General features: G+C 45.4%; 94 protein-coding genes and 1 pseudogene. 20 read left to right on the top strand and 75 right to left on the bottom strand.

Features of this window, described 5'->3' with window-relative positions; all coding sequences use genetic code 11:
• Positions 1-179: 179 nt before the first annotated feature.
• The 6 genes from ACTNA4_RS08970 to ychF form a co-directional block, all read right to left on the bottom strand.
• Positions 180-743: an FAD-binding oxidoreductase gene (locus ACTNA4_RS08970; RefSeq protein ID WP_441029708.1), complete on the bottom strand. Its 564-nt coding sequence runs from the start codon at positions 741-743 to the stop codon at positions 180-182.
• Position 744: 1 nt separating this feature from the next.
• The gene (locus ACTNA4_RS08965; RefSeq protein WP_441026618.1) at positions 745-921 is read right to left on the bottom strand and encodes a DUF1667 domain-containing protein; all 177 of its coding nucleotides are present in this window, start codon (positions 919-921) and stop codon (positions 745-747) included.
• Positions 912-1562, bottom strand: coding sequence for an NAD(P)/FAD-dependent oxidoreductase (locus tag ACTNA4_RS08960; RefSeq protein ID WP_441029705.1), 651 nt, complete (start codon positions 1560-1562; stop codon positions 912-914). The genes ACTNA4_RS08965 and ACTNA4_RS08960 overlap by 10 nt, the downstream gene beginning before the upstream one ends.
• A 285-nt stretch (positions 1563-1847) precedes the next feature.
• Positions 1848-5384, bottom strand: coding sequence for a pyruvate:ferredoxin (flavodoxin) oxidoreductase (nifJ, locus tag ACTNA4_RS08955; RefSeq protein ID WP_427820411.1), 3537 nt, complete (start codon positions 5382-5384; stop codon positions 1848-1850).
• 132 nt (positions 5385-5516) lie between these two features.
• The gene (lgt, locus tag ACTNA4_RS08950) at positions 5517-6446 is read right to left on the bottom strand and encodes a prolipoprotein diacylglyceryl transferase (RefSeq protein WP_441018504.1); all 930 of its coding nucleotides are present in this window, start codon (positions 6444-6446) and stop codon (positions 5517-5519) included.
• 57 nt (positions 6447-6503) lie between these two features.
• Positions 6504-7604 carry a redox-regulated ATPase YchF gene (gene ychF / locus ACTNA4_RS08945; RefSeq protein ID WP_427808274.1) on the bottom strand — a complete coding sequence of 367 codons (1101 nt, stop codon included), beginning with the start codon at positions 7602-7604 and terminating at the stop codon, positions 6504-6506.
• A 313-nt stretch (positions 7605-7917) separates the two neighbouring features.
• Between ychF and ACTNA4_RS08940 the strand changes: the two genes are divergently transcribed.
• The gene (locus ACTNA4_RS08940) at positions 7918-8517 is read left to right on the top strand and encodes a transposase (RefSeq protein ID WP_441018502.1); all 600 of its coding nucleotides are present in this window, start codon (positions 7918-7920) and stop codon (positions 8515-8517) included.
• Between the two features lie 54 nt (positions 8518-8571).
• On the opposite strand, the gene ACTNA4_RS08935 is transcribed toward ACTNA4_RS08940, so the two are convergent.
• The 12 genes from ACTNA4_RS08935 to ACTNA4_RS08880 are packed head-to-tail and all read right to left on the bottom strand — an operon-like array spanning position 8572 to position 21878.
• On the bottom strand, positions 8572-9222 hold the full coding sequence (locus tag ACTNA4_RS08935; protein WP_441018500.1) for a thiamine diphosphokinase: 651 nt from the start codon (positions 9220-9222) through the stop codon (positions 8572-8574).
• Complete coding sequence (rpe, locus tag ACTNA4_RS08930; RefSeq protein WP_441018498.1) at positions 9215-9877, bottom strand: ribulose-phosphate 3-epimerase; 663 nt, start codon at positions 9875-9877, stop codon at positions 9215-9217. Before rpe ends, ACTNA4_RS08935 begins: the two co-directional genes overlap by 8 nt.
• A gap of 2 nt (positions 9878-9879) precedes the next feature.
• Complete coding sequence (rsgA, locus tag ACTNA4_RS08925) at positions 9880-10767, bottom strand: ribosome small subunit-dependent GTPase A (RefSeq protein WP_441018496.1); 888 nt, start codon at positions 10765-10767, stop codon at positions 9880-9882.
• Positions 10768-10800: 33 nt separating this feature from the next.
• Positions 10801-12864 (bottom strand): Stk1 family PASTA domain-containing Ser/Thr kinase, encoded by a 2064-nt coding sequence (gene pknB, locus ACTNA4_RS08920; protein ID WP_441018494.1) that lies wholly within the window; start codon positions 12862-12864, stop codon positions 10801-10803.
• On the bottom strand, positions 12858-13601 hold the full coding sequence (locus tag ACTNA4_RS08915; protein WP_427808262.1) for a Stp1/IreP family PP2C-type Ser/Thr phosphatase: 744 nt from the start codon (positions 13599-13601) through the stop codon (positions 12858-12860). The genes pknB and ACTNA4_RS08915 overlap by 7 nt, the downstream gene beginning before the upstream one ends.
• A gap of 2 nt (positions 13602-13603) precedes the next feature.
• Entirely contained in the window at positions 13604-14647 is a 1044-nt protein-coding gene (rlmN, locus tag ACTNA4_RS08910) for a 23S rRNA (adenine(2503)-C(2))-methyltransferase RlmN (protein WP_427808286.1), read from the bottom strand.
• Between the two features lie 10 nt (positions 14648-14657).
• Positions 14658-15965, bottom strand: a complete 1308-nt coding sequence (rsmB, locus tag ACTNA4_RS08905) for a 16S rRNA (cytosine(967)-C(5))-methyltransferase RsmB (protein ID WP_427808260.1) — start codon at positions 15963-15965, stop codon at positions 14658-14660.
• Positions 15958-16653, bottom strand: a complete 696-nt coding sequence (locus ACTNA4_RS08900) for a zinc metallopeptidase (protein WP_427808284.1) — start codon at positions 16651-16653, stop codon at positions 15958-15960. Before ACTNA4_RS08900 ends, rsmB begins: the two co-directional genes overlap by 8 nt.
• Positions 16654-16677: 24 nt before the next feature.
• Positions 16678-17610, bottom strand: coding sequence for a methionyl-tRNA formyltransferase (fmt, locus tag ACTNA4_RS08895; protein ID WP_427808258.1), 933 nt, complete (start codon positions 17608-17610; stop codon positions 16678-16680).
• A 38-nt stretch (positions 17611-17648) separates the two neighbouring features.
• Entirely contained in the window at positions 17649-18119 is a 471-nt protein-coding gene (gene def / locus ACTNA4_RS08890; protein ID WP_427808256.1) for a peptide deformylase, read from the bottom strand.
• Between the two features lie 20 nt (positions 18120-18139).
• Positions 18140-20368 (bottom strand): replication restart helicase PriA, encoded by a 2229-nt coding sequence (priA, locus tag ACTNA4_RS08885; protein ID WP_441018510.1) that lies wholly within the window; start codon positions 20366-20368, stop codon positions 18140-18142.
• Between the two features lies 1 nt (position 20369).
• The gene (locus ACTNA4_RS08880; protein WP_441018492.1) at positions 20370-21878 is read right to left on the bottom strand and encodes a UDP-N-acetylmuramoyl-L-alanyl-D-glutamate--2,6-diaminopimelate ligase; all 1509 of its coding nucleotides are present in this window, start codon (positions 21876-21878) and stop codon (positions 20370-20372) included.
• A 103-nt stretch (positions 21879-21981) separates the two neighbouring features.
• On the opposite strand from ACTNA4_RS08880, the gene ACTNA4_RS08875 reads away from it, so the two are divergent.
• Positions 21982-22869, top strand: coding sequence for an arginase (locus ACTNA4_RS08875; RefSeq protein ID WP_427820389.1), 888 nt, complete (start codon positions 21982-21984; stop codon positions 22867-22869).
• Between the two features lie 102 nt (positions 22870-22971).
• On the opposite strand, the gene ACTNA4_RS08870 is transcribed toward ACTNA4_RS08875, so the two are convergent.
• From ACTNA4_RS08870 to ACTNA4_RS08825, 10 genes are all read right to left on the bottom strand, one after another.
• On the bottom strand, positions 22972-24486 hold the full coding sequence (locus ACTNA4_RS08870) for a Mur ligase family protein (RefSeq protein ID WP_427820388.1): 1515 nt from the start codon (positions 24484-24486) through the stop codon (positions 22972-22974).
• Between the two features lie 30 nt (positions 24487-24516).
• Positions 24517-25218, bottom strand: coding sequence for an aspartate/glutamate racemase family protein (locus tag ACTNA4_RS08865; protein ID WP_427808246.1), 702 nt, complete (start codon positions 25216-25218; stop codon positions 24517-24519).
• 51 nt (positions 25219-25269) lie between these two features.
• Positions 25270-26481 carry an ATP-grasp domain-containing protein gene (locus ACTNA4_RS08860; protein ID WP_427808244.1) on the bottom strand — a complete coding sequence of 404 codons (1212 nt, stop codon included), beginning with the start codon at positions 26479-26481 and terminating at the stop codon, positions 25270-25272.
• A 105-nt stretch (positions 26482-26586) separates the two neighbouring features.
• The gene (locus tag ACTNA4_RS08855) at positions 26587-27816 is read right to left on the bottom strand and encodes a DNA polymerase Y family protein (RefSeq protein ID WP_441018490.1); all 1230 of its coding nucleotides are present in this window, start codon (positions 27814-27816) and stop codon (positions 26587-26589) included.
• A gap of 30 nt (positions 27817-27846) precedes the next feature.
• Entirely contained in the window at positions 27847-29421 is a 1575-nt protein-coding gene (malQ, locus tag ACTNA4_RS08850) for a 4-alpha-glucanotransferase (RefSeq protein ID WP_441029702.1), read from the bottom strand.
• Positions 29422-29567: 146 nt separating this feature from the next.
• Positions 29568-30536, bottom strand: coding sequence for a Gfo/Idh/MocA family protein (locus tag ACTNA4_RS08845; protein WP_441018486.1), 969 nt, complete (start codon positions 30534-30536; stop codon positions 29568-29570).
• A gap of 153 nt (positions 30537-30689) precedes the next feature.
• Positions 30690-33293: an ATP-dependent chaperone ClpB gene (gene clpB / locus ACTNA4_RS08840; protein ID WP_441018484.1), complete on the bottom strand. Its 2604-nt coding sequence runs from the start codon at positions 33291-33293 to the stop codon at positions 30690-30692.
• 117 nt (positions 33294-33410) lie between these two features.
• Positions 33411-34769 carry an MATE family efflux transporter gene (locus tag ACTNA4_RS08835; protein ID WP_441029699.1) on the bottom strand — a complete coding sequence of 453 codons (1359 nt, stop codon included), beginning with the start codon at positions 34767-34769 and terminating at the stop codon, positions 33411-33413.
• Positions 34750-35367: a LacI family DNA-binding transcriptional regulator gene (locus ACTNA4_RS08830; protein WP_441029696.1), complete on the bottom strand. Its 618-nt coding sequence runs from the start codon at positions 35365-35367 to the stop codon at positions 34750-34752. Before ACTNA4_RS08830 ends, ACTNA4_RS08835 begins: the two co-directional genes overlap by 20 nt.
• A complete protein-coding gene (locus ACTNA4_RS08825) occupies positions 35342-35539 on the bottom strand; it encodes a LacI family DNA-binding transcriptional regulator (RefSeq protein ID WP_427820313.1) in 198 nt (65 codons plus the stop codon). The genes ACTNA4_RS08830 and ACTNA4_RS08825 overlap by 26 nt, the downstream gene beginning before the upstream one ends.
• Before the next feature lie 243 nt (positions 35540-35782).
• On the opposite strand from ACTNA4_RS08825, the gene ACTNA4_RS08820 reads away from it, so the two are divergent.
• Complete coding sequence (locus ACTNA4_RS08820) at positions 35783-37135, top strand: MATE family efflux transporter (RefSeq protein WP_441029693.1); 1353 nt, start codon at positions 35783-35785, stop codon at positions 37133-37135.
• A 90-nt stretch (positions 37136-37225) separates the two neighbouring features.
• On the top strand, positions 37226-38548 hold the full coding sequence (locus ACTNA4_RS08815) for a CapA family protein (protein ID WP_441029690.1): 1323 nt from the start codon (positions 37226-37228) through the stop codon (positions 38546-38548).
• 35 nt (positions 38549-38583) lie between these two features.
• On the opposite strand, the gene ACTNA4_RS08810 is transcribed toward ACTNA4_RS08815, so the two are convergent.
• Positions 38584-39531 (bottom strand): radical SAM protein, encoded by a 948-nt coding sequence (locus ACTNA4_RS08810; RefSeq protein ID WP_441029687.1) that lies wholly within the window; start codon positions 39529-39531, stop codon positions 38584-38586.
• A gap of 166 nt (positions 39532-39697) precedes the next feature.
• On the opposite strand from ACTNA4_RS08810, the pseudogene ACTNA4_RS08805 reads away from it, so the two are divergent.
• The 3 genes and pseudogenes from ACTNA4_RS08805 to ACTNA4_RS08795 all read left to right on the top strand — a co-directional run.
• Positions 39698-40216, top strand: a pseudogene (locus ACTNA4_RS08805) ([citrate (pro-3S)-lyase] ligase); the annotation flags it as partial.
• A gap of 40 nt (positions 40217-40256) precedes the next feature.
• Positions 40257-40568 carry a citrate lyase holo-[acyl-carrier protein] synthase gene (locus ACTNA4_RS08800; protein ID WP_441029684.1) on the top strand — a complete coding sequence of 104 codons (312 nt, stop codon included), beginning with the start codon at positions 40257-40259 and terminating at the stop codon, positions 40566-40568.
• Positions 40507-40758 carry a citrate lyase holo-[acyl-carrier protein] synthase gene (locus ACTNA4_RS08795; RefSeq protein ID WP_441029681.1) on the top strand — a complete coding sequence of 84 codons (252 nt, stop codon included), beginning with the start codon at positions 40507-40509 and terminating at the stop codon, positions 40756-40758. The genes ACTNA4_RS08800 and ACTNA4_RS08795 overlap by 62 nt, the downstream gene beginning before the upstream one ends.
• A gap of 55 nt (positions 40759-40813) precedes the next feature.
• On the opposite strand, the gene ACTNA4_RS08790 is transcribed toward ACTNA4_RS08795, so the two are convergent.
• Positions 40814-42196 (bottom strand): citrate/2-methylcitrate synthase, encoded by a 1383-nt coding sequence (locus ACTNA4_RS08790; RefSeq protein WP_427806814.1) that lies wholly within the window; start codon positions 42194-42196, stop codon positions 40814-40816.
• Between the two features lie 273 nt (positions 42197-42469).
• Here ACTNA4_RS08790 and ACTNA4_RS08785 point away from each other — a divergent pair, with 273 nt between their 5' ends.
• Entirely contained in the window at positions 42470-42847 is a 378-nt protein-coding gene (locus tag ACTNA4_RS08785) for a hypothetical protein (protein ID WP_427806813.1), read from the top strand.
• Between the two features lie 219 nt (positions 42848-43066).
• Here the strand turns inward: ACTNA4_RS08785 and ACTNA4_RS08780 are convergent, their stop codons facing one another.
• From ACTNA4_RS08780 to ACTNA4_RS08760, 5 genes are read right to left on the bottom strand one after another with little or no spacing between them, the layout of a single operon-like run.
• Entirely contained in the window at positions 43067-43759 is a 693-nt protein-coding gene (locus ACTNA4_RS08780) for a response regulator (RefSeq protein ID WP_427806812.1), read from the bottom strand.
• Positions 43749-44822 (bottom strand): sensor histidine kinase, encoded by a 1074-nt coding sequence (locus tag ACTNA4_RS08775; RefSeq protein WP_441023992.1) that lies wholly within the window; start codon positions 44820-44822, stop codon positions 43749-43751. The genes ACTNA4_RS08780 and ACTNA4_RS08775 overlap by 11 nt, the downstream gene beginning before the upstream one ends.
• 5 nt (positions 44823-44827) lie before the next feature.
• Positions 44828-45484 (bottom strand): potassium channel family protein, encoded by a 657-nt coding sequence (locus ACTNA4_RS08770; RefSeq protein ID WP_427806810.1) that lies wholly within the window; start codon positions 45482-45484, stop codon positions 44828-44830.
• A gap of 21 nt (positions 45485-45505) precedes the next feature.
• The gene (locus ACTNA4_RS08765; protein ID WP_427806808.1) at positions 45506-46849 is read right to left on the bottom strand and encodes a TrkH family potassium uptake protein; all 1344 of its coding nucleotides are present in this window, start codon (positions 46847-46849) and stop codon (positions 45506-45508) included.
• On the bottom strand, positions 46846-46998 hold the full coding sequence (locus ACTNA4_RS08760) for a hypothetical protein (protein ID WP_427806807.1): 153 nt from the start codon (positions 46996-46998) through the stop codon (positions 46846-46848). Before ACTNA4_RS08760 ends, ACTNA4_RS08765 begins: the two co-directional genes overlap by 4 nt.
• A 248-nt stretch (positions 46999-47246) precedes the next feature.
• Between ACTNA4_RS08760 and pepT the strand changes: the two genes are divergently transcribed.
• Complete coding sequence (gene pepT, locus ACTNA4_RS08755; RefSeq protein WP_427806806.1) at positions 47247-48464, top strand: peptidase T; 1218 nt, start codon at positions 47247-47249, stop codon at positions 48462-48464.
• 50 nt (positions 48465-48514) lie between these two features.
• Here the strand turns inward: pepT and ACTNA4_RS08750 are convergent, their stop codons facing one another.
• The gene (locus tag ACTNA4_RS08750) at positions 48515-49462 is read right to left on the bottom strand and encodes a D-2-hydroxyacid dehydrogenase (protein WP_441029678.1); all 948 of its coding nucleotides are present in this window, start codon (positions 49460-49462) and stop codon (positions 48515-48517) included.
• A 246-nt stretch (positions 49463-49708) separates the two neighbouring features.
• Between ACTNA4_RS08750 and ACTNA4_RS08745 the strand changes: the two genes are divergently transcribed.
• Complete coding sequence (locus ACTNA4_RS08745) at positions 49709-50566, top strand: YitT family protein (protein WP_427806804.1); 858 nt, start codon at positions 49709-49711, stop codon at positions 50564-50566.
• A gap of 658 nt (positions 50567-51224) precedes the next feature.
• Here the strand turns inward: ACTNA4_RS08745 and ACTNA4_RS08740 are convergent.
• The 7 genes from ACTNA4_RS08740 to rluF form a co-directional block, all read right to left on the bottom strand.
• Positions 51225-52775 carry an L-glutamate gamma-semialdehyde dehydrogenase gene (locus ACTNA4_RS08740; protein ID WP_427806803.1) on the bottom strand — a complete coding sequence of 517 codons (1551 nt, stop codon included), beginning with the start codon at positions 52773-52775 and terminating at the stop codon, positions 51225-51227.
• 116 nt (positions 52776-52891) lie between these two features.
• On the bottom strand, positions 52892-53368 hold the full coding sequence (locus ACTNA4_RS08735; protein WP_441017877.1) for a signal peptidase II: 477 nt from the start codon (positions 53366-53368) through the stop codon (positions 52892-52894).
• 3 nt (positions 53369-53371) lie between these two features.
• Positions 53372-53659: a hypothetical protein gene (locus ACTNA4_RS08730; protein WP_427820303.1), complete on the bottom strand. Its 288-nt coding sequence runs from the start codon at positions 53657-53659 to the stop codon at positions 53372-53374.
• Between the two features lie 32 nt (positions 53660-53691).
• The gene (locus tag ACTNA4_RS08725) at positions 53692-55383 is read right to left on the bottom strand and encodes a S8 family peptidase (protein WP_427806800.1); all 1692 of its coding nucleotides are present in this window, start codon (positions 55381-55383) and stop codon (positions 53692-53694) included.
• A gap of 88 nt (positions 55384-55471) precedes the next feature.
• A complete protein-coding gene (gene clpX / locus ACTNA4_RS08720; protein WP_427806799.1) occupies positions 55472-56896 on the bottom strand; it encodes an ATP-dependent Clp protease ATP-binding subunit ClpX in 1425 nt (474 codons plus the stop codon).
• A gap of 31 nt (positions 56897-56927) precedes the next feature.
• Positions 56928-58880: an NAD-dependent DNA ligase LigA gene (gene ligA, locus ACTNA4_RS08715; protein ID WP_427820302.1), complete on the bottom strand. Its 1953-nt coding sequence runs from the start codon at positions 58878-58880 to the stop codon at positions 56928-56930.
• Positions 58873-59658, bottom strand: coding sequence for a 23S rRNA pseudouridine(2604) synthase RluF (gene rluF / locus ACTNA4_RS08710; RefSeq protein ID WP_441017873.1), 786 nt, complete (start codon positions 59656-59658; stop codon positions 58873-58875). The genes ligA and rluF overlap by 8 nt, the downstream gene beginning before the upstream one ends.
• A gap of 191 nt (positions 59659-59849) precedes the next feature.
• Here rluF and ACTNA4_RS08705 point away from each other — a divergent pair, with 191 nt between their 5' ends.
• On the top strand, positions 59850-60353 hold the full coding sequence (locus ACTNA4_RS08705) for a DUF5721 family protein (RefSeq protein WP_427806795.1): 504 nt from the start codon (positions 59850-59852) through the stop codon (positions 60351-60353).
• A 69-nt stretch (positions 60354-60422) separates the two neighbouring features.
• Here the strand turns inward: ACTNA4_RS08705 and htpG are convergent, their stop codons facing one another.
• The 16 genes from htpG to ACTNA4_RS08625 all read right to left on the bottom strand — a co-directional run bounded on the left by htpG (position 60423) and on the right by ACTNA4_RS08625 (position 81498).
• The gene (gene htpG / locus ACTNA4_RS08700; protein WP_427806793.1) at positions 60423-62486 is read right to left on the bottom strand and encodes a molecular chaperone HtpG; all 2064 of its coding nucleotides are present in this window, start codon (positions 62484-62486) and stop codon (positions 60423-60425) included.
• 150 nt (positions 62487-62636) lie between these two features.
• A complete protein-coding gene (locus ACTNA4_RS08695) occupies positions 62637-66236 on the bottom strand; it encodes an FtsX-like permease family protein (RefSeq protein ID WP_441029675.1) in 3600 nt (1199 codons plus the stop codon).
• Between the two features lie 39 nt (positions 66237-66275).
• The gene (locus ACTNA4_RS08690; protein WP_427806790.1) at positions 66276-66980 is read right to left on the bottom strand and encodes an ABC transporter ATP-binding protein; all 705 of its coding nucleotides are present in this window, start codon (positions 66978-66980) and stop codon (positions 66276-66278) included.
• Positions 66981-67579: 599 nt separating this feature from the next.
• Positions 67580-67774 (bottom strand): helix-turn-helix domain-containing protein, encoded by a 195-nt coding sequence (locus ACTNA4_RS08685; RefSeq protein WP_427806788.1) that lies wholly within the window; start codon positions 67772-67774, stop codon positions 67580-67582.
• Positions 67764-68405 (bottom strand): Spy0128 family protein, encoded by a 642-nt coding sequence (locus ACTNA4_RS08680; protein WP_441029672.1) that lies wholly within the window; start codon positions 68403-68405, stop codon positions 67764-67766. The genes ACTNA4_RS08685 and ACTNA4_RS08680 overlap by 11 nt, the downstream gene beginning before the upstream one ends.
• A 36-nt stretch (positions 68406-68441) precedes the next feature.
• A complete protein-coding gene (srtB, locus tag ACTNA4_RS08675; protein WP_427806785.1) occupies positions 68442-69257 on the bottom strand; it encodes a class B sortase in 816 nt (271 codons plus the stop codon).
• Between the two features lie 22 nt (positions 69258-69279).
• Positions 69280-70359: a DUF7601 domain-containing protein gene (locus ACTNA4_RS08670; RefSeq protein ID WP_441029669.1), complete on the bottom strand. Its 1080-nt coding sequence runs from the start codon at positions 70357-70359 to the stop codon at positions 69280-69282.
• Between the two features lie 81 nt (positions 70360-70440).
• Entirely contained in the window at positions 70441-70980 is a 540-nt protein-coding gene (gene lepB / locus ACTNA4_RS08665) for a signal peptidase I (RefSeq protein ID WP_427806783.1), read from the bottom strand.
• The gene (locus ACTNA4_RS08660) at positions 70980-73550 is read right to left on the bottom strand and encodes a DUF7604 domain-containing protein (RefSeq protein ID WP_441029666.1); all 2571 of its coding nucleotides are present in this window, start codon (positions 73548-73550) and stop codon (positions 70980-70982) included. The genes lepB and ACTNA4_RS08660 overlap by 1 nt, the downstream gene beginning before the upstream one ends.
• Positions 73551-73757: 207 nt before the next feature.
• Complete coding sequence (gene gatB / locus ACTNA4_RS08655) at positions 73758-75191, bottom strand: Asp-tRNA(Asn)/Glu-tRNA(Gln) amidotransferase subunit GatB (RefSeq protein WP_441029663.1); 1434 nt, start codon at positions 75189-75191, stop codon at positions 73758-73760.
• Positions 75192-76682, bottom strand: coding sequence for an Asp-tRNA(Asn)/Glu-tRNA(Gln) amidotransferase subunit GatA (gene gatA / locus ACTNA4_RS08650; RefSeq protein WP_441029661.1), 1491 nt, complete (start codon positions 76680-76682; stop codon positions 75192-75194).
• Between the two features lie 13 nt (positions 76683-76695).
• Positions 76696-76989: an Asp-tRNA(Asn)/Glu-tRNA(Gln) amidotransferase subunit GatC gene (gene gatC / locus ACTNA4_RS08645; RefSeq protein WP_427806778.1), complete on the bottom strand. Its 294-nt coding sequence runs from the start codon at positions 76987-76989 to the stop codon at positions 76696-76698.
• Positions 76990-77067: 78 nt separating this feature from the next.
• A complete protein-coding gene (gene aspS / locus ACTNA4_RS08640; RefSeq protein WP_427806777.1) occupies positions 77068-78399 on the bottom strand; it encodes an aspartate--tRNA(Asn) ligase in 1332 nt (443 codons plus the stop codon).
• A gap of 451 nt (positions 78400-78850) precedes the next feature.
• On the bottom strand, positions 78851-80119 hold the full coding sequence (locus tag ACTNA4_RS08635; protein ID WP_427806776.1) for a chloride channel protein: 1269 nt from the start codon (positions 80117-80119) through the stop codon (positions 78851-78853).
• Positions 80120-80224: 105 nt separating this feature from the next.
• Positions 80225-80944: a glycosyl hydrolase family 18 protein gene (locus ACTNA4_RS08630; RefSeq protein ID WP_441029658.1), complete on the bottom strand. Its 720-nt coding sequence runs from the start codon at positions 80942-80944 to the stop codon at positions 80225-80227.
• Positions 80945-80991: 47 nt separating this feature from the next.
• The gene (locus ACTNA4_RS08625; protein ID WP_441029655.1) at positions 80992-81498 is read right to left on the bottom strand and encodes a LysM peptidoglycan-binding domain-containing protein; all 507 of its coding nucleotides are present in this window, start codon (positions 81496-81498) and stop codon (positions 80992-80994) included.
• A gap of 252 nt (positions 81499-81750) precedes the next feature.
• Between ACTNA4_RS08625 and ACTNA4_RS08620 the strand changes: the two genes are divergently transcribed.
• From ACTNA4_RS08620 to hydF, 4 genes are read left to right on the top strand one after another with little or no spacing between them, the layout of a single operon-like run.
• On the top strand, positions 81751-82008 hold the full coding sequence (locus ACTNA4_RS08620; RefSeq protein WP_441029652.1) for a TM1266 family iron-only hydrogenase system putative regulator: 258 nt from the start codon (positions 81751-81753) through the stop codon (positions 82006-82008).
• A 14-nt stretch (positions 82009-82022) separates the two neighbouring features.
• Positions 82023-83123, top strand: coding sequence for a [FeFe] hydrogenase H-cluster radical SAM maturase HydE (hydE, locus tag ACTNA4_RS08615; protein ID WP_427806773.1), 1101 nt, complete (start codon positions 82023-82025; stop codon positions 83121-83123).
• A complete protein-coding gene (hydG, locus tag ACTNA4_RS08610; protein ID WP_441029649.1) occupies positions 83116-84537 on the top strand; it encodes a [FeFe] hydrogenase H-cluster radical SAM maturase HydG in 1422 nt (473 codons plus the stop codon). Before hydE ends, hydG begins: the two co-directional genes overlap by 8 nt.
• A 27-nt stretch (positions 84538-84564) precedes the next feature.
• The gene (gene hydF, locus ACTNA4_RS08605; protein WP_441029646.1) at positions 84565-85806 is read left to right on the top strand and encodes a [FeFe] hydrogenase H-cluster maturation GTPase HydF; all 1242 of its coding nucleotides are present in this window, start codon (positions 84565-84567) and stop codon (positions 85804-85806) included.
• 106 nt (positions 85807-85912) lie between these two features.
• Here the strand turns inward: hydF and eno are convergent, their stop codons facing one another.
• A complete protein-coding gene (eno, locus tag ACTNA4_RS08600; protein ID WP_441029643.1) occupies positions 85913-87220 on the bottom strand; it encodes a phosphopyruvate hydratase in 1308 nt (435 codons plus the stop codon).
• A gap of 235 nt (positions 87221-87455) precedes the next feature.
• Here eno and ACTNA4_RS08595 point away from each other — a divergent pair, with 235 nt between their 5' ends.
• Positions 87456-88298 carry a YitT family protein gene (locus ACTNA4_RS08595; protein WP_427806769.1) on the top strand — a complete coding sequence of 281 codons (843 nt, stop codon included), beginning with the start codon at positions 87456-87458 and terminating at the stop codon, positions 88296-88298.
• 80 nt (positions 88299-88378) lie between these two features.
• Complete coding sequence (locus ACTNA4_RS08590) at positions 88379-89092, top strand: GTP pyrophosphokinase (protein ID WP_427806768.1); 714 nt, start codon at positions 88379-88381, stop codon at positions 89090-89092.
• Positions 89093-89152: 60 nt separating this feature from the next.
• Here the strand turns inward: ACTNA4_RS08590 and ACTNA4_RS08585 are convergent, their stop codons facing one another.
• The gene (locus tag ACTNA4_RS08585) at positions 89153-89692 is read right to left on the bottom strand and encodes an HD domain-containing protein (RefSeq protein WP_441017847.1); all 540 of its coding nucleotides are present in this window, start codon (positions 89690-89692) and stop codon (positions 89153-89155) included.
• A 130-nt stretch (positions 89693-89822) separates the two neighbouring features.
• On the opposite strand from ACTNA4_RS08585, the gene ymfI reads away from it, so the two are divergent.
• On the top strand, positions 89823-90557 hold the full coding sequence (gene ymfI / locus ACTNA4_RS08580) for an elongation factor P 5-aminopentanone reductase (protein ID WP_441017845.1): 735 nt from the start codon (positions 89823-89825) through the stop codon (positions 90555-90557).
• Positions 90558-90625: 68 nt separating this feature from the next.
• Here the strand turns inward: ymfI and xth are convergent, their stop codons facing one another.
• From xth to ACTNA4_RS08545, 7 genes are all read right to left on the bottom strand, one after another.
• Complete coding sequence (gene xth / locus ACTNA4_RS08575; RefSeq protein WP_427806764.1) at positions 90626-91378, bottom strand: exodeoxyribonuclease III; 753 nt, start codon at positions 91376-91378, stop codon at positions 90626-90628.
• Positions 91378-92190: a type III pantothenate kinase gene (locus tag ACTNA4_RS08570; protein ID WP_427820286.1), complete on the bottom strand. Its 813-nt coding sequence runs from the start codon at positions 92188-92190 to the stop codon at positions 91378-91380. Before ACTNA4_RS08570 ends, xth begins: the two co-directional genes overlap by 1 nt.
• A gap of 18 nt (positions 92191-92208) precedes the next feature.
• The gene (locus ACTNA4_RS08565; RefSeq protein WP_441029640.1) at positions 92209-92853 is read right to left on the bottom strand and encodes an ECF transporter S component; all 645 of its coding nucleotides are present in this window, start codon (positions 92851-92853) and stop codon (positions 92209-92211) included.
• 203 nt (positions 92854-93056) lie between these two features.
• Positions 93057-94256, bottom strand: a complete 1200-nt coding sequence (gene coaBC, locus ACTNA4_RS08560; protein ID WP_441017841.1) for a bifunctional phosphopantothenoylcysteine decarboxylase/phosphopantothenate--cysteine ligase CoaBC — start codon at positions 94254-94256, stop codon at positions 93057-93059.
• 48 nt (positions 94257-94304) lie between these two features.
• The gene (gene nrdR, locus ACTNA4_RS08555; RefSeq protein WP_427806761.1) at positions 94305-94754 is read right to left on the bottom strand and encodes a transcriptional regulator NrdR; all 450 of its coding nucleotides are present in this window, start codon (positions 94752-94754) and stop codon (positions 94305-94307) included.
• 132 nt (positions 94755-94886) lie between these two features.
• Complete coding sequence (locus tag ACTNA4_RS08550; protein ID WP_441029637.1) at positions 94887-95603, bottom strand: NUDIX domain-containing protein; 717 nt, start codon at positions 95601-95603, stop codon at positions 94887-94889.
• 29 nt (positions 95604-95632) lie between these two features.
• Positions 95633-95890, bottom strand: coding sequence for a PRC-barrel domain-containing protein (locus tag ACTNA4_RS08545; protein WP_427806819.1), 258 nt, complete (start codon positions 95888-95890; stop codon positions 95633-95635).
• Positions 95891-96108: 218 nt separating this feature from the next.
• Here ACTNA4_RS08545 and ACTNA4_RS08540 point away from each other — a divergent pair, with 218 nt between their 5' ends.
• Together ACTNA4_RS08540 and arcC are read left to right on the top strand one after the other, a co-directional pair.
• Entirely contained in the window at positions 96109-96660 is a 552-nt protein-coding gene (locus ACTNA4_RS08540; protein ID WP_427818986.1) for a prolyl-tRNA synthetase associated domain-containing protein, read from the top strand.
• A 70-nt stretch (positions 96661-96730) separates the two neighbouring features.
• Entirely contained in the window at positions 96731-97660 is a 930-nt protein-coding gene (gene arcC / locus ACTNA4_RS08535) for a carbamate kinase (protein WP_441029634.1), read from the top strand.
• A 97-nt stretch (positions 97661-97757) separates the two neighbouring features.
• On the opposite strand, the gene ACTNA4_RS08530 is transcribed toward arcC, so the two are convergent.
• The 7 genes from ACTNA4_RS08530 to ACTNA4_RS08500 form a co-directional block, all read right to left on the bottom strand.
• Positions 97758-98891, bottom strand: a complete 1134-nt coding sequence (locus tag ACTNA4_RS08530) for a toxic anion resistance protein (RefSeq protein ID WP_427818984.1) — start codon at positions 98889-98891, stop codon at positions 97758-97760.
• Between the two features lie 45 nt (positions 98892-98936).
• On the bottom strand, positions 98937-100451 hold the full coding sequence (locus ACTNA4_RS08525; protein ID WP_441029631.1) for a 5-bromo-4-chloroindolyl phosphate hydrolysis family protein: 1515 nt from the start codon (positions 100449-100451) through the stop codon (positions 98937-98939).
• A gap of 17 nt (positions 100452-100468) precedes the next feature.
• On the bottom strand, positions 100469-101080 hold the full coding sequence (locus ACTNA4_RS08520; RefSeq protein ID WP_441029628.1) for an adenylyltransferase/cytidyltransferase family protein: 612 nt from the start codon (positions 101078-101080) through the stop codon (positions 100469-100471).
• Between the two features lie 126 nt (positions 101081-101206).
• Positions 101207-102625, bottom strand: a complete 1419-nt coding sequence (mgtE, locus tag ACTNA4_RS08515; RefSeq protein WP_441029625.1) for a magnesium transporter — start codon at positions 102623-102625, stop codon at positions 101207-101209.
• A 602-nt stretch (positions 102626-103227) separates the two neighbouring features.
• Positions 103228-103599 carry an MATE family efflux transporter gene (locus tag ACTNA4_RS08510; RefSeq protein WP_427818980.1) on the bottom strand — a complete coding sequence of 124 codons (372 nt, stop codon included), beginning with the start codon at positions 103597-103599 and terminating at the stop codon, positions 103228-103230.
• 85 nt (positions 103600-103684) lie between these two features.
• Positions 103685-104110 (bottom strand): MarR family winged helix-turn-helix transcriptional regulator, encoded by a 426-nt coding sequence (locus tag ACTNA4_RS08505; protein ID WP_441029622.1) that lies wholly within the window; start codon positions 104108-104110, stop codon positions 103685-103687.
• 49 nt (positions 104111-104159) lie between these two features.
• Positions 104160-104756 carry an MATE family efflux transporter gene (locus tag ACTNA4_RS08500; RefSeq protein WP_441029619.1) on the bottom strand — a complete coding sequence of 199 codons (597 nt, stop codon included), beginning with the start codon at positions 104754-104756 and terminating at the stop codon, positions 104160-104162.
• Positions 104757-104882 lie beyond the last annotated feature (126 nt).

Raw genomic sequence — 104882 nt, 5'->3', positions numbered from 1 at the left:
AATCAAATGATAATATAACAAAAATACTGAATGTGCATTATTATCCAAATCCATATTATAATCAATCCTTTCTTTTATTCGACTGATTATATTGTACCACATCCGGCACATCAGAACAAGTGTTCTCTCGTATTTTTTTGCAATTCATCTCGCCACCTAAAGAGGTGGGAGAATTCTTGCTATATCTTGTTAAATTTGAGGACCTTATTGAACCGGAGCCTCATATCCAGCGAAATTCCTCCCAGAGTCGGCTCCACACCTCTTGTCACACTGCTGCCCCCGCCATATACATACAGTGGGATCTTGTGTTCTGTACAGTATGCCACGATCTGTTCCACCTGCTCAGTCGTATCCGGATAAACAACTGCATCGGGCAGCGAATCGATCTGATGTCTTCTGAGACGGATTGCATCGTATCCGGTCTTTCCATAAGCAACTGCCAGTCTCGGGTAGTCCTCTGTCGTGACATACTTTTCCCCAACAATCTTCTTCAGTGCTTCAATATGCTCCGTAGCAAGGCGGGACGGCTGATCAAGTACGACCTTCTCCATACCGATACTGCCATCGTACTGCTGGAAATCCGCATCCGTCATTTTAAATTTTTCTTTCATCATTTTGTACAGCGACTCTTTCGGATATTTCACAAAATCCGGATCGCCCCAACGGAAAATGGAACGATAACAGTCTTTCGGCGCAGCCTCTTTTACCCATTTGGGTTCAAATCCTTTATATGGTTTACTCATGTTACACTTCTCCTTTCATCAGGTCACTCGTTATCACGACATCGACGCCCAGCCCCAGTACATTTTCAATCACGATATCCCCCGTACCGAGCGGCTCTATCACCTGCACTTTACTGATTTCCTTCATCACATCAAATATTCTTTCTTTTGGAATCTCCGCAGAGACTTTCACCGGCACGACCGGAACATTTTCGGAGGTTTGAGATTGCGGAACCTTTTTTCATACAGAATTTTGTCTCCTGAAAGGCAGGTAAATACCGCTTCCTCCATCTCTGCTCTGCTTCGGAAATAAAGAACGATCTTTTCCGTTCCAGCGCTCTTTTCGATCCTCTGTGGTACAACATACTGCAGGGAATCTCCCGCCTCCAGTTCTAAGTATTCCCGTTTTTTCTTTTCATAGACGGCAGCTGCCTTTCCCGCAGCGATCCCGCTCTCTGTCACATAATCCACAAGATCATTGACATGGAGCGCATTTCCACAGCAGAATATTCCTTCTTTTTCAGTCATAAAATGCTCATCACAAACCGGCCCTTTCGTATGCATATCCATTGGTATTCCCAGTGAACCTGCAATTTCATTCTCCGGTATCAGCCCCACAGAAAGGATCAGCGTATCACACTCCACAATTTCTTCTGTTCCTGCAATCGGTTCCATCTTATCATTGACTTTAGAGATCTCCACGGCAGTCAGACGACTGTCTCCGAATACACGGGTCACCGTACTGGACAAATGAAGCGGAATTCCATAGTCTTCCAGGCATTGGACAATATTGCGGGTAAGACCTGATGGGGTTGGCTTTGCCTCATACACACCAATCACTTCCGCTCCCTCCAGAGTAAGACGGCGCGTTTTCTCAGAAAATACCCAGATCACTCGAAACGTCTGTCTTATCCAAAAAACGGCACAGCCCTAAGGCCATGCCGTTTTTTTTATCCTTTATTTATCCTAGTACACCGAATAATAAGTAACTGACACCTTGACTTGTCTGATTGTTTCATCTGCAGTGTTGTCGTCAATCGACGTAGTCACCGCTACGCCTCATTCCTCCTTGCATATGAAACAATCATCCTGCGTCAATGTATCAGAAACTTATTTTTCGGTGTCCTAGTCTTCTCCGTACAGAGTAACCAGTTTCTTCAGATATTCATATCTTGCTTTTGCTTCAGCTTCATTCTTAGCGAACATTACTTCTGCTTTTTCAGGATTGAATCTTGCTAATGCGTTGTAACGAACTTCTCCGTTCAGGAAGTCTTTGTATCCTTCCATCTTAGGCTCCTTGCTGTCAAGAGTGAACTTAGCGCCTTCTGCAGCCGGATTGTAACGGAAGTTGTTCCAGTATCCGCATTCTACTGCTAAAGCTTCTTCTGTCTGAGCTTTGCTCATACCTTTCTTGATACCATGGTTGATACATGGAGCGTAAGCAATAATCAGAGACGGTCCCGGATATGCTTCTGCTTCAGAGATCGCTTTTACAGTCTGGTTGAAGTCAGCACCCATAGCGATCTGTGCAACGTATACATAGCCGTAGCTCATTGCGATAGAAGCAAGATCTTTCTTCTTAACTTCTTTTCCGCCTGCTGCGAACTGAGCGATTGCGCCGGTCTTGGTAGCCTTAGAAGACTGTCCGCCTGTGTTAGAGTAAACTTCTGTATCGAATACCATGATGTTGATGTCTTTTCCACTTGCAAGAACATGGTCAACACCGCCGAATCCGATATCGTAAGCCCATCCGTCACCACCGAAGATCCACTGCGATTTCTTAGCAAGGAAATCCTTATTATTAACGATATCTTTGCATAATTCACAATCGCATCCTTCTAATGCTGCAACTAATTTATCTGTAGCTGTTCCGTTTGTAACTCCGCATGAGTAGGTATCTAACCATTCCTGGCAAGCAGCTTTTGCTTCTTCACTGCATCCTTCTGATGCTGCGACAGCTTCAACTTTCGCTTTCAGGCCTTCTCTTAATGCTTTCTGAGCTAATAACATACCGTAACCAAACTCAGCAGCGTCCTCGAACAATGAGTTAGACCATGCAGGTCCCTGTCCCTTAGAGTTTACTGTGTATGGTGTAGACGGTGAAGAGTTACCCCAGATGGAAGAACATCCTGTTGCGTTAGCGATGTACATTCTGTCACCGAATAACTGTGTAACTAATTTAGCGTATGGTGTCTCACCACATCCTGCACAAGCTCCTGAGAATTCAAGAAGCGGCTGTTTGAACTGAGAACCTTTAACGGTATTTTCTTTGAATTTAGCAACAACTTCCGGTTTCACTTCGATTTCTGTACCAAAGTCGAAGTATACCTGTTCGCCTGCGTTTGCTTCCATGTTTTCCATAACAAGAGCTTTTTCACCCTTCTTTCCTGGACAAACGTTAGCACATGAGCCACATCCTGTACAGTCATATGCTGAAACAGTCATTGTGAACTTCAGTCCCGGCATACCGATCATATCGATTGTCTTGATTCCTTCCGGTGCTTTTGCAGCTTCTTCTTCTGTAAGTGCTACCGGACGGATTACAGCGTGCGGACATACATATGCACAACGGTTACACTGGATACAGTTTTCCGGTTTCCATACCGGGATATCTACTGCGATACCACGTTTCTCGTATGCTGCAGTACCGGACGGTGTAGAACCATCTACATATTCTGTGAATGCAGATACCGGCAGAGAGTAACCTTCCTGAGCGTTAACTTTAGCCTGAATATTCTTAACGAATGAAACAGCGTCTTCTCTTCCACCCTTAACTTCCGGTGTGAATAATCCCTCATCTGCGCAGTCTTTCCAGCTTTCCGGAACTTCTACTTCATGAACCTGTTTAGCACCTGCTTCGATTGCATCGTAGTTCATCTGAACGATCTTATCACCCTTCTTGCCGTAAGTAGCTTTTGCTGCTTTCTTCATCAGGTCGATTGCTTCTTCTTCCGGAATGATGTTAGCCAGTTTGAAGAATGCTGACTGAAGAACGGTGTTAATACGTCCGCCAAGTCCGATTTCTTTACCGATCTTGATTCCATCAATGGTGTAGAACTTGATTCCGTGGTTAGCGATGAATGCTTTCACCTGTCCCGGAAGATGCTTGTCAAGCTCTTCTGCATTCCATGGACAGTTCAGAAGGAATGTACCGCCGTCAACAAGTTCCTGAACCATGTTGTATTTATTTACATAAGACGGATTATGGCATGCAACAAAGTTTGCCTTATGAATCAGGTAAGTAGACTTAATCGGTTTCTTACCGAAACGAAGGTGAGACATTGTTACACCGCCTGATTTCTTTGAGTCATAATCAAAGTAAGCCTGTGCATACATATCCGTGTTGTCACCGATGATCTTGATGGAGTTCTTGTTGGCACCAACAGTTCCGTCAGCTCCAAGTCCCCAGAACTTACAGTTGATTGTTCCTTCCGGAGTAGTAACCAGAGGAGCACCAACTTCAAGAGAAAGTCCTGTCACATCATCAACGATACCAATTGTGAACAGTGATTTTGCTTCGTTCTCGAATACAGCTACGATCTGAGCCGGTGTTGTATCTTTAGAACCTAATCCGTAACGTCCGGAATTGATCTTAACGCCGTCGAATTTGCTTCCCTTTAATGCTGCAACAACATCAAGGTACAGAGGTTCTCCCTGAGCACCAGGTTCTTTTGTTCTGTCTAATACGTTGATGTATTTAACAGTATCCGGAATTGCATCGATCAGGGCCTGAGCGCAGAACGGTCTGTAAAGACGAACTTTAACAACACCGACTTTCTTGCCCTGAGCAAGTAAGTAATCAATTGTCTCGTCGATCGTATCACAAACAGATCCCATAGCTACGATCACGCTTTCAGCGTCTTCTGCTCCATGGTAGTTGAACAGTTTGTAATTTGTTCCGATCTTTTCATTTACTTTGTCCATGTATTCCTGTACGATTGCCGGCATAGCATCGTAGAACGGGTTACATGCTTCACGAGCCTGGAAGAAGATATCCGGGTTCTGAGCAGAACCTCTCTGGCAAGGATGATTTGGATTGAGAGCATGCTTACGGAAAGCATCAATTGCATCCTTATCTACCAGATCTTCCAGATCTTCGTAATCCCATGTCTCGATTTTCTGAATCTCATGAGAAGTACGGAATCCGTCGAAGAAGTTGATGAAAGGAATACGTCCTTTGATTGCTGCACAGTGAGCAACCGGTGTTAAGTCCATTACTTCCTGTACACTGGATTCACACAGCATAGCGCATCCTGTCTGACGGCATGCATATACGTCTGAGTGATCTCCGAAGATTGATAATGCATGGCTTGCGATAGCACGGGCAGATACGTTAAATACACCCGGAAGCTGCTCACCAGCGATCTTATATAAGTTAGGAATCATAAGAAGTAAGCCCTGAGAAGCTGTGTAAGTTGTTGTAAGCGCACCTGCTGACAGGGAACCGTGAACTGTTCCGGCTGCACCTGCTTCAGACTGCATTTCAGTTACCTGAACAGTCTGTCCAAAAATATTCTTTCTTCCTTGAGTAGCCCATTCATCTGTTGCCTCAGCCATTACGGATGAAGGGGTGATTGGGTAAATAGCAGCTACGTCTGTGTATGCATACGATGCATGAGCGGCTGCATGGTTACCATCCATGGTCTTCATTGCTCTTGCCATTTCTTGTTTCCTCCTTATTTATGCCAATTATTTAACATATATATTTATTATAGTCTGTTGATTTTCAAAAGTCCAGTAGTTATTCATCGAAGATTGTTCCTTTTCGGATACACCAACCGGACGTACTCTGTTTTATTTCCCGTGAAACATCTTCCTTGCATTTTTCGCATTTTTCTTAGCTTCCTTTTCGCGCATTCTCCGCAGTCTCGTTTTATCATCCTGCTGTCTGTTGTAAACAATCAGAATCAACGCCGCCACCGCAAGAAGCCCGGATAGAATCTGTGACACCGGGAGTTCCAGTCCGGTAACAGTCAGTTGATCTGTGCGAATTCCCTCGATCCACATTCTGCCTATCCCGTATCCGAACAGATATACCAGGAATAATTCGCCTTCAAACTTCCTGTATGAATAATAGAAAAAAATCACAATCAGAACCAAAAGGCACCAGAAAGACTCGTAAAGGAACGTCGGATGTGCCTGAATGAATCGGACCTCATCAATCAATTCAATGTGATTTCTCATGCGGTCTGTCACATCGGCAACTCTAACCGAATCGATCGGTAACATCATCGCAAATAACCCATCCGTATATTCTCCGAACGCTTCACGGTTAAAGAAATTTCCCCAGCGCCCCAACATTTGACCAACCAGAAGTCCTACACAGGCGGTATCCAGCATCTCGGCTGCCGACAGCTTCTTGATCCATGCAAATATAAAAACCGTTATAACCGCCGCGATCAGTCCTCCGTAAAGAGCGAGGCCTCCTTGACGAATATTAAAAATACTCAGCGGATGATCCTTATACAGCTCCCACGAAAAAGCTACATAAAACAACCTGGCGCCGATGATTCCGAATATCACTGCAAATACCGCAAGATCCAGATAATCCTCCGGATTCTGTCCCGTATACCTCGCAATCAGCACGGTAATAAGCGTGCCTATAAGTATAGCGGCTGCAATAATGATTCCATAATATGCGATATCAAATCCTAAAATCGAAACTGCTCTGCCCACATGTTTCAATTCAATTCCCAAATGAGGAAAGATGATTGCTTCTGACATATTATCCCCTTCTTTCTTTCGTTATACTACCCCTGATATTTTAAATTTACTAATTGATTATACATTAAACCGGAACAAAATGATATCGCCATCCTGAACCACGTATTCCTTGCCTTCCAGTCTGACAAGTCCCTTCTCCTTTGCTGCATTGTACGTACCGCAAGCCATCAGATCATCATAGGAGACAATCTCCGCCCGGATGAATCCACGCTCAAAATCAGAATGGATCTTGCCTGCCGCCTGCGGCGCTTTTGTTCCTTTCTTGATCGTCCATGCACGCACTTCCGGCTCCCCGGCCGTCAAATAACTAATCAGTCCAAGAAGACTGTAACTTGCCTTGATCAGTTTCTCCAGTCCGGATTCTTTAAGTCCCAGATCCTCAAGAAACATTTTCTTCTCATCATCCTCAAGCTCCGCGATCTCCTGCTCAATCTGTGCACAAACCACAAACACTTCACAGTTCTCATTTGCCGCATATTTACGCACACTCTGCACTCCTGCATTCGAAGCACCGTCATCCGCGAGATCATCTTCTTTCACATTTGCCGCAAAAATTACCGGTTTGTAAGTCAGAAGATTGTAGCTTTCCAGCCATGCCTGCTCGTCCTCATCCTGAACCCCGTCAAAAGTCTTAGCAAGCTTTCCTTCCTCCAGATGCGCCTTGATTCGCTCCATAAGAGCAAGTTCTTTCGCAACCATCTTATCATTTCTCGCAGCGCGAACAGCTTTCGAAATTCTTCTTTCCAATATTTCCAGATCCGAAAAAATCAATTCCAGATTGATCGTTTCAATATCACGGAGCGGGTTAATGCTTCCGTCTACATGTACAATGTTGCTGTCCTCAAAACATCTCACAACATGAACAATCGCATCCACCTCACGGATATTGGCAAGGAACTGATTGCCAAGTCCCTCTCCTTTGGATGCACCTTTTACCAGGCCGGCGATGTCTACAAATTCAATCGCTGCCGGGATGATCTTCTTTGTGTGGTACATTTCCCCGAGGACGTTCAGGCGCTCGTCCGGAACGGTAACAACACCCACGTTCGGGTCAATCGTACAGAACGGATAGTTCGCAGACTCTGCACCGGCTTTGGTCAGTGAGTTGAAAAGTGTACTTTTTCCTACGTTTGGTAATCCTACGATTCCTAATTTCATAATTTTCTCCTTTGCAGGGACGTTTCTTTTGCCACGAGCAGCGCCCTTTGGTGCGCTATTGTTTGCATATTCCCCAAAATATTACTTAATTTAATAATAATCAAAAATATTTGACGTGTAAATGCTACCACAGAAATAAAAAAAACTCAATATTTTACTCTTTACTTTTCTTCAAAAAGCTATATTATAGAATTATCGGAAACACAAGTTTCATGAAACATCCGTTCTTTTCAATTTTAATTTTGATTAACATTCCTAATTTTCACCCGTTTTTCGTTTCAAATAATCAAATATCAGCTTGGAGGGATTTTTATTGACAAGACATGCACGAAAAAAATCATCTACTCAGACTTATCATGTAGTAATCAAAAGAACCGACAGGCAACTACTTTTCGAAGAATCCAAAGATTATTTAAAATATCTGGATATTTTAGAATACTTTAAAGATCAATTTAAATTTGAGATTTACGCATACTGTTTGATGTCAAATCACGTTCATCTGCTTCTTCACCACCCGGCCACCGTTTCACTTGAATCTATATTCCGTCACATAAACACACCTTACGCCTGTTGGTTCAACGCCAAATATGATCGTACCGGTTTTGTTCAAGATTGCCACTATTTTAGTGAACCTGTTGATTCGGATAACGCTCTGTTGACTGTACTTCGCTATATTCATTATAATCCTGCCAAAGCCGGGCTGGAGAAATCCCCCGGATCCGGTTATCAATGGAGCAGTTATAACGACTATACCGGAAGGACGGGCGGATTAACCGACACAGCCTTTGTTCTCAGATTACTGGATACGATTGTTTTATTACATAAAAGAGGCATCTCGATTCGGCAGTTAAACCGCCTTACCGGGACACCTCGCGGTGTGATTGACCGAATTATTTCCCATCAACAGTCCTAATGCCAGCGCACTAGTGACCAAAGGGCACTGGTCGTGGCAGAAGAACCGTCCCCACTAGTCCCGGGTCTCCATCACCACCAGCACTCCGGACGTGAATTCAATTTCCACCTTATCTTCTTTAAATTGATTGCTTACAGTCAGGCTGTCACATGGCTTCAGAGTATGGTGGCTGAGCGGCCATTTTGTTCCTTTCAGATTCAGGTCGAACACTTCTCCCGAGAGTGAGAAAATGGACAGATATTTTCCGTATGCTTCTGATTTTTTCAGGACACACGGTTTATCGATTACCCGTATTTTATTTTTTTCGTCCAGTATGTATGCTTCTACTCCTGCCTGGCAGGCAACATACAGTGACTGGACATTGGCCCAGAGGTGATCGATCCTTCCGCCGGTCGCGCCGAGAATGATGATTTCTTTGCTTCCCAATGTGATTCCGAACCGGATGGCGATTTCTGTGTCGGACGCGTCTTTGATCGGGTTATATTCCCGTACCGGCACATGTGTCTCTTCTTTGTAGTATTTGATGACTTCAGGATCGATGCTGTCGAAATCTCCCACAATATACTGCGGCATGATCTGATTGTGATATAAATACTCTACACCTCTGTCCACACCGATTATGCAGGCTCCCTCGTTTTCGCCAAGTATCTTTTCTACGAACCCCTCGTCCAGTGCTCCCCCTGTGATAATCACGGTTTTACTCATAGCTTCTTAAACTCTCCATAAATTCCCTTGTATTTGCAGCCGCGTCACCTTTAAATACTGCAGAACCGGCCACCAGAACATTGGCTCCTGCATCAAGGATTTCGCGGACATTGCCCAGATGAACACCGCCATCCACCTGAATGTCGGTTTCTGTTCCTTTTTCTTCCAGCATGTTTCTCAGTCTCCGAACTTTATCAAGAGTCTCCGGAATCAGTTTCTGCCCGCCGAAGCCCGGATGAACGGTCATGACAAGAAACATATCTGCTTCTCCGATGAACTCCTCCAGCACCGTCTCGGGTGTCTCAGGGCAAATGGAAATTCCTGTCTTTACCCCCAGTTCGCGTATTTTCGCGAGTGTTGCTCTCACATCTTTACATGCCTCATAATGAATGGTGATGATATCTGCCCCTGACTTTGCAAATTCTTCTACATAACGGATCGGTTCTGTGATCATCAGGTGTACATCCAGAACTTGTCCGGTCACTTTTCTGACAGATTTGAGGACCGGCATTCCAAAAGAAATACTCGGCACAAAGACTCCGTCCATCACGTCAAAATGCAGATATTTCGCTCCTTCACTCTCTGTTTTTTGAATTTCATCTCCAAGTACGGCAAAATCTGCCGACAAAATGGAAGGTGACAATACATATTCCATTTTTAATATCTCCTTTTCTCCTTTTGTTCCAGTTCACAATACATCTCCAGATAATCGTTGTATCTTGTCCGGTGAATGTTCCCTTCTTCCAGCGCATTCTTGACCATACACCCCGGCTCGCTCACATGATTACATCCGAGGAATCTGCATGTCCCTTCATATTCCCTGAATTCCGGAAAATACGATTTCAGTTCTTCTTTTTCAAAATCATTGGTATACAGCGAAGAAAAACCCGGTGTATCCATGATATATGAATCTTCATCCACAGGAATCAGTTCGGAATGGCGTGTCGTATGTTTCCCGCGCTCAATCTTCCGGCTGATGCTCCCTGTCTCCATGTTGATGTTCTCCTGCAGGCAATTGATCAAGGAAGATTTACCCACCCCCGAAGGTCCGGCCACAGCCGTTATCTTCCCTTTCAACACCGCTTTGATTTCCTGAATATTTTCTTCTTTATAAGCACTCGTAAAGATAACCCGGTATCCGCATGATTCATAAGTTGCCTTTAATTCTGCTATTTCCTCTTCTCCTGCAAGATCCTGCTTGTTAAAGCAGATCACGACGGACATCTCCTGTCGTTCCATCATTACCAGAAACCGATCCAGAAGATTGAAGTGCGGTTTCGGCTTTGTCACTGCAAACACAACCAGTGCCTGATCAATGTTCGCAACCGCAGGCCGAATCAGTTCACTCTTTCTCGGAAGTATTTTCGTGATATTTCCGGTTCCTTCTTCTTTGTCAAGGACTTCATATTCTACCAGATCTCCCACCAGCGGTTTTATTTTCTCTTTACGGAAAATCCCCTTCGCCTTGCATTCATAAACAGCGAATTCTACTACGTCATAAACGTAGTAGAATCCTGCAATTCCTTTTATAATTCTTCCCTGCATAAAACAGTTCCTTCTATCATTTTCTTTAGCTTCCTACTGCTGAGTCTCATCGTCGCTGCCTTCATCGGGGTTTCCACCGCTTCCGTCACTTACATACAGTTTGACCGTAGAACCGATATCAACAGAGGTTCCTTCTCCCGGCTCTACCGAGATAACGGTTCCGGAAGGTTGATCACTGGTCTGTGTCACTTCCTCATAGAAAAGTCCTCTTGCCGAAAGTGCACTGATTGCATCGGCCAGACCTTTACCGGTTACAGACGGAACCTTCACCTGATCAGCCGGTTTCTTCCCTTTGCTGACCACATAGCTTACCGATGTACCGGAGCTCACCTTACTTCCCGGTGTCACGGACTGGGAAATGATGAGGCCTGCTTCATACTTGTCACTGTACTGCTCACTGCTGCCACCATCTTCAAGACCTGCACTTGCAAGCAGTTTCTGTGCCTCAGATACGGTCTTGCCCCTCAGGTCCGGAACATCCTTCTTCTGGGCGCCCTTGCTGACGATCAGTGTGATCTTGGTATCAACCGTCACTTTTTCTCCTGCTGCCGGATTCGTTCCGATCACCACACCATTTTCCCACTTGTCACTGTATTCAGAATCCACTGAAAAATCTGTGAATCCCTGTGCCTTCAGCGTCTTCTTTGCCGCATCTTCATCCATTCCCTCGACGCTCTCAATCGTAACTTCCTTCTCTCCTGAACTGATCACGACCTCGATCACGGTCTTCTTTGCAACCTTTTCGCCGGCTTCAATACTCTGCCGGATCACTGTATTCTCCGGATATTTATCCGAATTCTCCTTGCTCACTACTTCCATCACGAGATTATGCTTACTGCACATCTCATCAGCCACTTCTTTATTCTCGCCAACCAGCTTTGGAACCTCAATATTCTTACTATCCGTTTCCACTGCTTCTGTTCCCGGTCCGAATTTAAATACACCGGCCGCTTTGCCGATCACGAAGATCAGAATGAAAACAATGATCACAGCGACTACGATCGTGAGGATCTTCATCATCTTATTCATTCTTGGATTGACATCATTGCTCCTGCTGCCCTTCCGGCTTCTGTATTTCTCTTCTTCCTCGTCATCGTACCCATCATCATCATAATCATCACCGTACGATTCGTCTTCTTCGCCGTATTCGTCATCGTAGGACTCTTCATCATACTCGTCATAACCACGTCCGTTCCGGATACGCCCCATCTCTTCCTGGGAGATCATGACGGTGTTGCCGTCATCATAGGCCTGCCCCATATCCACAAACCTGCCGTCCGGATCCACCAGCGCCCGCTTCAGATCCTGAATCAGAAGACTGATATTCTGATATCTTCTCTCCGGGCTCTTCTGCGTACATTTTAAAATGATTTTTTCAAGAGCAGGCGAAACACTTGGCACAATCTCAGAAGGAGGCGTCATCGTTTCCTGAAGATGCTTCATGGCCACCGCCACGGTAGAATCCCCGTCAAACGGGACTTTTCCGGTTGCCATCTCATACATCGTAATACCGACTGAATATATGTCGCTCTTCGCATCACAGAAGCCGCCACGTGCCTGTTCCGGTGAAACATAATGTACCGATCCCATCGCACTGGAAGTGACGGTATGAGAAGATACTGCCTTTGCAATACCAAAATCAGTTACTTTTACCTTTCCTTCTTTGGAAATAATGATATTCTGCGGTTTGATATCCCGATGAATGATCTCATGCTTGTGTGCCGCTTCAATTCCGGTACACATCTGGATCGAAATACTGAGAACCTCTTTGTTGGACAGCCTTCCTTTTTTCTGTATATATTCTTTTAATGTAATTCCTTCCACCAGCTCCATTACCATATAGTAAAGTCCCCGGTCTTCACCCACATCATAAACATTGACAATATTCGGATTCTGAAGTCCTGCCGCAGCCTGAGCTTCCGAGCGGAATTTCCTTACAAAATTCTCATCTTCTCTATACTCTTTCTTCAATACCTTGATCGCCACATACCGGTTCAGCATGCAGTCGCGTCCCTTGTAAACATCCGCCATACCGCCAGCGCCGATCTTACTCAGCACCTCGTAGCGGTTGCTCAGGAAAATACCATCTTTTACCATATACTCACCTCATTAGAAAATGGCTGTGCCAAAACGACACCGATATTGTCCTTTCCCCCATTTTCATTGGCGCGGTCGATCAAAGTGCGCCCCGCCTCAACAATATCTCTTGCCCCCTTAATAATTGCAAAAATCTCTTCATCATCCACCATATTGCATAGTCCATCGGTACACATAAGAATCGTGTCTCCCTTTTTCAGGCTGAATTCAAAGAAATCCGCCTCCACGTTCTCCTTCACACCAATTGCTCTTGTGATGATGTTCTTATCCGGATGGTTCCTTGCCTCTTCTTCATTAATCCCGCCAAGTCTTACCATCTCTTCAACCAGAGAATGATCTCTGGATAACTGTCTGATATCTTTGTTGATCAAATACAGACGGCTGTCACCAACGTTAACAAAGTAAAGTGTATGATCGATCACCGTCGCCACAACGAGCGTAGTTCCCATACCTTCCAGTTTGATATCCTTGCCCGCCGCTTCAATCAACTTGTGATTCGCTGTCTGTACAGCATCAAGCAACACTTCCTCCGGTCCTTCTTTTAATGTATGCTTCAGTTCCTCCTCCAGAACCTCCACCGTATATTTGGAAGCAAAATCTCCCGCTTTATGTCCACCCATTCCGTCTGCCACAACCAGAAGATTCGGCAGTACTCCAAGCGGCTCATCAGTAGCAAACACATAATCCTGATTAATTTCGCGTTTTCTTCCCACGTCTGTCATGGAAAATATCTTCATAATCATACTCCTCGCATTGTCTTACGTCTCAACTGTCCACATGCCCCGTCTATATCAGAGCCCATTTCTCTTCTTATAGTAACATTTATCCCGCTTTTTTCAAGCTTATTTTTAAATTTCGCGGCACTTTTTTTATCCGGTTTCTCGTAATTTCGCTCCTTGATCGGATTCACCGGAATCAGATTCAAATGGCAGTTTCTATCCTTCAAAATCCGGATCAGTTCGCCTGCGTCTTCTTCCGTATCATTAACTCCGTGAACCAGGCTGTATTCAAATGTGATCCTTCGCCCGGTTTTCCGAAAATAATCGTCACATGCCCTCAGTACTTCTTCCAAATCATATTTATTTGCCACCGGCATCAGACTTTTCCTCTTTTCCTGCGTAGAGCCGTGCAGGGAAAGAGCCAGTGTGATCTGAAGTTTCTCATCCGCGAGCCGGTAAATATTCGGCACAATTCCGCAAGTTGAAGCAGTGATATTTCTTTGACTGATATTTAATCCATGTTCATCACTAATCATATGAATAAACTTCAGGAAATTGTCATAATTATCCAGCGGTTCTCCCGTTCCCATGATAACAATATTGGAAACTCTCTCCCCGCTGATCTTCTGAATCTGGTAAATCTGGCGCAGCATTTCCGAAGGTGTCAGATTCCTCTCCAGGCCATCCAGCGTAGACGCGCAGAAACGGCATCCCATACGGCATCCCACCTGTGACGAAATACAGACAGAATTCCCGTGCTTATATTTCATCAGCACGCTCTCCACCATGTTGCCATCCTGCAGGCAGAAAAGGAACTTGTTTGTCCCATCGATTTTCGAGATCTGTCGCCGCACCATCTCCACTTTTCGGATCTCATAATTCTGATCCAGCTTTTCTCTGAGTGAAAGCGATAAATTCGTCATCTCATCAAAGCGATCTGCAAGCTTTTTGTGAAGCCACTCGTAAATCTGACCGGCGCGAAACGGTTTTTCCCCAATCTCTTTCATCTCATTTTTCAATTCATCCAGCGTGAACGAAGCAATATCCTTTTTTGATTGTAGCATTTCTTCCATTCTACTGTCCTCCCGCCCTGCGTTTCAGCACGGCAATATAGAATCCGTCCGTTTCTCTGGACGGGAAAATCTGCTTTTCATTTTCCAACGAATATTCCGGAAAACATTCCAGAAACCATCTCGTATTTTCTTCATTTTCTGACCGCCAGATCGTGCAGGTACTGTAGACCAGCGTCCCTCCCGGCTTCACATAATCATGAACCGCAGCCAGAATTTCTCTCTGCAACTCTGCGAGCTCCTTCTCCTGTTCCGGTGTCATCTTATACTTCAGATCTGTTTTCTTTCCGAGAACTCCGAGACCGGAACACGGCAGATCAGCGATCAGGACATCCGCTTTCAGTGCCGATGCAGCATCGTACACCGTTGCATCCTGCTGAATAGCTTCAACATTTTCAAATCCCATACGGCAGATATTTTCCCGGATCAGTTCCACCTTATTCTCCGTCAGATCCCGCGCCTCCACGTGTCCGCTTCCTTCCAGAAGCTGTGCTGCATGAAGGGCTTTCCCTCCGGGAGCCGCACACACATCGATCACGTAATCACCATTCTTGATCCCGGCACTTTCTGCCACCAGGATCGAAGCAGCATCCTGCACCTGAAATGCTCCGTTTCGAAAGCTCTCGAGCGCTCCGAGATAATCATATCCGGAAATCAAGAGTGCAGAGGCGACCTGTGAATGTTCTTCCACTGTCACCCCTTCTTCTTCCAACTTCTTTTTCAGTTCCGCTCGTGACATTCTATTTTCATTCACCCGGATCGTTGTCGGACGTTCCAGATAGAAACTCTGCAGAATCTGCTCGGTCTGTTCCTTTCCATAATCAGCCAGCCACTGTTCCACGATCCATAGCGGCATCGAATATTTTATCGAAAAGTATTCCGCTGTGTTATTCTCATCTGGATATGAAATTTTCTCCAGATTTCTCGCAATGTTGCGAAGCACGCCATTTACAAATCCCTTCAAGCTCTTGAATCCCTTTTTTACCGCCAGGTTGACCGCTTCATTGCACGCCGCACTTGTAGGCACCTGATCCATATATTCCATCTGGTAAACCGCACACCTTAAAAGATTACGGATAACCGGTTTCATCTTATCAGTTTTAACTTTTGAAAACTGATTGATAATATAATCCAGTTCTATCCTTCTCTCCGTCGTCCCCTCACACAATCTGGTGAGGAAGGCACGTTCCTGTTTTCCCAGATACTGATACTTTTCCAGCACCTGTCTAAGCGCGATATGACTCTTTTCGCCGCGTTCTATCTCCAGCAGAACCGCCAGCGCAAGCTCTCTTTCACTGATTTCTTTAGTCATCGTTTCTTCGTCCTCTCGTAAGGATCAATAAACGCAGAAGCTGCAGGATCGCAGATGCTGCGCTTGCCACATAAGTGAGCGCCGCTGCGCGAAGTACCGATCTTGCCTTACCTGCCTCATCCGGATACAACATCCCTGTCCCTTCCAGAATATTCATTGCTCTTCTGGAAGCATTGATTTCAACCGGAAGCGTAACGATCTGGAACAGTACAGCCGCAGAGAACAGCAGTATTCCGATATTGATCAGAAAAGCCGCCATATCCCCGCGCATAAACAGGCCGACAATGATCAGAGGCCATGAAATACTGGATCCGAAATTTGCCACCGGCACCAACGCCCCCCGGATACTCAAAGGTGCATAATGGGTCGCGTGCTGAATGGCATGTCCGCATTCATGGGCAGCTACCCCTAAAGCTGCAACCGATGTGGAACCATACGTAGAATCAGAAAGTCTGAGTACCTTATTGGACGGATCATAGTGATCGGTCAATTTTCCTGAAACTCGTTCCACACGGACGTCGTAAATCCCAGACTGTCTAAGAATCTGTTGGGCAGCCATTGCCCCGGTGATCCCCGCATGGTTCCTTACGCGGCTGAATTTTGCATAAGTCGAATTCACTTTCGCAGAAGCGGCCATACAAAGAACCACTCCGATCAAAACAAGTACATAGGTTGAATCAAAATACATTGGATAATACACACTAATTCCTCCTTATCCCAAATGCTCCCCCACTTTTACCTGATACCCTCTTAAAAAGGCATCTGCTTCCATCCGCTTTTTCCCCGGAATCTGAAGCGCACGCACGCGCAGCTGACCGTCTCCGGTCTGCACGGCAAAATCATCTTTCGTCACATCCGTAATCGTGCCCGGAGCTTTTTCTGTATTTTCTCCCGGTACCGCGTCTGCTTCCCAGATCTTCATCGTTTTCCCATTCCAGTCTGTATAGGCGCTCGGCCACGGATTCAGTCCCCGGATCAGCCGTTCAATCTCAACCGCGGACTGTTCCCAGTTGATATCACCCAGCTTTTTATCCAGCATTCTTGCGTATTCCGTCGGACTCTCCCCCTGTTTCTGTGGCGTCAAGTCCCCTTGGACCAATTTGTCCAGTGTATGAACACAGAGCTTTGCCCCTGCCTCGGCAAGCTTGTCGTGCAGGCTGCCCCCGGTTTCTTTCTCATCCAGAATAATCTCGGTCTTTTCCAGCATGTCTCCGGTATCAAGACCTTCATCCATCTGCATGGTCGTCACACCGGATATTTTTTCTCCCCGGATGACAGCCCACTGGATCGGCGCTGCTCCCCGATAGCTCGGGAGCAAGGATGCATGAACATTGATACACCCATATGGGGTCATTTCCAGAATTTCTTTCGGCAAAATCTGTCCAAATGCGATTACAACACAGACATCCGCCTGATATTTCTTTAGCTCTTCCACACACTCGGGATCACGCACTTTTTTCGGCTGGAATACCGGAATCCCGTGTCTCAGCGCACATTCCTTCACAGGTGTGAACTGCATTTCCTTTCCTCGTCCCTTCGGCTTGTCCGGCTGTGTGACCGCAAGAACCACTTCATGACCGGCCTCGACCAGCGCCTCCAGTGTCCCGACCGAAAAATCAGGAGTTCCCATAAATATAATTCTCATTTCAATCCTCCTTCTTTTCATCGAATGATACAAGTTTCCTATTCTTCTTCATAATTCGTATCGTGCAGCTCTCCCTCAACCTTTTCCACATAAAGGTGCCCATCCAGATGATCCAGTTCATGGCAGATTGCTCTCGCCAGAAGTTCCTCACCTTCAATGATATACTCTTCCATGTTTTCATTAAGTGCCCGTGCCTTCACATAATTCGGTCTGGTTACCACACCGGCTTTTCCCGGAACACTTAAGCATCCTTCTTCTCCGGTCTGCTCTCCGGAAGTCTCCAGAATCTCCGGATTAATCATCACGATCGGTCCTTCTCCTACATCGATCACGACGATTCGTTTCAGAATTCCCACCTGCGGTGCCGCAAGTCCCACTCCGGCTGCCTGGTACATTGTGTCCAACATATCCTCGATCAGGATCCTTGTCCGAAGTGTCATCTTCGGGACTTCCTTACAAACCTTTGTTAATACGTCATCTCCCATTTCTCTGATTGTTCTGATTGCCATTTTACATCCTCCACTTCTCATTAAAATACGTTCATCGGGTCAAAATCGAACTGAATCCTCATCTTTGCAAATCCACTGTTGACCTCAATATATTGTTCCATTTTATTTTTAATTCCAACCAGCACATTGCCAGATTCATCCTTAATATACAGCACTCTGCGGTACACATCTTTCACTTTTCCCACATAAGGACTGGCGGGGCCGATAATCTTAGAACGGGTTCCTCTGGACACACGGAGCGCATACTCCTTCAGATAATGTGCACCTTTTTCCAGAAGTGCTTCATCTTCACCGGAAAGCAATACCGCCAGCAGATGTTCTGCCGGTGGATACCCCATGAGTTCCCGGTAATTCATCTCTTCCTCATAGAATGCTCTGTAATCCTGCCTGGCCGCAGTCTGGATGCTGTAATGATCCGGACTATAAGTCTGGATCACGACTTCCCCTTTTTTGTGTCCTCTTCCGGCTCTTCCCGCCGCCTGCGTGAGCAGTTCAAAGGTTCGCTCCGCCGAACGGTAATCGTCCGAATACAGAGACATATCTGCCGCCAGAATACCCACAAGAGTAACGTTGGGAAAATCATGTCCTTTCACGATCATCTGCGTGCCGATCAAGATATCTGCCTCTTCTCCGGCAAATGCCGACAGAATCTTCTCATGTCCTTCCTTGCTGCGGGTGGTATCCAGATCCATTCTGAGCACCCTTGCTTCCGGAAATTCCCGTTTCACCAGTTCCTCGATCTGCTGCGTACCTGCGCGGAAACCACCGATATGGGGCGACCCGCAGGAAGGACATACCTTTACCTGTGCCCGCTCGTACCCGCAATAATGGCAGACCATCCTGCCGTTTTTATGAATTGCAAGTGAAACATCACAATGAGGACATTTTACTACATATCCGCAAGACCTGCAAGAAAGGAATCCTGCATATCCTCTCCGATTCAGGAAAAGCATTATCTGCTCTCCTTTTTTCAGCCGGTCCTCCATCAGGCTGTGCAGCCGGTCGCTGAGAATGGACCGGTTTCCTGCCGACATTTCCTCACGCATATCCACCACATCCACCGTCGGAAGCAGACTTCCTTCTGTCCGGCCGGGAAGCTCCAGCATACGATACTTTCCTTTCCGACATCGGTAAAATGCTTCCAGTGACGGAGTGGCCGAACCAAGCACGACACTTGCTCCTTCCAGCCTTGCTCGCTCTTCCGCAGTCTCTCTGGCATGATACCGGGGAACCTGTTCACTTTTGTAAGCCGACTCATGCTCCTCATCGATCACGATCAGGCCAAGATCGGGAAATGGTGTGAAAAGGGCTGATCTCGGTCCGATCATCACATCCAGTTCCCCATTCTTCGCACGCATCATCTGGTCATACCGCTCCCCCGGCGAAAGTCGGGAATTCATGATCGAAACCCTGCTTCCGAACCGGCGGCAGAACCGCATGACGGTCTGATACGTCAGTGCGATCTCCGGAATCAGCACGATTGCCTGCCTGCCGCCAGCTACCACTTCCCGGATCATTTCCATATATACTTCTGTCTTCCCGCTTCCCGTGATCCCGTACAGCAGATAGGTGTGATAATCCTTTTTCCGGTAATCTTCCCGGAATGTCTCAATGGCTGCCTTCTGCGCCTCTGTGTACACAACGGTCTTTTCTTCCCTCTCCGTCTTCTTGACCGGATTTCGGTAGATCTGCTCTGAATAGACTTCCAGTACATTCTGTTTCTCCAACGCGCGCACTACTTCCTGTGTGATATTCAGTTTTTTCATGACTAGCGACGCATCAATTTCTTCATCATCCAGAAGTGCCTCCATCAGCCGTGCTCTCGCCTTCTGATTCTTGTGCCGGTATTCCTCCAGCCTCGCACGTCCCTCCTCCACAGAAATCAGCCTTCTTATGATCCTCTGTTGTTTGGCTTTTTCTGTTTTCTTGATTGGCAGAACCGTCCGAAGTGCCTGAATCATGGTCCCTCCATACTGTTCCTTCATCCAGGCCGCAAGTTCTACAAGATGCGATTCAATTGCTACACTTTTCTCTGCAGGTCTTAGTATTTCTTTCATCTTATCCGGTTCATAGTCACATGTTTCTGAAAAACCAACCACATATCCATGCCTTTCATGATTTCCTCTTCCAAAAGGAACCACGACTTCCATACCGACATGCAGAACTTGTTCCAGCCATTCCGGTACCCGATATTGGAAGATCCGATCCAGTTTTTCATTTGTAATATCTATGATAATATCTGCATACATCCTATTTTTCTTCACTTTCTGTCTGATGTCTTTTTTTGATTGCTTCGAGCACAAGTTCCCTGTCATCCATATGATACCGCATCGAACCGATTTCCTGATAGGACTCATGTCCCTTTCCGGCAATGACAAGGATATCTCCCGGTTCCGCCATGGAAATTGCCAGCGAAACCGCTTTTTTCCGGTCTTCTTCTACCAGATACATTCCCTTTGTCATTTCCATCCCTTCTAGAATCTCCCGAATGATCTGCATCGGTTCTTCCTCCCGGGGATTATCTGACGTGATGATCGTCATATCCGCCAGCCGTCCTGCCACTTTTCCCATCTCCAGTCTGCGTGAGGCAGCCCTTTCTCCTCCACACCCGAATACCAGCAGGATTCTTCCGGGCTGATACACTTTCAGCGTCGTAAGCACACACTGGAGACTCATCGCATTGTGCGCATAATCTATATAGCAAGCGATGTTTTTTTCAACGAGGATTCTCTCCATTCTTCCTTTTACATGCGCTTTTCTAAGCGTCTCTGCTGCCTGGCTGATATCAAGATCCAGGCACCGGATTGCCTGAAGCGCTGCCAGCGCATTATAGACATTAAACATTCCCGGCATCTCCATAGTAAATTCTGTCCCATCCGCCGTAAATCTGCTCACAGGGCCCTCTTCTTCCATTCCAAACGAAATTCCGGATGCAGCAAGTATATGATCTCCGCCGTCCCGCATTGTGGTGAAACCATATTTTCTGCAGGTTGCTCTTTTAAACATAAATCCGCAATTCCGGTCGTCCAGATTGCCGATTCCAATCCTGCAATGACGAAACAGACAAGATTTATAATACCGATATTCCGCAATACTTGCGTGCTCATGCGCTCCCACATGATCTTCTCCAAAATTGGTAAAAATACCAATTTCAAATTCAATTCCTTCGATCCGTTTCCACTTGATTCCCTGCGAAGATACTTCCATGACTGCATATTCGCATCCCATTTCTACCATTTTATCAAAATACTGGTGAATGGTAAAGGATTCATACGTTGTATTCTTCTCCGGGATCTGCATTTCTCCGATCACGGTCCCGATCGTGCCCATCAGCGCCGCCCGATGTCCGAGTGCCTCCAGCATCTGAAAAATCAGGCTGGCAACTGTCGTTTTCCCCTTGGTTCCGGTCACACCAATTACCTTCAGCTTTCTGGCCGGATATTGAAAATACGCAGCGCTGATATAAGCCAATGCTTCCCTCGTGTCCTTCACAAGGAGAACCGCCATCCCCTCAGGAATATGCAGAATTTCTTTATCCAGCACCAGCTTCTCTACAAGAACTGCCACGGCGCCTCTTATGCGTGCCTCACTGATATGCCGGTGGCCGTCATCCCTGCTCCCCGCCAGACATACAAACAGTTCTCCCTCTTTCGTCTCTCTGGAATCATAAGAGATTCCGGTAATCTCAATCTCTGCAAGCGGGCATGGGGCCCTAAGCACCGCATATTCCAATTGTCCTGTCAGATTTACAAGCTTCATACAAAACCTCTTTTCTAACAAACCTTCGCCCCTTGTGTTTCTGCTTCCAATTTGCTATACTTCTATCAGCAGGACATACTGTCCTTTTGTTATGGAGGTTTTTATGTTGCACATGTATGGGTGTCCGATTCACCTAGGGGTTGGTGACACCGGACTGATTCGAAGTCTTGCGTACTTAAACGCACATTATCCTAATTTACAGTTTCCTCTCATCCCGGAAATCAAGAAAGAGGAAGAGGGGCTGCTTCAGCTCAAAAATCTGAACAGCGTCGCTGCCACTTGCGAGAGCATTGCTTCCTATGGATATGAGGTACTTTCCAAAGGGGATACCCCACTTTTTATCGCAGGAGATCACAGCGCGGCCATGGGCTCCGTCTCCGCTTCCAGTGTATATACCCGCCGTACCTCAGGCGGCGATACCGGCCTTCTCTGGATTGACGCCCATCCGGACATCAATACGGATGAGACAACTGTAACCGGCAATATTCACGGCATGCCGGTTGCCGCACTGCTTGGTATGGGCGAGAAACGTCTGACCCATTTTCTGGACGAACAACCGAAACTAAAACCTGAAAATATCATCATGATCGGGCTTCGCGACATCGATCCGCCGGAGAAAGTTTTTCTGGATCAGCTTCACATACGCTATTATACATGGGGCGCGGTTCGTGCCAAGGGTCTTTCCCAGTGTCTGACCGAAATAATCGGCCGATTTTCGCACCTGTCCGCTGTTCATATCAGTTTTGACATTGATTCCATGGATCCAGAACTGATTCCGGGCGTATCCGTACCGGTTCCCGGTGGATTCAATCAGGCGGAAGTTATGGAAATGTTCCGCACACTTCTGCCTGCACTTCCCGTGATCGCATGTGATATTGTAGAATTCAATGTGGCGCACGACAAGATGGACCGAACCGCCGATTTCGTCTCCGAACTGGTTTCTCTGATTCACGAACTGTATGAGAGTTCTGCAGATTTCCGTTCTTTCTAAAATGATACCGACAGTGCTCTATACTTATATTATATGACAGGATCGAAGGATTGCTACGCATTTTAAAATAGGAAGTGCTTAGAAAGGCACTTCCTGTTTTTACTAATGCGTTTTATCATACTCTGCAAGCAGTTCTTTTACATACTGTACATCTGATTTACAATCCAGATATTCACATCCGTATTTTTGACGCGTCTCATTTCCCTTCCCGGTGATCAGAAGGATTGTCTTTCCTTCCGCTTCATCCATCGCGGCCTTGATTGCCTCTCCCCTGTTCTCGATCATAACATACGGACAGTTCTGCGCTTCTACATACTGCGCAATGTCTTTGGAAATGTCTTCCACCGGTTCGTATCCCGGATCCTCCGCCGTCAAATATACTTTCTTCGAATACTGCCCAGCAACCGTTCCAAGGTCCCTTCTTCGAATGTAGGCTTTCTTGCCCGGACAGCCAAAAATAGAAACGATCGCATAGTCCGGATACTCATCCTTCGTAGAAGAGAACAACTTTTCAAAACTGAGTTTGTTGTGTGCATAATCCACGACTGCAATCAGCTTCTTATCCTTGCTCGCATACAGTTCCATTCGTCCGCTGGATCTTGCACGGTAAAGTCCACTGTGCATATACTCCTTCGGAATACCGAGCAGTATGGATGCCGCGATTACGGCAAGCGCATTTTCCACATTGAAAAGTCCCGGCATAGTCAGACGGAATTCTTCATCAAACTCTGCTGTTTTTACCATAAATACGATCTCATGACCGTCTTTCTGAATGTCATACCCGTAAACATCCGCCTCCGGATTCCTAGTGCTAAATGTCAGCACCCGCTCACTTGCCTTTGACGCTTCCAGTATCCGGTCAGCGAAATCCGCATCCAGATTGACCACTGCGTTCTTTGCCTTTGCAAATATTTTAAGCTTAGAAGCAAAATAGTCTTCAAAATCAGGATGTTCGATCGGACTGATATGATCTTCGGAAATATTAAGAAATATCCCCACATCCAGCATCATATTATCAACACGGTTATATTTCAGCGCCTGAGAGGATACCTCCATCTCCACATAAGAAATTCCGCTCTCAACAGCATGACGGAAATGCTCCTGCAATTCCACCGCCTCCGGCGTCGTAATATGTGATTCTTTCTTGATCACGCCATCATAAATATCAATCGAAGAAATGACCGCACTTTCTTTTCCACCGGTTGCTTCCATGTAATCATCCACAATTGCTTTCATGTAATATGCAGAAGTGGATTTTCCCTTTGTTCCGCCTATTCCCACGATATTGAGTGATTTCCACGGCGCATTGTTGAACTTCTCCGCAAGATACGGCATTGCTTTTCTGATATCGTCAACCAGGAAATACGGCACATCTACTTCCGTATCATATTTCACCTCGCTCACATAAGCCACCGCCCCCTTCCGGATCGCGGCGTCGAGATATTCCGCTTTAAATGCGGCGCCTTTGCAGATGAATAATGTTCCTTCCACAACTTCTCTCGAGTCATAGGTCAGGTATTCAATCTGTGCATCTTCTTTTCCACAGGAATAAAATTCCTTCATCATCCGCGCATTCTGAAGAAGCTGCGCGTAAGCTTCCAATGTATATTTCTTCATCTGTAGCCTCTCCTTCCAGTTCTCCTTCGCCTATCTGATCTGAGCTCCCGAGCGGAGGATAGACTCCGTTACCAGAACATCCATAGCATCGAGACAGTTGACAGGTACCTGATAGTATTCTTTAAAAACAGAGATCTCTGTACATGCCAGAATAACAGCATCACATCCCTGTTCCATCAGATCGTTATATGCACAGTCAAATTTCGCCCTGTCTCCGGTCTTACCGCCTTTAATATCATCGTAGATCAGTGACATAACCTCCCGCTGCGCATCGCTCCGCGGCGAAACAGCCGCAATGCCGCGACGTTCGCATGCGCGATAATAGGTGCCTGCCTGCAAGGTGCCGTCTGTTCCCATAATACCGATCTTCTTCACATCCGGATGCTGTTCCGTCACATAGCGTACGCTTTCTTCCACCATGTTGATGATCGGAACCTTCGTCGCCGCCTGGATCTCTTTCAGGAAATAGTGGGAAGTATTGCAGGGAATTGCAATGTTCGCAACCCCAAGCTTCTCCAGATCACGGGCATCTTTCGTAATCGCCTTCAGAAATTCCTCTTTGTGTCCGGTAAGAATTGCCTTCGTTCTGTCCGGCATCGTAGCATGACTTAAGATCACCATGTCAATATGCTCCTGGTCACTTGCCGCCTTGGTTCTTGCTATGACCCTCGCATAGAAAAAGCTTGTCGCTTCCGGCCCCATTCCGCCGATCACTCCTAATTTCTTCACCATACGCATCTCCCCTGTCCGTTTTATTAATTCTGTCCGCTTCTATTCGGATTATTAACTGTAATACTTTTTAAACTTCACAAAGTGACTCAGATGTGTCTTCGCCATCGCAAGGAAACGTCTTGGCTTCAAATCTCCTCTCATGAAAACCGGATTTACCATTTTCTTCTCTTTAATCAGCTTTCTGAGTTTTGCTTTGTTCGCCTCTTCTTTCACATATTTAAATGCGACTGCTTTCGGAACAACCATCCAGAGATGTTCATCTTTGGCCAGTTTAAGCTTTAATTCTTTGCCGTAAACATATTCTTCAACAATATATTTTGCCACATTGAATCCGGATCCCGTCACATAATAATTACTTCTTCCCTGCCGTGTATTGATCTCAAAGAACTTAAATTTGCCGTCTCTTTTGTCGTACTTGATATCAAAATTGGAGAATCCAACATAATGCAGGTCTTCCAGAAGATTCTTCACTTTCATCATCAGTTCTTCATTCGGCTCCGTAATGATCACCGCATGATTTCCCAGGCCGTGCGGAGTATGCTCCTCCAGAAGAACGTGTCCCAGACACATCATCTTCACTTTTCCGTTCCGATCCGAATAGGAAGTCAATACATACATGTATTCATCATTTCCCGGAATCATATCCTGGATAATCAGCTTATCTGTATAGCCGGCACCATAGATCTGACCAATCACGCGCTCCAACTCTTCCCTGTCTTTGATCGTATAGACTTTATTCTGTGTTTCAAACTCATGCTCCCAATACTGGATACTATCCGATGGTTTCAGAATCACCGGAAACTGGAAATTCATCTCAAAATCCATTCCCATGGATGCATCGTAAATCAAAGTGCCCGGATAATCCACCCCGTGCTTTTCACAGAGCTTATAGAATGTCTCTTTCTGCTGCAGGCTGTTCATCAGTTCAAAATCAATGTACGGAGCAATGATATTGTCAGCAAGCTCGCTCTTATGCTTACTGATCAAAGCCACATAACTGTCCCCACATCCGATCAGGACAATCTTTTTATCCGCATGTTTTTTTGCAAAATGATTAACCGTCTTAAGGAAATAATCATCGGTATCGATCTTCGGGTTCGGATGATATTCGATGATCTTACTGTTATAGCTTGGTCCCGTTGGGAATTTTCCGAATATATATGTCTTTACCCGGTATTGTTCATAAAAAGCACGCGCAACACTGTATGTGTTGATATCGCCCCCCAAAAGTACCGGGATAAATTCTTTGTCTTGAAATTTCATGATTTGAAAAACTGCTCCTTCCTGATTGATACATATCACTTGATTATAACGCAGGCGAAGTACCAGTGTCAAGGAATGACCTTCTATTTGTCACATCCATCACCGTCACTTCGCCTCTTTTTTCGCCAGATCACTTGCCTTTACAACGGCATCCTTCCCGTAGCGTTTGCAAATGCTCTCCATTGCAGTATTCAATTTCTTATGCTTTTCAGACAGCTTCGCTCTTTTCGTCTGTTCTGCAACAAACTCTGCATCGAACATACTAATCTGTTCCGGCTGTCCGCTATCCGTAAGCTTAGACGATCGGATACCGAGAAGCCGGATCGGTTCTCCACTCCAGAGTTCGTCAAACAGCCGGCAGGCCTCCTCGTATATCACCTGATCTTCATCAGATGGGCGCGCAAGCTGTTTTTGATGGGATACACTCTGGAACGTCGCGTATTTAATCTCCGTGCTCACCATGCTTGCTTTCTTGCCGGCTTTGCGCAGTCTTCTTCCCACACTCTGTGCGAGTTCGTAAAGCACCTTCACTGCCGCTTCGCGGGTAACTGCATCCTGCGGTAACGTCGTAGAATTTCCGATTCCTTTTGCCGCGGTCTCCTCAGACTGTACGGAAGAGTCATCCATTCCGTTCGCAAATTCCCAGAGCATACGTCCATGACTCTTCAAATGCAATTCCAGAATTGAAGGATCCGTCTGTGCCAGATCTCCAATCGTGGAAATTTCCAGTTTTTGCAGCGTTTCCACACTTGCTCTGCCTGCCATAAAGAGATCCTGCACCGGAAGCGGCCACATCTTCACACGGATCTCTTCCGGAAATAAAGTATGGACCCGGTTTGGTTTTTCAAAATCCGATGCCATCTTTGCCAACAGTTTGTTGCTGGAAATTCCGATATTCACCGTAAATCCAAACATCTCATATATTTTGTCCTTAATTTCAAAAGCGGCCGCCACCGGAGAAGCATATTTTCCTGCAATTCCGGTGAAGTCCATATAGCATTCATCCACACTGACCTGTTCGATCTCCTTCGTGTATCCTCGCAGGAATTCCATCAGTTTTTCGCTATAATTATGGTATAGTTTATGATCCGGCGGCTCCATATGAAGATTCGGACATTTCCGCATGGCATTTGCTACCGGTTCCCCGGTGCGGATTCCGAACTTCTTCGCCGGAATGGATTTTGCCAGAACAACACCATGGCGGGACTTCTGATCCCCGCCAATAATCGCCGGTATCGTACGAAGATCAAGCGCCGCCCCATTTTTCAGTTGATCCACAGCCGTCCAGCTTAAATATGCAGAATTCACATCAATATGAAAAATAATCGGACGCATGATTTTGCCTTCCTGTTAAACTTTTTATAGTTATACTTCTACTTTCTTTTCTTCTTCCATTTCTGTTTCCGCCGTATTTTCCGCTTCTGATTCTGTTTCTTCAACAACTTCTTTTCGCGGTCTTTCGGTACGGAAACTCCTGATTGTCAATTTTTTGATTTCTTTTAACAATTCATCTGTGACTTGTCCTTCTTTTAGACGCCACTTCCAGTTACATCCGAGCGTAGAAGGCTTGTTGATCCTTGCCTCATTTCCAAGTTTCAGATAATCCTGCAGCGGGATCACACAAAGATTTGCACTGCTCATCATCGCGAGCTTAATGATCTCCCAGTTGATTTCTTCCTCCCCGACTTCCTTATCGATATATTCAAAAAGGAATTCTTTCTGTTCTTCCGTGAGTGTCCCAAACCATGAAAGAAGGGTATCATTGTCATGCGTTCCCGTGTATACCACGCAGTTTCTGTCATAAGAATGCGGAAGATATCCCGTATCCTCGTCCGGTTCAAATGCAAATTCCAATACCTTCATATTCGGATAACCACTGTCTGCTACCAGTTTTTCTACGGATGGGGTCATAAACCCAAGATCCTCCGCGATCACTTCCCGCTTCCCAAGTTTCCGCTCTAAAGTCCGGAACAGATCCATCCCCGGTCCTTTCTCCCAATGGCCGCCCATTGCCGTCTCATCGCCAAACGGAATGGAATAATACTCGTCGAAACCTCTGAAATGATCGATTCTCACTACATCATACAACTTGTAGCAGTGCTCCATTCTTCGTGTCCACCATTCATAATCTGTATTCTTATGATAATCCCAGCGATAAAGCGGATTTCCCCACAACTGACCCGTAGCGGAAAATGCATCCGGCGGACAGCCTGCCACAGCAACCGGCAGATTGTCACTGTTAAACTGGAAGAGTTGCGGATTCGCCCATGCATCCGCACTGTCAAACGCAACATAGATCGGAATATCACCAATGATCTTAATCCCCTTATTATTTGCATATTCTTTCAGTTTTGTCCACTGCTGCAGGAATTTAAACTGCAGATATTTATAAAATTCAATTTCGAAATAACAATTTTCCCGATAATAATCAAGCGCAAATCCCCAACGGAGACGGATATCTTCAGCCCATTCATTCCACGCAGCTCCGTCAAAGCGTTCCTTTACTGCCATAAAGAGCGCATAGTCATCCAGCCAGAAAGCATTTTCCTGTATAAACTTCTGAAATTCCGGCACTTCATAAATTTTGCTACGCTCATACGCCTTATAAAGAAGTTTAAATCTTTCTTTGTAAATCTTCCCATAATCTAGACTTTGTGGATCATCTCCAAAATCACAGGCGTCACATTCTTCTTTGGTCAGCACACCTTCCTCGATCAGCTCCTCCAAATCGATAAAATACGGATTCCCCGCAAACGTAGAAAAGGACTGGTATGGTGAATCCCCGTAACTGGTCGGTCCCAGTGGGAGTATCTGCCAGTAAGACTGTCCCGCCTCTGCAAGTTTATCTACAAATTCATACGCCTCTTTTGAAAATGCCCCGATTCCATATTTGGACGGAAGGCTTGTAATGGGAAGTAATATTCCCCCTGCTCTTTTCATCTTTTGTTTCCTCCTGATTCCCGTCTGTATTGTTTCATTTACAGACTTTTCTCCTTTTAAAATCATACCATACATTCCATGTCATGGCTTTACAAAAAACTATACTTGTTTTCTCACTTTTTAGAGGTCTTTCTTCATTTTCCGTACTATTCACACGGATAAGTCATTCCCCACTGTTCTCGGATCGAATCCATCATCTTCATAACACGAAGCGTTTCACTGTGCGGCATCTCCGGACACTCTGTTTTCCCCTCTTCGATTGCCTTCATGCAGGAGATAACTTCATATTCATAGCCGTTGATCTGCTGCGGCCGTTCATATCTGGCAATCATCTTCCGCGCCAGATCAAACACCCTGATTTCTTCACAGTTGTTAATATTCTGCACTTCGATGTATCCCTTATCCCCGTTTATGACACCCTGGCGGTCCGTCTGCGCCAGCATGTCGCTGTGGAGAACTGCCATTTTTCCGTCCGCAAACGTCAGCGTAATGCTGTTCATCCAGTCAATGCCCGCAGGAGAGAGCACCGCTGTCGAAGTAATATTCTGCACGTCTTCATGAAATGCCATAAGAGCAAAATTGATCGGATACACACCCAGATCCAGAAGAGCACCTCCCGCAAGTTCCGGTTTCTGCATACGTTCCACATGCGGAAGTACGTAACCCAGATTCGCGGTCAACGAGGTCACCTTACCGATCACACCACTGTCTACAATCTCATCAATCATCTTTCTGCTCGGCATATATCTGGTCCAGATCGCCTCTGCCAGAAGAAGTCCCTTGTCCTTAGCCATCCGAATCAATTCCTCTGCCTGCTTAGCATTTACGGTAAATGCTTTTTCCACAAGAACATGTTTTCCGTGCTCAAGACACATCTTCGTGTGCTGATAATGATGAGAATGTGGAGATGCCACATACACCAGTTCCACTTCCGGATCTTCCAGCATCTCCTCATAAGAGCCGTATGCCTTCTCAAAATCCCATTTATCAGCAAATTTTTTTGCACGTTCAATTTCACGGCATGCAACTGCATATTTCTCTACCGCATCAATTCCGCTCACCGCTTCTGCCATGCTGTTAGCAATATTTCCCGCTGCCAAAATTGCGAATTTCATTTCCCTTTGTCCCCTTTCTTTGCACCACTAAACTCAGATAAAATTATTGTATCATAGACAAAAAGAAGACGCAAACTCCAAAAAGTCATTCTCATGATTCTTTTCGGGGTCTGCGTCCTATAGAAATCCTTTATGAAATTATTCTGTATTCATTTACTTTACTTCGCGAACTCTCTGCTTCACTCTTGCCTCAAGTTTTCCATCCACCTCATCGATCAGAATGGTGTCTCCGCTTCCCACATTGCCACCAAGGATCAGCCGTGCCGCCAGCGTCTCCACATTCTTCTGCAGATACCGTTTCAACGGTCTTGCACCGTACATCGGATCATAACCACCCTCGACCACATGCTGTTTTGCAGCCTCTGTCAGTTCTACATCCAGCTCCTTATCTTCCAGACGTTTATTCACATCCGCAACCAGAAGATCAATGATAGAGTAAATGTTGTCCTTCGTCAGTGGCCGAAACATGATCGTCTCATCCAGACGGTTCAGAAATTCCGGCCTGAAGTGTGCTTTCAGATCATTCATGACCATCTGCTCTGCTTCCGGCTTGATGCTGCCGTCCTCATCAATACCGTCCAACAGATATGTGGATCCGATATTGGAAGTCATGATCAGGATCGTGTTCTTAAAGTCCACAGTCCTGCCCTGTGAATCGGTGATTCGTCCGTCATCCAGAACCTGAAGAAGCACATTGAACACATCCGGATGTGCCTTTTCCACCTCATCAAACAGAACGACCGAATACGGTTTTCTCCGCACGGCCTCAGTCAGCTGTCCGCCTTCGTCATATCCGACATATCCCGGAGGCGCTCCGATCAAGCGGGATACAGAATATTTCTCCATATACTCACTCATATCGATACGCACCATGTTGTTCTCGTCATCAAACAGGCTCTCTGCAAGTGCTTTGGCAAGCTCCGTCTTACCTACACCGGTAGGGCCAAGGAACAGGAACGAACCGATCGGCTTCGTCGGATCTTTGATTCCTGCCTTGGAGCGGATAATCGCTTCTGTAACCTTCTGCACACCTTCATCCTGACCGATCACACGCTTATGCAGTTCCTTGTCAAGATTAAGCGTCTTACTTCTCTCACTTTCATTCAACTTCGCCACCGGAATTCCGGTCCAACGAGAAATGATCTTCGCGATCTCTTCTTCGGTCACGCTCTCATGAACCAGAGACATATCTTCGTCTTTTACCTTCTCTTCTTCCGCTTCCAGCTGCTTCTGAAGCTGTGGCAGGCGTCCATACTGAAGCTCAGCCGCCTTGTTCAGATCATACTGTTGCTGAGCCGTCTGGATTTCCCGGTTGACCTGTTCAATCTGTTCACGAAGTTTCTGCACGGATTCAATGGAACGCTTCTCATTGTCCCACTGGGCTTTTCGCTTTGCGAACTCTTCCCTGTGTTCTGCCAGATCCTGCTGCAGATGCTGCAGTCTCTCCTGACTTAACCGGTCATCCTCTTTCTTAAGAGCAGCTTCCTCGATCTCCAGCTGCATGATCTTTCGATTCAGCTCATCCAGCTCTGTCGGCATAGAATCCAGTTCTGTCTTAATCAGCGCACATGCTTCATCCACAAGGTCGATGGCTTTATCCGGCAGGAAACGATCGGAAATATACCGGTTCGACAAGGTTGCGGCTGCCACAAGTGCTCCGTCTGTAATCTTGACTCCATGAAATACTTCATAGCGTTCTTTCAGTCCACGCAAAATCGAAATCGCATCTTCCACCGTAGGTTCATCCACAGTAACCGGCTGGAAACGACGTTCCAACGCTGCATCTTTCTCAATATACTGACGATACTCATCCAGTGTGGTTGCACCGATACAGTGGAGTTCACCTCTCGCCAGCATCGGCTTCAGCATATTGCCGGCATCCATAGCACCTTCACTCTTGCCGGCCCCAACGATCGTGTGAAGCTCATCAATGAAAAGAATAATGTTTCCATCGCTATTTTTTACTTCCTCAAGAACCGCTTTCAAACGTTCCTCAAATTCACCACGATACTTCGCACCGGCAACAAGCGCTCCCATATCCAGAGCGAAAATCTTCTTATCCTTCAGTCCTTCCGGCACATCACCACGAACGATTCGCTGTGCAAGGCCTTCCACGGCCGCCGTTTTACCGACACCGGGTTCACCAATCAGAACCGGATTATTCTTCGTCTTGCGTGAAAGAATCCGGATCACATTCCGGATCTCTGCGTCACGCCCGATAACCGGATCCAGCTTCTGCTCTCTCGCACGTTCTACCAGATCCTGTCCATATTTATTCAGTGTATCATACGTTGCTTCCGGATTATCGCTGGTCACTCGCTGATTTCCTCTTACCGTAGAAAGTGCCTGAAGGAATCCCTCTCTCGTCACTCCCAGTTCTCTGAAAAGTGCCTTCATATCCCGGCTGGCATACTTCATAAGAGCAAGGAACAAATGCTCAACGGAAACATATTCGTCTCCCATCTGCTTCGCTTCATCCTCACCGTGAACCAACACATTATTCAGATTCTGCCCGATATACATCTGACCGCCCTGAACCTTCGGACGCTTCCTCAGGGCTTCCTCCACACGGTTGATGATCGTTTCTTTCGAAATCCCCATCTTTTCAAATAATTTCAAAATCAAACTGTCATCGATCGTAAGAAGAGCATATAATAAATGTTCCTGCTCAACCTCCTGATTGCCGTAGTCCATCGCTACTTTCTCGCAGCCCTGAACTGCCGCCATGGAGCTTTGTGTAAATTTGTTAATATTCATAACACACGCCTCCTTTATAAAAACTGATACAAATAGTGTACTCAGAACAACCCTTTTCTTTGTTCTAGTTGCAATATAACACTAATTATTAGCACTGTCAAGGGTTGAGTGCTAATTTTATAAAGAATTTAAACTCCTCATCCATTTCTTCTTTCTAAAAACCACTAGCGACATTCCAAACCTCACGCACTCCTCAAGCGACAAAATGAAATACACATACGGTATCTCCAACTTCCACACAAACGCGCTAAGAAGCCCCAGCGGCACTCCGAAAATCCAGGTTCCGATAAAATCAATCCACATCACATAGTTCGTCTTTCCGCCGCTTCGGATGATACCTCCGCCCAGTAACATATTCTGGACCTTCACCGGCGCAATCAGAGCATAGACGATCAGAAGCTGAACCGCCGTTTTATGAACTTCTGCCTCGACATGATAAATCTGCACATAAAATCTGCTCACTATACAGATAGCTGCCGAAAACGCCAATGATCCACACAGTCCATAAATCATCAGCCTCTTCGCTTCCCAATATGCCCGGTCATATTCTCCCGCGCCAAGCGCCTTTCCAATCAGGATAGCGGCCGCCTGGGACAATCCGCTCAGCGCTCCCATCATCAGTGTCTGGATCGGGATCGTCAGAGTCATGGCAGCACAAGCGGCTGTCCCGATATTACCGTAAATCGCAGCATATATATTTTCCCCAAGACTCCACAAAAATTCGCAGATGATGATCGGGCACAAAATCCTAAGGAACATTTCTGCATATTCTCTTGTCATTCTTCCTTCCGTTTTCAGACGAATCTCATTCTTCCTGCAAAAATGAATTCCAAATCCGATTGTAATCAGGCAAGCCGTCCACTGCGAAATCACGGTTGCTGCCGCAGCTCCTCTTACCCCGAGCTGCGGCAGCCCGATTTTCCCGAAAATAAGCAGATAATTCAAAGCTGTATTCAGAACTGCTGAGGCCATACTCGCATACAGCGGAAACATAGCCGCTTCCATACAGCGCAGCAGCGTTGAGAGGATCGATACGATTGCCATCGGGACAAAGGCCAGCGCCAGAATCCGGAGATATTCTGCTGCTATCCCTCTCGTCACTTCATCCTTCGTGTACAGCCACATAATCTGTCCCGGAAAACACATGCTCACAAAAACCGCAAGCATGGCAAGTCCCAGCGCAAGCTTCAGATTCAGTCGAAAGCTCCGCCCCATCTCGCCCGCATCCTTTTGCCCGATATACTGGGAAATCATGATTCCTGCCACGGCAGCAACCGCCCCCAGAAGCACCGTATACAGCGAAGAAAACTTTCCACCAAGCCCTACGCCCGCTATACTTGCACTTCCCAGTCTGCCGATCATCATCTGATCCACCACACTGAAGGATGCCTGTAAAAGCGACTGCAGTGTGACCGGAACGGCAATTTTTAATACCGTTTTGTAAAATGGTTCTCTGCTATTTAGAGTCTTCACCATATTTTCCTCCACTCTTCTTTTTCAGCTCCATCATTTTCACGCTTCCCCGTTCCACAAGATACACCGGAAGCCGCACCGTCTGCTCATCCCAAATTCCCTGCTTCAATTTACTGAGGAGCCTCACCGCCTGCTTTGCCCTCTCTTTTGTGTCCTGCCGCACACTTGTAAGTTCCGGGCTCACCCTCTCACAGAGCGGGCTGTCGTCAAAACCTGCCACAGAAATATCATCGGGCACACAGATCCCCTGTTCCTGAAGGCTGTGCATCAGTTCCGCCGCGTAGAAATCCGACACAGCAAAGACAGCCGTGTATTCCAGGATCTCTCCCAACCTTTCCCGATACATCCTCTTTCTTGCTTCCTTCTCAAAAGGGATCTGCAGAAATCCCACTTTCAGCTCTCCCAATGCCGCTTTGCAGCCTTCGATCCGTTCTTTATCCATGCAGATATAGTTGTCGGCAATACACAAAACCTTCTCGTGTCCCATCCGCTTCAGATATTCTCCCATCTGCCATCCGCCGTCATAATCATCGATGATCAGATTACAGATGCGCTCCGTCTCCCCAAAATATCCGTCATATACAACAAACGGAATGTGCATGGATTCCCGCCATGTTGGGAATGTATTTTTTCTCTTCCAGCAGTGCCTGCACCCGTTTCACCGTCTCATCCGAGATTTTTTTGGTCTTCCCGTGAATCACATTGGATACTGTCGTCGTACTGAGCCCCAGTTCCTCTGCTATGTCTGCGATCCGCACTCTCCCTTGTTCCATCTCTCTTACCTCTCATTCCATCCGGTTCTCTCCTCAAAACCCTTTTTCGTTTTCATATGATAAAGTATAATAAAAGCCTTGGATTTTCGGAAGGGGTTAAACGCATAACCTATTCCAAAAATCCAAGACTCGATTTGTAAAATATATACAAACCATACAGTTTTCTTTCTTTTTTCTGCCATCCATGTTAGAATAAGAAAGTATGCTTTACGGCATTAATTTCATGTTTGGGGTATGATGATTATGAGTAAAACAAAAACGCTGGACCTGACTTGCGGTCCTATTTTTAAAACACTGGCCGAACTGGCTCTGCCAATTATGGCTTCTTCCTTTCTCGGAACTGCCTACAGCATCACCGATATGGCCTGGATCGGTATGCTCGGATCCAAAGCTGTGGCTGGAATCGGGGTCGGCAGCATGTTTGTCTGGCTGTCTCAGGGGGTTGTTGCACTTGCCAGAATGGGGGGACAGGTTAATGTGGCGCAATGCTGCGGCAGAAATGATACGGAAGAGGCAACTCACTATGCCTCCTGTGCACTCCAGCTTACGATCGTGTTCGCTTTCATTTATTCTGCCTTTTGCCTGATCTTCATGAAACCGTTGCTTTCATTTTTCAATCTGTCCGACGCAGAATCTTATTCTGCCGCCGTAATCTACATGAAAGTAACCTGTGGGCTCATTCTGTTTTCTTTTCTGAATCTTACACTGACCGGACTCTTTACGGCCCAGGGAGATTCCCGGACTCCCTTCCTTGCCAATCTGATCGGGCTGGTCGGCAATATGATCCTGGATCCGCTGCTGATCTTAGGTATCGGTCCCTTCCCACGGTTGGAGGCCATGGGTGCCGCCATCGCGACCGTAACAGCACAATTCCTTGTTATGTCGGTGATGATGATCCATATTTTTCTTCCGAAAAGCGGAAAAAATATTTTAAAGCATGTAAAGCTATTCTCCCTCAGTCCACGCAAATACTATCGTTCCATCTGCAGAATCGGGATCCCGACGGCACTTCAGAGCAGTCTGTACTGTATGATCTCCATGGTACTGACCCGCATGATCTCCGGATTTGGAGCCGCCGCAGTCGCGACACAGCGTGTTGGAGGGCAGATCGAATCTCTCTCCTGGAATACCGCAGATGGTTTCGGGGCAGCATTAAATGCATTTGTGGGGCAGAATTATGGTGCAAAAAAATCAGACCGAATCCGCAAAGGCTATTCTATTTCCCTGCGTATTCTGGTAATATGGGGCGCACTGATCAGTGCTGCATTTATTTTCCTTCCGACTCCGATCTCCCGCCTGTTCTTCCATGAAGCAGAAGCCATCCATATTTCCGCCGAATATCTGGTCATTCTTGGTTTCAGTGAAATCTTTATGTGTGTAGAACTCATGACGGTCGGTGCACTCTCCGGTCTCGGGAAAACAACACTTTGCAGTGTAATCAGCATAACCCTTACCGGAGCCCGAATTCCCCTCGCCATGTTCCTTACCAGTATCGGAATGGGATTATCCGGAATCTGGTGGGCCCTGACGATTTCATCCATCGCCAAAGGAATTCTCTTCTACCTGACGTTCAAATATACGGAGCGGAAACTATAATATGCTTTTGCTTGCGAAATATTCCCTGGTATTCTATACTGAAAATATAGTCACATTTTGTCGAATATCATCGATGAGGGGGAATACGATATGGCAAGGGGAGCACGAAAACGTAAATCGAAAAAACGAAATAAAATTATTTATATTCTTTTACTGATACTTCTTTTACTGGTGATTCTGGATGGTTTTGCTGTCAAAAGCTGGATATCTGAAACTAGACAGACGAAGGAAACACCACCGGTTTCTGCCTCGGCAAAAGATTCCGAAACAGCGATTCAGGCTGCAGACACTTCGGATGCAGTCACAGAAGCTGCCCTTTCCACGAAAGAAGTATCTTTGATGGCAGTCGGCGATAATCTGATCCATACTGCAGTTTGGCAGTCCGGCCTGCAGTCTGACGGCAGTCATGACTATACGCTTCTCTACAGTAACCTCGCACCCTATCTGGAGACATGTGACCTGAAAGTCATCAATCAGGAAACCATCTTCGGTGGTGATGAAAAAGGGCTCCGGGATTACCCGGTCTTCAACTCTCCCGAGGCGATTGGCGACACTCTGGAGGAAGTCGGATTCAATGTTGTCCTGCATGCTTCCAACCACGGCTTTGACATGGGTCTGGACGGATTACTGAACTGTGTTTCATTCTGGAAGACCAGCCATCCCGCCATGACGGTCCTGGGCATTTATGAAACCCGGGAAGAACAGTCCCAGATTCCGGTGCTCGAGATAAACGGAATTAAATTTGCACTGCTGAATTATACATACAGCCACAACGCAGAAACCTTCAGCACAAAGGCTGAAGGCCATCTGAATATGCTATGTAATTATGATGCCAATTCGCGTTACATCGATTTTAACACGATTCATCCGCAGGTTCTTGACGATATCCGCCGCGTAGAATCGATGGCTGATTTTACCATCGTATTTCCGCACTGGGGCATCGAATACACAATGGAAGCAACTGCTCAGGAGATTACCTTTGCGAGTCAGATGGCTGAAGCCGGTGCCGACCTGATCATCGGAACACATCCTCACGTCATTCAACCTGTAGAATGGGTCACCGCCGATAACGGGAACCGCGCGCTTTGCTATTATTCTCTGGGCAATTATACCTCTGCCCAGGACGGTGTTGCCCAAATGCTTGGCGGCATGGCCAATCTTACCATCGTACAGGACGAATCCGGCACCTATATCCGCGAGGACAGTATCAAGGCAATTCCGTTAGTGACACATTTTATTTATCCCGGATGGACCGGGTCCAGTGTCGTAGAAAGCACCTATCTTCTGGACCATTATACAGAAGAACAGGCCGCAAAACACGGACTTCGCAATGCCTGGGGTATCATTCTGACAAAAGACGAATTACTGTCTCTGGCACAAAATACATTTGGAGAATATCTCAGCATGGAATAACCCATGCCGAGATATTTGTTTTTCGATCGATTTATTTAAACCGTCATCCTCTTCGCATCTTCCATTTCCCAAAGGGATCTGTGATTCTCACATTTTTCCAGATCCGGACACTCACCTCTTACATACGCATAAACCGGCTCCCGATGCTCATATTCCGCAATCACCTGATCCAGTTTTGCCAGCATTCTCTCTTTGTCTTTCGGAAGTGTTCCTTTTACTCTGACTTCAATAAAATCGTGAAATCCGTCGTACAGGATCTCGTTCCCTTTCAGATGTTCCAGCAGGCAGCGTTCTTCACGCAGGTTTTCCACTTCATCGGCAGGCACGAACGTGCCGTCTTCAATATGTCGGTACAACGGCACTTCCTTATGAAGAAACATCGAAAAATTCACCACATGTCTTGGATGCGTGCGGTTCAGGAAGTCCGCAAGTGCTTCTGCATTTTCCGTTCCTCTTCCCTTACCGGCAACTCCCGTCATGATATGCGCATCAAACAGCATCCCAGCCTTCTGGATTCTTTCGATCGCAGCTATCGCCTGTTCCTGATCATGATCCTTCTCCATAAACTTCAGAACATCATCCAGGCCGCTTTCAATTCCCAGATAAAGATGACGTACCCCGTTCTTATATAACAGTTCCAGTTCTTCTTCCGATTTTCTCAGGATGCTGGTGACGGTTGCATCCATATTAATGCAATAACATTCTGGGAAATATACGTGGATCTTGTCCAGAATCTCCATCAAATGTTCCGTTTTCAATCCGAACGCATTTCCGTCTCCCAGAAAAATCTTTTTCGGATTTCCACCCAGTTCAGCGACTCTTTTAAGTTCTTCCTCAATCTGCTCCATCGGCAGTTCCCTGTACTTCAGATGCCGGAATAAATTGCAGAACTTGCACCGGTTATAAGAACACCCTACCATAACCGGAAGCATAAATGACGCTCTCTCCATAGGAGCACGGCATATCTGACCTTCATAATTCATATTCATTCACCTCACATACTGACGCTTTCATTCGTTCTTACACAGACCTTTTGCTTTTCTGCTTTCAGTATAAATTCATTTTCCTCTCAGGTCAATTGCATACCTGATTTTCTTCGCAAATCCCGTCATTCCATATCGGTATATTCAAAAATTGAAGGAGAAAACCATGTCTGATTATTATATTGCAACGATACCGAAAGATGATATCCGGGTCAACCGGCAGATCGATCAGCTTCTCACTGCAGAGGGCATACGGCGCGACGCCCATCTGGACTACACCTGCGCCATGTTTGATGAAGACCTAAATGTCATTGCAACCGGAAGCTGCTTCGGCAATACCCTGCGCTGCATGGCAGTGAGCAGTGTCCATCAGGGAGAAGGTCTCATGAACCAGATTGTGTCCCACCTCATGGAAGTACAGTTTGAACGTGCAAATACACATCTGTTTCTCTATACCAAATGCAGCTCTGCCTAATTTTTCGGCGATCTTGGTTTTTATGAGATTGCGCGCATTGATGAACAGATCGTTTTCATGGAAAACCGCAAAACCGGATTCTCCCGCTATCTTCAGAAACTTTCTTCTGAGAAAAAAGATGGAACTCGCGTTGCGGCACTGGTTATGAACGCCAATCCTTTTACATCCGGTCATCAGTATCTTGTCGAAAAAGCCGCCTCGGAAAACGATGTTCATCCACTATTAAAAGAAAGGAAGGTAGGATAAAACCATGCAAGGATACGAAGTAACTTTACCTGAAATGCTTGCCTGCCGTGAACACCGGGCACTTCTTCAGCAGGAACTGATTGCCAGATATCATTGCCCTGTTATTTCTTTTTGTATGAATATTCCCGGTCCCATCAAAACAACTCCACAGATACGTTCTGCTTTTGAACATGGATTAAAAATTCTTGAAGAGCAGCTTACTTTACAGAAAATTCCGGTTTTAGAAGCCATTCCGATTCACGAAGTCACCGGAGATGAATGGATCGCCGCTCAAATTTCCTGCCAGCTCCATCAAGACACTTGCTACACAGATTGAAGAAACGGATTGCTTCGGCCGCCTTTTTGACATCGATGTAATTGACATCACCGGCGAAAAGCTCTCCAGACCCATCTATCGCAAATGTCTGATCTGCGGCAGACAGGCGCAGGAATGTGCCAGTTCCAGACGCCATTCTGTCAAAGAAATGCAGGATAAAATTGAAGAAATTCTTGAAAAAGGGATGTAGCTTAAAGCCACATCCCTTTTTTAATATTTCCTATATGATAAATCTATAAATCATTCTAACCCCGATCTTCCATCGCCACAAAATCTTCATGATGCCCCACATATTTATAGGCAGGACGAATGATCTTATTGGCATTGATCAGCTCTTCCAGACGATGCGCACTCCATCCAGGCATACGCGCAATCGCGAAAATCGGCGTAAAAAGCTCTTCCGGTATACCAAGCATAGAATATACAAACCCACTGTAGAAATCCACATTTGCACATACATTCTTGAACAGTTTGCGATGTTCCATAATCAGCTTTCCTGCAAGCCGTTCTACCATTTCATAAAGTTCGAACTCTTCTGTACGTCCCTTTTCTTCTGCCAGTTCCTTCGCAAATTTCTTCAAAATCACTTCTCTTGGATCAGACAGCGTATACACTGCATGTCCCATACCATAAATCAGGCCTGTACGGTCAAAGGCCTGTTTGTCCAGAATTTTCTGAAGATAATCAGATACTTCCTCTTCGTTCTTCCAGTCCTTCACATTGGCCTTGATATCTTCAAACATCTTCTGCACTTTCAGATTCGCGCCACCGTGACGCGGCCCTTTCAAAGATCCAATGGACGCTGCCACAGAGGAATATGTATCGGTTCCTGACGAAGAAACAACGTGCGTCGTAAATGTTGAGTTATTACCACCACCATGCTCTGCATGCAGAATCAGCGCAATATCCAGGACTTTTGCCTCGAGCTCTGTATAGTCACCATCCGGTCTGAGCATCAGAAGCATATTTTCTGCAAGTGACAGTCCTTTCCTCGGATTTTTAATAAAAAGTGAATCATCCTTCCTGAAATGACGATAAGCGTGATACGAATATACCGCAATCAGTGGAAGTTTTGCAATCAAACTCAACGACTGACGCAGCACATTATCCGGTGAAATATTTTCCGGATCTGAATCATAGGTATAAAGCGTCAAAATGCATCTTTGCATAGAGTTCATAATATTCGCATTGGATGCCTTCATGACTACATCGCGAACAAATCTACCGCTTAGATTTTCAAGTTCGAACATTACTTTTAGAAACATATCCAGTTCTTCTTTAGTAGGAAGCTTACCAAACAAAAGCAGATAAATCGTTTCTTCAAATCCAAACCGTCTTCCTTCCAGCCCCTTCACAAGATCATTAACATTGATCCCTTGATAATAAAGCGTCCCTTCCGCCGGAATTCTCCTTCCGTTTATCAGATTAAAGCCGCTTACATCAGACACTTCGGTCAACCCTGTCAGTACACCCTTACCGGCAGAGTCACGCAATCCTCTTTTTACATCATATTCTATATACAGGTTCGGGTCGATATGATGCATCTTCATCAATTCTTCTGTAAGGACTTCCATATCTTTTTTCAGTATACTTGGTTCTTCCATATCCATCATTTCATTCTCTGCCATATACGTACCTCCTGTTTAAACAAAATTTCTTATTATTCTACACGAAACTTCATAAGAATACAATCACTTTTTGCAATTTCCATGCTATTTTTATGCATAATTTTAATTTTTTATCAGAAAACGCAGCTAAAATCATTGTCTTTCTGCAATCGCAACGGATTTTTCCGGCATATTATCTTGTTTTCACCCACGAACTTTCTGTGAATTTTTTTAATATCTCTTGTGTCTTTTCCAGAAACATATTAGAATAAAAACACTGGAGGAGGTGTTAATATGAATGAAGAAACCAAAAAGATCCAGAATGATAATGCAGAAATATTTGACAACGATTTTGAAGTAACCTGTGACGGTGATTTTCCTGATCTACCTTCGGACCTTGGAAATGATGCCTATAAAGATGTACTATCAAAGTTATCCGAACTGGATGATGAAGAGAGTATCGATTACCTGGAAGTAAATAAAACAAGAACCCTCCCATTTTCGAAAACGGTTCAGGATTACATGAAATCAGACAGCAAGACTTCCGATCCAGATCAGACATCGAAAAACAGTTCTGCCGGAAAACGTTTTCTCAGCAACGAGTGGTTGTATGCCACTGTTTTTGTCGTTGTCCTTATCATTTTAGCTGCTCTTGCTTACATGATCCGCTGATGCAAAAGACAGAAAGTGCCATCTCTTTACCGGAGATTTCACTTTCATTTTAGATTATTTATTAGAAACGTCTATCAGAATTGAATAAGATTTATCTCCTTTGATTGGATTTCGTGATGCATCTTTTTATATTACAACTATAGCACAAAATGCTCCGTATTGGAGCATTTTGACATATTTCGATACTATACTACAAAAAAAGAGTTTTTTCGATACACGCTATCCCTTAAACCGATATCCAACTCCGACTTCTGTCAGAATAAACTGCGGATTTGTCGGCTCTTTCTCAATCTTTCTTCTCAGAGCCGCCATAAACACCCTGAGATTTCCTGACTCAACTCCTTGACTGCTTCCCCATATCTCACTCAGAATATACCGGTGTGTCAGAACCTTTCCCCGGTTTTCGATCAGAAGATTCAGGATCTTATATTCCAATGGCGTCAAATGCACTTCATCACCGTCAATCATGACCAGATGCTTTTCCCTATCCACCGTCAGGTAATCACATACAAAAACAGGATCAGTTTCTTCCTGCTGCTGAACAGAACTTTTTCGAAGGCCAACCCGAATTCTCGCCATCAGCTCTCCCATATAAAATGGCTTTGTCACATAATCATCTGCCCCCATATCCAGTGCCTCAATCTTCTGCTGTTCTTCCTGACGGGCACTGACCACAATAATTGGAATCTGTGAGATCTCCCGGACTGCTTTCAGTACATCCATGCCGTCTCCATCCGGAAGTCCCAGATCAAGAATAACCATATCCGGACGATTTGCATAAAAAAGACTGATTGCCTCTTCAACCGTCTTGGCGATATAAAAGCCATAATTTTCTTTCTTTAGACTCATTGAAATAAAATTAATGATGTATTTATCATCCTCAACGAGTAAAATATGTCGTTTATCTTCCATCCGTATTCACCTGCTCTGCATTCAGCCAGAACACAAAACGTGCTCCGCCTTCCTTTCGGTTTTCTGCGTAAATTTCTCCTCCGTGTGCTTCAATAACAGCACGACAAATAGCAAGCCCGAGACCGATGCCGCGTTTACCATCTTCTCTGCCTGCTCCCTGTGTAATAAATTCGTCGAAAATATTTGGTAGTATTTCTTCCGAAATTCCCTCTCCTTCATCCTCGACAGCAAAAAACATTTTTTCTTTTTCATAGGAAACCGTGATCCAAATCCGGTCTCCCTCAACTGTATGCTTCATGGCGTTGTCAAGAAGATTAATGATCACCTGTACCATCATCCTTCCATCCATAGAGGCCACGACCAGTTCATCTGGCAGTTTTACTTCAAACTGCCTCTTATCACGCAGGCCGATGACATGCGTTGCCGCCTCATAAATGATGTCATCCACTACTTCCGGCTGTTTTGTGATAAAGGACTGACCGCTCTCAATCTTAGTCATACTCAGGATATTCTCCATCGTCTTCATAAGCCAGACTGCCTGCTCCTGTATCTCTCCCGCCAGTTCCTTTCTCATACCGGCATCCATTTCTTCCGCCTCAACCAAAAGTCCGGCATCCCCCAGAATGCCGGTAAGTGGTGTTCTGAAATCGTGTGAAATACTTCGAAGCATACTGCTCTTCAGCCGTTCTCGCTCCATCTGCGCTTTTGTGTCTTCTGTGATCTTCATCTGTTTTCTGAAGCGCACCGTTAGAGTCGATGATATAAATGCCGCCACCAGAAAGAAGACCATCAACACAACATCATTCTGATTCATAATCGCAAATGTATGTACAGGAATCGTAAAGAAATAATTGAACATCAATACACTAAGAACTGCAGCCAGTGCACCATAAAAATACCCGGTCGTACAGACTGTGACCAGAAGCACACCCACAATGTAGATCATGAGTACATTTTCTTTTCCGATTCCCGCTTCTGCAAGCACGATAGAAAATCCTGTAGCAAGCAGCAGGATTCCGATAGATCGCCCTGCATACTTTATTACTTCTTTTTTTCTATTCATGCTTACTATTTTCCCATACTGGCAAGTAACCTGTCAATATCTTTTGTAAGTCCGACCACCATTAAATGGTCATCTGCTTTCATAATGTAATCTGTTCTCGGCAATACAACCAGTTCACTTCCCGCACGAATACCGAAAATATTAACATGATATTTAGCCCGAATATTCGCTTCACCTATGGTATGTCCGATCCACTCTTTTTTAGGCTGAATCTCAAATATTGAATAATCCTTACTGAGCTCAAAATAATCAAACACATGATTTGCACTGTATTTTACTGCCAGACGTTCTGCAATATCGCGGTCCGGATAAAACACCTCGTCCGCTCCGTTTCGTAGCAGGAATTTAGCATGAATATCCCGGTTTGCTTTACTGACCACATGTTTCGCCCCCAGCTCTTTCACCAGGCTGGTAATCTCCAGACTACTCTGAAAATTAGAACCGATACATACAAAGCAAATATCAAAATTCCCGACTCCCAGACTTCTTAAAACCTCTTCATTTGTACAATCTCCCACTTTTACCGATGTCGCTATGGAAAGAAGATCCTCTGTCTTTGCCTCATCCCGATCAATAATCATTACTTCATTACCAAGTTTTACCATATCCGCACACAGATGATGGCCAAATCTTCCCAATCCGATAATCAAAACCGATTTCATATTCCCTTCTCCTTTTCCCCATTATCCAATCGTAATCTGTTCCACCGGAAGTTTCACCGGTGCATCATGTTTATGTCCTCTCAGTGACAGTGCAAATGTCAGACTGCCGATTCTTCCGCAGAACATCAGAAAAATAAGTACCAGTCTGGAACTCTGGCACACCCCTCTGGTAATACCGGTCGACATTCCTACGGTTCCAATTGCCGAAAGCACTTCAAACAGTGCCTCTGAAAAAGCAAATACCGGCTGTCTCGCCATAATATACGTCACTGCTATGATTGAAAGAAACAAATTAGTACAAAGAACGACACTGGCTTTGCGGATCGCCCCATCATCCAATCGTCTGTTAAAAACATTACATCCTGATTCCTGACGGAGATTTGCCCGAACAAACACCAACAGTACCACAAGGGTCGATGTCTTGATTCCGCCTGCTGTGGATCCCGGACTTCCTCCGATAAACATCAGCACCATCGTCACAAACCTGCTTCCTTCGGTCAACGCCCCCGTATCTGTTGTATTAAATCCGGCAGTACGCGCTGTGATCGAATTAAAAAAAGAACACCAGATCTGTTCTCCCAAGGGAATCCCGCTCAATACATTATGACGCTCCATTATGAAAAACAATACTGCGCCTGTCAAAATCAAAGCGACTGTTGTAGAAATTACAATTTTTGTATGTAAACGAAATCGTTTCCACTCAAACTTATGGACTGACAAATCATCCCATACAAAGAATCCGATTCCTCCGACTACGATCAGTGTCATAACCGTTAGGTTGACAAGCCAGTCGCCTGAATATCTGGTCAGAGAATTATATGCTCCCGTGCACCCCATCAGATCAAATCCGGCATTACAAAACGCCGAAACCGAATGAAAGATTCCATACCAGATTCCACGCCAGACCCCAAATTCCGGCACAAAACGAATCATAAGGATGAGTGCTCCGGCTATTTCAAAAAATGCAGTTCCTTTGATTATTTTCTTGGCAAGCTTAACGATTCCTCCAATCTGCAGGCTGTTGATACTTTCCTGCAAGATTCCCCTTGTTCTCAACCCGATCTTTCTCCGAAGCAGAATCGCCATATAAACACCCAATGTCATAAATCCCATACCACCAATCTGGATCAGGATAAGGATGATCACTTGTCCGAAAAGCGACCAGTGCTGCCAGGTATCAACCACCACAAGCCCTGTCACACATGCAGCAGAGGTCGATGTAAACAGTGAGTCCGCAAATGATGTCCATACTGCATCCCGCGAAGAAACCGGGAGCATCAACAAAATGCTCCCAGCCAGAATAATCAACATATATCCAAACACAATCATCTGTGTCTGCGTCAACTTTTTATAAAAAAACTTCATTGTATTTCTTCCCCTTGCGTATTCTCTTTCTCTTTCAGCGTATTCAGCGTATCAAGAAATGAATCCAGCTTTTTCATCAGACGCATTCCAAAAAAGAAAAGAAATCCTGCCAGCAGAAGAACCACAGCAACAGCAATTACCGGAAACATACTCTCACCGCCCCAACTTCACTCACTTATAACCAGTATTTCCCGAATAACAGGTTACATACATGATACACTGCCATGTGTTAAGATTGTGAAAAGATTCTTCGGAATGCGTTAATTTTATGTTGGTAATCATTCTATATTGCATTAAGACAATCTGTATTTTCATCCACAGCAACAGCCTTGACTAGCCTTTTTATTAATCGTATAATAAAATTCAAGAACCAGTAAAACAGAAGGGACGAAATACTATGAGAGCTTATGAAAGATTTTTAACCTACGCTGCGATCCGCACACCCAGTGATGAAAACAGCACAACTTCTCCTTCCAGCAAATGTCAGTTTGAGCTGGCAGATCTGTTGAAAGATGAAATGCTTGCAATCGGCATTGCGGATGCCCACGTAACTGAATACTGCTATGTTTACGGCACGATTCCCGCGACACCGGGTCTGGAGAGCAAACCTAAGATCGGCTTTATTGCACATATGGATACTGTTTCCGATTACTGTGATCACGATATCAAACCGATTGTACATGAAAACTATGACGGAGGTGATCTGGCGCTCGGGACCAGCGGACGTACGCTGTCTGTTAAAGATTTTCCTCATTTACCTTCGCTGAAAGGTCGCACCCTGATCACAACAGACGGCACAACCGTACTTGGCGCGGATGACAAAGCGGGCATTGCAGAGATTATGACCATGGCTGAGCGCCTGATCAAAGAAAATATTCCTCACGGAACCATCTGTATCGCATTTACCCCCGATGAGGAAGTCGGTGCCGGAACTGCACATTTTGATGTAGAAAAATTCGGAGCCGATTTTGCCTACACACTGGACGGAGATTCCGAAGGCGAGATTCAATATGAAAATTTCAATGCATGCAAAGCCGATTTTGAAATCACCGGTTTTGGCGTCCATCCCGGATCCAGCAAGGACACCATGATCAATGCATGCCTTGTTGCCATGGAGATCAACCAGATGCTTCCAGGATGCGAAACCCCGCGCGGAACAGAAGATTACGAGGGCTTCTTCCATCTTACAAACATGTCCGGTGATGTTACGAGCGCAGAACTTCATTACATTATTCGCGATCACGATAAGGACTACTTTGAGATGCGCAAAAATACCCTTCGTCTGATCGAGAAGGATCTGAACGCCAAATGGGGCGAGGGAACCGTCAAACTGACCATTACCGAACAGTATAAAAATATGTCCGAAATCATTGCAGGCTGCATGCACTTAATTGAAAATGCAAAACAAGCATGTGTAAATGCGAATGTTGCCCCGCAGATTCTCCCGATCCGGGGCGGCACAGACGGCTGCCAGCTCAGCTTCAAAGGCCTGCCGTGCCCGAACCTTGGAACCGGCGGTCATGCATATCACGGACCATATGAGCACATTACCGTAGAAGGTATGGATCAAGCGACCGACATTGTATTAGAACTTGTTAAGATTTATGCAAAATAGGAACAGCGAAAACGCGCCATCATCGGCGCGTTTTTCTTAATATATATTCCTTAACGTATTTCCATTTCGTTCTGCCATTCCCTGATCTGTCCGAGAATAATATTCATCAGTTTCGTCCGCGCTTCCACACTGGCCCATGCCACATGCGGCGTGATCAGAAGCTTCCGGCTGTCCTTGATCTTGAGAAGCGGATTATTTTCACTCATCGGTTCTTTGCAGAGCACATCCAGTCCTGCCGCAGCAATCTCCTCATTTTCCAGAGCATCGCACAAATCCTGTTCCCTCACGATCGGCCCACGCCCCAGATTCAGAAAAATGCTGCTCTTTTTCATCTTCCGGAATGCCTCTGCATCCATAAGCCCCTCCGTATATTCATTTAAAGGCGCATGTACTGAAACAATATCCGATTCCCCAAGAAGCGTTTCAAAATCAACCTGATGATAGCCTTCCTGAGGAGCGGCCCCAGATGGCGAACAATAGATTACTTTTGCCCCGAAGGCTTCCGCGATCCCGGCAACTCTTCTCCCGATATTGCCAAGTCCGATGATCCCCCACGTTTTCCCCGAAATCTCATGAAAATGCTCTGCAAAATGTGTAAAGATCGTGTCATTCACATAGCGTTCTTCCTTCACGTAATCGTCGTAATACCGCATCTTTTCCAGCAGATAAAGAAGCATCGCAAATGTATGCTGCGCCACCGTCTCCGTAGAATATCCGGCCACATTTCTCCAGGCTATTCCTCGCTTTTCCAGGTACTCCTTATCCAGATTATTGGTTCCTGTCGCTGTCACGCAGACCAGTTTCAATTTCTCAGCTTCACCGATGGTCTGCTCATTGATCTGCACTTTGTTCAGAATGATCACATCCGCATCCCGAACCCGGTCAGGCACCTCTTCCGATTTAGTAAAACCATATTTTACAACTTCACCCAATGCATCATAACTGGATAAATCAATGTCATCTCCTATTGTTTTTACGTCCAGAAATACGATTTTCATATTCAAGTTTCCTCCTGCAATCTTTCTTTATCCTGTTACTATACTTATTATAGTAACACATTTTCCTGTCGGAAGTGTTGACATTTTCACATTTTTGATTGTATAATTGAGTCAATAAGAGCATTTGCGGATTATATTTTCCCTCTGGGGTCATGATATAATTTGCAGATGTTTTTTTTTGGTTATAATCTAAATATACCTCGGAATATTCCCTTCATTCCAGGTGTTTGCATAGGAGGAATTGTCATGAATAAAAAGAAAAACATGAATCTCGCCATTGATATTCTGGTGGATATCGTCGGAGGTATTTTGATCGCAATCGGGGTTTATAATTTCGCCGCTGCCGCCAAATTTCCCATGGTAGGTTTCAACGGGATCGCACTGATCTTCTATCATCTTTTCGGCTGGCCGATCGGTACAACTGCTTTGCTGCTCAACATCCCTGTTGCCTTATTTACCTTCCGTATCCTGGGACGAAGTTTTTTCCTTCGTTCGGTTCGTACTATTTTTATTACTTCATTTATTATCGATGCTATTGCGCCCCTGTTTCCGATCTACACCGGTGACCGGCTTCTGGCAGCCATCTGCTGTGGTGTCCTTTCCGGACTGGGCTACGCCATGATCTACATGCGGGACTCTTCCACCGGTGGCTCTGACTTCATTACGATGTCCATCCGGGTACTGAATCCTCACCTGACGATCGGCAACATTACATTCGCCATGGACGCATTCATCGTACTTCTGGGAACCGTTCTCGTATCCAGAGACATGGACAGCCTAATCTACGGTGTAATCGTGAGTTACCTGATGTCTATCGTTGTAGATAAGACCATGTATGGTATCGACCGTGGAAAAGTTACTCTGATCGTAACCGAACACGGCCCGGAAGTGTGCGCGAAAATCGATGAAATCCTTGGCCGCGGCTCCACGATCCTCAAGGGAATCGGAAGCTATTCCAAACATCAAAAAGATGTGGTCATGTGCGCATGCAATAATAAACAAATGTACGGGATTCGTAAGCTCGTAAAAGAAATTGATAAAAAGGCATTTCTGGTGATCATGGAATCAAATGAAGTGGTGGGGGAAGGATTTAAGGAAGAGTAGGTAAAATTGGAATGGGGTGGAAGATCTGGGGTCCGCGGCAAAGAGAGGGGGCAATCGCTGCGACGTTCCGGCGCCTGCGACTCCATGTGCCAATCTGTAAGGAAAACCGGCAGTCGGGGAACGCCCCTCCTGCCGGTTTTTCTAACATCTTGGCTCATGTATTCTCCGGTCGCTTCCACTTAACCTCCGCGCTTGCCCCTCTCCTTGCCGCTCCCTCAAATGTTTCACACATTCGCAATTTTATGCGGCTGCGCGCCGCAAGGGCGCTTAGCGCATGTTCTGGACGGGAATGAGTTCCTATAGTCTGAATGAATCATTCAACCTAGTACACCGAAAAATAATCTTGAACCCTCCCCCCACCTAAGATAAGAGTAGCGTTATGAGGGAGTAACGTACAAACGCTCAACCTACTTCCGTCTTGAGTGAGCGCCGTCGAAACGAGGTTCGGGGGTGGGATGCGGAGGTTAAGCGGAGGGGTCCGTCAGAATTCATGCCAAAAAAATAGAGTCTGAGACAGAAGACCCATTGGTCGACTGTCTCAGACTCTTAAATTATTGTGCATGAAGTCGAAGACCCCGAAGCATCGGAGCATCCCATCCCCGAACCTCGTTTCGACGGCGCGGACTCCCCCACTTCGTTTCGACGGCGCGGCTTTAACCTACGACATTAAATCCTCTGTAATAGACTTCAGATTCAGGAAGTTTGTCAAATAATCGCTTGTTCCTGTCTTAGCATCGGTTCCGGACATATTAAATCCTCCGAATGGATGCTGAAGTACGACTGCTGCCGTAGATTTTCTGTTGAAGTACAGGTTGCCTACCTGGAACTGTACTTTTGCTTTCATGATGTTTTCGCGGGTTTCGCTGTATACGGAACCTGTCAGACCATATTCAGTCTGGTTTGCGATGTCGAGTGCTTCGTCGAAAGAATCCACTTTGATCACTGCAAGTACAGGTCCGAAGATTTCTTCGTTTGCAATTCTTGCATCTCTCTTAATGTCACGTACAACAGTCGGATCGATGTAGTATCCTTCTGCGTCACTGTATGTACCACCGAATACGATGTTTCCTTCTCCGCGTGCCACTTCAATGTAGCCTTTGATTCTGTCGAAGGAAGCCTGGTTGATAACCGGTCCCATCGGAGCATTGCTTCTTCCGGAAGCCTGAGCTTCTTTGAGTGCTTTTGCTTCTTCTACTACTGCATCAACGAGTTCATCGTATACATCGCTCATGACGATTGCTCTTGAGCATGCAGAACATTTCTGTCCCTGGAAAGAGAATGCTGCGTTTGCGATTCCCTTTGCGGCTTTCTTGATATTTGCTGTTGAATCAACGATGATTGCGTTCTTTCCGCCCATCTCGGCAACGACACGTTTGATCCATTTCTGTCCTTCGGAAATCTTTGCCGCATGTTCGTTGATACGGCATCCTACTGCTTTAGATCCGGTGAAATTGATAAATCTGGTCAGCGGATGTTCTACAATGTAATCTCCGATCTCAGATCCTGATCCGGGGATATAGTTCACAACGCCTGCCGGAATTCCTGCTTTTTCGCAAAGCTCGATAAACTTGTAAGCAACGATCGGTGTGTCGGAAGACGGCTTACATACGATCGTATTACCTGTCACAACTGCCGCCGCAACCATACCCCCGAGAAGTGATAACGGGAAGTTCCACGGCGGAACAGCCACACCGACACCGATCGGGATGTAGATACATTTTGTATATTCATCGGTCGGTACAAGTTCCAGACCTTTATCCAGTTCTGCCATATGCATTACATAAGAATTAATGAAATCAAGCTGTTCACAGAGCTCTCCGTCAGCTTCGCCCCAGTTCTTTCCACTTTCTTCCACATTCCATGCGTCAATGATGAAACGGTTCTCATCCAATAATACAGCAAGTCTTCTCAGGCAGCGGATTCTCTCTTCTACCGGAGTCACACTCCATGTCTTAAACGCTTCGTTCGCTGCGAGAATCGCTTTTTCTGCAAGCTCCTGGCTGCAGGAACATGCGTATCCAAGCACTTCTTTCGTTGCAGGAGATAAAGAAGTAATCTTCTTCTCTGTCTCAATTCTTTCTCCACCGATGATCAGCGGATATACACTGCCCTTTTCAGCATCAATCTGCTGAAATGCCTCTTCCATTTTCTTTTTATTTTCTTCAAGTGAGAAATCTAATTCTGCGGCATTCTTAAATCCTTTCAGCATTCTTTCATACCTCCTGATTGTATACTATTATACAAATCATTGTAGCAATAAATATTTCTCGCGTCAATCAAATATATTATGAAATTATTCTGAAATATGTTCAAAAATGAATTTTTTCAGAATGATGATTGCTTTTCAGAGGTCAAAAATCCTATAAGCATTACGAGCGCGCCGCCGACAATTGCGAGATCTGCAAGATTGAACGTGATATCCGTCAGTTTTTTATGTGGTGTCCTGATTGCCAGATAATCGACCACATACCGTCTTTTCACGCGGTCGTATGTGTTGCTTACTGCCCCTCCGAGCATAAGCGCAACACCCGCTTTTTCCATCCGGCATCCCGGTTTCTTGAGCAGAAATGCCTGCCAGAGCATCATGATTCCCAGAGCAAAAACAGATGCGAGCTGAACGAACAGCGGATAACGCTCCAGACGATTCATGATCATTCCTTTGTTATGAACCTTCCGGAGTATCCCTCTTTTCTGCAGAATATTCCGTTCTTCATTTGACTTTACATGTTTTTCTATATACTGTTTCACCCCCAGGTCCACCCCTGCAACAGTCACGATAATAAGAAAACACAAGACTGCCATGCTCTACTCTCCTTTGATACGTGAAATAGTTCGATTCAATTCCTGAATCTTTTCTTCCCGTTTTTCGATTTCTTCACAAAAAGAAAGATATTCTTCTCCAACTTCTTCTGCATTTTTAAAATGCTCATACACCTTTTTCCCGATATCCGCAAAATCCCGGCTGTTCTCACGTTTCAGCGAATAGATATCTCCTTTCAGCTTCTGGATCTCCAGAGTATCCTCCGCTTTCTTTCCAAATTCATCAACCGTGTCGGAAATACGCTTTCCTAAAGTACTAAAAAAATCATCCATCTTTTGTTCTCCTTTCCCGATTTTCAATTCATCTAAAATCTCCGTATCTGTTCAAAGGTATGATACAGATTCAATGTTCCGTATCCCCATTCTCTGTTCGGATACGTTCTTCCTTCCTCGCGGTCTGCTCCAAGGATCAAAAGGTTCCTGATCTGCATGGAATCCGGTATTTCTCCGATTCTCACAAGCCATTCCATCAGAAGTGCCTCCACACCGGCGGTGATACCGACCGCCACGCTGGAACCGGACCGCAGTGAGATCTGTCCTCTCAGATTCACTCCCGGCACACGGATTCCCGGTGCCGCAAAATCAGGTTTTACCCGTTCAAGTCTAGTATATCCTCTTCCCGAACTGACCGCAACACCATTCTCATTTCCATTATAGTATGCCACAGTCGCCACAGAAACCGCATCTCCCGGTGATGTGATCGTATAATCCGGATTGGAGCGAAGAAAGAACACTTCGCCTTCCAGAAATTCCTCCACCGGAAGCCAGATGTGAAAACGTCCGTCACCTGCCTGAACTGCCTCGATTCGAATCCTCCAAATTCCGGTCAGAGGCTGTTCAAATTGCAGGAAAATCAATTCAGAATTCGTATTTTCCGCCAAAATACGGTAGCTTACATTCAGTCTCGTCTTCTCAAACACAAAATTGTAACTTCCAATCCCGCTTCTGACCGGTATCCGCCCACTCTGATCCCCGGTTGGAGAAAGAATCGTGACCGCCAGAATATTGGGAATCTCCGTCCATATCTCCATGACGAATCCGCGTACTCCCTCTCCCACACTGACTTCTACATCTTCTGCCCGTTCATCGCTCAGAGTCCCCAGAAAATGATGCCGTTTATCCGCCTCATTTCCACCTCCCGTCACGATAGCCGTCAAAGAAGCGCTTGAAAGCACTTCCAGATAAGATGCAAGTGGTGTGGCACCACTGTGTCCTCCCAGATTGGTTCCGAGCGGAATGCAAAGGATCAGTGGCTGCCGCCTGCCTGCGGCAAGCATTCTGAGATAATAGACCGCCGCCATAATATCGTTCTCCTGATAGCACGGCGCATCGGAATGAATAAAGTAAAAATCCCGCAAATACTGCTTGGCCTCTTTTAATTTCACCACTGCAATATCCGCTTCCGGAGCCATACCCATAAATACATTTTCTGCATCGGCACTGCCGCACGCCACACTGGCCACAAAGGTGCCGTGTCCATTTGTATCCATTGTCGGAACGATTTCCAGCGGATGTTCTGACCGAAGTGCTTCATCGATCATATCCCTCGTATATTCACTGCCGTATGGGAGATATTCCGGCAATTTTCCGCTTTGTATCGTCTGATCCCAGATTGCAATGATTCTCGTCGAACCGTCCAGATTACGGAACACCATATCCTCATACCGGATCCCGGTATCAATAAATCCGATCAGAACCCCTTCACCATACAGTTCCAGCCCCGGAAGGCTCTGCACCCGTGACACGCCCACCTGTTCCAGCACTTCCATATCCAGAAGCGTATAGCACTTGGGGATAGAATAATAAGGGAAACGGTAAAGGGATCTTCCGTTTTCTCCTTCATTTTCCAGAAATGCAATCTGGAACGTATATTCAAGCGGAATCCGGCAGAGGTCCTCCTCAGAGAATTCTTCCCGGAATCCCTTACTCCCGCTGAGAATGAAATCTCTGTAATCCTCCGACAGCACCCGCCTTCTGCAGATTTCCCGATCCGGCATATAACAATACCTCATATACTTTTTTCAAAATATATGAGGTATGATTCTCAGATATGCCGCAGAATATTCTGCCGATTATTGCGTTACTCTACGCCTGTGACTCCAGAAGAGGCACCTCCTGACCACGCAGCCGGATGATCGGTCCGCCCGTTCCTTCTATGTATGCCTGTGTGATCGTCACCTGGCCGATGCTGTCATCCTTCGGAATCTCATACATGATGTCCAGCATAAATTCTTCAATGATCGCCCTCAGCGCCCTGGCTCCTGTATCCTTCTTCATTGCCTTTCTTGCAATAGCATGAAGCGAATCTTCATCAAAATCCAGCTTCACCTCATCCAGCGCGAGCAGCTTCTGATATTGTTTCAGAATGGCATTTTTCGGTTCTTTCAGAATTTTCACCAGCATTTCTTCATTAAGTCCCTGAAGCGTGAACACAATCGGAAGACGTCCCAGAAATTCCGGGATCATGCCGAAATTCCGCAGATCATCCGTCGTCACCTTTTCCAGAATAGTCTTATCCTGGTCATATTTGTCTTTCAAGTCCGCCCCGAATCCGATTGAAGAATTCTTCGTCAAGCGTTCTTTAATAATCTTCTCAAGATCCGGGAATGCCCCTCCGCAGATGAATAAAATATTCTTTGTATTCACCGTAGTCAGCGGTACCATGGCATTTTTACTGTTTGCCCCGACCGGGACTTCGACCTCACTGCCTTCCAGGAGTTTCAGCATTCCCTGCTGTACAGATTCTCCGCTGACATCCCTCTGGCTGGTATTCTTCTTTTTCGCGATTTTATCAATCTCATCAATGAAAATAATTCCCTGTTCCGCCTTATCCACATCATTGTCCGCTGCCGCGAGAAGCTTGGATACCACGCTCTCAATATCATCTCCGATATATCCCGCTTCGGTCAGCGAAGTCGCATCGGTGATCGCAAGCGGCACATCCAGCAGCTTTGCCAGTGTTTTGACCAGATAGGTTTTCCCGGAACCGGTCGGTCCGATCATCAGCATGTTGGATTTTTCAATCTCAATCTCGTCCATGGTATCCGTCGCAACCCGTTTGTAGTGATTGTAAACTGCAACCGAGATTGCTTTCTTTGCATGCTCTTGTCCGACCACATATTCATCCAGTTTTGCTTTGATCTTATGGGGAGCCGGAATATCCCGGATGTTCAGGATCGGTTCCCGCTTCTCCTCCGGCTTTTTCTTTTTCACTTTCTGCTGCTTCGGCATCTGATTTTCCAAATCGCCGAATCCCATCATCGGTCCTCCCGGCATATTCATAAACTGCGTATAATCGAAGCCACTGTTGTTCATCGCATCAAAGCTCTTCTGCATACAGTCTGCACAGACACAGATATTCGTCGGCAGATCGATCATTTTCCCGGCAACACTCTCAGGACGGCGGCAGATAAAACAATACCTTTCGTATCCGTCGTTCTTCTTTTTATTATCATTCGAACCAGAAGCCTGTTCCAGGCTGTTCTTATTCAAATCATCATGTTCTGACATTTTCTTGTCCTCCTTTGCTTCTGACGTCGTCTTACAGTCCTGCAAGCTTCATGAATTCTTCTTCCGAAATGATCGGAACTTTCAGCTCCCTCGCTTTTTTATTCTTGGAAGATGTCGAATTCACATCATTGTTGATCAGATAATTTGTCTTTCCTGTTACCGAACCGGTAACCTTCCCGCCCCTCTGTTCAATCAGTTCCTTCACTTCATTTCTATTTGCAAAGTGATTCACACTTCCGGTGATTACAAAATTCATTCCGGCAAACTGCTGTTCTTCATTTCTTGGTTCTTCCTGGATCTTCAACTCCTGCATAAGTTCCAGAAACGCCTGTTTCTTCTCTTCCGATGAAAAATACTCCGTAAACGCCTTCGCGATCACAGGCCCCACACCCGCAATCTCAGAAAGTTCCTCTTCTGTCGCATTCATCAGTTTTGTGACATCGTAGTCCGATTCCCGGCAGATCAGTTTCGCATTCGCAAGTCCTACTCCCGCGATCCCCAATGAGTAGATCACCTTAGGAAGCGTTGTTTCCCTTGCTTTTTCGATACTCTGTATCAGATTCGCGTAGGATTTTTCTCCAAATCCCTCCATCGACTGAATCTCTTCCTGATACCGGTCCAGATGGAAAATATCCGTATATTTATGAATGAACCCTCTGGCGATGAATTTCTCCAGTGTCGCCTCGGAAAGTCCTTCTACATTCAGTGCGTCCCTGCTTGTAAGAAGTGCAAACGCTTTGATCCGTTTTGCCTGACATTCCGGATTCGTGCAATAAAGTGACTTGGCATCATTCATCTGCCGTACCCTCGTCTCTCCTCCACAGACCGGACAAGTCCGTGGGATTTCGATCCTGCCGCTCCTCGTCAGGTTCCGTGCAATCTGCGGAATGATCATATTGGCCTTGTACACTTCGATCGTATCTCCGATTCCCAGCTCCAGTTCCTCCATAATGCTCAAATTATGGACACTGGCCCGGCTTACCGTGGTTCCTTCCAGTTCCACCGGTTCAAAGATCGCAACCGGGTTGATCAGCCCTGTTCTCGACGGGCTCCACTCGATTTCAAGCAGATGGGTCTCTTTGATCTCATCCGCCCATTTGAATGCAAAGGAATCCCTCGGGAACTTCGCTGTTCTTCCCAGAGACTGTCCATATGCAATGTCATCATATACCAGAACCAGACCATCCGATGGAAAATCATTTTCTTTGATTTTCTCTGCAAAATAAGCCACTCTTTCTTCCAGTTCGTCCGCAGTCACCGGATAGTGTTCTACCACTTCAAATCCCTGATCCGCCAGCCAGTCAAGCTGGTATGCTCTGGAATTATGGAAATCCACTCCCTCGGCTTTCACCAGCGTAAATGCGTAAAACTTCACATTTCTCTTAGCTGTAATCTCATTATTAAGCTGTCTCACTGAACCACTGCAGAGATTCCTCGGATTCTTATATTTCGCATCCACATCTTCAATTGTCTCATTGATCCTTTCAAAATCCCGGTAGCCGATTACAGCCTCCCCTCTCAGGATCAATTCCCCCTTATAGGAAATATGAAGCGGGATATTTTTAAAGACACGGGCATTGTTGGTAATAACCTCTCCGATCTCTCCATTTCCCCGGGTAACTGCTTTATAAAGTGTTCCGCCGCGATAGGTCAGAACAATCGTCAACCCGTCCATCTTCCAGGAGATCACCGCTTTCTGGTTTCCCACAAATTCCTTCAGTCTGGAGACCTCTTTTGTCTTGTCCAGTGAAAGCATCGGTGACTCGTGGCGTTCTTTCGGGAGCTCACTGAGCACCTCATATCCCACATGGATCGTCGGACTGGAAGCAAGCACGATGCCCAGTTCTTCTTCCAGGCCTTTCAGCTCATCATACAGTGCATCATATTCAAAATTGCTCATGATTTCGCGGGATTCCTGATAATACGCTTTCCCTGCCCGATTCAGCAGTTCTACCAATTCCTGCATTCTTTTCTTTTTATCCATCTATTCTATCCTCCTGGTGCACCGTCACATTGGATGAGTTTCTGATCTGTTCATAGAGTTCATTCAGCTCCTGATCCGTCACCTTACGATACTGACCGGGTTTTAAGTCTCCCAGCTCAATATTCATGACACGGGTTCGGATCAGTTCTTTCACTTCGTATCCCAGCGCTTCGCACATCCTCCGGATCTGCCGGTTCAGGCCCTGGGTCAGGATAATCCGGAATTTATACTTTCCAATCTTGTCCACCACGCAAGGTCTTGTCACCGTATCCAGGATCGGGACTCCAGAGGCCATCTTTCTCAAAAACTCCTCCGTCACCGGCTTATTCACCGTAACCTTATATTCCTTTTCATGATGATTTCCCGCACGCATCATCTTATTGATGATATCGCCGTTATTGGTCATCAGGAGCAGACCCTCCGAATCCTTATCCAATCTTCCGACGTAGGTGATTCGGATGGGATAGTTCAAAAAACGGACGATACTGTCTCTCTCTCTTCGCTCCTCCGTGCATACGATGCCTCGCGGCTTATTGACGGCCAGAACGACCATTTCTTCCTGACGGGAGATGACCTTCTTCCCGATTCTCACTTCCTGTCCCTGCATCACCTTCGTACCCGGAACCGCTCTTTTCCCGTCTACGGTCACACGCCCCTGTTCTATCAGCTTGTCCGCTTCTCTTCTGGAACATACGCCGGATTCACTCAAGTATTTATTCAGGCGCACAGCACCTGCATTTTCCCTGTTCTTAAATTGCTGTTCAATCTTATTTGTCACTTTTAACCCCATTTTCTGACCCAGGAGGTCATACAAATACTTACGGATCGGTGTACCTTTCGTGCTCCCGAAACCTTAGCATTCTCATTGTACTGTCTTTATTAAGAAAAGTCAATTGATGCATTTCCCATTCCGGTATGCTATACTTAGCTATACATAATGATATCATTACACATTTCAGGAGGTATTTCATGCTGATCTTTTCACTTGACACTAAAAAATGCATGAATGGACTGCTTCTGCATTCCGGTTTCGATTCGTTTCTCTTCATTGAGGGTGAGATCGTCACATTCTGTACATTTCAGTTTGACGGACATCTGAAAAAAGATTTTTTCCATCAGGACATAACCGACGAACCTGTTCAGATCGAACGGAATTTTGCGCTCTGGAAAGAAGTAAGGGAATTTTGTTTTTCCTTGATCAAAGGGAAGCGAACTCCGCTTGGCTTCAAGCTTGTATTATCGCTTTCTTCACCGAATATCGCCCATCTTCTTGAGCGGGAAGAGCTTCCTTTTTCCCCGGCTGATGTACAGGGACTGTATCTCAATTTCAAATTCAACGGCACATCCCTTACCTGTACGACAGGCACCTCTATGAAGCTGTTCACGATGGACAAATCGCTGGAGCAGGCCTGGGACAAAATGGTCCAGCGTATCTTTACAAAACAGGATATCCCCTTTGAAATCTTGTCTTAACACATAAGAAAGGGGTCCCTAAATGACATCGCACATCAGGAGACCCCCGTTTTTATGATCTGCAGTATTCTATTTTGTAAGCATTAACATTATCTCATTGCTTCGTTTTACAAATTCCGTCATTTCCTCCGGATTCAGTGGTTTATGCGCAATCATCGCCAGATCGTAAAGCTGTTTGCAGAACAGTTCTGTATTTTCACCGTCTTTATGATCCACCACATACTGAACCAGCGGATGATTTGCATTCAGGATCAATGTAGAATCATCTCCGAACATGGACGGATCCATTCCTGCCATGCCATACATCTTCATCATTTCCTGCATACGGCGTGACTGCTCAGAAAGGGTGATCATGGAAGCGACATTTTCATCTTTCATCTTTTCCACTTTCACATTCAGTTTATCTTTTCCAAGCGCTTTCCGGAAGATTTCCATCAGGCTGTCCGTTTTTTCCTTAAATGCATCCTTTTCGTCTTCTGCCACTTCTTCTTTGAAATGATCGGTCAGTTCTGCATCGATTCTCTGGAACCGCACATGCTCATTTCTCTGCTCCAGCTGTGTGATGAACGGAGAATCAATGTTGTGGGACAGAATCACTGCATCCAGTCCTTCTTTCTTGAACATGTTGATATACTGGCTCTGCTGCTGTTCATCCGTTACATAGTAGATGGTTGTCTTCATATCCTCTGTAACGGTGTTTGCATCCTCGTTCTCATCTTCTTTATTCTCATTCGGCTCTACAATCGTGCCGCCGTTCTTCTCAATACATTCTTTGAGTGTCAGATAGTTGTGATCCAGATTCTTGAAGAGGATGTAATCTTTCATCTTATCACAGAATTTCTCATCCTTCAGGCAGCCGAATTTGATGAACGGACTGATATCATCCCAGTATTTTTCATAAGTTTCCTTATCAGTCTTGCACATTCCGGACAATTTGTCTGCCACTTTCTTGGAAATGTATTCTGCGATCTTCTGTACAAATCCATCATTCTGCAGTGCACTTCTTGATACGTTCAGCGGAAGATCCGGGCAATCGATCACGCCCTTTAATACCATCAGGAATTCCGGAATCACTTCCTTGATATTGTCTGCGATAAATACCTGGTTGTTATACAGTTTGATGGTTCCTTCGATGGAATCATATTCTGTATTGATCTTCGGGAAGTACAGAATACCTTTCAGATTAAACGGATAGTCCATGTTCAGATGGATCCAGAACAGAGGCTCCTTGTAATCCATAAATACTTTGCGGTAGAATTCGATATAATCATCTTTCGTGCATTCATTCGGATGTTTGGTCCAGAGCGGCTGTGTATCATTTATCGGAACCGGACGCTTCACAATCTTAACTTTATCCTTTGCCGGTGAAACTTCTACCATTTCTTTTTCGCCGTTCTCATTTTCTTTTTCTTCCATCTTTGCATCTTCATGGATATGTTCAACGACCTCATCGGTATCCAGAAGTTCTTCTTCCGGAATCGTCTCATATTCTGTCTCTGCATTTTCTTTTGAAAGATAGATCTCTACCGGCATGAAGGAGCAATATTTCTCCAGCACTTCACGCATACGGTATTCATTGGCAAACTGAAGGCTGTCTTCATTAAGCAATAAGGTAATCTCCGTTCCAACTCCCTCTTTATTGCCGTCTTCCATCTCATACTCTGTTCCGCCATCACTTACCCAGTGTACCGGTACTGCGCCTTCTTTATAAGAAAGTGTATCGATTTGTACTTCGTCCGCAACCATGAATGCGGAATAGAATCCAAGGCCAAAGTGACCGATCATGTCATCCTCTGTCGTCTTGTCCTTATACTTTTCAAGGAACTGCGTTGCGCCGGAGAAAGCGATCTGTGTGATATACTCTTCCACCTCATCCGCGGTCATACCAAGTCCGTTATCGATGAATTTCAATGTTTTCTCTTCCGGATTTACGATAACCTGGATCTTTGCTTTATAATCTTCCGGCATTTCATATTCGCCCATCATATCCAGTTTTTTCAGTTTAGTAATCGCATCACATCCGTTGGAAACAAGTTCACGTGCGAAAATATCATGATCGGAATACACCCATTTCTTAATGATCGGGAAAATATTTTCGCTGCTAATTGAAAGACTGCCTTTTTTTGCTGCCATTTGTACCACTCCTTATGTTAAATATTTTTTTCTTTTTCACATCTATCAGATATCTTAATACCCTAAAATCCAAATGTCAATAGAAAATTAGCACTCATTTTGAATGAGTGCTAATAATTTTGTGAAAAATATAAACTTTTTCTAAACTTTCTATTCTACGCTCTTCAAAGATTCCACCATATCAATCTTTTTCAGTTTGTAGAACATGATCCAGTTCACGAACATAGAGAATGCCACGGTAAACAGGAAGCTGTACAGATAGCTGATTGGGTGAATTTCTCTTCCGAACATCGCTTCATTGACTTCAACGGTTACGATCACAAATCTGTGCATGAGATTTCCAAGTCCCATTCCCACCAATGCTCCCAAGAAGGTCAGCATCACATTCTCTCTGTATACATAAGATGCGACTTCGATATCATAAAATCCCAAAACTTTCAGTGTAGCCAGTTCACGCCTTCGCTCTGTGATATTGATATTATTCAGATTATACAGCACCACAAACGCAAGCATTCCCGCAGAAACGATCAACACAATGATGACCAGATTCAGACTTCGAAGCATATCATCCAGCCTGCTTTCGATGCTCTTGCTGTAACTCACATTTAACACATCATCAAATTCCAGCAGCGTCCTGCCCGTTTCCTCGATCGAGTCTTCCTGTCCGTCCTTCATACGAAGAAGGATGCTATTATATTTCGGCGGTGCCCCATAAAGCTCTTCATAGGTATCATTGCTCAAATAGAGATAATGTCCCATATAGTTCTCACATATAGCGCCGATCACAACTTCACGTTCTCCTTTGTCGTCATCTTTGATCGTGATGGTATCTCCCACATTCACCGCAAGGATCTGAGACATCTTTTCGGTAAGAATCACTTTATCTTCGGCAAGTGTATATGTTTCATCACTGGTTCTGCTGTGGAAGCTGAGAAAGCTTTTCAGTTCTTCTTCACTTTCCGGTACCACAAGATACACGCTTGATTCATCGCTTTCCGATTTCACTTTCAGTTTCTGCATCCTCACCTGTGTAAAATCATCCAGCGCCGAATCTGCTTCCAATTCGTCAAGGATCTGATTCTTTTCTTCTTTATCGATCGTATCATTCATATATGCAGTCGCATCATAAAACTGTATCTTTTCATATTGAAGGTCTACGATCTCGTAAATGCAATCCTTAAGGCCAAAGCCGACCAGAAGAAGTGCCATACATCCTCCGATACCGAAAATGGTCATAAAGAACCGTTTCTTATAGCGGATCAGATTTCTGATCGATGATTTCCATGTAAAACTAAGTCTTCTCCAGAACCATCCGATTCTTTCCAGAAGGATCCGTTTGCCCTGTTTCGGTGCCGGCGGTCTCATGAGCGCAGCCGGATGAGATGCGAGTTCCTTATAGCAGGAACCGATCGTCGCCGCAAGCGTACAGATCACAGCAATTCCTGTCGCCTGAACCGCGTAGCTCAAATGATAGGGGAGCAGAATATCCGGCAAATGTTTATACAGGATCTTATATGCATAAATGATAACCAGTGGGAATACCTTCTCACCGATCAGGACGCCCACGATACTTCCGCCAAGTGTCGCGGAAAGTGCATAGAAAATATACTTTTTAGCTATGGCCAATTTCCCGTATCCGAGTGCTTTCATCGTGCCGATCTGGATACGCTGTTCCTCCACCATCCTGGTCATCGTTGTCAAGCTAATCAACGCAGCGACCAGGAAGAACAAGAATGGGAAAACCTCTCCGATCGAGCGCATACGATCCGCATTTTCTCCATAGCCGTCATATTCAGCCATTGCTTCACTCCGGTTCTGAATGTACCATTTCGGCTCTTCCACCTTCGCAATCTCAGCTTTTGCATCCGCAATCTGCTGCTTCGCCTCAATCAATTTTTCTTCGCCTTCACGGATCTGATTTTCACCGTCTTCAATCTGCTGCACGGCATCCGCTGCCGCTTTGGCGTACTCGGATTTTCCTTCGGACAGTTCTTTCTCAGCCGAAACAATTTCTTTTTTTCCCTGATTAAGGCTTTCCTCTTTTTCACGGATCAGTGTCCATGCGGCATCCAGCTGTCTCTGCCCGTCTTCGATCTGCTGCTTTGCATCTAACAGTTCTTTTCTTCCATCCTCGAGCTGCTTTTTCCCCGATTCCAGAGCCTGCCCAGCTTCAATAAGCTGTTGCTCCTGCTTCAGAAGTTCTTCCTCTTTTTCCAGGAGTTCCTTCTCGGTCGCATCCAGCTCACTTCGTTTCTGGATCAGTTCCTCTCTATGCTGCTGCAGCTCCTCTATTTTTGCAGGAATCTGCTCCTCATTTTCTACTCCGGCCACCTGCAGCTGAACAAGAATTTCATTCTTCTGTTCTTCCAGTGCCTCTTTCTTCTCCAGCATTCCCTCGTAAATCTCTACGAGTTTGTTCTGCAGTTCTGAACGTTCCTCCTCAGGAACCGCAGAAATCTTTTCATAAAGGCTTTGCCCAATCTGTACCAGCTTATCCAATGTTTCAAGTGCCGAGTCGATCTGCTCCAGACCATCTGCTGCCTGCTGAAGCTGTTCGATACCGGTATCAATCTGCAGGATTCCTTCTTCGATCTGCTCACGTCCGGCTTCAATCTGCTCTTTTCCATTGGCGATCTCTTCCTTCCCGGAAGTGATCAGCGGCATATACTGATCATAGTTTTTCTGATACTCCGCTTCCGCTTCGTCTAATTCCTTCTCCTTTTCGGAAAATTCTGCATATCCGCTCTCATATTCCTTCTTTGCCTCATCTAAGGTACTCTGCTGACGATTCAGTTCGGATTTCGCATCTTCGATTTGTTTCTTACCGACTTCGATCTGCTTTCGTGACTGCGTAAGAAGTGCCTCGCCGTCCTCCAGCTCCTTTTTTGCATCAGCCAGCTTCTTCGCGGCTGTACTGCGAGCATCCTCCAGTTCCTGCTTTGCCGCATCCAGTTCTTCCGATTTGTCATCCAACTCTTTCTCGGCATCTGCAATCTCTGAATTTGCTTCTTCCAGGACTTCCTCACGCCGTGCCTTACAGCGCTCTTCTTCAATTTCTTCGATTGCAGCTTTTGCGGCATCCGTGAGATCTTCATATTCCTTCGTAAACGCCACTGCATCCTCCGCATCGCTCACCCGCACATAAGCTTCTGTATATACATCCAGATTGAACGACGACTTGTCAACTACTACAAACCCGCTGACCTCACCGTTTCCGATTAGACTGTTTCCCCTGCCGAATGATATGTAAAGCGGACTGTTCCCAATCCCTACAATCGTAAATGTATCACACGTCAGGGATTCCGAAAGTTCCGAATCATCTCCGGAGCGAAATGTAATTCGATCGCCTACCTGATAATCTCCATACGCGACAAAATCCTCATCCAGAAGACATTCCCCTTCCTTTTCAGGCATTCTTCCTTCCACAACCTGAACAGTGTTGAAATTCTCCTGTGCCGCCATAACATGTACGACCTTCTCATTCTCTCCTGTCGGGCACAGGACATCCTTACTGTAGCTTCCTTCCGCCTCCGCAATTCCTTTTACTTCTGAAATCGCCTGAATATCCTCGTCCGTCAATCCCATCGTACCTATAACCTTGATGTCCATCAGTTCTTCTCTATCAAAATAGGCATCTCCGGAAATCAGCATACTGGGCTGCGATGAACGTATACCGGAATAAAATGCAACTCCAAGTGCAACAATGAAAAATATTGAAATAAAACGCCCCCTCGATTTCCTGATTTCCATGAAAAAATCTTTGCGTAATATATTCTTTTTCATTCTACTCTACCATTCTATCGTTTCTACCGATACCGGGTTTGGATTCTCGGTCATCGAATCTACCTTTCCGTTTTTCATTTTAATAACCCGATCTGCCATCGGTGTGATCGCCGAATTGTGCGTGATCAGGATCACCGTCATTCCCCGTTCGCGGCAGGTGTCCTGCAGAAGCTTCAGAATTGCTTTTCCTGTATTATAATCCAAAGCCCCTGTCGGCTCATCACAAAGCAGAAGTTTCGGATTCTTCGCAAGTGCTCTCGCGATCGAAACTCTCTGTTGTTCTCCTCCGGATAACTGAGCCGGGAAATTGTTTAAGCGGTCTCCCAATCCCACATCCTGAAGCACCGTTGCCGCATCAAGAGGATTCTTACAGATCTGTAAAGCCAGCTCTACATTCTCAAGTGCAGTCAGGTTTGGAATCAGATTATAAAACTGAAAAACAAAACCGATATCAGCCCGTCGGTACGCTGTGAGCTGACGCGCATTATAAGATGCCACATCCGCGCCGTCAATCCACACTTCACCGCTTGTCGCCGTATCCATTCCGCCAAGGATATTAAGAACCGTCGTCTTACCGGCCCCGCTTGGTCCTACAACAACTGCAAATTCTCCTTTATTGATCGTAAAATCAATCCCGTCCGCAGCAGCAATTTCAATTTCCCCCATCTTATAAATCTTCCGCACTTCCTTCAGTTCAACAAATGCACTCATAAAAATCTCCTCTTGCTTCATCCGCTTATAATGTAGCTTTAAATATCTTTAATGATACCACATGTATATCAAAAATCAAAGAGACGTTTTATAAAGATAGAATTGTTCACCAATACCTTCTTCAGCATTTTTTCCTTCATTTTTTCTCGCCTTCTTTTTCTTTTGTGGATTTTGCCTTTTCGACGTGATTTTGCACAATTTCATTCTCTCTTTTTTAGTGCATTTGTCTTTTTTGCGAATTTACTTCTCTAATACCTCATGGTATTATAATAACAACTTGAAGATAACTTACTAGTTTAGAAAGTTCCTTGAGCGGGGCGGCATCCTAAGTCAGTCACAATTGCCCCACCCATAAAAGGGACGCAGATAATTTAATATGACGTTTTCAGTATTTTGATACTTTTTATTTTCATTTCTCCTTTAATGAAATTATTAAGAAAAAACAGTTTGCAGTATTTCCCCCGATTATGTACTGCAGGCTGTTTTTTCGTCATTACAGCAAATGGTCTATTTAATCGAATCAAAGAATGAATGACGAACAACATTTAAGGTGTAAAGCTTTCATTGAATAACCAAAAGCCTTACACCTTTTCTTTTCCTTACTTCCGTCCCACAAGTTCATCCAGACTGATCTGATACAGATCCGCCAGGATAATCAACACTTTGATCGAAGGTTCCCGAAGTCCTCTCTCATAATTGGAAAATGCCTGTCGGCTGACTCCGGCATACTCCGCCACCTCCGCCTGAGTGAAACCATAACGTTTTCGAAATGTTTTTAATAATTTATAGTCCAACTTTATCCTTCCTTCGTCTTCTTATTACTGTTCCGGCCGTTACCGCTATGATCAGCAGCGTAACTGCCAAAATGAGTATCCAAAAGAACGGCGTTTGTGTATCACCGGTTTTCACAGCAGAAGGGGATTTCGGTTGTGATCCCTGATAGATGTTCCGAAAAACAGCGCCATCCGTTTTCTCCCCCTTCTCGTTCTCTATAACAAGCTGACAGGCAAGTCTGCCATCACGGGTATTCCTCACATACACCTTCACACGGTAGATCGTTTCATCATAAGTATATCCCTTTTCCTTCTCGCCAACCTCCTGTCTGAGTTCATATTCATAGAGCCCGCCATGTTCATATTGAATCGGACCGATTTGTGTCTTCCGGCTGTCTTTAAGCTGAAACCTGTATACACCGTCCCGGCTTCCTTCCGGCATCGGATTCTCTTCATCCAATGCTTTAAGCTGATAGGAAAAGCTTCGGTTTAGATTTGCCGGCACGCTGTATTCCGTTTTAAAAATCTGTTCCACCCCAATCGCTGTTTCCGCAATCTGTTCCGCCGCCTGTACCGGCAGAACCTGCATGACCAGAATACAGCAGAATACCAGCAGAAATTTTAATCCATGTTTTATGCTTCTTGTTTCCATATGTCTTCTCCCCTCCGTCAATCTGTTTTGACAGATTTATTCCTGATCCCGAAACGGATTCTCAGGAACCTCCTCCAGCATTCTGCCCACCAGAATATATCTCCCGTTGGTACCTTCCGGTGTGCAGGTTGAAAGCAGCACCACGTGATCTTCCGAGGCCACCAAAAGATCAGCTATACAGACAGCATGCTCCTTAATATAGGAAAGAAATTCTTCTTTTGCCTCTGGATCTTCCAGTTCGGGATTATAAATCACATCACTGTAGGCATCATCTTCTAAAAAAGCGAAAAACTCCAGTCCCCTTTCCTTTCCGTCAGAATAAAGGAAACCGTAGCGGTGGCTGTCAAAAAAATCCTGTTCTTTAAATTCTTCCACTTCTCCGAACATCGACTTTTTCTCCATATGATGTCCGTAAATGATATTACAAAAATCCGAAAAATCCGCCTTATTTCTATAATCCAGGAACAGGCTTCCCGACAAGGCATACTCGCCCTTTGCATTGACATTTACATATTTCTGGTTATCATCCGACTGCACCAGCGGATAGTCAATACTGGTTCCATAGACAGTGAGCCATCCGATAACCTCCGGATTGATTTTCTGCAATTCCTCAAAGGATTCCGTATCCGTACTCTGCGGTTTATATGTCTCGTACAAGGCAGCATCTGCTCCCGAGTAGATCTGCCTCGAATCCCAGATTGCATAGCATCCATACCCCGCAAGCGCGAGGAAGAGGACGAGCACCGCAAGATTTACGATGCCGTCCGCCAGGCGTACCGTTCCTTTTCCAATCCTGTAGATCCAACTCCCTGAAATTCTCTTCGCAGACCGGCTGCCATCTCGCTTCCTCATGCTTTCTCAGTTCCGTCTTCGATTAGCGAAAACTACGGCGTCTCTTTACCACTGCCAGACCTGCCGCCGCAAGAAGAACTGCTGCGATCATCACAACGAAAGGAAGTACATTCACAATAATACCGGTAATTACGACACTCTTATATGTATTCACAAAATCTGCTTTGTTTTCGCATTCTCCTACCAGATTCGTTTTACCAGTTTCTGCGGAGCTTAAGGCATCTTTTTCATTTTCTACTGTTGCATTTTTTACAGTTTCCGTACCGTTTTCAACAACATTTACACTCGGGGTATATCCGTCTTCTGCGCCTGCTTCAGTTACCACATATCTGGTACCGGCCGGAAGATCTGTAAATACAAGCTCTTCTCCATCATGAAGACTGAACTCGGTTGCTACTCCTGCTTCACATACCACCGTTGTATCTCCAATGGTTCCTGTATAGGACGTTTCATCTCCTGCTGTCGCTGCTTTTGTGAACGTAATGGTAAAAGTAAAGTCTTTTGTCTTATCTGCATAATCGCCAACCGTAGATTTGCTGATCGTAAGCGTTTTATTGTTCTTAACGAATGTATTTACAAATTCAATTTTATCCACTTTTACGCCATCTTTTGTTGCTGTAATCTCAGAAATACACGGACCGCTTTCACTGTTCACGACATATACATTCAGCTTATAAGAAGATGCTGAATAGGTCATAACTTCATCTTCCTGTGCCAGATATGTATCCGCTTTTTCTGTCACGGTATATTCATATACTCCGGCATGCTCAAATGAATCAAAGTCAATCTCTGAAGTCTTGGAAATGCAGTATTTTCCATCCGCCGGTGTTCCCTTCTCATCCGCAGAAGAATAGGTAATATCCTGAATCTGCGCCCTTGCCGCATCCGGTGTATTGCTGCTGATTTCAAATGAAAATGCTGCATCCGGCACGGTAATTCCTTCCGCCATTTCCAGTACTTTGGTAACCATCGGCTGAACAGTCGTAGTTATCTGATCGTTTTCTCCTTCTCTATCGGCAGCCATTGAAGAACCGCCCAAAACCATTGTCATGGTCATTACGCCTGCAAGGAGCAGGGCTCTTACTCTTTTCTTGTTAATCATCGTTTTGTTTTCCTCCTCTTTTCATTTTATATTATTTATATAAAATACAAACCATACCTGAGATGGCTGCATTTATATACACTAAATTCCCCTCTGACGGATAACCGTCATTACACATCCACAAGTATCCTTCGTCTGCACGGTTCCGTAAATCCGGCTGTCCACCGCCTGTTCCCGGCGGTCTCCAAGAACAAAGACTTCTCCTTTCCCTACCGTAACCGGATACCGGATCCCCTCTGTATATGGCAGCGTCTCTTCATAAATGCCGATTTCCTGCTGAAGATACCCATTGATGGACATTCCTTCTTCTGTCATATCCACCGTATCTCCCTCGACAGCAACGACACGTCGTATTTCTTTTTCTCCATTATGATCCAGAACGATCACATCACCGAAGCGGTAATCTTTCCTGAGCCGCCATGTAATGACAATGTCTCCGTCTTTGACAGCCGGGTTCATGGAATCGTCACCGGATCGGTAAATCCCAAAGAAAAATACAAACATTATCAGCACCATCAAGGCCAGCAGAATGATCTTCATAAGCAGATACCCCACGTCTCCCAAAAGGGAAGGCGCTCTCTCCGGATCTGCTTCGTTTTGCCGCCTCTTATCCTCTGACATTATCGTCTGCTCCTTCTACGTCCAAACAGAAGATACACCGATGCAACGAATAAAAATCCTGCAGCCGCCGAAATCATCAGGAACCGTCCGATCTGGTAATTCTCAATCCCGGTTACCGGAATCTTGTCCTTATGATTTACTACGGACACTTCACCATCTTCCTCTAATGTTCCCTCCGCACAGGTCTGCCCCTTTACGGCATTGTAAGTCACTTCATACCCTGCGGCATCATCAGCTGCTTCTGTTACCTTAAACGTCCCTCCATGCGGGAGTTTCTTCAGTGTAATCTGTTGTCCATGCTTTAAGTCGATCGTTGCCGTTCCGTTTGTAAATACCAGATTGCCGTCAGCAGGCGCCTGGGCCGCATCTTCTATGCCTAATTTTTGTTCCCCGGTATAAGAAAAGGTTCCGCTTACAGGATTTCCGTTTTTGTCCCTCAACTCAATCGTCATCGTATAGGATCTGGTCTTGTCTCCCATGGCTCCGGTTACTTCTTTACCGATCGTCAGCTCCGGAAGTTTCGTATTCACGATGGTAAATCCATTCGTCTGATTTCCCGTCACCATGCTTTCAAAGCCTTCCACAATTTCTTCCTCTGCTGTGTAGGTATGCCCCTTGGCAACACTTGTAAAGGTTCCTTTCCATTCCTCTTCTGCCTTCAGCACCAATGTCTTATACGGAGTTGTCTGATCGTCCTGATACAGATTTACTGTGATTTGTCCCGGTATCTCGTCATCGTCTGAAACATTTGCCCAGTTTTTTGTCACCAGAACTGTAAGCGAATCCACCTGAACCACAGGCTTTTCCTCATAGAAAACGGTTGCCGATGCAGCAGAATCCGTTTTTCCATATGTATAAGTTAGCGTTGGTGCATTCTCACCTTCCGCATTGGAGTAAAATCCGGCTTTTCCCGAACTGGTCGTATTCCCCGGTGCATCACTGCCGTCACTTCCGGTCGCGTTATATCCTTCATCGGCATAAGTATCATATGCAAGCTGCGTCGGTTTTATCCGAAAACTGACTGAATAGGTATAGTCCTGATTCAGGGCATATCCTTCCTTAAAGTTTACAGTCACCTTTTTGGATGCCGCATCATATGTGGCATCGATCAGACTACTGACAGAAATTTCCTCATCTCCGACTTTCACAGTCGTCACTTCATTGCCATCCTGATTCGTCACTTGAATAACCGGAGCAAAGATACCGTCCAGTTCTGTATACTCACTTAACGTATCCGTAATCGTCACATCACGGCAGGTATATTCCGTAATACTGGCGATAATTTTCTTAAATGCTTCTGCCAGATCATCCGCTTCTTTTGCCGGAAAGAAAGCATGCTCTTCTGCCCCCGGCTTTTCTGCAAGATCTGTTAAAAATGTGGAATCACTACTGCTTGAGATTCCAATCGTATAAAATCCTGCAAAACCTTTCATTGCTGCTGCCTGTGTATAGGCTGCCTGCGCATTTGCCCCCACATGTCCGTTTTGATTATCATTCTGTCCGTTTCCCTCTGTATATCCATTCGAATTGTATCGGAAAGTCGGTTCACCGTCAGATAAAAAAACAACATATTTCTGCGCGTCACTCCGAGCACTCTGAAGAACTTCAGCTCCTTTATACAGTCCCGCCTGACAGTTTGTTCCGCCACCCTGCGAGCTGCTGTTTTTCCCGATTGCATTCACGCTGGAATCTACCTCTGACTTTTTTGTTGTCCACACCCATGAAGAAGAAACAGCTGTGGCATCATCCCATTTTTCCGCCCCGTTCTTTAATCCCCAATCACTGTAATCACTCTCACCATCATAAATTACAACTGCCATGCGAGCATCCAAATCGGTATTATTTAATACTGCCTCCGAAATACCATTGGTTCCAGTAATAATCTGCTTCAGAATGTTCATATATGACAGTCTTTGATTGTTATAATTCATCGTATTATTAAACATACTGTTGGATCGGTCCACGACCATCAGTACATCTACCTTCGGTTTTACCTTCTCCGAATCATACATTCCTCTGACATTCAGAGTCAGCGTATAACTGTCTTCTCCGTTGTACTTGATATATTTATGATGTTCCGGTGCAGTTTCCGTATCTACACTTTTCAGATTCACTTCAAGCGGCGCTGATTCTGCCGTCTCTGTAAGTGCAGTGGCTTTTTTGCTGAATACCTGCATCTCTTCCTGTAATTCTTCCTGTTGCTGCCCCTCCTGCCGGAGTTCTTCCAGTTGGTTTTCTTCCTGCTGATTCTCTTCCTGCCAGATTTCCTCCTCTTGATTCTCTTCCTGTTGATTTTCTTCCCGCTGCAATTCTTCCTGTTGATTTTCTTCCTGTTGATTTTCTTCCTGCTGCAATTCTTCCTGTTCTTCTTCTCCCGGCAATCCCCGGTTCTCCGCATCCTCAATTTCATTCGTATCCACACTGTTTTCTATAACAGTACTCTGATTGCTGTTTTCTTCATCTGCCGCATTTACATGCGCCAGTCCAATCCCGCCAATCATCACCAGTGCCATTAGAATTGCCGCCGCTCGTGTAGGCAAGGAACGCGTGTGTCCTCTTTCCCTTCCCATCTTACCGTCCTCCTTTTGCCCCTTACATCTGGACCTTTTGCTTGCTCAGGATACTCTTCTCCGAAGGTTATCCATATTTGATATATATTCTTTTCAAATGCAAATTAGTACAACATCGTATCAATTATGTTGGAAATTCATCGACAAATACTGCAAAAAAGCTGCCAGGCATCTCTGCCTGACAGCTTTTTCTATTTTTTTTTTTTCTTATTTCAGCATATCCCGAAGCATCTGATTCACCATTCCCGGGTTTGCCTTTCCTTTCATGGCCTTCATAATCTGACCGACCAGTGCGCCCAGTGCCTTTTCTTTTCCACCTTTGTAATCTTCCACCGCTTTTGGATTTGCCGCAATCACCTGTGCAGCAATCTCCCGAAGTGCACCTTCGTCATTTACCGTCTTTAATCCGTGTTCCTCCACATATTTTTCCGGATCCACATCTTCGGCAAATACTTTTTCAAAGACTTCTTTTGCCACAGAACTGTTAATCGTTCCGGCATCTGCAAGGTTGATGAGTTTCGCCAGATTCTCCGGTGAAAAACGGATATCTGCCGGTTCCTGTCCGTTTTCATTCAGAAGACGCATGGTCTCAACCATAAGCCAGTTGGATACTTTCTTCGGTTTTCCGCAGATCGCGGTTGTTGCCTCGAAGATATCCGCCATTTTTTTACTTCCGGTAATGATCTCGGCATCATACTGCGGAATATCATATTCTCTCTTATAACGCTCCAGTTTTTCTGTACGCAGTTCCGGCTGACGGGCTTTCACCTGCTCGATCCACTCATCACTGATCACGATCGGAACCAGATCCGGTTCCGGGAAATAGCGGTAATCCTGCGCATCTTCTTTGGATCGCATTGCATAAGAATACTCTTTATTGTCATCCCATCTTCTGGTCTCCTGAATCACTTTCTTGCCTTCTTCCAGAAGTTCGATCTGTCTTGCCCTTTCCCCTTCGATCGCACGGCTGATGGCTTTGAAAGAGTTCAGGTTCTTCATCTCGGTTCGGGTTCCGAATTCTTTTGATCCGACTTCACGAACCGATAAGTTTACATCAGCTCTCATGGAACCTTCCTGAAGCTTGCAGTCCGATGCCCCCAGATACTGGCAGATCATTCTCAGCTTCTCCAGATAGGCAATAACTTCTTCCGCAGAACGCATATCCGGCTCCGATACGATCTCGATCAGCGGCACACCGCTTCGGTTATAATCCACAAGAGAACAGTCTTCCCATTCGTCATGAATCAGTTTCCCGGCATCTTCCTCCATATGCATTTCATGAATACGGACTTTTTTCTTCGTACCGCCCACTTCAATCTCCACGTATCCGTCCCTTGCGATCGGGAGATAAAGCTGGGAGATCTGATAGTTCTGCGGATTATCCGGGTAGAAATAATTCTTCCGATCAAATTTGCAGACCTGTGTGATCTTGCAGTTTGCCGCAAGTCCTACCGCCATTGCATATTCCACAACCTGTCGGTTCAGCACCGGGAGTGATCCCGGCATACCGGTACAAACAGGACAGGTATGTGTGTTCGGTGCTCCTCCAAATTCCGTACTGCAGGAGCAGAAGATTTTTGTCTTTGTCGCTAGTTCTACATGGACCTCAAGTCCGATTACTGTCTCATATTGTTTTGACATCTAGGCTTCCCCCTTTCCTGCTGTCTGTGTTTTATCATAATCAGAAATCCATTTCTTTTGAGTCAGGCATTCATACGTGTAAGCCGCACGGAATAATTTCTTCTCCTGAAAACAGTCCCCGATGAGCTGCATTCCTACCGGAAGGCCTTTGGAATCACGGCCTACCGGAATACTGATTCCCGGAAGACCGGCCAGATTTACCGAAATCGTGTAAATATCTCCCAGATACATCTTCAGCGGATCGCTGAGAGAGGATCCAAGTTTCGGAGCCGTAGTCGGAGCTGCCGGTGCAAGAATCATATCATATTTGGCAAATGCCTGATCGAAGGCTTTTTTGATCAATGCTTTTGTCTTTAACGCCTTCAGGTAATAAGCGTCATAGTATCCGGAGCTTAATACGAAGGAGCCAAGCATGATACGGCGCTTTACTTCCGGTCCAAACCCTTCAGACCGGGTTTTTTTATACATTCCATGAAGCTCCTCATAGTCTGCCGTTCTATATCCGTATTTTACACCGTCAAATCGCGCAAGATTGGAGCTTGCTTCCGCAGAAGCGATGACATAATATGCCGGAATGGCATATTTTACAAGTCCCAGATCAAATCGTTCCACGCTGGCACCGGCTTCCTCCAGTACCTTCGCAGCTTCCAGAATCGGCCCTGCTACTTCCGGATCCAGACCTTCACTAAAATAATCCCGCGGAATGCCGATTTTCATCCCTTTCACATCATTTACCAGTGCACCGGTGAAATCGGTGTCTCCTCTTTCCATAGAAGTACTGTCCTTCACATCATGCGATGCGATCGTCTCCAGAATAGCTGCACAGTCACTTACATCTCTTGCGATCGGTCCGATCTGATCCAGAGAGGATCCGTATGCAATGAGTCCATAACGGGAAACCGTTCCGTATGTCGGCTTAATACCCACAACTCCGCAATAAGAACTTGGCTGACGGATCGAACCGCCGGTATCAGAACCAAGTGCATAAGGAACTTCCAAAGCCGCAACGGCCGCACAGGAACCGCCGGAAGATCCTCCCGGGACGTGTTCCAGATTCCACGGATTCTTCGTCTCACCATAATAAGAAGTTTCCGTTGTACTTCCCATTGCGAATTCATCCATATTGGTCTTTCCGATGATGACCGCTCCCGCCTTCTCCAGATTCAGGACCGCCTCTGCCGTATAGGTCGGATTGAAATTCTCCAGGATTCTGGAACTGCATGTGGTAAGCATTCCTTTCGTACACATATTGTCTTTGATTGCCACCGGGACTCCTGCAAGCGGTCCGGTGTAAGTCCCGTCCTCGATTCCTCTCTGAACCTCTTCCGCTCGATTAAATGCTTTTTCTCTATCTATTGTCACAAAACTATTTACTTTATCTTCAACTTTATCAATCTGTTTCAGACACGCTTCTACCGCTTCTTTCACAGTGATCTCTTTCGCTTTTATTTTTCTTCCAAGCTCAAGTGCTGTCATACTCAAGATATCCATTTACGTTCTCCTCCTATGCAAATGTTTTCGGTACTTTGTAGCTCTGCTCTTTCTGCTGCGGTGCATTTGACAGCATGGCCTCATGGTCGTCTCCGTTTTCCACCGTATCTTCACGGAACACATTATGGATCGGGAATACATGGGACATCGGCTCGATCCCCTCGGTATCCAGTTCATTTAAAGTATCTATATAATCCAGCATTGTTTCCATGTCGGATTTAGCCTGCTCTTTTTCTTCTTCGGAAAGCTCCAGCTTCGCCAGAATTCCAACATATTCGATTGTCTCGTCGGAAATTTTGTTTGCCATTTTCTGATTCTCCTTCACTTATCAAATTCTGATTTTATATCATTTTAGAAGCGTATCTTGTAGCCACACGTTCTTCCGTTAAGGCGTAAGTCTGCTCAAATCTCTCGGGAAGAGTGTGGTTTCCCTGACATTATCCTCTCCCAGAAGCTGCATAGTCAAACGTTCCATCCCAATACCAAGTCCTCCATGCGGTGGCATGCCGTGTTTAAAAGTATCCAGATATGTCTCCAGCCCCTCCTCGGTCATTCCACGTTTTTCCAGTTTTGCAAGAAGCATATCATAATCATGGATTCTCTGTCCTCCTGTCGTAATCTCAAGACCACGGAACAGGAGATCGAAGCTGAGCGTAAATCTCTCATCTTCCGGATCGTCCATCGCATAAAACGGGCGCTTCTTGGACGGATAATAGGTAACAAAAACAAAATCACTTCCCCATTCTTCTTTTGCATACTGTCCGATCAAATGCTCTTCCTCCGGCTCCAGATCGAACGGATTGCGGATACGGCGGTTATATTTTTCAGAGACAAGCTGCTTGACCTCATCGAAACGTACAGCCGGAATCTGATCTACATTCGGAAGTTCCACTCCCAGAATCTTCAGTTCCTTTGCATATTCTTTTTCCAGAAGCTTCATCGTATACTGAAGGAAACCTGTTTCCATTGCCATGATATCCTCAAAGCTGTCAATATACCCCATCTCAAAGTCCAAACTGGTGTATTCATTCAAATGCCGCTTCGTATTGTGCTTCTCCGCGCGGAATACCGGTCCGGTTTCAAATACCCGGTCAAATACACCGACCATCATCTGTTTATAGAGCTGTGGGCTCTGCTCCAGAACTGCCGGTCTGTGGAAATAATCCAACCGGAACAAGTTCGAACCTCCCTCTGCTCCTTTTGCTCCGATCTTCGGAGTATGAATTTCGGTAAACCCTTGTTTATACAAAAATTCGCGGAAACCTCTTACGATTCCTTCCTGTATTTTAAATTTTGCCCGCTCTCTTACATTTCTCAGTGAAATAGAACGATAATTCAGCTTTGCCTCCAGAGATGTATTCAGTTTCCATTTGGAAACCTGAAGTGGTAACGGCTCTTTGGGTGTACTCAGAATACGAATCTCTTCCATCTTAAGTTCTACACCATTCGGTGCCTTCTCGGATGCCTGAAGCGTTCCGGTCACTTCCACTGTAGCTGCTTCACGGATTTCTTTTAAATCAAAATCAGAACTTCCCTCCTCATAGACACATTGAAGAAGCCCGTCTCTTTTTCTCAATACAACGAATGCAACGGTTCCCATATCACGTACCGTATGAACTGCGCCATTTACACGAACCTTTTTCCCCAGCATATCTTCTTCCAGAAGCTGTCCGAGCTCCAGTGTTTCTTTTTCTTTTACACCTGTCATAAATTCCATGGTTTAAATCCTCCTCAATCACTTTTCTTGCCGTCCTGGCGATATTCCGGATCCTTTTTCCTGATTTTGCATATAAAAAGTCCCGGAATACAATGTATTCCGGGACGGATATCCATATCCGCGGTACCACCCGCATTAACTTCCCTCCTTGGAAGCCCAACTTCATGTGCGTAACGTGCACTTACGTACTGACTTACTGAAATTCTTTTTATATGAAGCCTTTTCTCCATTCACTGATCATTCCGCATTCAGCCAGTCTGCTCCGGAGTGTTCCCTTCGCCTCATTCCTCAAACAGCGCTCTCAGTCGGTGACGCCGTATTCCTGTCAAGTTCCAGAAGCAAGAGTCTCTTTCATCGCATTGCAAAATAAATTTTTTCAAATAATATCACAATCATTTTCATTTTTCAAGGGTATTTTTCAAAAAAACCGAGTTTTCTCTATTTTTCACTCTTATTTTGTATGTCTGTCCACATATTTATTTTCTGTCTTGGAATACACAATCCGCTGTTCCTTGTACAGACTATAATATCCTGACACCAGATAGCTCACAGCCACTACGCTGCAGTAAAATGGCATTCCAGTAAATCCAAACATTTCAAAAGCAATCAGCATAGAACTGATCGGGCTATTTGTAACAGCGCAGAATACGCCGACCATTCCACACGCCGCACAGATATCCGGAGGAAGTGCAAGAAGTGCCGACATGGCCGATCCCAGAGTCGCACCGATGAATAACGACGGAACGATCTCACCGCCCTTAAATCCCACACATAGAGTCAGACAGGTAAAGATCATTTTCAGAAGGAATTTCTCCGGTGATACGGCCCCCTTAAAGCTTGCCTGGATCACGCCTCCACCAAGTCCAAGATAGTCCTCTGTTCCCAAAAGGAACCGAAGTGCAATGACCGCTGCCGCACCTGCCACGATTCTCAGATAAGGATTCGCAAACCATTCTTTAAATTTGTGTTCGCAGGTATGGAGCATGACACAAAACAGAACTCCGGCCAAGGCAAACGCAATCGCAAGAATGAGAAATTTGAGGGTCTGAAAACTATAAAAATCAGGTACATCTTCGACGGGATATGGATGTGCCAGCGTCCTTACTTTGAAGAGGAGTGCAACATACTGAGCCGTAAATGATGCAAACATACAGGGAACCAGTGCTGAGTAATACATAATCCCCACACTCACAACTTCCATCGGGAAGATTGCGGCTGCCATCGGCGTACCGAATAATGCCGCAAAAGCCGCACTCATGCCCGAAAGGATGATGATCTTTTCATCACTTTCATTCAAGTGAAGACGCCTTCCGATCCAGCCGCCCACACTGGCGCCGAACTGAAGAGCCGCTCCTTCTCGTCCGGAAGACCCTCCGAAAAAATGTGTGATTACCGTTGAAATCAAAATCAACGGCGCAACACGGATCGGTACATCTTCATCCTGCGAACGGATAACGGAAAGTACCAGATTTGTTCCGGTGTTTTTCTCTTCTCCGGCCTTTTTATACAGCCACACGATCAAAAGTCCTCCAAGTGGCAGGCCGAAGATCACCCAGAAATGCGCCATCCGAAATGCGGTCGCCCATGAAACTGCGTAGGAAAAGATACTGGCGATCGTTCCCACCACTCCTCCGGTCACGAGCGACATCAGTATCCATTTTACAAGAACTGTCAGCTGGTTTTTCCAGATTTCCAGCATTTCATTCATTTTTTCTCCCATGTTTATCTCTCCCTCTTCCTTTGTAACAGTCCATTCACTATAATTATTAAGTATACTCTTTTTATTGGGCTACTGCAAACCTGTTTTATCCTGTTTTACCCTTTTCTATTCTTTCTCCCCCTGATTCACCAGCAGCCAATTGGCCCTGAAGCTTCGCATCAGATTCCAGTATCCGAACCCTCTTATCCCCTTTTCTCTGACAAGCTCCATTTTAGCACGAATACTGCGCACATCTTCGAACCATACCTCATGCTGTTTTCCTCCGGACCAGTATGTGAAATACGGACTTTGGACCTTTTCGTCATATTGAATCTCAGCCCCATTTTCCGAAGCAATACGTACCGCTTCCACATTTCCAATCAGTTCCGCCCGTGTTTCACCACGCTTATAAGGGAGTTCCCAGTCGTACCCATAGTTCGGAATCCCCATCATGATCTTCTCACGCGGAATCTCTGTGACTGCATACTCCACAACTTCCCGCACTTTGTTTAAAGGTGCAACCGCCATTGGCGGACCATACATGTATCCCCATTCATACGTCATGAGAAAAACCGTATCCGCTGCCGCCCCAAGACGTCTGTAATCCATACCTTCATAGAGCAGTCCTTTCTGGTCAGCAGATGTTTTAGGGGCAAGCGCAACAGAAACGGAATATCCGTTTTCCGCCATTACATTTTGCAGATGTTCCACGAACTTAACATATCCTTCTTTATCTTCCGGCAGAATATATTCAAAGTCAACATCCACTCCTGCATATCCTTTTTCCTGCACGACAACCAGAATGTTTGCAATCAATGTGTTCTGCATTTCTGCATTTTCAGTCACAATCTTGATCAGCTGATTGTTGAAAACTCCCGCTTCCGAAAAGGGAGTCAGCACCAGAAACGGCTGAACCCCGAATTTTTTGTCTCTCTTAGGATCCAGTCTTCTTTCACTTGCGGCGGCACCAGCTCTCCATCTTCTGTAAATCCATATGAAAATATCATAATTTCATCTATATATAATAATGTTTCTCTCAGGATATATCCTGCCACATACGGGTACACATATCCGCTGACCTTTTTTTCCGGACTGTTCTGGTCCTCATATGAGATAATCAACTGCTGACCTGTGATCAGATAGGTTCGATCCAACAGGTACGGATTATTTCTATACAGCTGCTTTTCACTGATCTGATACATGGAGGCAATCGTTCCGGTCGTCTCTCCCGCCCTTACGGTATGTATGATCTCCGGATAAAGAATCAGAAGTGCCTGCCCCGGCACCAGATATTCCTGACCGGCTGTCTGGTTATCATACGCAAGTCTCGCCGGAGACACCCCATATCTTTGTGCGATTCTGTAAATCGTATCCTGTGGCTTTACTACATAAATTTCCATACTCTTTTTCCTGAATGCTCTCTGTTTCCTTTGATTTTATGCAGGAAACATGATATACTATACCCAGTTACACGTTCTGATTGCAAAGGGTTGAACCTGAGCAAAAAGGCGCATTTATCCGAATTATTTCATACATTTTCATTTCTTTATTCTGACAACATTTTTGAGGAAATTCTTTCTGTCTTTATCGCCAAACGTGTACAATTTGTAGCATCGTCACACATTTGTCTCGAGAAAGGAGGTTTTACTCATATGTCTGAAGCAGACTCACGAATCGCTCTGATCGGAATTATTGTTTCCAGCCACGAATCCGTAGAACAACTGAACGCACTTTTAAGTGAATACGGTTCCTACATTGTCGGAAGAATGGGCATTCCCTATCGGGAAAAAAAAATTTCCATTATCAGCATCGCCATGGATGCACCGAATGATATCATCAGCGCACTTTCCGGAAAGATCGGAATGCTGCCCGGCATCAGTACAAAGACAATTTATGCAAAAACAAAATAACCGGAGAACCATTCATGAGAGAACTCATTACAAAATTAGAAGAAACCGGGAATCTGAACCAAACCGAATGGATCGCTTTGATCAATGGCCGTACCCCAAAGCTTGCAGAGTTTCTATTTGAGCGGGCACGGGCTGTACGCCATCAGTATTATGGTCATGATGTATATATCCGGGGACTGATTGAATTTACCAATTACTGCAGAAATGACTGTTATTACTGCGGAATTCGCTGCAGCAATGCTTCTGTTGCCCGGTATCGTCTTACCGAAGACGAAATACTGGATTGCTGTCAGACCGGTTACCGTCTTGGTTTTCGTACCTTTGTCCTGCAGGGAGGCGAAGATGCATGGTTCACGGACAAGCGGATGGCCGTACTCATCCGGGCAATCAAAACTCGTTTTCCGGACTGTGCGCTCACACTCTCCATTGGTGAAAAATCCCGAGAGAGCTACAAGCTGTTCCATGACATGGGTGCAGACCGCTATCTGCTCCGTCATGAAACCTACAATGCCAATCATTACCGGATGCTCCATCCCGCCTCATTGTCCGCCATTCGCAGACAAAAGTGTCTTTTCGCACTGCAGGAAACAGGTTATCAGGTAGGGAGTGGTTTCATGGTCGGCTCACCGGGGCAGACTGCCGAATACCTGGCCGAGGATATGTTGTTTCTAAAGCAACTGAATCCTCATATGGTTGGGATCGGACCGTTTATTCCCCATCATGCCACACCATTCGCCATGGAGAAAGCCGGCACTCTTGAGCTCACTTTATTTATGCTCGGACTGCTCCGGCTGATGCTGCCAAAGACACTTCTGCCGTCTACAACAGCACTCGCAACCATCCATCCGGAGGGCAGAAAAATGGGGATTCTCGCGGGTGCCAATGTTGTGATGCCGAATCTGTCACCGCAGGAGAACCGAAAGAATTACAGTCTATATGATAACAAACGCTGCATGGGGGATGAAGCAGCAGAAGGCCTTGCCATTTTGACACAGGAAATGGAAGAAATCGGCTATCATATCGTGACCACAAGAGGCGATTCCCTGGTCACGATCCAGGATCATAATCAGGAATTAAATTTAAAAGATTTCACAGGAGGAAACGAAAATGTATAATCCAGCATCAAAAAAAGCAGATGAATTTATCAGCCATGAGGAAATTATGGAGACACTCCAGTACGCTGATGAAAATAAAAACAATCTTGAATTAATCGACCGGATCATAGAGAAGGCGAAGCTTCGCAAGGGGCTTTCCCACCGGGAAGCATCCGTTCTTCTCGCCTGCGAGAATGATGAGAAGAACCAGGAAATCTACCATCTCGCCGAGCAAATAAAGAAAGATTTTTATGGCAATCGAATTGTTATGTTTGCTCCGCTCTATCTTTCCAACTACTGTATTAACGGATGTACCTATTGCCCTTATCACATGAAAAACAAACATATTCCACGTAAAAAACTGACACAGGACGAAATCCGTAAGGAAGTTATCGCGCTTCAGGATATGGGACACAAACGGCTGGCGCTGGAGGCCGGTGAAGATCCGAAGAACAATCCAATCGAATATATTCTGGAAAGTATCAAGACGATTTACAGTATTAAGCACAAAAACGGAGCGATCCGCCGCGTCAATGTAAATATTGCCGCCACGACAGTTGAAAACTACCGCAAACTTAAGGAAGCAGGAATCGGAACCTACATCCTGTTCCAGGAAACCTATCATAAAGAAAGCTATCTGGAGCTTCATCCGACAGGGCCGAAACATGATTACGATTATCACACAGAAGCTATGGATCGCGCCATGGAAGGAGGCATTGATGATGTAGGGCTCGGCGTGCTGTTCGGTCTCGATAAATATCGTTACGAATTTGCGGGTCTTCTGATGCATGCAGAACATCTGGAAGTGGTCTTCGGAGTCGGCCCGCATACCATCAGTGTTCCTCGTCTGAGAAACGCAGATGACATTGATGCTTCTGCATTCACTAACGGAATCGATGATGATACCTTCGCCAAGATCGTAGCCTGCATCCGCATCGCAGTTCCATACACCGGCATGATCGTATCCACCCGCGAGAGCCAGAAATGTCGTGAGCGCGTACTGCATCTTGGCATTTCCCAGATCAGCGGCGGTTCCAAGACCAGCGTCGGCGGCTATGCCGAACCGGAGCCGGACGAAGAGTCTTCCGCGCAGTTTGATGTCAGCGATACACGTACACTCGACCAGGTCGTGAAGTGGCTGATGGACATGGATTATATTCCGAGCTTCTGCACCGCCTGCTATCGAGAAGGCCGTACCGGCGACCGCTTCATGTCACTCTGCAAAAGCCAGCAGATTCAGAACTGCTGCCATCCGAATGCTCTGATGACCTTAAAAGAATATCTGGTAGACTACGCTTCACCTGAAACCAAAGCAGTCGGTGATGCAATCCTTCAAAAAGAGCTGGCAAATATTCCAAACGACAAAGTTCGCGCCAAAGTGATCGAACATCTGGAAGCAATTGAAAACGGAACAGGAAATGACTTTAGATTCTAATTGAAATCGAAAAATAAGGAGGCTATTATGGGATTAAATACAACTCCTTCAGCTGAGCGGATCCATATCGGGATCTTCGGAAAACGAAATGCAGGGAAATCCAGCCTGATCAACGCAATAACCGGTCAGAGTCTGGCGATTGTCTCTGATATCGCCGGGACTACCACTGATCCGGTGCTGAAAGCCATGGAACTACTGCCTTTGGGCCCGGTTGTTATGATCGATACTCCCGGTCTTGATGACGAAGGTGAACTGGGCCAGCTTCGTATTCAGAAATCTTATCAGATTCTGAACAAAACAGATATTGCTGTTCTGGTTACAGATGCGTCCTCTCCAATGACTGCCGAAGATATTGCAATTCTGGGGCGGATACGGGAAAAAGGAATTCCATACGTGGTTGCAAGAAACAAAATAGACACGATAGAAACTTTAAGTTCATCAGAATTCATCAAAGCGATTGCTGACACTCCGATTCCTGACGGGTGGCTGACCGAACAGAACTGTATCTCTGTCAGTGCAGCTACCGGCAAGAACATTTATGAGCTGAAGGAAATGATTGCAAAACAGGTGCCTGCCGAGAATATGACATTGAAAATTGTCGGCGATCTGTTAAAACCAAATGATGTTGTTGTTCTGGTGGTTCCGATTGATTCTGCAGCCCCCAAAGGAAGGTTGATTCTTCCTCAGCAGCAGACAATCCGTGACATTCTGGAAGCCGGTGCCGTCTCCGTTGTCACCAGGGAAACGGAGTTGAAAGAAACACTTGCTTCTCTAGGGAAGAAACCTCGCATGGTCATTACGGACAGTCAGGCATTTAAACAGGTATCGGCGGACACCCCGGAAAATATATATCTTACTTCATTTTCCATCCTGTTTGCAAGATACAAGGGCAATCTGGAATCCAATGTCCAAGGTGCCCGCATGCTGGAGCGTCTGAAAGATGGTGATAAAATACTGGTTTCTGAGGGCTGTACGCACCATCGGCAGTGCGAAGATATCGGTACGGTGAAACTACCGCGCTGGATCCGGAATTATACCGGCAAGGAACTGGAATTCGTTTTCACAAGCGGAACCGAATTTCCGGCCGATCTGTCCCCTTATGCTTTGATCGTCCATTGCGGTGGCTGTACACTCAGCGAGAGGGAAATGAAGTATCGTCTGAAATGTGCAGAGGATCAGCAAATTCCAATGACAAACTACGGCATCGCCATCGCCTATATGAATGGAATCCTGGACAGGAGCCTCGAGCCATTCCCGGATATCGTGTAAAAAAGGCATACCCTAACCTTGGATTCACCTGTCTAACGTATAAAAGTTTCGGATGACATGTTGTTATATACATTCTTCCGAAACTTTTTTATTCACAATATTCCTTCTACGAGAATCTCACAAAGGGATTTTCATATTTTGCGATTTTTCCCAGCCTTTCTTCGATTCTGAGAAGCTGATTATATTTTGCCACACGCTCAGATCGGCACGGTGCGCCAGTCTTAATCTGCCCTGTGTTAAAGGCAACAGCAAGATCCGCAATGAAGGGATCTTCAGTTTCCCCGGATCTGTGTGAAATAATTGCCTGATATCCCGACCTTTTTGCCATCTCAATCGCATCAACTGCCTCTGTCAAAGTACCAATCTGATTCACTTTAATAAGAATCGCATTGGCAATCTCTTTGAGGATTCCCGCATTCAGTCTTTTTACGTTTGTAACAAAAAGATCATCTCCTACAAGCTGCATCTCCAGCCCCAGCCTTGTAGTCAAAAGTTCCCAGCCTTCCCAATCTTCCTCGTCCAGTGCATCTTCGATTGAAAGGATCGGGAACCGATCAGCCAGTTCTTCAAAATACTCAATCATTTCCTCAGAAGAACGTTCCACACGATGTCCGTGCATTTTTCCTTCTCCTTCAAAAACATAACGTTTTCTCTTTTTGTCATATAACTCACTGGCCGCTGCGTCCAAAGCAATCACAATCTCTTCTTTTGGTTTATATCCGGCTTTGTCAATCGCCTCTATAATAAATTGCAGTGCATCACCGGCATCCGGAAGATTGGGCGCAAATCCACCTTCATCCCCGACCGATGTCTGATATCCCTGCTTATTTAGCAAGGATCTAAGCGCCTGATATATTTCCGAACACATCTGAAGTCCTTGTTCAAAACTATATGCTCCCACCGGCATGATCATAAATTCCTGGATGTCGATCGTATTATCTGCGTGGCGTCCCCCGTTCAGAATATTCATCATAGGCACCGGCATCTGTTTAGCACCCACTCCTCCAAGATAACGAAACAGCGGAATCCTTAAGGCCTTTGAAGCAGCCCTTGCCACCGCAAGTGATACCCCCAGCATTGCATTTGCGCCCAGATTAATCTTGTTATCTGTCCCATCCAGTTTCAAAAGGACCTGATCGATTCTCGCCTGTTCAAACACATTCATTCCTTCTACTTCACGGGCGATTCTGTCATTGACATGCTCCACAGCTTTCTTAACTCCAAGTCCCTGATATCTTCTCTGTCCGTCCCGCAGCTCGATTGCCTCATATTTTCCCGTTGATGCACCGGAAGGTACCGATGCCCTGCCGTGAAACTGTTCCCCTGCAAGTACTTCCACCTCAACAGTCGGATTCCCACGCGAATCCAGAATTTCTCTGGCGTATACATCCGTAATAGGTAAATACTGATCCATGATTTTTTTCCTCCTTTTGAAAGATAGTATATCCGCTGTGGATTCATCTCATGCCCGCATTTTATTCCCAGAAAATACCTGATTTTTCTTTGGTTTTATGTATAATTGTATACTTCATAAACTTGATTCAAAACAGTTGACTTTCAAAATTTGCCGCGTTACAATTCGTTTGGAATGAGCCGTAATTCTGATTTTACGCAGTCTTTCAAATATTATAATCTTGAGGAATGAGCAAATGGATAAGAGTTTTAAAAATTTTGCCATGATGACAGGCGCTACACTAATCATGGCAGTGGGGACCTATTTCTTTAAATTTACCAACAATTTCACTTTTGGCGGAATCACCGGTCTCGCTGTACTGGTCGCGAAAACCGGACTAATTTCAGCTGCCGATTTTTCTTTTATAACTAATATGCTGCTTCTGGTTCTGGGTGCAGTGATCCTCGGAAAACAATTTGTTGCGAAAACTGCCTATTGCAGTATTCTTCTTTCTGTTACGTTGTCACTGTTAGAAAGGGTCTATCCTATGTCACACCCCTTTACGGATGAACCGATGCTCGAAGTTATGTTCGCGATCGCACTGCCGGCATTCGGCTCAGCTATTCTCTTTAATATCGGTGCTTCAAGCGGAGGCACAGATATCATTGCAATGATCGTTAAGAAGTATTCCAGCATCAATATCGGCAAAGCTCTGATCGTTTCCGATATTGCCATAACAGTACTCGGTTTCTTTGTCTTTGGTATGAAAACCGGACTTTACTCCCTTTTCGGTCTTTCGATCCGGTCATTCCTGGTGGACAACTTTATCGAAAGTCTGAATCTTTCAAAATATTTTAACGTTGTCTGCGCTAAGCCGGATCCGATCTGCGATTTTATTGTCAATCAACTTCACCGCGGCGCAACGATCTGTGATGCGCGGGGTGCATTTTCTGGTTCAGAAAAATACATTATTCTTACTGCACTGAATCGCCAGCAGGCAATTAAACTGAGGAATTTTATCAAGAAAGAAGATCCATCTGCATTTATCCTGATTTCCAATACCAGTGAAATCATAGGAAAAGGCTTTCATGCCATTTAAAAATATGTTAGAATATAGATGGGAAAGGTCAAAAGACCTGACGGGGGTTCCCACTAGAAATTTATAAAGAGGGTTGTTTTATGGAAAAAGCGACAGAAACAATTCCAGTGTCTTCCCATCCGACAACACTGGAGAAGCAATGGCTGAATGCAGTAAGTCCGGAAGATTTTATCCGCAACAATAAGAATTTCAATTCTTTGATGATGAAATATCGTTGTGCGATCCGGGAAATTCAGACAAAACTTGAAGTCCTGAATGATGAATTTTCCGTTGCAAATCAGAGAAATCCGATTTCTTCTATTAAATCCCGCATCAAAACTCCGGCAAGTATCTATGAAAAGCTGCGTCGGAAAAACCTTCCGTTTACGGAAGAAAGCATCGTGAAAAATCTGGACGATGTTGCCGGTATTCGAGTGATTTGTCCATTCATCGGCGATATTTATACGATGGCCAATCTGATTTCATCACAGGATGATATCACAGTTCTTAAGATCAAGGACTACATACAAAAGCCAAAGGATAACGGTTACCGAAGCTACCACATGATCGTGGAGATCCCGGTGTTCTTCTCAGAAGGAAAGGCTGCAATGCGTGCTGAGATTCAGATCCGTACCATTGGAATGGATTTCTGGGCAAGTCTCGATCACCAGCTTCACTACAAAAAGGATATCAGTTCTTTGGTAGATATCGCCTCCATTGAGGACGAACTGCGCAGATGTGCAGAGACTGTCAATCTGACAGACCGGCATATGGAAGAGATCAAGGATTTAATTGGCGATGTCAAAGACATTTAAGCACACATTTTCCATGGAAAAAGGCACTCCTCTACGGAATGCCTTTTTCTCAGATTACTATTATGATCCAAAATTCTTATCGATCAACCTACAATACTCCATATAAACCGGTTCCCCCTCAAACTGTTCTTTCAGCGCATCTCGAATCCCCTTATAATACCATCCGATCATCTGCTTGTCTTTCATACGAAACCTGTTCCATAGTTCCTCACCACAGAGCGGATAATCCCTGTCAATATCACGCATATTGGAGAGCTTGTCCGCAAGTCCGATCATCTGAACTTCTCTCGGAGCTGTTCGGATACGCTCAATCGTTGCTCCCTTTCTTTCTTCCCAGGAACGGGATTTGTCCTCACTCTCCTGTGCTACAAAAAATGCAACTCGGGCCGAAAACATCTCCGCAATCTTCTCCACCGTTACATCCTTGCAGTCTTCAACCGTATCATGCAAAATTGCTGCACTGATAACCTCTTCATCGTGCGTCATAGACGAAACGATATCCCCCACTTCGATCGGATGCACGATATACGGGCGTTTCGTCCCCTTTCGAAACTGCCCGTCATGTACTTTCGTTGCGAATTCAATGGCTCTGTCTACCATATTCTCCTCCTCGCATATCACAATATTACGATCTTTTCTTTATCATATCATCTTGCACTTTAAATAACAAGAAATAACGTGTATAATTATAATAACCTTTTTTATAAATGTTACAAAGGAGCGCTAATTTATGACCAAAAAAACTGTTCTTGTAACCGGTGCTTCACGTGGAATCGGCAGAGCATGTGCACTCCGATTTGCCGCCGGTGGATATCATGTTTTCTTAAATTGCCGAAAATCATGGAAAGCTCTTCATCAGGTACGTGCCCAAATCGAAGAGATGCCTTATGGTTCCTGCGAAATCGTGACCGGAGATGTCGGAAATCCCGATGATGTAAAGGGAATCTTTGATGCCGTCTCCCTGTCCTGCGACGGTCTTGATGTTCTGATCAACAATGCCGGAATTGCTTACATGGGATTGCTTTCTGATATGACAAACGAAGAATGGAATCACATGATTCAGACAGACCTTTCTTCTGTATTCTATTGCTGCCGTGGCGCACTTCCGCATATGATCTCAGTGAAGCATGGACGTATCATCAATATTTCCTCCATGTGGGGAACCGTTGGTGCATCATGCGAAGCCGCCTATTCTGCCGCGAAATCAGGTGTAAACGGTCTGACCCGAGCACTTGCAAAGGAACTCGCACCGAGCAACATTCAGGTCAATGCCATTGCCTGCGGTGCAATTGACACTTCCATGAATGATCTTTTAAGCGAAGAAGAAAAGCTTGCATTTGCTGAGGAAATTCCCGCCGGACGTTTTGGCTCTCCGGAAGAAGTGGCTCAGCTCGCATGGGATATTGCCCACGCACCGGAATACATGACCGGCCAGATCATCGGTCTGGACGGCGGATATATCTAAAAGATCTGCATATGTAAAACGGGTTGAAACACCAATCGTGTTCACAACCCGTTTTATCTTATCATCATTTATTCCATATCCAGTTCAATCGGACAATGATCTGATCCAAAAACATCAGTCAATATCTTTGCATCCCTAAGCCGCTCTTTCAGGCAATCCGATACACAAAAATAATCAATACGCCATCCTGCATTCTTCTCTCTTGCTTTAAACCGGTAGGACCACCAGGAATAAATTCCCTCCACCTCCGGATAAAAATAACGGAATGTATCTACAAAACCATTCTCAAGAAGTGCTGAAAATTTTGCTCTTTCCTCATCCGTAAAGCCGGCATTTTTCCGGTTTGTCTTCGGATTTTTCAAATCAATCTCCTGATGCGCCACGTTCAAGTCTCCGCAAAACACAACCGGCTTCTTCTCTTCCAGTTTCTTCAGATATGTTAGAAAAGCGTCCTCCCACTCCATTCGATAGGGGAGTCTCGCCAGCTCATTCTGAGAATTCGGCGTGTATACAGTTATAAAATAAAAATCCTCAAATTCCAGTGTAATAACACGTCCTTCCTGATCGTGTTTCTCAATTCCGATTCCGTAAGAGACGCTGATCGGCTCTTTTTTCGTAAAAACAGCTGTCCCCGAATACCCTTTGCGCATAGCATAATTCCAATACTGATGATATCCTGGCAGTTCCAACTCCAGCTGTCCTTCCTGCATCTTCGTTTCCTGAAGGCAGAAGATATCCGCATCTGCCTCCTTAAAAAAATCCATGAACCCCTTCTGTACGCATGCACGGATCCCATTCACATTCCAAGAGATAAATTTCATTACTGTCTCCTCTTCCCTTTTTCCTCAGTTTTCCACGCAAATTCTCCCTGAGAATTTTTATTATAAATAACGAGTAATCCTTTCAGAAGGAGCTCATCATCCAGTATAATCTTTTTTCTGCAATGCGGAACGATCTTCTTTGCAAGTCCTCCCGTTGCAATGACCGTTGCAGGCTGCCCGAGTTCCTCTTCCAGTCGTTCAATGATACCGTCCATACATGCGGCATTGGAATAGATCACACCACTTTTCATACACTCCACTGTATTTTTTCCAATGATCCGTTTCGGAGCTTCCAGACTGATTCCACTGAGCTGTGACGCATTTGCAGTCAACGCATTTAATGATGTATAAATTCCGGGGTAGATCATACCCCCGATATAATTCTTATTCGAATCCACAACACAGACCGTGTTCGCCGTTCCAAGATCGAAAATAATCAGCGGCGGCTCATACCCGTCTATTCCGGCAACGGCATCCGCGACGAGGTCACTTCCAAGCTGAGCCGGATTGTCCATCATAATATTGAGTCCTGTTTTTACTCCAGGGCCAACGACCAATGTTTTTTTCTTGAGAATCTTTTCTGTTGCTTCTTTAACTACATTTGTTATCTGGGGCACAACGGAACTGACAATAGCGCCTTCCAGCTTCCCTGCATCAATTCCATGAAGATCCAGAACCATCTTGATATCAATCGCATATTCCAGCTCCATCTTCGTCTTGATTGTGGAAAGTCTCTCAATAAAATATGTCTTATTGTTGTCAATACATCCCAGAACAATATTTGTATTTCCAATATCTATTGCAAGAATCATTTTTGTGTATCCCCTTTACTATCTTCCACTCTGTGTCTGAGAAGATGCCGTCAAGCGCATCAATACCTTTCCGATGACAGCGACAAGGACAGCAGCAGCAAGTGCCTCCGGAATTCCCGATGCAGTCACCGTTCCCATAATCAGCCCAAATACCGCCGTAACCGCTACTTCTTTCGCTTCAGCATACTGCTGCGCCAACAGGAAGTAGATACTCCCCATCACCATGATCGTATTTACCATAGATCCAGCAAATCCCGTAATGGCAAGAGCCACATATGTGTTTAATTTGATTTTTCTGAAAAGAATCCAAATCCATCCTGCCGCAACACCGATCAAAATACGGCATCCGACAGAAATCCAGAGTGCTTTAAGCACTCCTGCCAGATTCGAGGCAAGAAACGGTGAAAACGCAAACGACAGCAGTGTCGGTGCCATTGTATTGCTGATCAGCGAACAAATCCCGAAAACACTGCCCAGAATCGCTCCTGCAAGCGGTCCGAAAAGAATCGCCCCGATAATCACCGGTATATGTACGGTTGTTGCCTTTATAATAGGAAGCTGAATCATGCCAAGCGGCGTATTTGCCAACACAATTATGATTGCAGCCATCAGTGCAACGCTCACCATCCAACGAGTACCCTTTTTTTCTTTGTTCTTCTTCATATTTTTCTCCTGTTATTATTCTCATTTCGAGATACAATACATGATTTGTAACTGTTTAGAGCCAAGCAGATTTGTCAAAAAAGGGCGATGAATGCTTGCATTCGTGAGCACTTTTTTGTACAAATCTATTTGGCGGATACGCCACACTGAGGAAACACGAAGTGTTTTCGAGGTTGGCTCTGAACAGTTACCATGATTTTTATTTATGAATTCATCTGATCCAGAATCATATCCAGAATCCGCGCCGCCGTCTCTTCCTTACTCAAAAGAGGCAGTACAGTCTCGTTTTCTCTGGTAATCAGAGTCATCCTGTTCGTGTCACCTTGAAAACCGGCTCCGGCATCCCTGAGATTGTTTGCCGCTATCATATCCAGATTTTTCTTTTCCAGTTTTGCTCTGGAATTCTCAACCATGTTCTCTGTTTCCATAGAAAATCCACACAGAAACTGTCCCGGTTTTTTATGTTCTCCAAGGTATTTCAGAATATCATCCGTTTTCTCCAGTTCCAGAACCATCTGCTCACCGGATTTCTTCATTTTTTGATCATTCACATACTTCGGGCGATAATCCGCAACCGCGGCCGCCTTGCAGACAATATCGGCATCTTCAGATTCTCTCCTGACTGCTTCAAACATCTCTTTTGCCGTCGTGACCGGAAGCACGTTCACAAACATCGGCTTTGGAATAGAAGTCGGTCCGCTCACCAGTGTGACATCAGCTCCTCTTGCGGCACAGACTTTCGCCACCGCATATCCCATCTTTCCTGAAGAATGGTTGGTGATATACCGTACCGGGTCAATGGCCTCCTGCGTCGGCCCTGCCGTAACAAGAACCTTCTTCCCAATCATATCCTTTTCCCATGCCAGCTCATGATAAATATATTCATAAAGTTCTTCCGGTTCTGGCATTTTCCCGATTCCACTCGTTCCGCATGCAAGATGTCCCTCGGCAGGCTCGATCACTTCATATCCGTATTTTTTCAGGATCGCGAGATTATCCTGCACTACCGGATTCAGATACATCTCCGAATTCATCGCAGGCGCAATGAATTTCGGGCATCGTCGGCAAGCCATCACAGTCGTGGTCAACATATCATCTGCAATTCCGTGAGCCAGTTTCCCGATCACATTCGCAGTCGCCGGGGCAATCATTACCAAATCTGCCACACTGGCGAGTGCGACATGCTCCACGCTGTACTCGAAGTTCCGGTCAAATGTATCGATCAGACACTTATGCTTCGTCAAAGTCTCAAATACAATCGGATTGATGAAATTCGTTGCATTCCTCGTCATGAGTACCTGCACATCATACCCGTTCTTAACCAGCATACTTGCCAGCGACGCTGTCTTATACGCGGCGATTCCGCCCGTCACTCCAAGTACAACTGTCTTCTTTTGCTCCATCAAAGTGTACACTCCTTCGTCTGTTTACTTGTCCGCTTCCAGAACACATTATTCCAGAATTTTCTTCAGTTCCGCCATAAATGTATTTACATCTTTAAACTCTCTGTAAACAGATGCAAATCTGACGTAAGCAACCGCATCCAGTTCTTTCAGATGTCCCATCACGATCTCGCCGATCACACTGCTCGGGATTTCCTTCTCTTCCCGGCTGAAAATATCGGTCTCGATCGTGTCGATCGTCTTCTGGATCTCAGAAGTCGGCACCGGTCTCTTATAGCATGCCCTTAAAACACCGCCTTCAATCTTCGCACGGTCATACTGTTCCCTGGTATTGTCTTTCTTAATGATGATCAGCGGAATCGTCTCCACTTTCTCATACGTTGTAAACCTCTTGCTGCAGGCATCGCAGGAACGTCTTCTCCTGATCGATGTCCCGTCATCAGCCGGTCTTGAATCAATAACTCTGGTATCAATGTTACCACAATATGGACACTTCATCTTCTATCCTCCTGTCACTTTCTCTCCCCACACACCCCGGAAAATACTATGGTCCCGTGTGGCGACCTTTTCCTCAATATTAATAGTATAAATGTAGACTATTTTCTTGTCAAACAAAATTCCAGGAAATACTTACAGCCTGCTTTTCAGAATCTGCCATGCCTGTACAATGATTGCCGCATGGTCGCAGGCTATCTGATTTGTATCCATGACATGGAAGTCTCTTTCCTGCACAATGTCCCCTTTTAAATCCTCTTCTACCACAGCCGTAAGTTCCAGTTCATATGCCTTATTCTCCAATCTGAGGAAATGGCTTCTTTTCCTGCCTCCGTCTTCTACATTTTCCCAGGCGCCGCTTTCACAGTAAATCTCGCACCACAGAGCCGCATCCGCATCATCTCCTGCATGCACCGTCACTTTGGTTTCCTCCACAACAGACATATATGCAGAGGTGATCACACGCGCTCGCGGATCCCGGTTCGCATTTCCATACACCGCGATCTGTTCCATGGGCAGGTCGTCCACACCGGTCTCTTCCATCAATTCCCGCTTCGCCGTATCTCTCAGATTCTCCCTCAGATTAATAAACCCTCCCGGGAGAGCCCACCATCCGATGCACGGATGATTCCCTCTCCTGATCATCAGAACCTTCCATACAGAATCCAGGTTCGGCCCTTTCGATTCCTCTCCCTTATCCGACCAGGAAAATACAACCGCATCCGTTGTCACACAGGGGTTCTTATATTTATATGGATCATATTCTTCCAGAAATTCTTCCAGATCCTGCCCCTTATCATTCTTCTTTCCGTTTCCCCTGAATAGGGCAATGTTCTCCAAAAATGCTGCCATTTTCAATTCCTCTCCTTCTTTTTCTTTTCTTATTTACACGTTTTTAAAAATTTCTCTTCGCAGATTTCTACCAGAATGATATCGGGCCCGATTCTGCAGATACATTCAAACGGAATAATATATTCCGCATCATATCCAAACAGCCCGCACACCTTCCCCGGTCCCGGCACTATGATAGCCTCCACTGTCCCGGAGCACTTATCCAGTATAATATCCGTCACACACCCCAGCCGTCTCCCATTACAGGTGTTGATTACTTCCTTCTCTCTCAGTTCGCAAAAACGGATCCGGTTTTCTTTGTCACATTTTTCTTTCACGGCACACACTCCGAACTCTTCTTATTGCCAGTATATGATGTTTCCCGGCTTCCGGACCTGATTCTTCCATGCTTTTTCTTGAAAACTGCAGATTTCATGCTATGATATAAGTATTAATTATCAGTACACTAGTATTTTACTACACATATACAATTATTTCATCATTTTTACATCAGGAGGACTTTACTATGGAAACCATTCATGTCAGTAAGATACATTTCACCTCCAAACCGGATTGTTCCAAACGCCTGGCGAAAGAAGAAAGGGTCTATGATTTTCTTGACAAACTGCAGATTCCCTATGAAGGTGTCGATCATGATATTGCCAACACCATTGAAGACTGCCGGGAAATCGAGAAGGAACTGCAGATCGGGGTATGCAAGAATTTATTTCTATGCAACCGCCAGAAAACAACTTTCTTTCTTTTGATGATGCCGGGTGACAAGCATTTTGAGACAAAAGTACTCTCACATCAGCTCGGTGTATCCCGCCTTTCCTTCGCGGAATCACGATACATGGAAGAATTTCTGGACATTACTCCGGGCAGCGTCAGCGTTCTCGGACTGATGAACGATGTCGAAGAGCAGGTCGATCTTCTGATTGATGAAGATTTACTGAAAGAAGAATATCTCGGATGCCATCCCTGCATCAACACTTCCAGTCTGAAGCTCCGAACCTCCGATATTCTTCAGAAATTCGTGAAAGCCACAGGACATTCTTATCATATAGTCGCATTATAAGGATTGCAATTTAATAAAAAAGATACTATAATTTTCACATACTCTAATTCAGAAAAACGAGGTATATTATATGAAGAAAAAAGTTGTCGTTGCACTGGGTCATCGTGCTCTCGGAAATACACTTCCGGAACAGAAGGCTGCAGTAAAAAAAGCTGCCGCATCGATTGCTGCTCTTGTTGAGGCAGGATACGATGTTGCAATCACACACAGCAATGCACCACAGGTAGGTATGATTCATACCGCCATGAATGAATTCGGCAAATCCCACGAAGATTTTACCCCTTCTCCGATGTCAGTCTGCTCCGCTATGTCTCAGGGATATATCGGATATGACCTGCAGAACGGCATCCGCGAAGAAATGATGAACCGGGGCATTTACCGCACCGTCAGTACAGTTCTGACTCAGGTCATTGTTGATCCTTATGATGAAGCTTTCTACACTCCAACCAAGGTACTCGGACGTATCATGGATGCAGAAGATGCTGCAATCGAGCGAAAGAAAGGAAATTATGTTGTTGAGGTTCCGGGACAAGGCTTCCGGCGTGTCGTTGCTTCTCCTAATCCGGTAGAAGTAGTTGAAGCAGATGCCGTAAATGCGCTCCTGGATGCAGGCCAGATCGTAGTTGCCGGCGGCGGCGGTGGCATTCCGGTACTGAAACAGGGACACCATTTAAAAGGTGCCAGTGCTGTCATTGAAAAAGACCTGACTGCCGGACTTCTTGCAGAACAGATCGACGCAGATGAGCTGATCATTCTGACAAGCGTAGAGAAAGTATGCATCAATCGTGGTACCGATAAGGAAACGGAACTTGGCGTGATTTCTCTGGATGACGCAAAGAAATACATGGACGAGGGACATTTCGGTGTCTACAATATGCTTCCGAAATTCCAGGCCTCTGTTTCTTTCATCGAAAAAAGAGAGGGACGACGTGCGATCATCACTTCTATGGAAGCATTGAACGACGCATTAAAAGAACGTACCGGTACTGTAATCAAATAAAACACTCACGTATACATGACATTATAACAGGAGCGCGAAAACGGATTATTCATTTCCGTTTTCGCGCTCCTGTTCTTTTCATCGTTATCTTTTCAACCTATCCCTGCAGCTGAAGCAGCTTCCCTTTCAGCTCATTTTCAAGCCTCTGCATCTCCTGCTCCGCTTCATGACGTTTCTGGCGTCCCTCCTGCTGAATCTTCATCACTTCATCCAGCGTTGAAATCAGAGATTCATTTGTCGCTTTCAGGGTTTCCATATCAACAATTCCACGTTCGGATTCTTTTGCCGTATCAATCGTCGCCATCTTCAATTTCTCAGCGTTCTTTCTGAGAAGCTCATTTGTCATATCCGTCACTTCCCGCTGCGCAGCGGCTGCCTGAGCGGAATGTTCTACTCCAAGTGCGAGCACCATCTGACTCTTCCAAAGCGGAATCGTATTCACGATCGTAGATTGGATTTTCTCAACCATTAACGTGTCATTGCCCTGCACAAGGCGGATCTGCGGAGCAGTCTGAAGGGAAATCGTCCGAGTAAGTTCCAGATCATGGATCTTCTTCTCAAACCGTCCGCACATAGCCTCAAGATCTCTTGCCTCCTGCGCATCTTCCGCAAGTCCTGACATCTGTGCTTTCTGAACAAGCTCCTGCAGTTTCGTCGTGCGAACCTCCTGCAGCTTTTTCTTTCCCGCAAGGATGTACATGGTAAGCTCTTTAAAATACGTAAGATTCAGTTCATACATTTTATCCAGAATCGCAATGTCCTTTAGAAGTAAGACCTGATGGTTCTCCAAAACTTTACAGATCTCATTGATATTCGTCTCTGCTTTCGCGTATTTTGCTTTCATGGACTGTATCTTATTGGACGTTTTCTTGAAAATTCCGAGAAATCCCTTTTCTTCCTCCTCGTCAAAGTTGCGAAGTTCCTTTACTACACCGGAAAGAAGGTCCCCCACCTCTCCCAGATCTTTCGTCTTCACATTCTCCATTGCAGTCTCAGAAAAATCCGCCATCTTTTTCTGGGTTCCGGCACCATACTGAAGAATCATCGTGGAATTGGTCAGATCGATCTGGCTTGCGAATTGATCGACTGTACGTCTCTCGTCGTCCGTTAAAATTGATTCATCCATAATTTCCTGTTTTTCAGGTGCCGGTACCGGTGTCTGCATTTCTTCTTTAAACGGCTCCAGCGTTAATTCCGGTGCCGGTGCAAATGTTTTGAATTCATCATTCATGTTCCTAAACCTCCATTTTCCTCTGCATTCTGCCTTGTCTATTTGCTATTTCCCGGATTTCCGTTTCCATTCTTCTTCTGTCAGCCCTTCCTGCGCAAGCATGGTATGCAGAACAGAAATGTCCGAAGACACATCCCATGCCGTATCCTGAAACAGGCTGTCCAACAGCTTCTCAAATGCAAGATTCAACGTATCAAGGGTCGCTTCGATCTCCGCTTTTGCTGTCTGTATGTTCTCTCCTCCTACCGGCTGACGGTCCATCTCTTCATATGCCTCCAGCAGCTTAACCGTCGTTGGAAGATAATATTCCATCAGCTTCCGGATATCTCCTACCGTCTCAGGATTTTGTTCTACACGATCAAAAATCCGATCCACGATCATCTCCATTCTGGAGATTTTAGCTGATATCTCCTCACCCGGAATCGCATCATTGCACGCATGAATCTTCCGGATATATGCATCACCCTGCTCAATGATCTCGCGTACCTCCGGAGTCAGACCTTCTCTGGCCTTTTCCGTTTCACGCTTTACCTGATCCTGCTTTTCCTTTTGTATCCGGGCTTCTTTCTCTTTCTGCTGTTCGCGATAAATCTCATCCCGCTCCTTCTCCCGCATCTGTTCTTCCAGCTGCAGATACTGGTCATATGCCTGATCGGTCACCATCAGACAAGTCTTCTGACCATCCAGATGTCCCTGGCGGAACCATCCGCTTTCGATCATCTTCCGGAGATCCTTTGCCACATACTTTGCCGTTTTCCCCGTCTTTTCCGCAAGTTCTTTGATATCACAGTATTCTCTATCCTGAAGGAAACTCATATATTTCTTAAACCTTCCAATTCGTTTCAAAATTGAGGTTCCGGCACCTGCCATCCCGCCAAATACCCCCGTAAAGACAAGTGAAACGATAAGCACCGCAAGCGCCTCACCCGGTTTGATCAGAAACAGTCCGGCAATTCCCAGAAGGAGTAAAATCCCGGAAATGACCGCAACCGGATACCCAAATGCACAAAGAAGAATTCCTCCTGCCTGTGCACCGGTCATCGATGCATAAAGAGCCGGCTGGTTTTTGGAACGACTCTCATATTTCATTGCATTGCTGTTCTGAGTCTCAAATGGCTGGCTCTGACGGCCATAATTATATTCAGTTCCCGCATTTCCGGCCCCATATTGATAATCTGTCCCGGCATTTCCACTTCCATATTGATATCCTGTCCCGGCATTTCCGGCACCAAATTGATAATCTGTCCCGGCATTTCCGGTCTCATAGCGATAATCGGCTCCCTGATCATGATTCTGCCAGTCATTGCCGTAAGAGCCGCCTCCCTGCCAGTTTGGTCCAAAATCCCCGTTCATTCCATCCGGATTCTGCCATCCATGCCCGAAAGCTCCCCTGTTTCGTGCATTTCCCATATTCCGCATACTCTGTGCTGCCTCATTCAGCGCCTGATTAATCGTATTCGTGATCGTCTGATTCAGTCTGCGATAATCTCTGGAATCCACTGCGTCCTGCACCGTTCTGCGGATATCCTCGCCAAAGCGTTCCCACTCCTGATTGTTCATCTTCTTCTCCTGCCATTCTATTTCGTATATTTTATACGGTTGTCAATTCCATTTGAAATGATGTATTCATATACACTTTTCGGCACCAGATCGTTCCATTTCTCATCCGCCAGAATTCTCTGTCTCACCTGGGTACCGGTTATTCCTTTCTCACTCTCATTCCTGCGCCAAAGCACTTCTGCCGCATATCCCATACTTCTTAATACTTCTTCGTCCCTCTTCGTCTTTTCATCACAGATACTCAGAAAACACACCGCATCTTTCGGTAAATACTGCTTCAAATACTCCGGACGTTCAATCGGAAATGGGATGATGTCAAATGCTTCTCTTGGAACTTTGAAATCGAGAAGGCAATCCCGTATCATTTCAAATCTTTCAAAATATGTCAAAGGGTTGGATGACTTCTTTCTTTCTTCATCCATCTCCGGGTCTTCCTGAATATAAGACTCATCGGGGCTCGATATTCCCACATAAAGCTTTCTGCATCGCATTTTAGCCGCCAATATATATTCCAGATGTTTCAGATGTAGAATCTGAAATCTACCATAAACTACCCCAATATCGATCATTGTTCTGCTCTCCCTCCATGCAGTTCTTTCTTTTGTATCTGCATCTTCCAGATTATTCATACATATAACTCATTATACTTCATTCTCAAATAATTGAAAATACCTTTGAACAGAAAAAAAACCGTCCCACTGACGGTTATTTTTCTTAATACAATTCATTCTATTATCCAGCAGCACTCGCTTTTTCTACATTTGCAGCACATTGATGATCAACACCCAGGCCAGTCCATAGTAAGTAACTACAGCAACCAGGTCGTTGATCGTAGTAATCAGCGGCCCGGAAGCGACCGCCGGGTCCACACCTAACTGTTTGAACAGCATTGGCACGGTAGTACCTACAATACTGGAAAGAAGCATTGCGACCAGAAGCGCGATTCCGGTACAAGCCGAAATCGAAAAAGCCATAATCACCACCTGCCCTTTCAGAAGATACAGGTATAGTCCGATAAACAGAAAAGACAATACTCCAAGAATCAAACCGTTGCACAGCCCGACTCTCGCCTCCTTGGAAATCAGGTATAATTTCTGTTTTTTGCTGACCTGCTCGTCCATCAGAACACGAATGGTAACAGCAAGTGACTGTGTACCGACATTTCCCGCCATATCGAGTACGAGAGACTGGAAACATACGATCAGCGCCAGATGTGCGACTACTTTTTCAAAAATTCCCACCACAGAGGAAACGACCAGTCCTAGTCCCAGAAGTACCAACAGCCATGGAAGCCGTTTCCCGATACTTTTGCGAAGCGGCTCTTCCAGATCCTCTTCCGCAGAAAGACCTGCCAGCTTTGCATAGTCATCTCCCAATACATCATGGATCATCTGACCTACATCCTGCGCTGTCAATATGCCTTTGAGCTTATTATTTTCATCCAGAACGGGAATCGAATCTTCGGAATAATCCTGAAGACGCTCAATGCAGTCTTCAATCTGCTCTTCCGCATACACGTACGGATAGGATGTCATGATAATACTATCCAATTCCGTATTCTCTCTGGCAACGATCAGGTCCTTCAGATCGATTGCCCCGACCAGCACCTTGTCTTCATCCAGCACATAAATCGTGGAAATATTGTCATTATCCGCCGCCTGATCCACCAATTCCTTCATCGCCTGACGCACATTCAGTCCCGCACCGATTGCAATATAATTCGTCGTCATCTTACTTCCGATTTCATCCTCATCGAAAGCACTGGAAAATGCAATCTCCTTTTTCACACCGTCTTCCATCAGATCGATCAATACACTTCTCTGCTTCTTATCAAGCTGGCGGAGATACTCCACAGCCGTAGTCACTTCGAACCGGTTCAGCACCTCAACCCTTTTTCGGATCCCAAGCTCACTCAGCCACTCGTCTCTCCTGTCCGAATACTCCAGAATATCGGAAAGCATATCGGTATCAAGTATACTGTAAAGCCTCATACGCTCATCCTTTTTGAGCAGCTCCAAGGCATCTGCAATATCATTCTCATGATAATCTCCAATCTTCTCCCGCATCAGCCTTGGTGTCAGATTGCTGCGTGCAATTGCCGCTATTTCATTGCTGTAGTCCGGGTGCTGTACAACAGCCGCATTTTCATTTGGGAAATTCTTCTTTGCACTCATTGTCTGTTCCTCCTTTACGCATCAAAATCAAGTACACCTCTGTTATCCGCCGGTGGCTTTATCTTGGAATGAGATTGGATCTCCACCAAGACTAACTTGTCGCAACTCGCACCTATAAAAGTGGGAGTCTTATCTTCTTTCAAGATAAAATTCAAGCCATTCAGGCATGCATGGTAAAGATGGACATAGAAAAACGCTTCAGGATAAATGGGCAAAAAAATACCATTGTCACCTGCAAAACACTTTTTCTACACCCGCCTTACATTGATGTAGTGTGTTCTTTGAAACGGACAACGGCAGCCATTTTCTGAAACGGAGCAAAATTCATATGCTCATAAAGAAACGGCAAAGTGGTCTCCCTCTTCGCCTTATAGATTCAAAAACCAGGTCAGAATACAGACGGCATAAAACCGCAACAATTCTGACAGGTTATGACTGCCCTGTCCCTACTTCGTGCACTACTACCGTCCATATTCTCACCTCACTTGTTCATTTATTCTCAGATATGATATTTTATAAGGAATATTTTAACAGATGGAAATATTCCCCCATTAACGGAAGTATTATACCACACCTTAAAGAGTTTAGCCAGTATTTATTTTTTAGCTATAAGGCAGTTTATTGTCTCTTCTTTCTCTCTGATTCATATGTTTCTCCCTTGTCGATCCGTTCGATAACCTGATGCTGCATGGTCTTGCCCGCCCCTCTCCCAAAGCCCGGGAAATCACCGAGACACCACCCACACCGAAAATCGTTCCTACCGCCGTAAAGAGGAGGAATACCGGCATAGCCAGAGACACGGCGGCAATCAGAATATCGTCATGGGTCTGACCGATAAAGAAGGTATCCGCCAGATTATAGATTAGCACCATAATCATCGCAGCCATTGCAGGCAACACATTTTTCAGCACTGCCTGAGGAACAGGCGCATTGCTGAACACTTCCAGATTTTTGTTTTCCTTTTTCTTTTCCATTGAAACCACCTTTCTCAAGCAATCGTATACTTTCAATCGTTAGCTATTGAATTACTCAAAATAAATACTCACTTTTTGTGAGCACTTATTTTAAACTATCCTTAATTTTCTTAAGGAGTGAATAAAGGATATCACGCTCTGTCTCGGTCAGCCCCGATAGAAGCATCTCTTCCGAGTGGATCATGTCCCGCTTCGTTTCCAGAACCCTGTCTATTCCCACCTGCGTAATGCGCACCAGCTTGATCCGTTTATCCTCTGCGTCAGCATATCCTTCCACCAGCCCTTTCTGCTCCAGCCGGGAAATAATACCGGCAGTCGTGGACTGCGCAATACATAGAGCCTTCTCCAACTGCTTCATGGAAAGCTGTTTTTCCGGGGCATCGTTCAGTGCCAGCAGGGCTCCTGCCTGTGCCATTGTCATATCCCATGAACGCATCTTATTGTCTGCCCTTTTCTGCATCTCGTCGCCAATCTGCTTCATCAGTATCCCGCAGGACACATGGTCTGCCATATCTATGCCCCCTTTCTGCCGATAAATATAGCACACTACTATCCCTATATCAATAGCATGCGTTTGATTTTATGCACATTTTGTAATACACAGTTACCAGCAGCACACAGGCCCCCGACCATGCCAGAATCTCTGCATAAAAAATTCCTTCCTGCCCTATAAACCACGGCAGAAATATGACAGCAGATACCCTCATGCCAAACTCCACCATTCCGGATACCATGGGTATGACAGTATCTCCCATCCCCTGCAGGGCGCTGCGATAAGTATGCAGAGCATATAATATAATCAGGAAAGTGCTCATAATCATCAAGTAATGATGGGCAATCTGCAATACCTGTTGCGCCTGTACTTCTTCTGCTGAAATGAACAAAGAAAGAATATCTTTTCCCGCCCCTTTATTCTGAGCAACAAAAGTAGAAATTGCATATCCGTATGAAATAGCCGCCGTCTCTAAAATACCATACAATTTATTTGTTGCCGTAAAACCCGCTACAAACAATACGCCAAACCCATTGATGACTGACTGAAGCACCATCCCTCCAATGCTGATGATTGCATCCTGGAACATGACAGGCATCCCCAGCCTTAATAGCCTTTTTGCCAGACTGATATCTATCGCAAAATCCTGACGCTTCAACTTCAAAAAAGGAACTCTGCGTGTCGTCTCGCAAAATAAAGTTCCTGTCTCCTGCACAAAAACAGCGAATTATTATATCAGTTCCATAATGATGTCTCTTTGTACGTGCCTGTAATTACGGCGCGCTTTTTT

It is taken from the genome of Bariatricus sp. HCP28S3_A7 (genome assembly GCF_052066375.1).
Lineage (GTDB): Bacteria > Bacillota > Clostridia > Lachnospirales > Lachnospiraceae > Allocoprococcus.
The sequence above is the reverse complement of the archived record's forward strand: the minus strand, read 5'-3'. Positions and strand labels throughout refer to the sequence as shown.

Excerpts from the sequence above, each read along its gene's own strand:
- ACTNA4_RS08695 (WP_441029675.1), bottom strand. The coding sequence starts at position 66,236 with ATGGAAATCAGGAAATCGAGGGGGCGTTTTATTTCAATATTTTTCATT.
- lgt (WP_441018504.1), bottom strand. The coding sequence starts at position 6,446 with ATGTCAGAAGCAATCATCTTTCCTCATTTGGGAATTGAATTGAAACAT.
- ACTNA4_RS08520 (WP_441029628.1), bottom strand. The coding sequence starts at position 101,080 with ATGAATAATCTGGAAGATGCAGATACAAAAGAAAGAACTGCATGGAGG.
- nrdR (WP_427806761.1), bottom strand. The coding sequence starts at position 94,754 with ATGAAGTGTCCATATTGTGGTAACATTGATACCAGAGTTATTGATTCA.
- srtB (WP_427806785.1), bottom strand. The coding sequence starts at position 69,257 with ATGAGGAAGCGAGATGGCAGCCGGTCTGCGAAGAGAATTTCAGGGAGT.
- ACTNA4_RS08570 (WP_427820286.1), bottom strand. The coding sequence starts at position 92,190 with ATGATTCTTGCAATAGATATTGGAAATACAAATATTGTTCTGGGATGT.
- xth (WP_427806764.1), bottom strand. The coding sequence starts at position 91,378 with ATGAAATTTATCTCTTGGAATGTGAATGGGATCCGTGCATGCGTACAG.
- ACTNA4_RS08750 (WP_441029678.1), bottom strand. The coding sequence starts at position 49,462 with ATGAAAATCGTATTTCTGGACGTAAAAACAATAGGAGATGACATTGAT.
- ACTNA4_RS08525 (WP_441029631.1), bottom strand. The coding sequence starts at position 100,451 with ATGAACAATCAGGAGTGGGAACGCTTTGGCGAGGATATCCGCAGAACG.
- ACTNA4_RS08870 (WP_427820388.1), bottom strand. The coding sequence starts at position 24,486 with ATGAAGAAATATACATTGGAAGCTTACGCGCAGCTTCTTCAGAATGCG.
- eno (WP_441029643.1), bottom strand. The coding sequence starts at position 87,220 with ATGGATCAGTATTTACCTATTACGGATGTATACGCCAGAGAAATTCTG.
- ACTNA4_RS08585 (WP_441017847.1), bottom strand. The coding sequence starts at position 89,692 with ATGGTAGACAGAGCCATTGAATTCGCAACGAAAGTACATGACGGGCAG.
- hydF (WP_441029646.1), top strand. The coding sequence starts at position 84,565 with ATGGGATTAAATACAACTCCTTCAGCTGAGCGGATCCATATCGGGATC.
- priA (WP_441018510.1), bottom strand. The coding sequence starts at position 20,368 with ATGTATGCAGATATTATCATAGATATTACAAATGAAAAACTGGATCGG.
- ACTNA4_RS08740 (WP_427806803.1), bottom strand. The coding sequence starts at position 52,775 with ATGCTGAAAGGATTTAAGAATGCCGCAGAATTAGATTTCTCACTTGAA.
- ACTNA4_RS08810 (WP_441029687.1), bottom strand. The coding sequence starts at position 39,531 with ATGAATTATGAAGGTCAGATATGCCGTGCTCCTATGGAGAGAGCGTCA.
- ACTNA4_RS08795 (WP_441029681.1), top strand. The coding sequence starts at position 40,507 with ATGAATGGATCGCCGCTCAAATTTCCTGCCAGCTCCATCAAGACACTT.
- malQ (WP_441029702.1), bottom strand. The coding sequence starts at position 29,421 with ATGAAAAGAGCAGGGGGAATATTACTTCCCATTACAAGCCTTCCGTCC.
- ACTNA4_RS08530 (WP_427818984.1), bottom strand. The coding sequence starts at position 98,891 with ATGAATGATGAATTCAAAACATTTGCACCGGCACCGGAATTAACGCTG.
- ACTNA4_RS08865 (WP_427808246.1), bottom strand. The coding sequence starts at position 25,218 with ATGGTGAAGAAATTAGGAGTGATCGGCGGAATGGGGCCGGAAGCGACA.
- ACTNA4_RS08900 (WP_427808284.1), bottom strand. The coding sequence starts at position 16,653 with ATGTATTTTGATTCAACCTATGTACTTGTTTTGATCGGAGTGGTTCTT.
- gatC (WP_427806778.1), bottom strand. The coding sequence starts at position 76,989 with ATGGCAAACAAAATTTCCGACGAGACAATCGAATATGTTGGAATTCTG.
- ACTNA4_RS08660 (WP_441029666.1), bottom strand. The coding sequence starts at position 73,550 with ATGGGAAGGGAAAGAGGACACACGCGTTCCTTGCCTACACGAGCGGCG.
- rlmN (WP_427808286.1), bottom strand. The coding sequence starts at position 14,647 with ATGCTACAATCAAAAAAGGATATTGCTTCGTTCACGCTGGATGAATTG.
- mgtE (WP_441029625.1), bottom strand. The coding sequence starts at position 102,625 with ATGAGTGCAAAGAAGAATTTCCCAAATGAAAATGCGGCTGTTGTACAG.
- ACTNA4_RS08510 (WP_427818980.1), bottom strand. The coding sequence starts at position 103,599 with ATGGAAAAGAAAAAGGAAAACAAAAATCTGGAAGTGTTCAGCAATGCG.
- def (WP_427808256.1), bottom strand. The coding sequence starts at position 18,119 with ATGGCAATCAGAACAATCAGAGAAATGGGAGATGACGTATTAACAAAG.
- nifJ (WP_427820411.1), bottom strand. The coding sequence starts at position 5,384 with ATGGCAAGAGCAATGAAGACCATGGATGGTAACCATGCAGCCGCTCAT.
- ACTNA4_RS08565 (WP_441029640.1), bottom strand. The coding sequence starts at position 92,853 with ATGAAGAAGAACAAAGAAAAAAAGGGTACTCGTTGGATGGTGAGCGTT.
- ACTNA4_RS08635 (WP_427806776.1), bottom strand. The coding sequence starts at position 80,119 with ATGGGAGAAAAAATGAATGAAATGCTGGAAATCTGGAAAAACCAGCTG.
- ACTNA4_RS08970 (WP_441029708.1), bottom strand. The coding sequence starts at position 743 with ATGAGTAAACCATATAAAGGATTTGAACCCAAATGGGTAAAAGAGGCT.
- ACTNA4_RS08820 (WP_441029693.1), top strand. The coding sequence starts at position 35,783 with ATGAGTAAAACAAAAACGCTGGACCTGACTTGCGGTCCTATTTTTAAA.
- ACTNA4_RS08745 (WP_427806804.1), top strand. The coding sequence starts at position 49,709 with ATGAATAAAAAGAAAAACATGAATCTCGCCATTGATATTCTGGTGGAT.
- ACTNA4_RS08800 (WP_441029684.1), top strand. The coding sequence starts at position 40,257 with ATGCAAGGATACGAAGTAACTTTACCTGAAATGCTTGCCTGCCGTGAA.
- ychF (WP_427808274.1), bottom strand. The coding sequence starts at position 7,604 with ATGAAATTAGGAATCGTAGGATTACCAAACGTAGGAAAAAGTACACTT.
- clpX (WP_427806799.1), bottom strand. The coding sequence starts at position 56,896 with ATGTCAGAACATGATGATTTGAATAAGAACAGCCTGGAACAGGCTTCT.
- ACTNA4_RS08790 (WP_427806814.1), bottom strand. The coding sequence starts at position 42,196 with ATGGCAGAGAATGAAATGATGGATATGGAAGAACCAAGTATACTGAAA.
- ACTNA4_RS08705 (WP_427806795.1), top strand. The coding sequence starts at position 59,850 with ATGCTGATCTTTTCACTTGACACTAAAAAATGCATGAATGGACTGCTT.
- ACTNA4_RS08690 (WP_427806790.1), bottom strand. The coding sequence starts at position 66,980 with ATGAGTGCATTTGTTGAACTGAAGGAAGTGCGGAAGATTTATAAGATG.
- ACTNA4_RS08915 (WP_427808262.1), bottom strand. The coding sequence starts at position 13,601 with ATGAAGATATTTTCCATGACAGACGTGGGAAGAAAACGCGAAATTAAT.
- ACTNA4_RS08825 (WP_427820313.1), bottom strand. The coding sequence starts at position 35,539 with ATGGAACAAGGGAGAGTGCGGATCGCAGACATAGCAGAGGAACTGGGG.
- ACTNA4_RS08550 (WP_441029637.1), bottom strand. The coding sequence starts at position 95,603 with ATGGCAGCATTTTTGGAGAACATTGCCCTATTCAGGGGAAACGGAAAG.
- hydE (WP_427806773.1), top strand. The coding sequence starts at position 82,023 with ATGAGAGAACTCATTACAAAATTAGAAGAAACCGGGAATCTGAACCAA.
- rsmB (WP_427808260.1), bottom strand. The coding sequence starts at position 15,965 with ATGACTAAAGAAATCAGTGAAAGAGAGCTTGCGCTGGCGGTTCTGCTG.
- ACTNA4_RS08730 (WP_427820303.1), bottom strand. The coding sequence starts at position 53,659 with ATGGATGATTTTTTTAGTACTTTAGGAAAGCGTATTTCCGACACGGTT.
- pknB (WP_441018494.1), bottom strand. The coding sequence starts at position 12,864 with ATGGTAAAAGATGGTATTTTCCTGAGCAACCGCTACGAGGTGCTGAGT.
- ACTNA4_RS08505 (WP_441029622.1), bottom strand. The coding sequence starts at position 104,110 with ATGGCAGACCATGTGTCCTGCGGGATACTGATGAAGCAGATTGGCGAC.
- ACTNA4_RS08935 (WP_441018500.1), bottom strand. The coding sequence starts at position 9,222 with ATGAGTAAAACCGTGATTATCACAGGGGGAGCACTGGACGAGGGGTTC.
- lepB (WP_427806783.1), bottom strand. The coding sequence starts at position 70,980 with ATGTCAGAGGATAAGAGGCGGCAAAACGAAGCAGATCCGGAGAGAGCG.
- ACTNA4_RS08770 (WP_427806810.1), bottom strand. The coding sequence starts at position 45,484 with ATGAAATCGGTTTTGATTATCGGATTGGGAAGATTTGGCCATCATCTG.
- htpG (WP_427806793.1), bottom strand. The coding sequence starts at position 62,486 with ATGGCAGCAAAAAAAGGCAGTCTTTCAATTAGCAGCGAAAATATTTTC.
- ACTNA4_RS08815 (WP_441029690.1), top strand. The coding sequence starts at position 37,226 with ATGGCAAGGGGAGCACGAAAACGTAAATCGAAAAAACGAAATAAAATT.
- ACTNA4_RS08855 (WP_441018490.1), bottom strand. The coding sequence starts at position 27,816 with ATGCGTCCGATTATTTTTCATATTGATGTGAATTCTGCATATTTAAGC.
- ACTNA4_RS08880 (WP_441018492.1), bottom strand. The coding sequence starts at position 21,878 with ATGAAGCTTGTAAATCTGACAGGACAATTGGAATATGCGGTGCTTAGG.
- ymfI (WP_441017845.1), top strand. The coding sequence starts at position 89,823 with ATGACCAAAAAAACTGTTCTTGTAACCGGTGCTTCACGTGGAATCGGC.
- aspS (WP_427806777.1), bottom strand. The coding sequence starts at position 78,399 with ATGGAATTTATGACAGGTGTAAAAGAAAAAGAAACACTGGAGCTCGGA.
- ACTNA4_RS08735 (WP_441017877.1), bottom strand. The coding sequence starts at position 53,368 with ATGGCAGTCTTGTGTTTTCTTATTATCGTGACTGTTGCAGGGGTGGAC.
- ACTNA4_RS08540 (WP_427818986.1), top strand. The coding sequence starts at position 96,109 with ATGGAAACCATTCATGTCAGTAAGATACATTTCACCTCCAAACCGGAT.
- ACTNA4_RS08590 (WP_427806768.1), top strand. The coding sequence starts at position 88,379 with ATGGAAAAAGCGACAGAAACAATTCCAGTGTCTTCCCATCCGACAACA.
- ACTNA4_RS08760 (WP_427806807.1), bottom strand. The coding sequence starts at position 46,998 with ATGTTTCCGGTAATTGCTGTTGCTGTGGTTCTTCTGCTGGCAGGATTT.
- ACTNA4_RS08725 (WP_427806800.1), bottom strand. The coding sequence starts at position 55,383 with ATGCCGGATCGGGAAATCTGCAGAAGGCGGGTGCTGTCGGAGGATTAC.
- coaBC (WP_441017841.1), bottom strand. The coding sequence starts at position 94,256 with ATGGAGCAAAAGAAGACAGTTGTACTTGGAGTGACGGGCGGAATCGCC.
- rsgA (WP_441018496.1), bottom strand. The coding sequence starts at position 10,767 with ATGCAGGGAAGAATTATAAAAGGAATTGCAGGATTCTACTACGTTTAT.
- ACTNA4_RS08595 (WP_427806769.1), top strand. The coding sequence starts at position 87,456 with ATGGATAAGAGTTTTAAAAATTTTGCCATGATGACAGGCGCTACACTA.
- ACTNA4_RS08765 (WP_427806808.1), bottom strand. The coding sequence starts at position 46,849 with ATGAAGTTTTTTTATAAAAAGTTGACGCAGACACAGATGATTGTGTTT.
- ACTNA4_RS08625 (WP_441029655.1), bottom strand. The coding sequence starts at position 81,498 with ATGGAAATTTATGTAGTAAAGCCACAGGATACGATTTACAGAATCGCA.
- ligA (WP_427820302.1), bottom strand. The coding sequence starts at position 58,880 with ATGGATAAAAAGAAAAGAATGCAGGAATTGGTAGAACTGCTGAATCGG.
- fmt (WP_427808258.1), bottom strand. The coding sequence starts at position 17,610 with ATGAGAATTATATTTATGGGAACTCCTGATTTTTCGGTCGGGACACTG.
- ACTNA4_RS08835 (WP_441029699.1), bottom strand. The coding sequence starts at position 34,769 with ATGGTGAAGACTCTAAATAGCAGAGAACCATTTTACAAAACGGTATTA.
- clpB (WP_441018484.1), bottom strand. The coding sequence starts at position 33,293 with ATGAATATTAACAAATTTACACAAAGCTCCATGGCGGCAGTTCAGGGC.
- ACTNA4_RS08845 (WP_441018486.1), bottom strand. The coding sequence starts at position 30,536 with ATGAAATTCGCAATTTTGGCAGCGGGAAATATTGCTAACAGCATGGCA.
- gatA (WP_441029661.1), bottom strand. The coding sequence starts at position 76,682 with ATGGATATCTTGAGTATGACAGCACTTGAGCTTGGAAGAAAAATAAAA.
- ACTNA4_RS08670 (WP_441029669.1), bottom strand. The coding sequence starts at position 70,359 with ATGATTAACAAGAAAAGAGTAAGAGCCCTGCTCCTTGCAGGCGTAATG.
- ACTNA4_RS08620 (WP_441029652.1), top strand. The coding sequence starts at position 81,751 with ATGTCTGAAGCAGACTCACGAATCGCTCTGATCGGAATTATTGTTTCC.
- rpe (WP_441018498.1), bottom strand. The coding sequence starts at position 9,877 with ATGGAATATGTATTGTCACCTTCCATTTTGTCGGCAGATTTTGCCGTA.
- ACTNA4_RS08780 (WP_427806812.1), bottom strand. The coding sequence starts at position 43,759 with ATGGAAGATAAACGACATATTTTACTCGTTGAGGATGATAAATACATC.
- ACTNA4_RS08680 (WP_441029672.1), bottom strand. The coding sequence starts at position 68,405 with ATGGAAACAAGAAGCATAAAACATGGATTAAAATTTCTGCTGGTATTC.
- ACTNA4_RS08785 (WP_427806813.1), top strand. The coding sequence starts at position 42,470 with ATGAATGAAGAAACCAAAAAGATCCAGAATGATAATGCAGAAATATTT.
- ACTNA4_RS08830 (WP_441029696.1), bottom strand. The coding sequence starts at position 35,367 with ATGCACATTCCGTTTGTTGTATATGACGGATATTTTGGGGAGACGGAG.
- ACTNA4_RS08860 (WP_427808244.1), bottom strand. The coding sequence starts at position 26,481 with ATGAAATTTCAAGACAAAGAATTTATCCCGGTACTTTTGGGGGGCGAT.
- gatB (WP_441029663.1), bottom strand. The coding sequence starts at position 75,191 with ATGTCAAAACAATATGAGACAGTAATCGGACTTGAGGTCCATGTAGAA.
- hydG (WP_441029649.1), top strand. The coding sequence starts at position 83,116 with ATGTATAATCCAGCATCAAAAAAAGCAGATGAATTTATCAGCCATGAG.
- ACTNA4_RS08775 (WP_441023992.1), bottom strand. The coding sequence starts at position 44,822 with ATGAATAGAAAAAAAGAAGTAATAAAGTATGCAGGGCGATCTATCGGA.
- arcC (WP_441029634.1), top strand. The coding sequence starts at position 96,731 with ATGAAGAAAAAAGTTGTCGTTGCACTGGGTCATCGTGCTCTCGGAAAT.
- ACTNA4_RS08875 (WP_427820389.1), top strand. The coding sequence starts at position 21,982 with ATGTTGCACATGTATGGGTGTCCGATTCACCTAGGGGTTGGTGACACC.
- pepT (WP_427806806.1), top strand. The coding sequence starts at position 47,247 with ATGAGAGCTTATGAAAGATTTTTAACCTACGCTGCGATCCGCACACCC.